Below are 87,845 nucleotides of genomic sequence, written 5' to 3'. Positions count from 1 at the left end.
CCGCCGTGTCTGGTCGCCGTTATAACAATAACGACAAGAAAGCATCACGAGTTGCTGTTTTCTTAGATGAAGCACATGCCGCACTTGAAAATAATGACAGCTTATTAAACCTCCTTGCTGTTGGTCGTGCATCATCAATCGAGCTTTACCTTGCTACACAAACAATCAGCGATATTGCAGCTAAAACAGATGAGCCTACAGCAAACAGGGTTTTAGGATTATGTAATAACTTCATTTCTTTTAGAACAACTGATCCAAAGACCCAAGAGTATGTTGCTGCGCAATTTTCAAAGACAGCAATTACAAAAGTTCAAAATCAAAGTTCATCTGGTGCATCAAGTAGCGAAAGTATATTTGCCTTCAACTCAATGCATGGTGAGCGTTCAGCTAAAGAGATGGATGATTCATTTCCAATGGGCTTAATGGGCGATTTACCAAAACTTCAATACATAGCACGGTTAGCAGATGGCCGTAAACTTAAAATGAGGTTACCTATTGTAATTAACAGCTGCCCAGAGGAGCGAGCCAAATGGTTATAGAAAAGTGGCGAATTGAAAACTTTAATGGTTTAACAGCTGAAAAAACATGGCTTTCACTGAATGACATTGAAAAGCAATCATCTAAGAATGAGATACGAGCACGACTAAGTGAAAAAAATCAGGATAAGTTTTTAAAGTTATGCAGTGATAACGAAGCATTATTGAAATTGGCAAGAAACCTTGCGCTGTATGTTGGTTTACAAAACAAGATATACAAAGAACACGTATTTAGCCTAATTATGAACGGCGTTATAGACAATCTTGAAAATACAAAAGTTGAAACTCTAATTCTGGCAGTATCAGAAAACTTATACCCAATCATTTACGCAAAAGTGTCGGGCAGGCCAAAAGGCCAGCGATTGTCAGCCTCATTAACGTGGGATTTTACGAATGAAAGTTTATATTCGTGGATTGAAAACAATAACTTTGAGTCAATTTCAACGACTGAACTTAACGTAAAGTTAGAGTACCTGCGTAAAGATGAAGTAGGGCTACTCATTTTAAATAAATTCTTTGACGCTGAATCAATTTTAAAATTCATGCATGCAGTTAAAAATAAATCTCTGACAGAGAAAGCGCAATTGGTTGATTCAATTGGTGAGTCAAATATTAAAATACAATTGTCGATGATAGATACCATCAACCCGGCAGTAGTAAAAATATGCAACAAAGTAAAAGAGTACATGGGCAACATTGATATATTCAATAGTGGCGCACCTACTTACATATCCATCATTACAACATCATTGAGCGCATATTACGCCAAGGCTGAGATACAAGGACAATCGGCTGCGTATTTGGTTTTTTGTGAATATATTTCAAATCAATTAACTCAATTATGTTGCATGAAAATTCAATGTGAAAATGAGGTGTGGGATTGGACCAAAGAAAGCTTGCGTGCTTGGTCAAATAAACACCCAAAGGACAATTTAATAACATTGCATACGCCAACGAAAGAGACGAATAAAAAACTATATTTAATTTTCAATCTATTGGTATTCAATCGCATTGATTTAAGTATTTGGGGAGTGCCGGCCACAGGCAAAAGGCTGGCAGTATTTTGGGGGGATGCAGTATGAAGACTGCAATTACAAGTAAGCATACGCGTTTAGAAATATTATTACTGCTGTCCTCACTTTCTGTAGCAGCCATGTTACTCATGCTGTTATTAACTGAACCAGACGAATACAAATCGAATGTACTGCAAGAGTCATATCAGATTAAAGGTGCGATTTCAGAGAATGATTGGAACGTATTGCATAACGAAACCCTCTTTTTACAAGATAAATGGGTAAATGGGAGTGGGCTATACAAATGGTTTTTATCAAAGTTAATGCCTGAAAAGGACACGGAATGGGATGGTGTCATAGGTAGTACGTTCCAAGAAAGATTAGCAATAAACGGGCAGATACTAGCGTATCAGATCGCTTTGCGAATAATGATGTTTAAGTATTGGTTGTTTGTGTCACTTCCACTTTGTTTAGCTTTAATTTACGGGTCTGTGAACAGACACAAAGCAAACGCATATAGATTTGGTGGGGCTAAACCTAATTTGGTGCGTTTATATATAAAAATCATTTGGGTTTCATTCTGCTTATTTACATTTTTTATGTTAGCTCCGAATTTTGTAGGCGGAGTGTTGCCCTATTTTCCATTTATTTATTTGATAGGCATTGCCTTATTGATTTCAGGAATAATCCGTAATTTCCATAAAGGTACAAGTTAAAATGATTACAAATTTACTAAGAAAACTTAAAAGAAAAAAAGTTAAGCAAGTTAAAGTTCAACCTGAAAATTTAACACAGGCCATATCAGAGTTAACTTCAACAGTTGAATCTAAGTTAGGACCAGTAGCTAAGGCTTATTCATTTTCACAGGTTTTTAAAACATTCATTATATTTGGAGGCTTCTTAACGGCCATATTAATAAACTGGAAGACAGAGACATTAGAAATAAATAAGCCTAAGTATGTATCGCAAATAATGCTTGAGGGTGAGATGACTGATGCTGGTGGCGGCTCTGGCTACAATTTAGCGAAAGAAATACAACGCGCGGATAAAGACGAAAGGGCGAGTGCAATAATGCTAATTGTTAATTCTGGTGGTGGTTCGCCCGTACAGGGAGAAACGGCTTATTCATTTATAAAAAGTTACACAGATAAACCGGTAACTGAACGAAAGCTGCTCTATGTAAGCATTCAAGCCATTTGTGCCTCAGCGTGTTACCAAGCTATATCGCCTGCAGATAAAATATATGCCCACAAAAGTTCGATGGTTGGCTCTATTGGTGTGCGAATTGATTCATGGGATTTAACGGGTTTAGCTGAGAAATTGGGAGTTAAAAAACAAATTTTAACTTCCGTGGGTAAAAAGGTAATCATTGATCCATTTAAAAAACTGAAAGTTGAAGATGAACAGCTATTGAAAGATTCGTTAATGATGCCAATGCACACCAATTTCGTTTCATCTGTGCTTGATGCGAGAAAAGACAAACTTGCAAACGATCCTGAACTGTTTAATGGAATGGTGTGGCTTGGTGAGGATGCTAAGTCAAAAGGCTTTATAGATGGGATAAGTAGCACAATAGAAGTTGAAAATGAATTAATGGAGATGACAGAGACTAAAGATGCTAAGTCAGTTAGTGCTCAAGGTTTCAGCATTAGTCGCCTAATAGGTGGAATTTTATAAATGTATACCTTAGAGGTGCGATTTTAACCCTCTGTAAAATTTAAAATAAGCCAAGTTAAAGGTAATAATGATTTTGCTGAGAAGGACTAGGAACACATTAATGTGCTCCTTTAAAATTAGCATAGCTTAGAGGGGCCATTTTAGTACGCTCTAAAATTTTAAAATGAATGAATTACAGTGAATAATCACTTTGAATTAAAACAACTCATTAATCGGAGATAACCATGAGTATAGCAATTGCAAACATCGACAACATGAATAACGTTGAGACATCTAAAAAAACTAAATACCTTCTATTAGCACTAGCTATAGTATGTGTAGTGTTTTCATCACTAGCACTTGCTGCAGGTAGTGGTACCGAATGGAACTCGATATATACAACGTTTGATGGTTGGATAAAAGGTATTCCGGGTAAGACTATTTCGCTATTAGCATTTGGTTACTCTGTTTATAACATCACTCAACAAAACTACACTATGGCTGCTGGTGCATTCCTTGGTGCAGTATTAATGGTAAATGCTGGTTCAGTATTAGATTTAATCTTTACCGCTGGTATCCCAGGCCTTTAATAACACACTTAGTTTCCCTCCTAGAAAAAAGGCTCATTTTGAGCCTTTTTTTTTGATCTAAATAATTAGAGGTATCAAATACACCCTCTCTAATTTTATGCATTCGTCTGTTAACGGTAAATAATAGCGAATAGATTTTAATGAAGGACAAACAAATGTCAGATAATCCTTTTCAATACAGAATGCCAAAACGCATTAATGAGCCACTTACTCTCATATTATGGCCAATGCATTATGTGCTTATGCCCATCATGTGTTTTGGATTTGGCATATTGATCAACAAACCAATGGAACTACTTACTTTTGGTTTAATTTGGTTTTTTACACTGAAATACACCGAAGAACGTTACTCAAGAGGTTTTATCCTTCACTTCCTATGGTGGCATGGCGCTTTGCCATTTTTGAAAAAAAGTAAATATATACCTGACCCATATAGTCGTGAATATTTTCAATAGGAACTCATTAGATGAAAAGAAGTGAAAGCAAAGTTTTAAAATCCGTTAGCGAGATTCAAACAAATCAAACTAAAGATACAATAATTAAATACGGTCTACTTGCCATTGCAGGGGTATTAGCTTGCGCATTGGCTTTTAAAGATACAGAAGTAATCGCCACCCCTCCTAATTTCACACAGCCTTTAGTCGTTGCGGGTAATGTGGCTAATAAAGAATATAAATTACGATGGGCAGTTGCGGCAGCGTCGATAGCAGGGAATTTATCGAAGGACAATGCTGATTTTGTATTGAATCAACTGGATAGCATGCTTTCACCTTACTTACGGCAGCAAATATTACCCTCTCTAAAAAAAGAGGTTCAGATTTTAATAGCAAGAGATGCAGAGCAAACCTTTGTTATCAAAGACGCTATTTATGACCCTGTAAAGGACTTGGTTTGGATCTGGGGTGACAGAACTATCAAACTAAAAGCCACTGCCAATAATATCAATTTACCTCAAAGATGGACGTATGAGTTCAGAATTAAACCTTTCTCTGAACGCGCTGCTATTACACACTTTAACTCATACAAAGGTCTGCCAAAGAACCGTGATGTTGAATATCTGGTTGAAGAAAACCCAATGTTAACTGCTGAGCTTAAAAAAGTCATAAGTGACGATTAAGGAATGAAAATGAAATTAATAAATAAAATAACAGCATCTATCTGTTTATCACTGAGCTTAATGCCGGCAGTCTATGCACAAGATGAAGGGTTAGACATACCAATACAAACAAACTTTGGTAGAAAACCAATGAATGCAACACCGGCGGGTCAACCAGCTTATAACGGGGCCGCTGAGTTGCGCGCTGCAACTAATAGCTTTGTACCTAACGAAACTAATAGATCAGCGTCAAACACTCCTGTAAGTAAGAGTAGTAATGAACCTGATTTCTTACAAAAAGTGAAACAAAGCTTTAAACCCGAACAATCTTACAACCTAAAGCCGGGAAGAAACATAGTAATTCCAGTCGGGCAGGGATTTAGTAATGCCATACGAACTAACTTTAGAAGTTTATCTGTAAAAACAAGTGCTAACTCAGAGCAAGCTTTACTTGAGGTTGAGGACGGCCACTTGTATGTGACGTTGAGAACAATGCAACCAATTAGTTTATTACTATCTGAAGACGGTGTTATTGAATCTGAAATCTCCATCGTATTAGTACCAATGGCTTCACCACCAGCCATGGTAGATATTGATATAGATATGCCAGCTGAGATGACGTTAAAAGCGCTGAATCATTTTAACGAAATGGAAAAACAGAAAAAAATTGATAAAGCGACTCTTGAAGCGCAAAACGCACCGGTACTGCGTTCATCAAGTTATCAAAAAAGTATTGTTTCTATCTTGAAACCGATAGCGCAAGGTAAGACCCCATCTGGATACTCAATAACGAACGATATACCAAATTATCTTAAGCATCCGTGTCGTATAGCTATATATCATGAAGCGGGTCAACGATTAAGTGGAAGCCAGGACTTTATTGATGTAGTTCTTGTGCACAATGATAGCGATCGTGTTTACCAAGTACGTGAAGAAATGTGTCTAAACGATGGGGTTACATCGGTTGCGCTATATCCAAAGTCTTACTTACAACCAGGGGAAGAAACAGAGATTTATATTATTCGTAAACTGAAAAAGGCAAGCGCGGAGTCATATGGTCAGACTAGACCACGCTTAACAATGGGGGCAGGTGAATGATTCAGGAAAAGCTAAAAACCTATATTGAAGACAACCCATGGTTACGCAAGGGCATTCTAGGAATCATATTTCTGGTTATTCTTTGGTTTGTTGGGGGTTCACTTTTTACAGATGACACTATGAGTGAACAGCAGGTTGAAAGTCAGTCTGTAACATCAATTTTGGGCCTATCTGACACATTGGGTACAATGGACCAACAAGAAGCAGAAGGTATTGTTGATGAAATGAAAGTTCGTTTAGCCGATAAAGAGCGCGAAATGGAGGCTAAATACAATAAAGACGCTGAAAACCTTGAACAATTGAAACTTTCAATGCAGCAAATGCAAAATGAGATGTTTGAGCTAAAAAGGAAGAGCGCTACGAACACAAAACCAATTGATATAAGCACTAAGTTGCCTAGCAAACAGTTTCAAGTACAAGGTGAGCCAGTCAGTTACCAAGCAGATCAGCAAAACCAAAATGTACTATATAGGCCACAAACTGAGATAATAACGCAATCACCCCAAATTAAAGGCAACGTTATTAGAACAATTACTCAACGCAGTATACGTGAAGTGCAGCGCTCTGGTGAAGTAACCATTAGTGATATTAAAGTTCAGCGTTTAACGAATGACAATCAAAATGTAGACGATAGTCGTGAAGGGCAAATTGCTAAAAATAATGACGAAAGAAACCCATCAGCAAAAGGTGATAAAGGGGAATTTACATTAGCAATGGGCTCAATATTATCGGGCACGTTAATAAATGGTGTTGCGGCGCCAACAAAAGTAGGTTCACAAGATACACCTATCCCTATTTTACTTCGTGTAAAACGAGAAGCGATTATGCCTAACTTTTTCTCACTGGATATACGTGAGTGCATGGTCCTTGGTGCAGGTATTGGTAACCTAGCAAGCGAACGCGTTGAAATCCGTGCAGAAGCAATTTCATGTATTACCAATGATGGCCAAGCCATTGAAAAATCATTAACGGCTTATGCTGTGTCTAGTTCAGATGGTTTAACAGGTATACGTGGTACGGTAATCGAGCGAAGTGGTAAAGCAATAGGCAACTCTATAAAAGCAGGCTTTTTATCAGGTTTTGCAAGTGCTGCTGCGCCGCAGCAAGTACCTTCGATTAATACTGAGCTTTCTGCATCAACCGTATGGCAAAGCCAAAACCTGAACCAGTACGCTGGAGCAGGAATAATGGAAGGTGCAAGTAGCGCCATGGAACGTGTAGCTTCATATTACTTAGCAATTGCTGAGGCTATGTGGCCTGTTATAGAGATTCCAGCAGGTATTGAAGTAGATTTCTTAGTTCAGAAGGGAATGACCTTACAATTGAACCAAGATGATATTAAGGACCAAAAATAATGGCCGGTTATTTAACAAAACTAATTTTAGCCACCAGCCTTGCTATTTTATTGTTGGTAAGCGTTAAAACTTACCAACAGACAAAGCAAATAGCACAGCTGCAGCAACAAGTAAGTAAAAAATCATCTCAAGTGATCGCATTAAATGGTAAGCGATTAATTGATAAGTTTATGCGTGATGGAAACACACAAGCGGAGTCAATGGAGGCATTCGCGCTATTAATTAAAATGATGGAGGATGAGGGAGTATTAATTATTGATAGTAATCAAACAATAACTGCGCCAACAGACAAGCAATTTAAAGACCTGCGCGTAAGCGATATAAACGCGATGGCTAAAGATAAAGGTATAAATATAGTTAAGTTTCGAGATGAAATAATCGAGCAGGCAAAGAAGGAAACGGACAGAATGATAAAGGAGTTAGAAGCGCTTCAAAGGTAGATTTAAAAAGGCCAAATACCCAACGGAGAGTAGTGTTGGATACTCGGCCTAACCCTTGAGAGACATAATACGTATTTCGAGTTTTTAGGCTACTGATTAGAAAAGGGTACAAATAAGCATAAAAAAGTGATCATCATTTGTGAATTATCTTGATCTAACTATTTAAGCGAAGTATCCTTTGATCGAAATTCGATAAATAATTGAATAATTAACATATAGATAAGGCTAAGCACAACGAAAAACTAACAATAAAGTAACATTGCTAAGCAATAGAAAAACAAAAACCGACATAAAGTCGGTTCTAGGAAGGTTTTATATTTATGTAATGTTGTAAGCAACCAGCGCCAACTGGTAAGTCCCACGTAACTTAGGACAAGCTTATAACTACATAAAAATAAGGTCAAGGGCTTTTTTGGCTAAAATTTAAGTTATAAGTGTTTTTTATGAAAACTACTCTATCTGATCGTAGCATCAGACCATGAGCGACACTGTAATAACAGGTCGCTCTGTGCATAGGCATTTGACTCCGCATTTCGATTTTAAAGCTAAAAATCCAATTGCTAAGCTGCTTATTGCTCGTATTGAAATGCATGATTTCAAACTTAATACGTTCTTAAACAAAGCGCGATACGCTGGTGGCATGCTAAATCTTGGTTTCAGTACCATCGCACTAGCGGCGCGAACTAACCGTATGCGAATAGAAAGAGAGCAAACCCTTCGCGAAACGATGAAGGCGTTAGTTTACTGTGCCTCATACAAACCCTATTCTAACTCCCTGTTTGAAATTAAAATGTCCATTAAAGCTTTGGCCAAAATGGTTAATCAACTTCACATATCAGAGCCAACAGCCAAATACCGCCATGGTCGTGAAAACTACAACCCTGTAATTAATGCATTAAAGGATTTAGCAGCTGCAGGGCTGGTCATGTTACAACAGAATTACAGCGTTAAACTAAAGCGCTATCAAAGTATGCGTATCTTCATCACCCCAGAGTTATTTGCATCACTTGGTATCAATAAAAAAACAGTTAAGAAGCTAATACACTCACAAAATAAGCACGATATTAAAAATGGATTTGATGTAAATAAATCAAATAGAATGGAGCATTTACGCGCGCAAAGTAATGCGGCCATACAAGAACACGACAGCCATAGCTTAAAAACATTTAAGGCTCGTCTTAAAAATGAATTCAATGTTCCTGACGATATACGCGAGATGAAAGAAAAGGTAACGTCGCTAATTAAAAAGAAACAAAAGGAAGTTGGGAGCGAACAAAAACCAGGGGCAAATCCACAACAGGTGTTTAACCGGTTAGTTGTACAATTTAATGTGCCTGCGTTTAAAATTTATGAATTAGAGGAAAACATAAAGCAAGAACATCCCTATATTGAGAAAGCCTCCCCCCCTTACTACGAGCTGTTAATAACACTACTTAAAGAAAGTCACCAATAATTCACTAGATGAAAGCACACGGCTACCCAGCCATCAATGATCTATCAAAAAACACCTAATTTCAGACGAAACCAACCCATAAATACGAGTTTAATTATTTCTTAATGATACTAAAGTTGAGTGCTATTATTTTTAGAACAATTAATTGGGGTATTTTTTAACACACATACTTAAATAAATTTATTAGAGCTGGCTTTTAAGCCCAGCATCTAATTTAACTATTAAAATTCTTCACTATCATTTATAGACATCACTACTAGATTATTTGGATCTGAATAATAATCTGGAGGTAAAGTGCCATCAAACTCTAACAAAAAATCGTCATCGTCATCGTCAGAATTAACACTCTTATTTTGATTGGGTAACAGCACACCAACCTCACGCATTTGCTCATCAGTAGCGGTATCAGAAAACATTGATGAGCTAGTAGTAATCAAGAAAAACACACCCATTAAAATTACGACGAAAATAATCATAGAGCTCTCCTAGTGAACTGTTGGTTTAGTAAAGCGTTCAGACTTTGCTTTAATTGATTTGATTAATTCTTGGCTAGATCCTTTAGTTAAACCAAGTTGCTTTTGTGCCTCAAGTAAACGTTTGTTGAAAAGTGATTCCATTGTCTTAAATGCCTGTCGTGAGTTGATGAAATAATAGTATCAATATTCGATATTTGAGCTACTGATTGGAAAACAGTTACTGAAAGGGTTTCTGATAAGTATTCGGTTACCTATAGCCGAAATACTATTTGGTTCACTGATCTATGTTGACAAGCTTATTGAGTTATAAATTAGAATAGAGCGTAATCTTGGTTTTGAAACTGCCGGAAAAGAATACCAGGCAAGAACATACACATTAATGTACTGATATTAGTCAATGAAAGCAGAGTATCGAGATAGGCAAAAAAAATGCGCTGAACAGCGCATTTGATTACATTTAATGGTAGATGTTAGCTATTAAACTCTAACTTACGCTTCAGCGCGTTTAGGCCTCTTAAAGCATTAAAGGTAATTGCTTTGCCTATCGGCAGTGAAAAAGACATTAATGGTAAACTTAATTCATTGTTTTTATTTAAGTAGTGCAGCTTAGCACCCAATAGGTAACTAAAAACGATGTATATATCTTGATGATAAGCATCTGTCCTAGAACAATATATTACCCGGTGAAAGATAGAGCTTTTATTATCAACTGGATGGTGTGCATCACGGACATTAAAAACATTAACTGGTTCGCCACAGCACTCACATGAAGTAGGTCTAGCTATTTGTACCTGAACACCATTAGAACATGCAAAACCTATATTAGCGCTTCTATTACTTTGGAACGATTCTTTGATTGGTTGAGCTATTAAGCTCTCAACTTTACTCTGTACTTTTTCCATTCTAATTCTCTTGTAATAATTGCTGGTAACTCGTTGTTGCAGAATAATTTTAATTTAATAATCAGGAAGTGAATGTGTGATTCGCTTCCTCAATTGTAAAACAACGATACTGGCTGAAAGTGTATAATAGCGTGCACTGAAATTTAGTCGTCATAATCAAGGGCTCGTGACATAACAAAACCAGCAGTGCCATCATGCACCACCTGCGCCCAACCCCAATCATCCAAACCAATTAAAGCAACCTCATCACCAGCATCTAAACTTCCGATAACATTGCTTTGTGGGTGTGCATTCTCTCTAAAGTTAACAGGTCGATTAATAACTGCAACGACCTTTTGAATATTTCGATCCATTGGCTGAGCTTTAACCTCTTCATCAATTTCAATGTTACTCTGTAACTCTAAAGCATCATTTTCACTGGTTTCAGTTTCACTCTGTGACTTTATATCAATCAAGTCAGTTTCAATTGCAACAGGGGCAGGAATGGCCATTGGTCGAATATCTTCATTGACTCGCGCAGCATTTAATAAAGATTGCTCTGCAAAGCCATAAACACTTAGTTCATCTTCAACAACAAAAACACTGCCGTTTTGAAGTTCATCTACAACATTGAAACGAGCACCGCTTTTAACTAGGACTGGAGGAAGGTCGTTTTCCTGCGCGATTGATGCTACATAAATATCTTTTTCGGTCGTTATTACTTTTTTTGAATCAAGTATCAAGTTTTTGTAAGGTAACGCTCCATCTACATCATTTGAAATAGCCTGTGTTAGTAGTGGCCACGCCTTGCTGTACGACTTGTAATAATTGATGTAATACTTTGCCAGGGTGAACGATGCGTTATTGTCGCCCTCTGAATGTAACTTATTCAGAATTGATTCTATGAAAGGGTGATCTGCACTGATGAATGTTCCTCTGTCATAGAGTGATACTAAATCAGTCATTGCGTCTGTATTACCATGTTTGGCAGCGACTTTAAGCCACAAAATAGCAGGAGAGGCATCATTCAACGGTTGTTCTGTATCAAGTTTTAATAACTCTGAGGCATAGATGTATTGCGCGGTATCATTTCCCGCTTGAGCGGCTGCGATAAGCGCTTTTTCAGCTTGTTTTGTTTTCCCTTCACGCTTTTCTAAAATGTATAGATTTAGGTAGCCAAGTGCATCCCCTTTTTCACCCGCTTGAGAATACAAATTTCGAGCTTCAATCAAGTCATTTTGCTGTTCTTTAATATAGGCCATGTTAACTAACGACTTTACATACCCATTATTAGCCGCATCTTGGTAAGCGATATAGGCTTTCTCTAAGTCTACCTGACCGAGAACACCTTTTTCATACAACACGCCCACCATGAATTGTGCTTTTGGATTACCTGATCTAGCTGCGCGTAGTATTAATTCCGACCCTTTTTCGGTTAAATCACCTGCGACATTCACTTGCTTTGTTAGCATTAACTGGCCAAGTAAAAGTTGGGCTGAAGTATCACCCACATTGGCTTTTTGCTGTAGGTCTATGATTTCGTTTTGCTCAATACTCAGTGCGCTAAATGAGATTGCAGCCAGTAGGCTCGTGTAAATTAACTTCTTTAACATTATTTATTCCGCTTATGAGATGTATAAGCGTATTAAAACGTTTTTAATCTAGGAAGTTAAAAAATAGAGATGCCTAAAAAGGGGTGTGTAAATTTAAATGTTTGATATTTGATTTAGAATAAATGGGGAAATGGCGCACCAGTGGAGAGTAACCAATTCAAAACTGGCGCGACACCAAAACTAAAAGTTTTTTCTGCTCAAACCCTTAGAGCAGATCTTCATTTTACACAACATTCCTTTTAATTCAATGTGTAAAATGAGTATTTCAACACAAGAACAAGGGAAATTATTCTCTTTATAAATAACCCTTGTTCGCCAATATATTATTGGGGGGTAAACTAGTAAGGGAAAGATTCAGGGCTAAATTCGGGTCGCCGGTAGGTATTAGATATAAGAATGAAAAAAGAGTGCTCAGTGGCACTCTTTGATGGTTTTACTCAAAATCTGAGTCAGGTGCAAAGCCTTCAGCATGCATTGCCTGATATTGATTGCTAGGTCTTGGGGCGCTCTTGTGTGGTTCTTGCTGCTGAACTCCCGCGCTTTTCTGTTGATATTCGTTATGAGTAGTGGGTGCAGGTTTATTATCTTGGTGTTGATCGTCAAGTTCGTTTGCATTGTTATCGGTATAAGCATGGTCTTTCTTTTTACCATCTAAAAACTTGATAGTGTGGCCTTTAATATTTTTATGATAAATTTTACCTTTCACTGAATTATTCTCAATAGAAGTGCTTTGCTCACCGAGTACAAACACCAAACTCCCTTTTTTAAGGTATGTATTTATATTTTCTGCCACTGTACCTGTGAAAAAAACATCATGGCTTTCAGTTTTTTTCTTATTCTCACCATCGCTTTTGTAATATGTATTTGTACCGATACGAATATTAACGATAGCTGTACCTTGCGTTGTATAACGAAGAATCGGGTCTTGGAATAAATTACCTAGAACTAGCGTTTGATTGAACATAATAAAAATCTCTATAAAGTTTGTTGGTGTATTTGGTTATTAAAGCATCATTTACATTTCTGGCTACTAAGCTAGATTTACCCTCTGGCCTTTTTATAATTCTGGAATGAGGCTGATTTCATTTCTGCATTCAATAGACAGCGTTCTGCTATGAAATAAAGGCTAATAAGCAATAATGCATATTTAACGCTCTCTTTAAATACAGCAAAAACATACTGAGTTTCGTTGATAGCGACATTAGCATCTGTTTCAATATGAACTGGGGGGAGGATAGATAACCAAATAAACATAATTGACGCTGTTAAGATGATCGTAAAGCAGGTTGCAGCAATAAAAAATCTTAAAAATCTATATATGTAATTTAAAATACTCATTCGTTTCTCTCTCGAAGTACAAAATAATTAAACTTAGTTTTACCTTTATTGAGGGAAAGTGAAAAAAATAGAGAGGGTCAAAACACCCTCTGTAAATTTATCCCACCAACTCAAAACGAGTTTGACTTAGCTCAGAGAAATCATAATAGGTTGAGTAGTTACCTTCTGGCTTTGTTGTGCCCTCGATAGAGGCTTTCGTAATAAGCGCATCATCATGCAAGTAAATACCCTGTAGGCCATTTACTTTAGCGGTCGTAATATTTGAAACATCATGAGCAAAGAGATCTGCAGGATGGCCATTAAGCATGTAATCACGCCCTCGAAGTAATACATGATTTATTAAACCTTCCGCAATGGGGCTATGTGTTATATAGCTAGTTGTATGCCTAAGCTTTAAATAAGAGCCTATAAAGTAATAGAGTGAAGGTACATTGTAGTTGTCTCTTGCCTCATACCCACTTGTGCTAATACTGATTGAAGAACTCACACTCAACCCAAAGTCAGCACCAAAGAACTGAGTCGCTTTTTCTAAAAATGTTTCATCTTTGCGTACTGAAAAAGAAGATAATTGCTTTGTTACTGGGTCTGGACACATTGAATCAGCGAGTGTATTGATAGCTGCCGATGCTTGAGTGATTATGCTGATAATGTAATCTTTATCACTTAACGATACCGCTTTTCTAAATTCACTGCGTTCACTTACGCTTTTGGCCACTACCTTTAATTCTGCCAGCGTATTTAATGACTCGCGTTCCACCAGCTCACTCACGAAAGGGAATTGCTCAAAGCGATGGTTATTGTTCAAGAGCAACTTTATAAAGTCTCTATGCAGTAAGATATTAGACAATTGCAGGAGTGATATTTTCATTTCTTTTGGTGTTTTAATGGCAAGCATGGGGTAACTCTCTATTGATAGCTGGTGGTTGAAATGTCGCTTACAAAAGCCATGAACGAATTACTTTTGTATTCACAACCCTCAAAAGTGACTGCACTAGGAAGTTTGCCTAAAACATGAAAATAGCTACGCGCTTTACGCCTAATGTGGCAAATTGCATTTTTAGGTATAGGGTCGCTTATATCGCCTTCACGTAAATTAGCTTTAATGCGTAGAAAATTAATTTGAAGTTTCTGTTCAACCGATTTAGCTTTTGTATAAAGCACGTTTAGTTCAGGGTACATTTTCAACAGGGCGGTACTGTGACGATGTTCTAGCGGTATGCGGCTCTTAGCATGTAATCGAACTTTCATGCTTGTACGCTTTGCGTCAGCGACTTCATTGTGTAAGTCTGGAATAGTTTTAATACGAGCAAGGCGCTCTTGGTAAGTATCTATTTTCATAATGACAAACCTAACTAGATTGAATATGAGTTAAGTTTGCCAGAATAAGAAAATCACGCTACTGATTGGGAATGGGCTAAATTAAGATGCAGAACTTTTACAGAAATGGGTTTAAAAATTACTGAGTGAAAATGATTCTAAATAAATCTCTTGTGTACCAAACTTTGAAACCGCCTCTTTTGCAGCCAGTTCCAGAGCATAACCAACACATTCCCCTTTAGTATTAATTGTTTTACGAATATCTTTGCCACTTTGTTTACAGAGGAAAATAAAACTATAACTTTTCATTGTGTGCTCCCTTCATCACCAAATTAAGTGCGCTTATCGGTGAGGCCAAACATTGTCCAGATTTCAGGGTCGATTGGCAAGGCATTAACAGTAAAAGATTTTAAATCAACTAAAGCGCCATGCGCTGTAATTTCACCTTCACGGACTAACTGCCAAAAGAGCTGCGTCATTTGTAATGCTATTGCATTATTTATACCGAGCGTTTGTGATCTCATTGCTTCAACATGCGAACAACTTTCGGTTGCAATATACTCCTGTGTTTTTAGCTGCTCCCCATACAAGTCAAAAACAGAAGGTAAGCGATGGTATGGTAGGTCTTTTCTCTGTTCATACGTACCAAGCACTACTTGCCCATCAGCTCTGCTATTCCCACCATCAATCCATAAAACTTCGCTGTGTAGCCGCTTTTCTAAATACTCACCCACGGTAACACGCGCAATTGGATTATCAACACATGTAAAAACTACACAGTTATTGGGAATATACTTGTTTATATTATCGGGCGTAATACGTTCAACTACGTACTTCCACGTTAAGTTACCAAACGTATTAAAGCGTTCAATCAGTGTCTTTGCTTTAGAAAAACCGAGATCAAAATGGTAGAACGACTGTCTCCCTAAATTAGTGGGACTAACTACATCATCGTCAATTAACGTTACGTCTAGGCCAGCACTACCTAACTCCATTAATGTGTAATTAATTTTGAAAATTTGACTTATTAACTCAGAGCCAGTACCACCAGCACCAATGATTACAACTTTAGTTTTTTTGTTTTGAAATTCATTATCCGTTAGCCATTGCGGTGATTTATACATCTTATGCTCCTTGAGTTAATTTTTTAAAAGATACGGTAGACAATACAAGTTCACTCGCTTTAGGTTCGCGGTTTTCCTTTTCAAATTTCTTCCAAAAAGCAACATGCCTTGTTGTCGTCACCTCTCTTTTACTCTTAAAGGTTTTAGTGTTATTTACGTGGCTAAAATTGGTATCAAATAGCGCTGATTCACACGCAGTACGTATTTGCTTGCTATCTGATTGAACGTTATCAGGCAATGTCGCAGAGCCTAAGCAGAGCGAGCCATTAATACCTACATTCATCAATGGGGCGTTGTAGAGCTTTGTTTCAGGGGTTGGGCGAGATTTTGATTTACAGCTAAACACTCTTAAATTTCGGGCATTGCGATTTAGGGAAAAAACAAAAGATGGTGTGTGAACTTTCACTGAGAATTTATTTTCACTAGCAACAAACCAAAGTGTTCTTTTATGAGCGGGTACATACCAGATTAATTGATTGTCACTTGAATACAAAATGTCTGTATCTATCCAGTTACTTTCGCTTTCTATAGGTTCGTCTTTTAAGCTGGCGAGTGCTTTTACTGCTTGAGCAATGTCGATGAATTTACCATCTTTGATTTTATTATTCGCATCAATGTCATGGTAAGTAAGATAGGTAGATGACTCATACTGATTAACAACTATGGCACAATGGCCTTTCATGCCACCAATTTCTTCGATATTGGTGATTTGCTTTATATAATCATCAGAACTCTTTTGTGCAAACATTCTATTCGCTCCTACATTTAATATAGGTTCATAATAAAATATTTGAAAATTCAGGCTACCGAACGGGAATACCCAAACTAAAAATTAAATTGCTTTGCTCGATCACTAAGGAAAGATAAAAAGTTCATGCAATACGAGTTAATCAACGTGTTTTTTACGGTCGTTATATTGCTGTCTGTCAGTGACATTTTATAGCTTAATGTTAGCTCGTCTACTTCATAAGCATGATTGTAAACATCGTCAATCACACCGTAGGCAGCTTCATTATCGCTAGTAACGTAATCAGTTAAAACGAAGGTTCTTAGTCCAACATGATCTTCATTAGCAATTTCTAAGTAACCGTTGTCAGTTGCTTTACTGGCAACATCATAAATTGCTGTCAGTATTTTGGCAGAACTAGCCCTTTTGTTGTTAAGCTTTGAAAACATATCAGGGTCTTGAAACCTTGATGCTAAATAGCTAAAGCTGGCGATTCTAGTAAGCATTTGATGGAAAAAAGTCACCAGAGACTCCAATTCACAGTCTATGTTTATACGGCTGTTAGCAAGTTCATCTACATAACCTTCATCACACGCCATCAATCGCTCTGCATCCAAGTCATTAAAGTTCATTAAAAGTAACTCAGATATTTCAAGATCATATTCGTTTTGAATACGTGCCAGTAAAGGTAACGCTAACTTAACCCACGCAGCTTGGTCTTGTAATTCGTCTAAATCCAACTTGCTCGATAGCAGTTTATTAACTTGTGCGATTATTTTGGTGTCCGTGATTGGTTCACAACTTTCCATGTGGTTGTAATAAGATGCATTATGACCTTGATCGAATAAGTTACCCTTGCATAATAATGATACTAAGGCACTGGCGGCTTTAGAGTTAGCGCGAAAACTATCAATGTTAACAATCAAACACCCTTCAATATTAGGTGTCTCAAATACAAGTTCAGAATTGTTGTAAGAAAAGTCAAAATCAGGGCTAAATTGAGCGTCAAATTCCTCAATTAGCTCACTTGGCACACCACCAGCAATCAAGTCTTTTTTAGCAGCGTGTATATGCGGCATAAGCTGTTCAATAAGCTTAACGGGGACGTTAGCAAGTAAGTTACGAACAAGACTAATTGACTCTTTTGCTTCATCAATCGTTGTCGGACGTAGATTAGGAAGTTGATTTGAGTGAATCAAATTAAAATTAATAGCACTAATAATAGTATCTGAATAATGTTCCATAAAGTCAGATACTTGGCTTAAATAGTAACTATCATTTAACGAATTAAAGTAATTAGAGTTTTCATAAACAAGTGTTTCACCAGTAAGGCTAACTAATGGGTTAGTTACATTAATGGCGGTGCAAACATTCTTAATACGTTTATTGGCGCGTGTATCTTTTTTAATTTTTGTTTCAAAACCACAACCTTCGATGAATCGCATGTTTTGTATTCCTTCTTAAATTTAATGCTTGCACTTGGCTTACTAGCTTTTGATTTTACTGAGTTATCACTGTGTTCGGTTTTGTTAAGCTCAATCAAATAATCTAAATTTGATTGAGCTTGCGGTGTTACCCGTTCGTTTTGCATGGCGGTAACTCCACTTCGTATAGAATTGAGCCATCAGATTGCGGTATCCCATCTACTTCGAGAATATGTGTGAAGCGAAACATAGGGAAGTTAACCATTAATTGCTCAACATTTTTTTGTAGAGAACCATTTGGTAAAGGTGCATCAATCTCACGCGCACCCACTTTGAAAATTCTTTTGTGTTTATTCATTTTTTATTCCTTACTTATTAAAATTAAATGCTGTCAATATCATCGAAACCATTAAATAAATCGTGTTCAACTGCTGGTGGTTCTTGAACTACAACAGGTGCTTGTGCTGATTCATTTTTAACTGCTGTAGTAGCTGGTGCTTTAGTAGTTGGAGTGGTTGCAGTATTAGGCTTTATCTTTTCTTTAGGGGCTACGGCAGGGGCTTTGTTGGCTTCAACGGCTTTCGTTGCGCTATTTAAGGCATCTATAAAGCTTGAGTTATTCATATTTGAATTTGCTTGCTCTAATGGAGTGCCAGCACTATGCAAAAAGTCATTTAATTGCGTTTCTATGCTTTCAGGTGTGCCTGTCATAACCCAAGGGGTCGATAGGGCTGCACGAAGGTTAAAATGGCTCTCAGCGTTAGCCCTACCATCTTCTAATATGTCAGATTTACCAGACTTGCTTAATGCTGCTAACTTAGGAGTAAAAACGATAGCAAGCTCAGTGTCGTTTTTTGAAGTAACGTTAATTGCTACTCCCGCTAATGTCGCGCTATCAATGATTTTTTTAAGAGTGTTTAACATGGTTATCTCGTTTAGTTAGTATCTATGTTTTAAGTGTCTACATAGTAAAACAAACGAAAAAAACCGCTACTGATCGGGAAGTAGCGGTTTGGGTTGGGAAGTTATGTAAAAAGGGATTAGCGTTTGAGTAGTGTCAATAACGCTGGTGGCGCGTATTTCTGCCAGTTAAATTTAGTGCCTAAAATTGATTTAATAAAATCGGTCTTTTTGCCAGTGTGCATTATTTTAAAGCTACCCTCCGCATGTTTATTAGCGGCTTGTGCAAAGCCACTACCAGAGCATAGTTGTTTAAGCCCCTCAATCGTGTAGCTTGAAATATTCTCTTTACTCGGTTGCCATTCTTGCACTGCTTTATCAGCAAGCCCATCAATACTTTGAAATGCGACTTCATAAAATTGGAATGCATTTGCATTATCAGCACCATCACTAGTTAATATGAAATTAGTAATAGATTTTGAAAGTTCATCCAAGATTTCTTTTTTCGTTTTGGTTGAAGCAAGCTCAGTAGCTATTTTTGCAACATTATTAAACCCTCGTTGCTTAGAGTGGGCGCTAGTTACACACGCAACAGCAAGGCTTAATCTAAATAGTTCGTTATCCTTTAATTCATTACGAGCAAAGTCCACCAACTCTTTTTTATGAGACTCAATGACCACGTTTGAAGGTTGGCAAACAACAGGCTCTACAGTTTCTTGTGTTTCGTCAGGCGCACTAGTTGTTTCAGTATCCGCTTCATCAATATTACTTTTATTGTCGTTCTCGGATTTCGGAATACTTTTTTGAATTTTTTTCGTTTTTGCTTTTTTTGCTTTAGCGAGTGCTGCAACACACTTATCATTGCAGTCAACATCAATACACTGATTTTCAATAACAGTGCCTTCATGTGCTGGGCGGTCATCGAGTATACTGATGCGCTTAGAACAAAGGGCGCAACCGCTAGTGAATTGTGTTTCACCTACGGTAGTTGTATCAACTTTTCGTCTATCGGCTGGATTAGACTCACTAAAAAATAAAACTTTACCGTATTTTTCTTCTAACTTATTTTTTTGGTCACTTAAATATGCTTGTGTCTTATTTCGGTAGCATGTACCAAACGAACACGTAGAGCTTTTTTCATCACCTAAATCGAACAAACCCACTTGGCGCTCACTGTTATGTTTACATGAGTTACAATCTGCTTTATCAAATTTGGCCGTACCTAATGGCAACTGAACTTTAGTTGCTCGTTGTTTTAACTCAGCGACAGTCAATTTTTCATCAATAACACGTTTTAATGTGCCGATTTGAATTTTCTCTGGCAGGATAGATAAAATTAATGCATGACCTGCTTTAATCTTGCCTTTGTCTAGCGCGTCCAATACTTGATCACAACAATGAACTAGCTCAAGTCGTTCGTTTAGTTTTTTAACACTCCACATAAGGCGCTTGGCTGCACTTTCTCTATCGCCATTGAAAAAGCTTAACCAGCGTTTTGACGCTTGGATTTGACTAACAAAGTCTAAGTCCTGACGCACTGTATTTTCGCAAAGGTGCTGCTCCATAGCTTCACGGTCAGTAAGCTCTTTATGCTCAACATCAATTAATTCTAAACCGTTACTGATAGCCGCTGATACGCGTCTGTGGCCAACAACGATTTCAAGCTCACCTTCACTGTTTGTGCGAACAACAGGCTTTTGTATAATGCCAATATTACGAATTGACTCACACAGTTCGTTAAAGGCCTGTTCATCGTTTTTTCTGCGCGTGTTACCCCCTGTTCAGCAGGGTTAACAGTGATGCTACGTGAAGTAATAGATGCATTTGCCGTAGTAGCTGCGGCTTCATTCTTTTCAGTTACAGTATTCATTAATAATCTTCCCAAGACTTAATAAGTTATAAGTATGCTAACCAATTGCGATATTCTGGCTACTGATCAGGTTCGTAGTGGTAGCACTATCATGCGGCTGGTTTCATTTTCACCTTGGATAACGAGATATTTATCTTTCGGGTGCTGTCCAATCCGCGCAATTTTGCTTGTTACGTTAGCCACTGCTTGCATTAGGAAGTTTAAATTTACAGATAGCGCATTTTCAGGTTTAAGAGTCACCTTTGATTTAAGATAGTCCTCACCAAGCGTTTTACCGCCTTGCACTGTGCGTAAATGGGTTTCTTGAGTTGTATCGTCAATCAATAACTCTATAGCGGGTAGACGCTTGTCAATNCAGCCATATCTTTTTGCTCTAAATCCATTAACCAATCTGGTTCATTTAAAAATAATTCGGATAAGTCAGGGAATTTATTATCAAGTAACTGAGAGCGAATAAGTGTACTTTTAAAGGTGATTTCGCATGAATTGGTATCACAACGTAGGCGTACTAACTCACTTGCATCACTTACTTTTAGTCCTTGAATCATATCAATTAACTTAGTGGGAATAACGATATTGAAATCATTCTTAGAATTTGTAACATCAAGCTTATTATCGTAAACACGGTATCCATCGGTAGCAGTTAAAGAAATTACTTTTGCTGAACAGTTTAGCTTTATATTTACACCATTTAGGGCAGGTCTTGTGCTGTTATTGACCGCCACAGAGCCACGCGCTTGCACAAGTACGTCTTGAAGTCGCTTTAGGGGAATAGTTAATACTGAATGTTCAGCACTTAACTTTGGTGGTGCTGGGTACGCGCTAGGGTCTGCGGTATCAATTTTCATCTTTGAACGTTTGGCAGTAATTAACCCACCATTTTCGCTAAAATCATCCCATGAGATTTTTACAGGCTCGTTTGCATCAAAAGACGTATAAGCACTAACAATGGATAAAAGCTTTTCACCTGAAAGTAAAACCTCTTTATCTTCACCCAGCATATCTATATCGCTTTCAAAATTTTCTATTCTACGCGCCATAGACTGACCACCATTTGAAGCACTCGCGTAAGCAGCAAGCTTGCCACCTTTATTCGTAATAAGAATGCGAGCGAACTCAAGCACACCGTTACTCTTTTTGTTAGAGCAAGCAAGGCGAGCGATAGGGTTTAAAATTGATATAAAGTCTGCACAGGGTAATTTAATAAAAGACATTAGGGCTACTCTCCGTAAAAGTTAAATCAATACTACGTTTATTTGAAATCCTGACTACCGAACGGGAATTAGGTTGAATCCCGCGTAAATAATGGGGTTAGCTAGTGTTGAAGAAAGTTTGAGCGTAAAAGAGTCAATAAGTACAAGCGTATTTGGTGATCGAGCTTTTAAATTCACAGATTAATTTTAAAAGGTTTAACAACCGTAAATAAATGGGGTTATAGCGGGATTGGGTGACGGGTTTTAAATCCACAGAATAATTTTAAAAATAACGATTCAAATGAGTATTTAAATAATTAGAGAGGCACTTTATACCCTCTGTATTTTTAGCCAAGCCATTTACAGGATGTAAAAATAGGCCTAATCACATTAGATAGGCCTTAATTATGAAGTTAAATATGAAGAATATGGTAACGCTTGCATTAAGCGTTACATTTTCGTTAGCAGCGAATGCCGAAGGCGTAAAAGTTGAAAAAAGCCAAGCAGAAATTGTACTGCAAGCCGCTATAGATAACTTTACAAAACTTGTACCAATTCCAATTGTCGCAATTGAAGAATCACCACTTCCAAATATGGTGCAAGTTGTTACCGAAAAAGGCGTGTTTTATGCCACTAAAGATGGAAAATATATTGTTGCTGGTAATGTTCATGAAGCTAAAGAAGGCCTCCCTAATTTAACTAAAGCGCGTTTAGCAAAAGAAAATGGAAAGAAAATTACTGAATTAAAAGATAGCTTTATTACATACAAGGCTGAAAACGAAACAAGTGAAATAGTAGTTTTCTACGATACCTCATGCCCGTACTGCACAAAATTTCATAATGAAGTAGAAGACTTCAACCAAGCGGGTGTAACTGTCCACTATGCAGCATGGCCAAGACAAGGCGTATACAACCAACAAAATAAAACACAGTACACTGGTGCTTATTACAAATTAGAAAATGTGTGGTGCGCTGAAAACCCTAAAGCGGCCTTAGATGCCGCAGCACATAGAGCGAACGTGCCAAGAAGTACGTGCGAAAACACAATCCCTGAGCAATTTGCACTGGGATTAAGTTTAGGTGTAACTGGAACGCCTGCCGTTTTCTCAATTGATGGGCAACTAGTTCAACGAGGATATGCACCAGTTGATGATCTAATTAAAAATCTGAGAGGCGTTAAGTAAATGAAATTACTAACCCTCCCCATTATTGCGGCACTTCTAAGCGGTTCTGTTTTTGCAGAAGAAAAAGTAAATAAAGATGAAGTTAAGTTACCTATACCGTCACGCACTGAATTTGCAGAGCAAACAAAACGTGACCTTGGAAAATACGGAGCTGTAAACGCCATTCAAGAGCTACCAATCTCACGCTTGTATTTTGTCGAAGCTCAAAGTGGAAGTTATATCATTAGTTCTGACGGTCGTTTTGCTATTGAAGGAACAATAAAGGACGTATGGCATAGAAAAACGCTCAAAACCGTTGACGATGTGCGCGATACACTACGTATGCCATTATCTGAAATGAAATTCGACTTCCAAAAAGACCTAGCTTCACTTGTTTTGGGTAACCCTGATATACCGCGCCAAGGAGTTATTTTTGGGGACCCAACAGCAAAACATACCCAAGAATTTGTAGCAAAGATTAACGCTAACAAAGAAAAATACCATTTCGTATTTGTCATGATGCCGCTGATTGGTGGAGAGGATGCAGTAAAACGCAGCATGAGCATACTTTGTGCACCAGATAGAGAGCTTGCAATAGAAGATTTAGCTAACAACACAAGCGAATCATTCTTGGACACCAATGAAGGCTGCCCTGACCAAAATTTAATGTTTACTGTTTATATGCAGGAAATTTTTAAAATCACCAATTTACCGCATGTTGTACGAGAAGATGGCCTTGTGTCGAAAGGCGCGCCCATTGAGTTAGATAAATGGTTGGAATCATTATGATTAAAACATTAACAGTAATAATTTTGGTAAGTGCATTAGGTGGCTGTATGTCACCAATTGGCAGTGAACCTGATCCGCGCCAATGCCCACGCTACCTCACTCAAACAAATAACATGTGTAATCATTCAGATTTAAGGACTTACAATGAAATTTAAGCTTTTAACTACTTTAACGCTGGTAATGAGTGCTTTAAGCCTTCAAGGGTGTGTTAATTCACTAGGTAAAGAAGAATTTACCTGCCCAAATTTAAAAAAAGGCGGTGTCTGTGGTGGACCTCGTGATGTTTATAAATTAACTAATAACCGCGTTAGTCTTGAGAACCTAACCCAAGAAGAGCTAAACGCATACCGCAATGGCCAAAACACAAATCACGTTTCGTTGTACGAAAGTGATGGTGAAACAAAGCAAGTTATTAGCAATAAAAACAAAACAACTAAACTTGAAAATAAATCTAGTAAGCGTAATACGGACAATGGCGTTACCTATGCTGCGCGTGGAGACGGCCAGCAAACACCCGATAATTACCAAACACCGGAAGCATTACCGCAAACCCGTTTTTCATACCAACAAAATCAATATGAACAGTGGCCAAGCAATAATGAACCACTCGCACCTGAGCCATTAGCAACGCTTGAGCCTGCTCAAGTTATGCGTGTATTAATTGCCTCGTATACTGATTCAGACGGTTTATTACATATGCCAGGATATACATTTGTTGAGGTTACACCAAGACGGTGGAGTTATGGCGAAGCTGCCAACGACAGACCTTCTCGGGTAGTACCGTTAGAAGTAAAACGCCGTAGTGAAGAGCAATTCAACCGTGCTCGTAATCGCTCAAACGGAGTCGATGCTATGGAAGTAGTAAACCCAATCAACCGTAGAAAGTAATTAAAGGGGTATTTTAAAAATGTCTGCATTTCGCCGCCGTAACGAAAAATTATTAAAGCACGAAGCTTTTGCTGATTTATTCCCGTACTTAGAATACTGGGAGGATGAAAAATTATTTTTACTAGAGGGGCCTTATCTTGGCTTTGCATTTAGATCAATGCCCACAAACGGCGGTAATCGTGAAATTTTAAATAGCTTAACCGGTATTTACAAAACAAAGTTTCCCAAAGGAACACTTATACAGGCATCTTTAATTTCAAGCCCTGATATTGAAAATCAGCTCTATGGTTTTCGTGCTGCACGAACTGGACGCTACTTAGGTAAAGACCAAGAGCAAGTTTCATCCATAGCAAAAGCTGTTCATGATTTCTACCGCAAAGGTACAAACGAAGGAATAAATGAATCGGATTTTATATTTAGAACTTTTGAGTTCATATTTACTATAAAAATACCTATTAAACAACTTGTACCAACTAGTAATGAACTAACGGTAGCCAAAGATGTTAAAAAGCGCGCTTTACGCTCACTGTCAATTTTAGGCGCAGTAGAGCTTGATGATGTAGGTTTTCGTCGCCGCTTACGCGTTATGTTCAACATGTTCAATAAAGACAAGTGGCGTACACGCCCGCATTTTAAAGAAAAGTCACAAGCTTCGGGCTTAATGCGTGATCAGATTTTAGATCCTGGCAAGCGAGTTGAGATAGAAGGTAGTGGCATAAAAATACTAGATGATAAAGATAACGAATGTGAATACATTAAATCGTTGTCTGTAACTGAAATGCCAGAAAACATGGTTTATGGTCAAATGATGGACTTGCTTGGTGATTGGCTCGAAGGTAAGGGAGCACCTTTGACAGAGCACTTCATGATCACACTTAATATGTATTATGAAGACGCAGTAAAAGCTATTAAAGATATTAAATCTAAACGTAGTTTTATAAACTCACAGGCAAAAGGCAAGTTAGTGCAATGGGTTGACCGATTACGCTTCCAAAATAAAGACTTTAACGATATAAATCGCGAAATTGAGCAAGAAAAATCAACTATTGTTAAGTATGCCTTACAAGTAAATGTATTTGCTAAAAATGAAGAGCGAGCTGACGTGTTTGCAGAAGAACTTATTGCATTCTACGAGCGTAAGGGCTGTACGCTGGTTGATAATAATTTTTTCACAGTACCGATGTTCATAAGCTCACTCCCAATGGGGCTTAGCGAAGAAGTTGTTAATCTCTCTGGCCGTTATAATGTATGTACTTCAAAAGCACTTCCTTTTTTAACACCTCACATGGGGAGCTGGGCGGGTAACACCTCGGAACCTAGACTATTATTAACGTCCCGATTAGGTCAGTTGGTAAATATCGACTTTTTTAAATCACAGACAAACTATAACTTTTATATTGCAGCTACTTCCGGGGCAGGTAAGTCTTTCTTTACGGGATACCTCATTGCAAACATGCTTTCTTCTGGCGTTAAGTTACAAGATGATCCCGATAACCCAGCACAAAACAAAGATTTTGATGATGGAACTCAAGTTTTCGTAATTGACGTGGGGCGTTCTTACGAAGGTCTAGCAAAGCAGCTGCATGAAGCGCAATTCTTAGTCTTCAATAAAGACTTGGCTTATACACTAAACCCGTTCTCATATATTCATGAGTTTGATGGTGAAGAAGGTCAAGGTATACAATGCCTAGCGCAACTAAAAACAATGGCAGCACCTTCAGGTAAAATTTCAGACTTTCAAAGCTCGCAAATGTTGACCCTGTTAACAGCGCTATGGAATGACAAAGGTAATAAGGCCTGTATTGATGATTACTATGAACTGTGTGTAAAAAGTGAACATGAAGCGGTGAGAGAAATTGGCCACCAGCTTAAACCATTTTGTAAAGGGTTTTACTATGGCGCATATTTTGATCCCGAAAAGCCGCCAGTCGATTTTTCTTCTCGCCTAGTAGTAGTTGAGCTAGAAGAGCTTAAAGGCGACCCGCACTTACAAACAATTGCTTTAATGTCTGTAATTATGTCAATACAGCAAACAATGTACCTTGGTGGGCAAGCACGTCGTCGGATGTTCCTGCTAGACGAAGCGTGGGAATATTTAAAGGGAGATGAAGCAACAAAAGCAAGGCTTGGTTTTTTTAGTCAATTCCTAGAAACAGCTTGGCGACGCTTCAGAAAATATAATGCTGCTGGTGGGCTAATCACTCAATCTGTAATGGATGGTTATAGCTCAGATGTAGGTCGAGCAATTCTTGATAACTCAAATTGGCTACTTTTACTTAAACAAAGAGAAGAGGCCGTTGAAAAACTGCAGAATGAAAAAGCATACTCTGGTAGTGAATTGGATTTTAAACTGATAAAATCAACACATACGGTCCAACCCGATCCATCAAGGACTGATATTGCTTACTCAGAGATTTTTATAAAGTATGAAGGACAATCACAAGTCTGTCGATTATATACTGATAGACGCATACAGCTTACATTAACCACTAATGCCGACGAAAAGCAGCGCAGGCAGGAGTTAATTGATAACGGTTACTCTTTCATGGATGCAATTGACCAAATGGTATTAGAAGACCACCGGCAGTAAATAGTGAAAATTGAATGTTAAATTTGAGTAATGAATCCCTTGTTGTTTTGGAGGTCCGGCGTCTTTTTGGCGCTGGACGCAGCTTGGTTAAAGCTAATAACAAAGTGATAAGTGAGCTAAAGAATGCATGCTTTAACCAGGATTACAACACTGCAAAGATAGTACAATTGGCCCATACAGACGGCGCAGTGCTATCAAAGATAATTGAAATAGCTAATAGATCTGTAAGATACAAAAGAAAAACGCCGATAATAGACCCCGCCCAATGCGTCGCTCGTATAGGTCAAAAATGTATGCAAGGCATCGCTCTTAATTTGGAAATAGAATCCCTTAGCATTAAGCTAAATGATTTCTGGAAAAAAGTTTTCATCAAAATTGAGTCCAATACGCGAAGAGCACTTTTAGAAGCAATGAATTTAAATAAGGGAAACGAAAGTAATAACTTATTTGAAATAACAAATAAAACATTACTTCTCAGTTTATCTTGTTACGCCAAGGCTATTGCATGTTCTAACATCGACATTAAGATGACGAAAGAGTTACTTCAATTTGTATTGACGCCAGAGCCCGTGATGGCTGAATTAATTCAAACGTCGATGGGGGTTCGTGTTGAAATACTAAGTTTTTCTGAAGAAGATATATCAAAGAGTTCATACATTGCTGCTGCAGCATGGGCTGAGGTATCCGGGGAAGCCAACCCAAAACAAGTCTGTAACCTTGAATTTAGTCCATAGGGAGTAATATGAGTGTAGATATATTTGAACATGTTGAGGCTATAAAGGCTGGGGTTTCATACTTTGAAAACCACGACAGTATAATTGATGCAGTTTCAAGCTTGGAAATGATGGCCTTCTTAGAGAATGCATTTAAAGGGCGAAAAGTTAAAATATGTGCTAATTATTCTAAGGCCAGTGGGTATCACTTTACCATCGACAGACCAAAGGCCGGTTTTATAGTTTTAAACTCAGTTTCGGGGCAATGGCATCATGATAATTATATAGAACAATTTCTTATGCGTATAAGACTATGTGAGTTGTCATCGCTGCCGTACCAATGGGTAAACGAACAAAACGAAGGCAACCACGATATAAAACTTTTAATAGTTCAAGATGGAGATAAGAACTATTTAGAGGCGCGTCGGCATTTTGATTTATATGGCGGCGTCCGATCTGACAATCTTTGTAAAACTATTGAGGATTTTACTGTTTCTGCGCAACTGTTATCACAAATAGTGCAACGTGATATAAGCGTAGTTAGAAAAAAATCAAAGGCTCCCTTTGATCATTCTCAGTCCGAACACACGCAACACTAGCATATTCAAAAAAATTGTAATTAGACCGACTGTAAAACACACTAGGTCTTTTACATATAACACCAGTAGTAACATTCAAACATTCGATAAACTCCCCATCTAAGTGCAAAGAGGCACGCTCAGGCATTAAATCATCAATAATAAGAGTATCAATTTGACTATTAACGTCATTCATCAATGACAATGGAACTGAATTTTCTTTTTTAAGGAATAAAACTGAACTATGCACAACTGAGTATGCGCTGCATCCTAAATTAGTACGACTGGAGGTTTTTAAGTCACCAGCTTTAAATAAACTGGAATTAACCTTACTTACAAAGCTATTCATTAATTTAAAACGTTCGCTGTAACGAACATCTATTAGCTTTTTACCATTCACTATCGCAGCATCAACGGCCGTAAAACCAAATCTAGCTGAATAGAAGCCTTCTACAATAGTGTATCCCAAGCCAAGTCGCTTAAAAGCAGCCTTGATCATGTTCGTATATGTCGTTGGTAAAGGTAGTACAGCCCCTTCAATACCAATTTTGTTAGCTGGATAGAATCTAACATTGTAAAATTCATCAAATACAATGACTGACTGAATGCCTGAATAGACTTCTAAGCACGGATGATTTGTTAGGCCATCGATTTGCTTGTCATCTAACTTTGAGTACGACAGAGGCATGATAGGCTTCGATTTTAGTTGTTCTAGCTCTAATGTTTGGACTGGATTGTCATTACGTTTTGCAACTTCAAAATCAATTTGCTCTAAACATGTAATTTCTTCTTCAAGGCGCTCATAAGCCAAATGTTCACGTTTAAAGCCACCAGCAGTAAATTCTTCATACTCAAAGTTCAAACCCATACCACACAGATCTAAACGTATGAAAAATTCAGAGTCGTTTTCATACACCATTATGCGTACTGATTTGCGCTCATTTTCATTACATTTTAATATGACACGAGTTTTAATATTCATTTATTTCACTTTTAATTATTTAACAAAGAAAGTCGCTAACAATAAGTTCTTCAGATGATTCAATATGTTCATGCTCTGCCGGTGATATAGTTTTTACCGGCTCAATCTCACTGCGTTTGTTATTAACCAATATTTCATGGTTGAAATTACCAAAATCAAATGGGTCTAAAGTAACCACATTATTATCAAGAGTGCTGGTGGCACTTTGGCCACGCGATGCAGCAATTTTAAATCCACCATAACGCGGTAAGTTTTTCTGTTTAATTAATTCAGCAGGGGAGAAAAGGTTGGTTTTTCTACCAATTACCCGTCCAAAGTCATTCTTAATCAAAGAGTCTGCTTTTTCTTGTTTGCGAAAAAATACGTTATGCATTTCTACCGCTATTTTATACTTAGCAGTCACAGGTTTACCGAGAATGTTTTCGGGGCATTGTAATGCATCATCTTCTAATGCGCGGCGATAAGTGGACGCTTTGTATATATCAAGCCATTCATCATCATCAAATGCATTGAAGCCGCCGTACTTAATATCAATGTAGAGTCTCTTAATTGCTTCCAGCTCTTTAAGAGAGAGCCCACACGAACCCTTACCTTTGTTTATGTTGAAGTTGATACATGCAGCGATAACTTCGCTGTCAGGCTTTTTAGGAAACTCACGATAATTAATATGGTTATCGTTACCGCAAAGCTGGTACATATCAGTGGTGTATAGGATAAAGTCCTCATGAACCTTTGTCTTTGCGCTTGAGTTAATCAGGTGACGAAAGTAGCCCGATTTTAGCTCTACAACAGCCGTCAGTTGCTTAGTATTGCGGTCAATTGCAGGCACAATACTCACAAAATCAAGTAATTCGTTTAAATCCAATTCTAATTTTAACAATGTTTCATTAAGAGCAAGCAAAACGTCCGATTCATTGACATCGTGCAATGAAATAGGCGTGTTCTCGTGAATTACAACACGGTTATATTCACCTTGAATAAACTGGGTGATTTTTGCTGTTTTATTACTTTTGTAGTGCTCAGCTATAGCTATAATAATTCTACGCACGATAGTTACCCTTTAATTAATCATGTTGATATGGCCACTATAGGCCATATCAATAATCTGACTACTGTTCTAATTGATTAGCCAAGAGAGCGGCAAAATCCTCATCACTCACTGACTCCTCAGTAAAACTCTTAGTTTGTGGCACGTTCGGCGTTTGTTGTTCAAATTTAACAACAACACCAGAGTCATTAATACTTCTGTTATTCGGTAGTAAGCCTAATAAGTTCGCGAGACTATTAAATGTCCTGCGTAAAATGACGTTGCGCACACAGCGACTCGTAAAGTTAACCCAAGCACTTATTCCAGCATCATCTGCCATATGTGTTTTATCAGAAATAATAGATTGAATTTCACTTGTACCAATGTACGAGCAATAGAATGTACCATCCGTAAAGGTGATAACAGAGAAAGCGGCTACAATGGCGTTTCCATCGGTTGTATATGAGTGTATGAATCGCGGTGGCGTGTTTTCACCGTACCATTCAAATTGATCGCCTTCATGCACAACACTGAAGTTGGTAGATTTGATTTTGGAACAGGCGCCGTAAAATTGATTCATGGCCTGGATACCAATTTGAACAGTTGGAAATACTTGTTCACAGTGAGATTCCCAATGTATAAACAAATAGGCTTCTTTGTCATATGGATTAATAGATAAGCCCATATTGGCTATTTCAAGAATGCAGCGAGCTAACTCTTTAGGTTTTATGCTGTCAAAGCTAGGTTTACGGTTGCTATATAATTTTTGTTTGTTAACTTGAGAGGTTATCCAAGCAAATAGTTCACGTAATTGGCTATTGATTTCATTTACATCAAATGAACGGTCAATTTTATTAGTTTCATACGTGGCTATAAGTTGAGTTCTAAATTCTTTATTTAAAAATAAATCGATGTAGTTGTTATGTGACATTGTTTGACTCCAGTTTTTTCAGTAGTTAAACATATTTGAAAATTCTGGCTACAAACTGGGATTTATTGCTTTTAAAAAGTTATACACATATCCACAAACCCTATAATTTATATTAAATGTATAAATACTAGAAAGAGATATAAAACTATAGGGTTTGTATCTCTTTGATTTAAAACATAAAAAAAGTCAATCTAGATCTTAATTATGGTAATGCTGATCACAAAGTTGGTGGTTAGGATCACAATACTGGTGTTACTGATCACTTAAATGGTGTTGCTGATCACTTAACCGGTTTATAGTTAACACATTTATGGTGTCTAAATTTTAGTAATCTAGATCTTTAGTTAACTCTAATAGTGACTCAAGCTCACTCTTTTCATCTTCAGTTACAGTCTTTTCTACATTTTCTTTTTCTGTATAAGATTGTAATGCTTTTTCTACTTTATCCGCTTCTTCATCTATTTCTAAATAACGATATGCCATCATAAGTTTAGTTAACTCGGGAACACTAAGTTTTTCTTTAAGAGTAACTTTTTTTGCAATCATTTCTTTCACTGTTTGTAGAGCGTCTTGAGTGTTCAGCTCATGGTACGTGCCTTTCTCATGCCATTTGATAAGAAATTTAATTTCAGATATGCGATTTCCTTGTGTTTTAACTTCATACCCAATATCACCTGTTTTACTTTCCAGAAATAGCAGCTCTTTCCTAACTATAGGGTGATTGCTTAATCTATCAATGCTATCTCTTATACATCGCTGCATAAAAACACCATTGTTTTTAAATGAGCTTTTATTCTTTTTTAGTTTTCCTCTTTCGTCGAGTAATCCAAATAAGCCTTTGAGTATATCAACCTTAATAAAATGCATCTCAAATCCATCTTTTTTAAAGCGGCTTAGCAACTCGTAAAGCCTCTTAGAATACTCTTGTTTTAGATCTAAGAATGTTTTTGTAGTTATCAGTGCGAACCCATGGTGATATTCAATATATTCACTCTCAAGCATGTCATTAGGAACCATCGTTAATAGTCCCTTTTTATATTTGATATTTTTGAATAGAGGTTTGTAATCGAATTCATCATCTTCCGTTTCAGATTCAATTTTGATGCCCACTTTATAACCTGCAAGCCTTTCTGCAGCAGGAGCTAGCACCGAACCAATATGTTTTGAATCAATGTTTAACCATTCAGATAATTGGTTGGCAGTGTAAGTGTATTGTGGTGTTGATTTAACCCAGTCAGAGCTTTTCATTTGAGCCATCATTAGAGCAAATAAATCGGCCTCGCGTGGTGATAAGTCTTTCCGACTAAATACCAATTTATGACCTTGTTTAATATGTTTAGGTAAGTTAGTTCTTGAAATAGGTATATCACTTAGCTTTTTACTCATAGTCGGACGCCAGTATTGTTGGGTTCTAAATAATTTTAATCTAATAATGTAATATTTCACACCAAGATTGTGTATTCAATGCTTTGTACATTACATATTCTTGGTGTGTGACACCATGATTGTGTAATCGATGCTAGTTACATTACATCTTCTTGGTGTGGTACACCATAAATATGTGTTCAATACTGTATACAATACATCTTCTTGGTGTACCACACCGTGATTGTGAAATTAAGATTTACCGTTACATGTTCTTGGTGTACGACACCAGAATTATGTAATCAATGCCGTATATGTTACATAATCTTGGCTTACGACACCATAATTATGTAATCAATGCCGTACACGTTACATATTCTTGGTGTACGACACCATAATTATGTAATCAATGCCGTATACATTACATCTTCTTGGTATATGACACCATAATTGTGTGTTCTACACCGTGGGCATTACATATTCTTGGTGTGTGACACCACAATTGTGTGTTCAATACTGTGAACATTACATATTTATGGTGTGTGTCACCTTCATTGTGTGTTCAATGCCGTACACATTACATATTATTGGTGTGTGACACCATAATTGTGTGTTCAATGCCGTACACGTTACATATTCTTGGTGTGTGACACCATAATTGTGTGTTCAATACCGTTCACGTTACATATTACTGGTGAGCAACACCACAATTGTGTGTTTAACGCCGTATGCGTTACATAATCTTGGTGTGTAATACCAGAATTGTGTAATCAAAATTATATGCTCTATGAAATTAGTACTGATTAAGTTTAGCTTATAGCAAGATTAACTGCCTGATTAATATGCAATTCTAGGTTAGTAGCCTGAATTTCTATCTATGGCATTATGGTCGGCATAAATAGTTAAAGGGTTAAACCAATGTCAGCAGCAAAACAATTAAGTTATGGTCTTGATGAGATTCAAGAAGCTATCTCTAATGAAGAACTTGCACCTAAGTTAAGTAATTGGGTAGAAAAAGCCATAGAAGCTTTCGATGCTAATGGCGAGCCTAACTATGTTGATTCTAAAGGGGAGTTAATTGAAGGCATTTACATTAATATGCCTAACGATTTGTACCATAGCCTCCCTGCTTTAAGCTCATCTCAACTTAAAGAATTCAAGGAGTCACCACCTCATTACTACCGTAAATATTTATCAGGTATTGAAGTTAAGCGCACGCTTCAAACTCAACGCACATTAGATGCAGGCACACTTGGCCATGAACTAATTCTTGAGCCAGAAGACTTTTACAACAAATACTTTAGAGAATTACTACCTATTGATGAGCCGGATGCTTTGCATACTGAAGCGCAAATTAAAGCTGAGCTGGAAAAGCATAATCTAAAAACAACAGGAACTAAGGCTGTTAAAGCTGAGCGATTGGTTAAACATGATCCAAATGCTAGAGTTTTTGAACATTTACTACGACTTAATCGCGAAAAAGAGGGCGCACAAAGCACCGCAGTAATAGAAGGCGAAGAAAAAACATTGTATGGCGGTAAGCTGGGTGTTGATGGCCAAGTGTGGGATAGCGCTATACGAATTGTTAAATCTTTAAAAAATGAACCTCAAGCTGATGCATACATTAATTATGGCTTACCAGAGGTTGCCATTATTTCACGCTGCCCACGTTCAGGTTTACTTTTGAAGGTTAAATTCGATTGGCTTAGGTTTGACGATGAAGCGGCTGATGTAAAAACTACTCGCTCCGCTAATCCAGATGATTTTTCAAGACAAATGCGCTCGTTGAAATACGATTTACAGCAAGCATTTTATACATATGTTGCAAGTTTAGTGGGCATTCATATACGTCGCTTTTTGTTCGTTACTGTCGAATATGCGTCAGCAGATTATTGCCAACTATTCAAAATTAAAGATACTCGCCTTGCTAAAGCGTTTGCAGAAATGCATCTAGCCAAAGATGAATTCGTCGAATGTAAGCGATCGGGTAAATGGTTAAGCCGCTATAGCGGATCAGTTATAGAATTAGACTAAAAAATTTACAATGTACTTTTTGGGTAGCTGTAATTTTATAACTTGCAGCAGCTCAATGTTAATATTTAACTTTAAAACAAGGTATACATCCATGAAATTGAAAATAACTTCGCTAGCGATGGGTCTAGCTATCTTATCTGGTTGTTCATCAAATGATGATATGGCAGATAGGCTTGAAGCGCTAGAAAATCAACGTGCTGCAAACGAAGCTGCGCAACTAGAAAAATCAACACTACAGCAAGAAAAAGAAATTGAAGCTTCACCTGAGTGGGTACTAGCACCACCAGCGTCAGATTCAACCGGATTTTATGGTGTTGGTATTGCACAATCAAAACAGCTAAATCACTCTCGTCGTGCCGCACGATTACAGGCTGAGTTTGAATTAGCTAAACAAACTGGACAAGAGCTGTCTGGCTCAGAACGTTCGTTTGAGCAAGGTGGTGCAAGCGGTGATGTTAATACGCAAACTACATTTTTGATTGACCAAATAGTTGATTCAATTCCGGTAGTGGGTTACCAAATAGTCGATCAAAAGCTCTCGACTATTAACGGCCAATTCCACGCGTATACTTTGCTGAAGTTGCCATATGAAGAATTTAATAAAGCATTACAGCAATTGAAAGCGAAGACTAATAATAACGCTGTTCAAAAGCAATTTGATGATTTGGAAAGACGCTTAGGTAAACGTCGTGCTGAGAAGGAAAAGGCCACTCAAGCAGAGCACAACCGTGAATTAGAATTAATTGAAGCTCGAACCAAAGCGTTAAATCCAAGCACTGACACTAAAAACAACTCTAACAAGGGGTAAAGACAATGATGTTTAAAAGCCACCTTGCAATAGCAGCTGGTGGCTATCTCGTAGCTTTAGACTTTTTAAGTGATAAATTTGAACAAATTAACTCACAATTAATACTGGGTGGTGCATTAACCTTAATCGGCGCTTCGCTGCCAGATCTAGATCATCCAGGTTCGTTCATCGGTCAGCGTTTTAGATTTATATCTAAGCCAATAAGTTTTGTTTTCGGCCATCGAGGACTAACACATAGCATAATCCCCTTGGCCGTTATTCTGTTTGTATATGGGCAATCTGCTCCGTACTGGCTGCTATGGCTTTGCTTCGGCTATGCAATGCATTTGGTCGGTGATTACCTTACTGACAGCGGGATACCTCTCTGTTATCCGATAACGAAAAAGCGTTTTAAATTTTTATTAGTAACTAAAACTAACACTATTGGTGAGCCAATATTAGTCACTGTTTTCTTAGTTGCATGTTTTCTATGGGTGTTTTTATGAATAAAAAATCTTTTGAAAAAAATAATAATCCATTCGGTACAGATCTTAATGAAGACCTGTGCCAAATAATGTCTTCTGGGCACTACCAGCCCGGCGAAATAATTGAGAACGTTACAATGTTTGATGTTACTCAATTAATCGAAGAGGTTGTTCTTGAGGATGCTATTTATGAAAAAAATAGAATTTTGTATAAATTAGACTATTTCGATTTAATCGTTAGACCCCTTGAGTCTGTCTCCAGTTGGAGAGGCGAAGAAACCGTTAGCAGCCTTTATTTTGAAAGCAGAGTAAAGAATTTTTCATTCTTTGATTATCAGCTACTTTCTGAATTCAACCTACGTTTCAAACTTCTAAAAGTATTCATTAACAATGAAAATCAGCTTTGCTTTTGTTTCCCTTTGATTTTAGAAGGTGTCACTACAGAGCATTTGCTTGGTGCAATACACTCTTACATGACTGATTTGCAGAGTGCTCGGAAAATGATTAAAGAGCTTGTATGCACAAAAGATATGGACACTACATCAAAGCATTAAATGTTTATAAAAGAAATAAGGCGAAGCATAAGGCCGCGCCTTATTTTTACCACCCCAGCTTAGTAGCCTGAATATACATTTAGTATAAATTAGTGCTCTGTTGTTTCCTAAAAGGTAATTATTGTGAAAAAACCTACAAATTCTAAATATTCAGATGATCAGGTCGAGTTTTTAAGTTTGAATGTGAATAAATATTCTTTGGCAGAGCTTACTAAGCTTTTCAATTCAACATTTAAAACTTACAAATCAGATTTAGCTATAAAGAACACGCTATTTCGCAACAATATAAAACGTCCGAAGCCAGCGGGGATAAGTGAAGATACCCTTAAAACCTTTTTTCTGGGCAATACAAATTGCACTGCCGATGAGTTAACGAGACGATACAATAAGGAGTTTGCAAGTAACCTATGTACAGCATCAATTAGAATTAAGCGCAGAAAGTATGTTGAAAAAGTTGTAGAAGAAGAGGAGAGAACGCTTGCGTTTACTAAGTATGATGAAAGTTTAAACCCACATATTAAAGAATTAATATCGTCAGACTGGGGGTTATTGCTTAGCAAGCAGCCGGCAAAAAAAAGCGCAGCATAAATACCTGTTAAAAATTGAGCTTAGAAGGAATTTTAAATGTTTACAGATGAGCAAAAACTATCATGTGCTGTTGGTGAGTTAGTCCATAGCTTAGGGAATTTAATTGTAGATGAAGATTTGCGCTTTGGAGGCTTAACCGTGGCAGATGGTGAAATATTGCAAGCTCTAGGGCAAACGTTACGAACGAAAGAACTGAGCGATGAAAAACAAGTGCTTCAAAATGCAGGAATAAAACCAAGTTTACATTCACGAGCAGAAATTGTTGAGATGGCAGAGGCTATATTGCTAAAAGACTCTGAAAGCACAGGCACTTAAATAATGCTCGTTACGACAGCGTTAGAGTCAACTTTTAAATCCTAATGAAGTACAACGGTGATAGATACATGATTATGTTTGAAATAGATAAAGCTGGCCCCTGTTGCCGGCTTTTTTATTGTCAATTCAATGAAGAACCATTAAACCTGTTAAAAAAGGTGAGTTTGGGTGAAGTAGCTCATATCAGATCTTACAGTTTTGACTAATAGGTTTAGATTCATCTGACAGATATGAGCGATAACCTGACACTGAAAAAGTTAAATTTATTCCTGTGTTTTGAGTAGAAATCTAATTTTGTCCAATAACATTATTAAACGCCGTTTTGGGGCAAAATAACATGCTTAATTTCTAGCTGTTTTAATTACTTGTTTACAAAGGTAATTATTGGTGAAATTATCATGGTATGTAATATACGCCGTTTTGTTGTTTTATAAGCTGTTAGCTTACAAGGAATATTATGAGTACTTTAGATCATTTAACTAATTGGGACATTGAGTTGGTTAAGAAAGTAGTTGATCACTTAAATGAATTCGGAATTGTATCGGATGAAGATGGTTATGGTTTTCCATCTACATGGATTGAAAGGTGGTCAGATGCGTGTACAGACTATTTAAAAATACATGGTTATAAAGGTGGACCCTTATCTGATATTGGTGAATTCTTTAGTGGGTATGGTGCAGTATATGGTTTATATAATACAACTGGAATTAGTTATAAGTCTGCAGGTGAATACATCACCAAATTAGCAACTAGCAAGTCAATCGGACGACTAACACTGTTGCCTTATTTGCTAAAAAACAGCGCAAGTACGCTGCAGTTCCTTGCGGCGTTATCACTGTCCGCTCATGGCACTGAGCCCAACTTCGGCTAAGAGCGATAACCGGACATTGTAAAAGTTAAATTTACTCCTGTTTTGATGAATTGGATCCTAATTTTGTCCGATAACATTATTAACCGCCGTTTTTGTGTGTTATAAACACCAAAAAGGTGTTCAATAGGCTGTTAGGTGAATCGTGAGTACAGTTAACATAATTTACGCCGGAGAATCAACTGTATGTAATATTAATGAGGTAACTCTCACTATTGAAAATGGTGAGAATGAAATCCCTATCGATTTTTGGATTGGATTTAAATCCAGTAGCAGCGGAAAGCGAAAAATAGATCGAGGTGCTATTTATCCTAAAGATGTTTCCGCTGAATCTGTTGCAATATCAGACTTTAAAGAGCTATGTTTTTCTGAGTTCGATTTACTTGGTGTCCCTGCGGTTAAAGTATCTTTAGAGAGTGGCTCATTTTCCAAAGGAGTTAAACACTCTATTGCGTTAGAGTGGATGAAGTCCAAATCAGAAATTCGCGAAGTAAGCCGAGAAGATCGCGAGAAAGAAAGCTTATCAATTTCTCGCAAAGCCTTATTAACTTCTGAGGATGCTAATTCAATCGCACGTGATGCTTTATCTAATTCACGCGAAGCTAATAAGTTAGCTCGGAGAGCTATTATATGGAGCGCAATTGCTACACTTATAGCTGTTATTTCAATATACTTTAAATAATCCAATGATTTACTCTTATGTTTAATTTACCTAACAAGGGTTTTTAAAACGGCTTTATAGCGCATGGAGAAATATGTTTAACGATAAGTTTGTTTATACAGTTTGCATTTTCGGTTTGGTACTTTCAGGAGTGTACTTAGCGCTAATTTTCCAAAGGTTATCATTGAATGTTGTTTTATCATCTTTAGCTAATTTAGCTACAATTGGAGGTTTTCTCCTTGCGCTTTATGCTATTGGTATATGGAAGAACAAAAGTAAGTTGGCTTTCGTGTATACAGATTTACTACTTTTACAAAGACAAGTTAGTGATGTAAATGGCCATTTTAATATGTCTAAAATTTATGGAATCAATGCTCAAAAACTATTATTTGAACAATCTCTCAATAAAGTGTTTGAGCTTGAAAATTCGTTAAGGCATTTTGAGTCTAGTTATGAAATAGCTTTGGGAATTGATTCAGCGAGGGATATGTTAAACAATGCGTGTGAAATTGAAAATTTCAAATCACATATAACATTACTCAGATCGTTAACTGTAACCGAAAGACATGTGAATAACTCAGATATGTCAGATATAGAGATTATTTACCTAGCGTTAAATAACCCGGATCAGGTATCTTCATATCTATCAGGAATGAAATCTATTTTCACAAACAAAGATATATATTTCAATCAAATAAACCACGAATTAGATTTGTTAAGCAAAGCGCTATAACAAGACCTTGAAACGGACAAATTATAGCTGGCGGTGTTCGCTTTGCTCTCGATTTTAGCCAGCTATAATTTTGCGCTTAAGGTGGCGTTATAGGCCAGAGGGGGCAAATCTTGACTTCATCTTGGCATTATTCTCCTGACCGTCCGCAATTGGCACATATGCGACTGTCAGATTTGATTAAGTTCCGTTAATTAAATCTGACAGATTAAGTTAAGACTTATTTAGTTAAGCACCTTCAATCTCAATTACGTTAGTTTAATTTTAAAAACTGAGTACCCACGTTTATTTTTAGATTACTGTGAAAAGCCTGCTTTGCACAATCAATATCAACACCATCTATTTCTTCGGCCGCTTGTTCTGGGGTATTTATCCATCCTCGTAACCTACCAAATTCGACATTAAGGCGCGCTATAAAGCCCTGATTAATTTTGCGGTGTATATTACCGTTTTGATATGCCCGAGCAGTGAATAATACAACTTTCTTTTGAGCAGTGTGATCGAAGTAATGGAATGTTCTAAGCTTACCTGGTTCCCACTCTTCAACGGTACTTGCTCGCTCTTGTCCTAGCGTATCAAAGCCCAAGTTGTGTGCAATAGTAATTAGATCATCTATTTTGTTTGCAGAACTTTTTGAAAGCCCATTTATTCTATCAAATGAATAGCCGCCAAAATTGCCATAATTACTTGTAATTATTCGATAGTCCAATGCAAATCTATCTAACCCGGATGGTTTTCTATTATAAAGCCATTCAGAGCGCCCAAATGTTCGTTGATTTGATTTATACAAAGTAATGTTAGACTCGCCAATTAAACTCTCATAAACAGATATTAATTGTGAGTCTATGTATTTATTCACGTTTTTTACTGCCCATTCAGCTATGGCATAAGCATTTTCTTTCGTGAAGTCAACGTTAACATTCTTCATCAACAAGGTTTGCATCTCTTCTCGAGTGCTTGTACATAACTTATCAGTTATTGGAGTAAAGCGATTAAATAGCTCTTTCCAGTATTTGTTTTTTAAAGATTTAATACGAAGTTTAATAGCAGCATAAATAGAATCGATCGAAACGTTAAGCTCATCTAAAATGCTTCCATCTACATGTTCTAAGCCTTTATAAGTGTTAATAAGCTTTTCTAAACTGGCATCATAGTGGCTTACCAATGTGCTTATTAGGTCGCCACCAGCTATTATTTCAAATTTATCAGGTTGCACTTTCTGATGGAGCGAGTCTGCTTTTCTTGCAGCACTACCTTGTGCATCTATATCGAAGTTATCAGAAAACCACGCTGCAAAAGGGTCTACATCAACGGTGGCTCTATCCCATCTTCTCGAAGCAGATTTAGATAAGCTTATATGGATAACGTCTACGGTGCATCGTGCTGGCCGATCTGCAGAACGATAGTCAGAGTTGCCTATTACAGTGAAAGTTGCTTTACGGCGAGCTAATGCGTCTTTTATAGCTTGGTTATTACTCCAGCGCGTAGGCAAAATTAAATATACGTCCGGTGCTAGAGATTCCGCAATAATTTTTGAGGCAAACTCAGAATACTGGGTAAATGGTGGGTTGCAAAATATAACAGATGTTTCAATATCTATAAGCGTCTGAGCCATGAAATCAGTGCCAACAATCATAATATCAGCGGGTAAAGCTCGAATTAGAGGCAATGATTTTTCAATTGCATACTTTTCACCGTATTCATGTGCGATTGCATTAAGCACACGACCATCACCAACACCAATATCTAGCACAGAATAGGGCTTGTCGTAGCCTAACAAGTCGATGTGTTTTTTTATTAATGCAATATCTGAATCTAATGTTGGATAAAATTCAAAATCACCAAATTCTCTTACTTCTTCAATAAGTTTAGCTATACCCATTTTTTGTGCCTTTGATTTGTTTCAATAAGAACACAATACAAAGAACGAAAATTCACGCTACCGAATGGGTTTATACACTTTTATGAATTTGTTGCGTTTGGGAATATGCAATAGCGGCATTTATATGTTCACATTTTAAATTCGCGCATGAACACGAAAGGGGATTTAAATTGATAGCATATAATTTAGAGTGTTGTATAACGCTAAATCCAACTCCCTTGTAGTAATGAACCGCAGTTATTTCATTTAATCGCTGTTCATTTATATCTACGACGTTGGACGGGTTATTATTGCCTTTGTTGCTATCAATAACACTATCAAGCTGCTCTCTTTTAGTATTAACTTGATTATCTGCAAGGCCAGTTCCCTCTAATGCATCCTGACTAAGCTTGTCGGCATGACTATTGTTAATTCTCTTGATCCAACATAATTCAATAAACTCTAACTCATAACATAGCTTCATAGCCCGCTTATTTAGGACGCGTAGGGCAGTGTCATTACAATTCCATACTCCATTTAGCTGATTAATCACTAACTTTGAATCGCCATAGACTGTGGCTTTACGAATGCCAAGCTCAATTGCTTTCTCTAAAGCATATATAAGCGCACTGTATTCCGCTTGGTTGTTAGTACCGTGCCCATTAAATATTGAAACCTCGGCGACCACATTGTTTTGCCCATCAAATATAACTGCACCACATCCGGTTGGACCAGGATTAGGATTACATGCCCCATCGAAAAATATTTTATGCATAAATTCCCCCTTAATTTATATGAACAATATCAATATTCGATTTTTAGGCTACCACTTGGAATAAAATTATTTAGAAAGGGGATTTTGGGTATCTCTATCTTTTGAGATTAGCTAACTGAACACGGATAATTGATTTCATAGACATAAACTATAACGAGGAGAAATGATGTTTAAAGTGATCATAACGGCAGGGGNCCCAGCCAATGCGACAGATTTCAAAGAAGGGCTGCACTACGATACATATGCATCATCAAAATTAACAGGTAAGCCTACATTTATTGAATATCTGAGTTTCTTTTGCCCGGCTTGTGAAAATTTGAACACGTTTCAAGATGAGATTTACCGTTCTGTGCCAAAGGGTGTGATTAAGAGAAGGGTGAGTGTCGATATTATATCAAAAACCAGTCCTGATGGTTTTTTAGCTTTATCTAAAGTCATGGCAGTTAGTGATGAGCTTTATCCAGAGATTGGTAATTCTTTAGTCGATTTGATATTTGTGGCCATACACAAAGAGAAAGTGACAATTACACCATCGTTAGTGGAGAAGTTAATCAAGGTTGTGGATGAAAAGTATGAAGCAGATATTTGGGCGCTATATAACAACCCGAAAACAAACGAAGTGGCTAAATTCACTCTTGGAAATCAAAGGTTGATGTCATCGAGAGGTATGCTGAGTACAGTTCCACGCATCATTATAAACGGTCGTCATGTTGTTAAATTTGATGGTTTGGATAAGAGTGATTTTTTTAAAGAGCTTCATGAATTAACTAAATATTTGGTAAATAAGGACTATGGTAATGATGAACATAACAACTAATTTAGAAGATGTAGAATTTATTGAGAATCAAATTATAAGTGATCCTGCAGCAAGCTATTGGCTTAAAGAGCAAATTAAAGAAAGTTCAAATCGCGACATATTAGATGTTTTAAACGACGTTGATATTTTGCGTTCTATATTAACCTTACGTCACGAGGCCATAAAGACTGCAAGGGGTTAAAAACTCTTGAAAATCAAGGGCTTATGTCCGATACTGCCTAGTATTGGACATAAGGCGTTGTTTTTAATCAACTTTATTGTTTTACTATTATATTGCCAGCCTCAAGTTCATCCAATTACAGATATTCTATTACCAATAAACTTACCCATATCGCACAAAGTGTCCGTCTAAATGAGCTTATTTGGTAATATCCATTACTGAAACCAAAAAAGTTGAGTTATAATAAAATAATATATATGCCATATATGGTATAAAAATTAAATTATAATATAGAAATTCAAAAATAATTCATGCAATTAATTGTTTTATTTATCAACAAATTCAATGGCTTGTTGAGCTTAATTTGTTCGGAAACAGATTTAAATTTCGACCTATACGTAAAATTATGCATTACAATTATAAGTGCTTGTAAAAGGATTTTTGAGCCTAAAAACCAAAATAAAATATGGAAATTATCTGAGCATGCTTACAAAAAAGTTTACCTATTTATTAAAAGAACTAAAACAACCTCATAGTTCAAGTCTCTACATCGCGTATACTGACACTTTAAAGCAATTCGATTTTGATAAGCAAGATGCTCCCCACCAGCAGTGGATAGAAGCATGGCTTGAGAGCACACCTATTAAATCAATAGAGCTTACAAACCAAGGCATTTATGTTGGAATTACTATTAGAGAAAAGATTTTAGAAAAGTTTTCATTTATTTTAATAGATGCCTTAAAAATCGAAAATACCGCTACTTTACCTGCCGCACAAAATGATATAGAAAAAATAACTGAATTAGAAATAGAAGCATGGTTGGAATACGATTCAGATTGGATGATAACCTTGCTGACAGCAATATTTAGCAAAAACATGGGGATAGACAGTAAATATATAGATCCATACTTAAATGGGCGCCTCTCTATTTATGCAGACTCTTTCAATGAAAGGCTTTCGCTTGCCACAATAGCGATTGAATTTATAGAAAGTGGAGAAATGCCTATTAGTGATTATGAAAAAATCTTGGATTTCTTTGGGGCATTTTTTATATTGGCATTCTGTGAAGATGACGTACTTAAACAAAGAGTTTTGAACACTATAGGTGATATTTGAGCCCTATCACCTTATTTGTAACTCTTGTTTTGGTTAATTTTATTCTAAGATTAAAAATTAGGTCTACTTCATCTTCATGGTTACTCAAGCTTATATTTACACTTGGCGTACCTTTGCACGAAGCTGCACATTACATTTTTGCAAAAATCCTACTTTTAAAAGTCACAAAGACGCAATTTTTACCAAACTTCAAAGATAAAAATAAAATGGGGTTTGTTCAATTCATACCACACAGAGGACTTTTGGGCGCTCTTACCAATATGTTGGTAGGCATCGCCCCCCTGCTTCTTGGTTTCGCTATACTTTTCATTCTATATAACCAGGAGAAAAGCACTGATACAAATGCACTAAGTTATCTAGGTATTGGCTTAACAACTGTGGTTGTTATGCAAAGCATGATCCCCTCATGGCAGGATATAAAGATAGCGCTAAAGGGCCTTTGTATCACGCTCGGTTTGCTCGTTGTAACTTCCCTTGCGTTCCCAGTAAGGTGGGAAAATATCATCTCTTATGAATTGTCTGCCCTACTAGAAGTAGTGTCACCGCACCTTATGGTATTAACCCTATATCAAGTAACAGCAGTTTTAGTCCTAACTGTTCTCAAAACTAGAAATTAAATAAGCACTGAATTATGCTGACTGTTTACTGGCAGCTAGCTTAGTAGTTTTATCTAAATCTTTTATAAAAGACTTCCAAATACCAGTATATTCTAAGACTGAAGATTGCTTACTCAATGAGTTAACCATTTTTACTGTCAAAGTAATTAAATCATCTTCGGCAAATTGTAACCATAAGCACTGTTCCTGTTGCATTATTTTGTTCGGATGATCAGAAAATGCCAACCATAATAAAATGCTGATACCATAATCTGCGTCAGTGAGTTCTATATTTTCAAAAGGCCGCATGGCTGAAGAATAATAGCTATTAAGTAGCATCTTCTTAATTGCAATTACTTCTTTTGTTGAGCCTGTTGGATTTTTGATAATCTGAAGGCATAAATTCCTATATAAAGGAGTGTTTATAGTGTTCAAAGCGCTATCTATATAAGCTTTCATATGTTGCTCAACTCTTTTTGTGTTGGCTCAATAATCTCTGAGCTTTTAAAATCTACGTCGCTAAATCGTTCAAGCAAGTATGGCTTACCGTTACCCTCAATAGCCCAAACATCTTCCCCACTTACAACAAAAGCAAGTTTATAGCTTTTGCTTTCAAATTGCAGATGCCTTGCTTCACTTGCCAAGATTACTGGGTTACCGGAACACGTTTTCATATTTGAAAATAAGTCTTCAACATCAGCGCTTATTTGTCTCGATATTAAAGTACCTGTGAGCGGCATTTGAGCACCACCTACAGACAGCCCGCTTTTAGAAAATTTATATTCTAATAACCCATGAATTTTAATTTTTCCCTCACATTTAGCCGGGTTATATACCCAGTGGCCACTGAGTTTTTCAAAGTCGTTATCGTGAACATTTACAAAGGTTAGACCAGGTGCTTCTTTCTCATCAGAAAATAGAGAGTCGCAGCCAGCTATACATATCGATAACACGGCTGCAAGTAAGATTCGTTTATTCATATTGAGACCTCTTCATTAAAAACACTATGTTATCCATACTTTATGAAGCCCGCAAAAGTTAGAGAGTGCAAATAGGTGTCCTCTAAATTTTTGAAGCTATAAATATGCAGGGTAAAATAACCTAATTAACAATCAACAAACAAACGAATGGAAAAGACAAAAGATTTACTCAACCAATTAGTTGTAGGGAATATCCAATTTCAAGATTTTCTTAACTTGGAGAGTGAGCTTGCTGAATTAATGCAAAAAAGTAGTTACTCGAAACCAGTTCTTCACGAAGATACACCGCTGTCAATTTTATGCATGAACCTATATCAAGCAATAAAGGCTGCAAATAGAAAACAGAGTGCGAGCGTGAAGATTTCGAGCTTTTACAGTAACCCGCTTTGTAAATACTGGCTTAGTAAAGCCCAGTTAGCTTTGCAGAACGGTAGCTAGGTTATTGGATTGTGGTTTAATAATGGGAAGGAGAATTTACATGACAAAATTTGAAATTTATTCCAAGTGCCCTGCTTTGTATTTGCCATCAAAGGTAGAAGATTACACCTATGTAATTGATAATTTTTCTAATCTCAAAACGTGTATAGGCCATGAAATAATAGTTTATGGCTTAGTGAGTAAGAAAGGCGAGCACACATCACAAAGAGGTGTGCCATACACTAGTTACCTCCTAACAGATTCTGACGATTCTGCTTCTTTCGTATTGTTTGGTGATGAAAACTCCCGCGTTAAAGAAGAAAATAAACCAATGCATATCAAGGGTGAAATCGAGCTTGTAAATGGTAAGTATCAAATCAATAAAGCCTCAATTATTGATGATGAAAAGGCTGGTAAAATTGTACCTGTATACGATGGAATTAAAGGTAAGCTAATAAAGGCAGACGCAAATAGATCACTACAGAGCAATATAGGTGAAAGCGAAATTAAAAAAGGGAAAGACCAAATATACTTAGAGTTAGAGCGTTTGTTTGGCAAATCTGTTGAAAGCGTATTAGTTGAATTAGGGTTTGCAGGTACGATGTCAGTCAATAACCTATTATATAAAGCTCACAATCCTAAATTAGTACATGAATTTTATAAATCAATCGAGATGTTAAAGCGACTAAGTACCGCATTAATGGCCGGGGCTATATTAAAAGAACGAAAATGCGTGCCGACTACCACGCTTCAGGTAACCACCAAAATTGATGAAAAATTACTTACCAAATATATACCGTTCACACTAACCGGTGAACAGTTCTATGTTGCTAGCCAAATCATAGATCGTTTGTGTAATGGGCCTACTGCGCTTGATGGCCTACTAATAGGAGATGTTGGGACAGGTAAAACGGTTATAATGGCAATGTTGGCTAGACAGGTTGTACTTTCACAGACTAACAGCAAAGTAATATTCCTCGCCCCTAATGTCTCATTGTGTGAACAACTAAGAAAAGAAGTTTGCGCGATGATACCTGAAGTTCAAAGCGCGTTAATATGCGCAGGTAATAACTCATACGCTAATGAAGCGCGTTTGATATTTGGTACCACAGCCCTACTCTTCAAGGAATTTAATGATGTTGAACTCCTCATAATAGATGAGCAACAGCAATTATCAGTAGAGCAGCGACGCCAAATAAAGTCCACACACTATCTTGAAGCGTCAGCTACACCGATACCAAGAACACTGGCGCTTACAAAATACAGCAGTGACAATGTTTTTTATCTCAAGCAGCAGCATTTACCGAAAGAAATATACACACGAATAGTACATAAAGAGCAAGGCTCTGACCTTATGCGCTCAATCCATGAAACTTTATCTTATGGGTGTAAAGTCTTAATTGTTTGCCCAAAGCGAGATAGCGAAGGGAGTAGCAATAAAATGATTGATGCTGAGTCGTTAGCGAGCAGTCTCAATTCACACTTTCCCGGCTTAGTGCGTGTATATCACTCGGCGCTTGATGATGAGGAATGCGAAATTGTACTTAATGAGTTTAAGACACATATACCAATAATGGTTTCAACGTCAAAAATACAAGTAGGGTTAACCATACCTGATTTGCGCCACTGTATAGTTTATGGTGCAGAACGCTTTGGCCTTACTACTCTACATCAAATACGGGGTCGATTAGCGCGCACACAACCGCAAAGCGGAAGTAATTGGGGGAAGTTTGACTTATTTTTACCTAATAAGCCCTCTGAATCCACTGAATTTAGATTGAATGTATTAACGCAGAGCAGTGATGGTTTTTATATCTCTGAAAAAGATCTCGAAATACGTGGAGCTGGAGAGTTATTGAGTGGCGGTAAAAAACAACATGGCTCTACAGACTCATTAATTAAAAATATAAGTATAGACTTAGGAAGATTAGCTTCTGCAATTGAATATTTTGAAGCTAAGGGAGAAAAAATACTCCAATCCACCAGCCCTGTTAAAATTCATGAATTAGCTTGAAAGCTTGAGTTGGCATTAATTGTAAAGTTAATGCCAGTAGTTGAGAGTCGTTAGAGGAATACGAAATAGCGTTTATGCAGCAACGTTCACAAGAATAGGATTTTTAGATAGTTTTGATTTTAACCTATGCAACCTTACTCGGTCGCGCATTCCAATTTTTCGTAGAGCGAAATCATGGATTGTAAAATCAATTACTTTAATACTGGTTAAGCTTGGTAGTGCAGGGATAATTGAACGAGAAGCACCCTGCCTGTAAATTGAATTAGGATTTAAACTAATCGGCAGTGGTTTTGTTCCTAGGTCTATGAAATCACCTTCCCATTCTATTACTAACTCTGCCCCCGCCCGATTATCCTTTGGTTTGGGCATACAGGATAGCCTTCAATGAAACCATAAATGCCAACCCCACCATATATAGAATCTTGATGAAGATTGAACTGTCCGTTTTTTAAAATTGATATAAGTGATTTTGGAGAACATACATGATTGAATTGAATCAAACTAAAATCTGCCTTTTACAGGAGAATTAAGCCGCAATAGTTATTCATTTTGCGGCACTAAAATTATTGTTGTCTTTGTTGTGCTTTAACAGGAAATTTACTACAAGCAATCATATCCTGACACATACGATTTATATTTCTCAAAATTATATCCGACCCTAAGCCAGCGAAATTTGAAGTATATTGAGCCAGCATAAAATGCCCAATATTTAAGGTTGTAGGCCAATCCATTTTGACAGCCATTGAGCCTCCTTTATGGAATACGCTAGCAAATAAACCATCTTCTTGGCGCTCGAAATTAAACCCTTTGTCTTTATTTTGACCGTGGTTCATAAACTGGCAACTAGTCGTGATACCAAGGAAAACAGCGATAACAACAGGTAGTTCTGTAAGCATGATTTGGACACTAAGCTTTTTACTCCAGTCGTAACGCTTGTCACTATGGTCATTTGGGTTAATGCGAACAGCCCCTTCAATCATAATCGTGTCAAAGCTAAAATTTCTACCTTGGCTTTTTCTAGTTTCACTTAACTTAAATTGCAATGCCGCACGTTTAGAGTAAACGGGGAACATTGTGTAATCTCTTTCGTTTTCACTGTTATTTTGAGGATCTTGTTCTTGATATTGCTGATTATTCGTTAGCCCATTACCTGTCCCTTGCTGAGCTTGTATGTCGTTGTGAGCATAACCATTTACTTGCGAATGTGGCCTTGCTCTATGTAGTGGATTGTTAGGTTGCTCAGTTGCATGGCCAGAGGCAGGCGCTTTCCCGTTATTATAAGAACTTTGCTGTCTATTAGAGCCATTGTTAAATGAGTTCTGCCTTGGTGAATTTTGAAAAGGGTCTGCTTGCATTGGTCACTCCTAAATACATTAGTTATCTTGTATGTATTTATATCAAATTTGTAAAAGCACGCTACTGACTAAATTCGCCTAGATCTACTTTTTACTCTGTTACTGAATAAAACTCAAAACTTAGAGGTGCCCTTTTGGGGTGCTCTAATATTTCGGTAGTTGGTTTAATTTTAATATCATGATGTAAATTTGGGGATTTTAGGAAAAATCATGAAATCAGAAAGTAAGTTAATATGTAGGTTTCTATTTGGCATCTGTGCATTAATATCCGCAACATCGGCTAATGCAGATATTGTTCAATATTCATTTAAGCATTCGCAGACCGGTTCAGACACAATAATGGGTTCACCAGGCTCCACTGAGTATCTTAGTGTTAAGAATACACTTGCGGTATATTCTTCAGCAGGCTTAGATCGAAAAATAAAAATTAAGATTGTTAACAGTGCTGGGTCTACTGTTTCATGGAAAGAAACTGGAATTATAAGTGCATCAGATAGATTTAATGTTGGTGAAAAAAGTTACTACGGTGATACCGTTATACTTGCAGCTCCTTCGGATGGTCGTTATAGCGTTGTTCAAGAGATTCTAACTAAAGATAACCAAATAGTAGAAACTTTTAGTAAAGAAATTATCATAGACACGCTAGCTCCAACCAGTAGTCCTAAATTGAGATCTAATTCACATGGCTATTCAAATGACACCACATCGGATGTTTGGAAGATGGGTATTGCTGGTAGCTCAGACCATTATGTGTTTTTAGATGACATTGAAGATGATATTGGTGTTCAAAAAATAACTATTCGAACCCTTAGACAAGATGGAAGTGAATATAAGTCAGCAACACTCGGATATAATATAACCACTAAAACTATTCAATATAATTACCATGATCTTTTTCCTGTATCTAATTTGGATGAGCTGTTTAATGTCAAAGTCGATATATATGATTTAGCGGGAAATATTAATACAGTTTCTCAGCCAGTTTATTATGATAACTATGCCGGCGCTCCATCAGAACCGTATGCAGTTTACGATCCTGATTCTAAGACAAGCATCGTACCGGGTACTACAGGTTATGTACCTTATGTTGCAGGTATGGGTGTTAAGACGAATCCAATCAAGATAATTTACCGACTTGATAGGAATAATTGGTATTCTTTTAATGAAGCTGGTCTAAAAATTTCAAGCCGTTTTGGTGGCGCCGGTCTTATATATTCCGACGAAAAATATGCATATATTACTTTCACATCTCCTATAAATTCCTTTAATCAAAATGACGTTAAATGGGTAAATTTCGGGTCATGGGCTGGAGGGAGCATACAGTATGATTTGGTATTGGAACCAGGCGTTCCTGAAACTCCAGAATTCGGCGCTGATGCACAATTCTATTATTCTGATATTGGCTGGGATACTTGGAGGAAATATTATATTTATAACGATCGCCTTCCTATTTCGATTCCTAAATTGAAGGTAAATGTATCCCCCAGAACGTTTGAACAAACTGTTGAGTTTAAAGGGTTCAAATGTATAGTTCCTACAGGTGGATCATCTTGTATTATTACATTTTCAGCTCCATTAGAATTAAAAAAAGGGACTACTGGATATATTCATAATGAGATTAATATATATAACGCTGAAAAAACACTTTACGCGCAAAGAAGGTGGGCAGAAGTAGAATGGAATGATGCGTACTACCCAGAAATTAGTACAACTTACGATGAAAGTTCGACAAAACTAACTGCTGAAATTTACCAACAAGGGCAAGGCAGCTATTTTGGTAGGCTTACGTTAAGTAATGTATGGATTGAAGACAAGGCGGGTTCTGTATTTGACGTACCTATAAAAAGAATAAGTTCGAATGGGGGCTATTATGTTTACCAGTGGGAATTGAAAAACCTACCTGAAGGCTCGCACGATATAGTTGTTGCCGCAAAAGAAAATCATGGACCTATATCAAAAGAATTAGCTGTAACTTTTAGTTCAGATAAATCAGCACCAATAGTTGAAATCAACTTTAGTAATAATAGTTCCACTATTCCAAGCCTTGATAATGTTGTAATCACTGCATACGATAATCAATCAGATATAAAATTTAGTGATATACAACTTGTAGGTGGGCCTGCAAATGAAAACGTATATCTTGCAAGCTCTTCATTGGGCTCAGATAAGTATGGTCTTCTATATCCAGTTCTGTTTCCCTCAGAAAATACAGCAGGTAATTATAAACTTAGAGTAAGTGTTACTGATGTCCAAGAAAATATAACCACTGTAGAAGAAAGCTTTTATTATGACCCTCCACGTGTATCGCTCATTGAAGGTAGTTCGTCAATTGTTTTACCAAGTATTAGTCAAAACCTGTTACGCCCTTCAGGTGGTAAACCTATTCAATCAAAAGAGTTAACGGTTAAAGATGGTAATGTACTTAGTGGTTCTTATCCTATTTTTGCTACATTAAGGAGTGATGCTTTAGGCAGTGTAGTTATACAAGGTGTTACTTTAAATCCGGGTGACACTAAAAATATTACTAACAGCTACAACTTTTCGAACGCTGGTGGAAAATATAATCTTGATTTTTATCCTGCTGATGTTTCAAATAATGCAAAGGGTAGCCTACTTATAGGCACAACAGCACCTAATGCCCCCGTTTTAGTATTTGCCTACGAATTTAAAAACCTAGAGACTAAACGAGAGGTAATGACTGAACCATTTGCGGTAATCGAAGAGATGACCTCGGATGTTTCTTTGTCTGAAGTAAGTCAGTTTTGTAAATCATTAACACATGATGTTGAAGCAGCGAAAAAAAGCGATCCTTACAATTCAGCTGTGTGTTTAGTGACACATGTTATAAGTGCCGTAAATAAAAAAGAAGTAACGAAAAGCGGTAAAGTTTCGTTTAGTGGATATATGGACTCCCTATCGTATGAAAACCTAAAAGTACGAATTAGCACTTATTCAGGCTCAAATAATTACACTTTGGGCGAATACACTTATGAAATACACCCGAAAACCCCAGATGGAACGATTAAGTCATCACTAAATATTGATACGTCAAGAGTCTTACATAAAATCGAACTTACTGAGTTTACGGCCACATTCGATAACTTTACAGGCTGTTCGATTACTGGAGATAAAGGTATAGCCATGGATTATGCCTTTGATAAAACGGCGAGCAATGGTGAAACTAAGTGTTACCTTGAATGGATAAAACTACCGATTGGCATAGCAAAAGTCGGAAGTAGTGTTACAGCAAAAGGGTATGCTGACGTTGTAGGCGCTAATACAACCTCATGGAGACTATCAATTTTCCATGATGGTGATCAAAGCTTAGTATTGTCTTCGGGGTCGGTAGTAAGCAACGTGGTCATTCCAGAGAGCCCTAAATTACTCGAAACCACTTTAAGCTATAGCAACGGTAGGCAGACTAAAGGTATTGCGCATTTACTTAGAGATAGCAACGCAAAAGTTAAGAGCATCCAATTCGAAGTAGAACCTAGAGACTTTGTTCAAGTAATAAAACTAAATGGACTTACTTGTAATGTACCAATTGGTATTAATGAATGTCGTATCGCACTCGATATTGGACCTTTAGGTGAACAAGAAACTATCATTACTGGAATGATCCCATTAAATACGCTAATTGATTCAATAATTCCATATTTTACGTCATTAAATGAAGGTAGTTTCGTCCATAAGCTAGATTGGGATTACACGCCACCTAAACTAGTGAAGGTGGCGATAAACAACAAAAGGGACGGCACAGTGCTAGTTGAAGATGTTGATGGGACTGAAATAAAACTAAATGAAGATGAAGTTGCACTAATATTATTCAGTCCATTCACCGATTTAAAAGATGAAGAAACATGGAAATTAGCTAATTCAAGCTTATACATTGCTTCTAATGAAGATATAACGTTTGAACAGTCAGTGTTTATTGATAGAAATCATTTTTTCTTTATTCACGATAAAATTAACTTAAATGATGAAAATAAAATTTTAGCAGACGATATTCAAGTCTATGGTAATTATATTGTTTACCGCTATAGTTTTAAATCTCTACCAGATGGTGCGTTTACCTTTGATGCTGATTTGCGTGACGAATTTACAAATGGCCAAGATTATAAGCACGACACCTTTGTAATGCAAAGAACAGCACCAGAAATTCAGTTAAGTCATCTACGTGATAAAGCGAGAATGATAGACGGTGTTTACTTTGCTACAGACTTTGGGGCTGTTACAAATCCGGGCTGGGATAGTAAAAATACGATAATTGAAGCAACGTTTGGCGGCGAAAACCTAACCTTAGTCGATGACCCTGCTGATCCACGAACTTATGTTAAATTTTTTACTGGTGACTTAGACACATTAACTCCCGGTAAATTATATCCCCTTATCATTAAAGCTAAGGATACAGCAGGAAATATAGGTGTATTTAACCAAGAGTTGACCTATGCACCATCTTTTTTCAACATCAAATCTAGTACAGCTACAACAGAGTTATACCAATATGTTCAGCGTGGTACTGCGTATGTATCTCAAAGCAGATACCTTTGTAACTATGTCGCTTCACAGGAGCTGGCAAGAGAGATCTCACGAGAAGCCCGTAAAGGATGCTACGTTAAAATTGATTCACTTCCTGATGGGATGAGCACAATTTGGCAAGGTTGGGCTCTTAAAGTAACTGGCTCTATTAATAAACTATCTGATAACGAAATAGAATACAGCGCCTATGTCGTTAATCCAGATGGTCAAGAAGTTAGAGTAAGTCATGAAACCTTTTCTTACGATATAAAACCTGCAGAGACAATGACCTTTGAAATGTCACCAATAATCAAGCTAGACGATAGCGTTTACGGGGTCATACCTGAAAATCCAGTTCTAGCTAGATATACGTTGGAAAATGTATCCGGCGAAATAAATATAAACGTTACGCGAGGTGAATATTCTAATAGTGAATTTATGGCTCAACGTAGTCATAAGCCCATTTATGAATTATTAGGTGTAATACGTGATGATGATGCTAACAAGCGTAACGTATTTGATAGATACCCATTTAAAGTTGAGGCTGCATACAACTTATCCCCTCAACACAACGCGGGAACATACGGTGAAGTGATTGTTTTACCTTCACGCAGAGTGGCTTTAAATTTAACGATGGAAAGTAACGACGTAATTTTAAGTACCGATGATGTAAAAGTAACGGCTCATATTGGTGCATGGAACTGGCAAGAAAAGCAAAGTGACTATGAAGTTTTATCGATGGGTGAATGGGATGTTTACCTCGCATATAAAGACAATAAAGGGAAAGAACAACGTATATCAGATGTAAAAACCAATTCAGCAAATGGACAGGTTATTTTCAATTTAAGTATTGAGGATATATTTAGAAAAAGTAGCGGTTTTTATGCAGTAGCGGAAGTTAAATCGCCTCACCCGGAATACACAAAAAAATTAACATCTACACCGATATTTATGCGTATTGTGCTAGGCACAGGTGTAAGTGGTGAGCTGGCGAGTAATCAAGTGCGTGGGAAAGTGCCGTTTACTACATTAGTTCGCTATGACTATGATTCAATAGAAGATATGGTTGCTGGTAATGATGCGGTGTGGCTTAAATCTAAAGACAATAAAAACTGGGAGACTATGGATGAATATAGTGGCAGAAGCGCAATACCGTTTTTTATGGGTGAAGCGGGTGATTACTATGTTAAAGCAAAAATCACGAACAAAAATACAAATGAGTCAACGACTACGCAAGCACTTAAAATAAGCGGTTATGATAAAGCTAGCCTTGTAATCAGTGGACCTTCACAGGTTTATGATGGACAAGATATGAAATTAAAAATGCTTGATTATGTAAAAGAGTTAACTGATTACGACGGCATAGCTCAATGGTCTCGTGATAATGGTGCTACGTGGATTGATGGCTCTCCACAGCAAATATTAGTAGCAACCGGCGAGCAAGAAATAATTTTAGGGCGTTTTAAATACCATACGTCTACTGCTGGTGCGGGTGATGATGCATGGGCGCTTTCACGTTTTTACGTAAGGCCTGTCGGACCAAGAACCGTTATGGCTCAAATCAAAGCAACACATCTCGTTGAGTTAGGCGTTCCTATTAAAGTAGAAGCGCAAGTTTTAAATCTAAATGGGGGGGTTGATTTACCCATAGTTTATCAATGGTCTAAACCAAATGGGGAAACGAGCGATGAAGTCATATTTGACTACACACCTGTAGAGAGCGACTTAGATGCTCAAGGCCGGTTAAACTTCAAATTAAGTGCGTGGGTAAAAGGATATAAGTCTGAAACATTTAGAGAAACACAGCGTAATTTAGAAACGTGGAAATATGTTTTTCCTGAAATGAATATAGCTGTAAGAAGTAATATATTGGTCGCACCAGCTACCATTACGGGCATGATAGAGGTTCAACGTAAATTTATGCCTGGTATTACATATGATTATGAATGGATACAAGAAGATGGCATAGAAGCAAGAACACCAGCTAGAATTTATAGTGAGATAACCCTTAAAGATGCAGGCGTTCATGAGCTAAAAGCAAAAGTGACTGACAGCCGTGGGATGAGTCGTATATTGAGTAAATATGTTGATGTAATTGAGCCAGATGAAACGAAAGGTACTTTTATCCATTTTCCGTCGAACCGATATAGTCGCGCTCCATTAGGCCTTGTAACTAGAGCCCAAATGACAGGAGGCCATCCAAAGGACTATATAATAGATTACAAATGGTTCGTGAATGGGGTTGAACAAGAAACGCTACAATCGCGTAGTCCAATGTTCCGCTTTGAAATTGAAAATCCGGGCAGTTATAAGATAAAAGCAGTTACAACGAGTCAATATGGCCAAGTAACTGAGGTTATCGAAAATTATACAGTTAACGCTAATTCATTACCTGAGTGTGTCAGTGATCAACTTGTTCGTTCTGGAACAATCCGTATTACTGCTAACTGTAAAGACAATGATGGTTACGTGATAGGTTACGACTGGTGGTTTAATGGCGAGTATGTGGGCCGTGGCGCCGCATCTACTCAGTTACGATTCAGTGAATATCCAAGCATGACAGTCAACTATGAAGCAATTGATGATGCTGGTGGACGTACAAAAGGTTCATTTAGCTGGTAGTTAAGAAAAAAACCATAGCCCCATCTAATGCAATATTAGATGGGGCTTTTTTCGTTTTTAACCCCTCTTAATTTCATTAAGAAAATTACAGCACCTATATTGGTACTCTCTATTTTTTAACCTTTCAATTTTCATGCTTGATAATAGAGAAAATTATCAAGGGCGACCCAAATGAAAAAGCATGTTTCAGCAATTTTTGTTGCAGTTTCATTCATATTTTATTTTATATATTTTTCTTCTCGGTACACGCTGGCTTACCCGCCGGGGCAGAGTGCGTGCCTTAACGCGTCTTTTTTCTTAATAGATAAGTGGGATATAGACATTGAACAAGGCGATTTAGCTTATTTTGAAATGAATGTTGAAAATCAATTCTACCCAACGGGTTTACGTTGGATCAAAAAAGTTGCAGCTATGCCTAATAGCGTCGTGTCAGTCGAGGAAAATAAAGTTGTGGTAGACAATTTAACAGAGTTTTCTTTGTCACTAAGACACATCATAACCGCATTAAATTTAGCTGATAACAGTATTGGCGAAATTGAAGATTATACAAAAGTAATTCAACTTGAAAATGATGAAGTATTCATGATTGGCGAGACTATTAACAGTTTTGACGGGCGCTTTTGGGGGCCTCTTAAGAAAGAACAAATTAAAGGAACAGCTTATGCGATTTTCTAAATTAATGACTTTAATCGTTGTCTTATCATGTGGCGCTCACGCACAAACTGCAGAAGAACATGCAGCAAAGGTAAAGCAAGATGCTGCCAATGCAGTCAAATCTATTGATCTGAATAATTCCCCGTTTGAAATTCCTGAAAGTATGAAGGAGAAATTTAGACAAGCTGCTCAGAATAAAGGTGATTTCGCTCTGCCAGATAGCAGCAATAGTTCAATGCACGAGATGACCCCAGCGCAACGTGAACAAATGAAAGTAGCGATTGATAATGTTAAAGCTAAAACAGAAGAAATGAAGGCAAAAGGCTGGTTAGACGCTTTTGATAAAGAAACGGTTAACAAGCAAGTTGAACAATATCGAGCCTCTGCGCAAATGCTTAGTGAGCAATCCACCAGCTCTCTTGAGCGTGCGTTACATGAGCATGCAGGACTAACAAAGGAACAAGCTAGCCACTTTAATGCAAGTGCTGATACTCCAAAATCACGCCAAAATGAAGCCAATGAAAAAGCTATATTTATTAGTTTTTCAATGGACAGAGAAACAATAAAAAATATTATCTACTTAGCCAAAAAGGAAGGGGCTGAGGTCTATGTAAATGGGTTACACCCACAACATAAAATGGTTAATGAAACGATGATGTTACTGCGCGAAATTGTGCAAGGCATTGAAGAACCTCCTATTGTGCGCTTTAACCCAACAGCCTTTAAAAAGTACGATGTAAATTCAGTTCCTACGATTCTTTATCGTGAACTTGATAGATATATCATTGCCTCGGGTGTGACCAGCTTTGATTGGTTAGAAACGGAATATAAAAATCAAAATGAAAGCGTAAATTACGGTGTAACAGGTCCTGTTAGCCAAGTTATAGAAAAAAGCATTATTGATGAAATGAAAGAGCGCATGGCTAATTATGATTGGAAAGCTCAGCGTAAGCGCACAATTGATAGTTTTTGGTCACGACAAGATTATACCCCACTCCCTAGAGCCACCAGCACCGAAGAATGGTTAATTGATCCAACAATATCTGCATCAAAAGATATAAGCACACCGCGTGGCGAACTGATTGCTAAGCAAGGCTCAGTAATGAACCCACTTAAAGGACATGGTGTTGGCTTTACGACAGTTATATTTAATGCAACTGATATTAAGCAAGTTGAATGGGTGTCGAAAAAGTTAAATGAAATGAATACGGTTGGCCAACTGATGTTAATCACTTCACAAGTGAGTAAGCAAAAAGGTTGGGCACATATTGAAGCGCTACAAAATCAGTTTAAACAAAAAATATTTTTAATGCCAAAAGAGCTGGCATCTCGATTCCAACTATCCGCCCTACCAGCAGTCGTTAAAACTGATTTACAAAAATCAATGCTTCACGTTACACAATTCGATATTAATGAGGAAGATAAATGAAAATTATACCCGCTTTATTTTTCGTGGCCGTCGGTATTTGGATAACTTACACATACCCTGATGTTGCCAAGCAAGCATACTCCTACATAGTTGTTGGTGTTAACTGGGCGCTCGCAATGCTCAATGATTTGAGGGGGGCTTAATGTCATTCTTTAATATTAAAAACAGTAACAAAAACAAAAGTGGAATGACCAAAAATATAATGTATACAGCATTATTCTTTTTAGCACTTATAGCTTGTACGGCAAAGGCTGAAGATGTAATTCCTAGTGGGACTGCTGCAAGTACCGACGGTGTAGGCGCTTCATCTGTGATTTGTGAAGATGCAAACTTATTTACGAGTGTATTTACAGGCATTTGCTGGGATTGTTTTTTAGATAACGTTTCATTACTTGGTATTGGCAATCCTCCAGACGGTGCGGCACCCCGCTCTCCTGTTTGTGCGTGTGAAGATAGAGCCGGTGTTCCTCAAATTGGTTGGCCTCTTGCTTTTTGGCAGCCACAGCGAGTAATTGAAGTTACTACTATCCCTTGGTGTAGCGGTGGTTTGGGAGGTATTAGGCTACAAAATAGTTATGAGGGTCTTGGTCACTCAAACGAAGCGCCTAAAGATGGCACTCGCTCAACGAGTGGCTTTTATCAATATCATTACTATTCATACCCAATAATGGTGATGCTACAAATGTTTGTTATGCCCTCATGTAGCTCTGAATACGTTGACTTTGATTTAATGTACCTGAGCGAAGTTGATCCATTGTGGCACAATGATTTACTTGCTCTTCTGTTAAATCCAGAAGCAATTATATTTTCTAATCCAATTGCACAAGCTTATTGCTCTTTAGATTGTGTTCGCGCAACAGCTGATGCACCAATTGAGTCCTCATTTCCTTGTGCCGGTTGTGATGGAAATTTATACCCGTTAACAGGCTTTGTATATCCTCAACCTGACCAAGTTGCAGCAACTTCATTAATATCGCAAAGAGCAATCGCATCTCTACATCGTAAAGGTTTAGCTCGAAAGACTATGGGGCCTGAAGCGCAATGTGAGCCTACATGGGCACCAATGACACCTAGATCTCAGTATAAATTCTCTATGTTGTATCCAATACCTGAGTCAAGCACTACACCAGTACCTAATTTTGAAGTAGATGATGAACTTACTGGTCCCGATTCTATTCAAGTGCAAGCGGGTGAAGGTGAGAGCATAGAGGCGTATGAAAACTGCTGTCATCCTATGGGAATGTCAACAGCGCGTTGGTGTGTTCCCGTTGGTGGAAGAAAACGACCAGGTAAAGATAAAACGTTTTTATACCTAATTTGGAACTATCGTGATTGTTGTGTAAGAGATTTACCGGGTGGTGGTGGTTCTGGCAGCACAGAGGGTGGTGAGTAATGTTAAAAAATATAGGTGTATATGGTTCACTGATCATTTCCACGATGCTAGTAAATTCTAGTGCGTTAACGGTAGGTATGCTTTTAGGTACATACTCAACATCAAGTTACGCTCAAGATGAAGACAAAATACTAAAGGACTTAGATAATAAGTACGATATTAGTAATCCATATCGCCATAATTTAGAAAGCAAAACCTATGATGTAGTACCTCGAGCTTCAAGGGATATGACAAGTCAGCTTGAGACTATGATCCTCAAGTCTAACTCAAGGACCAACACGGTTGATATAAAAGGTACAACAGGCTCAAATGCGGATATGACGACGGCAGTGAAGAATGCAAATGCCGTTAGCTCAACCCAAATAATGCCCAGTGTTGACCCCACTACAAATGACGTAAATGTTAAGTTAAACAAAAGCCGAGCTTTTGAAACGTACCGCGATTCAAGTGGTGCAATCAAAGTAAGGCTTAAGCCAGGGGCAGACTCTTCACTTTCACCTGTTAGCGTATCAGCAGACGAAATATATTCTTCTGAATTAAATCACGGACAAACAAAATGGGAAGGTGAAGGAACGTATGAAGATGAAGATGCCTTTTATCAAGCTGGCCGTGATTCTAATGCGAGACTTAGCTCAACGGCTAACAATACAGGCGAAGCTGTTGCTTATCGAACAGTTTTAAGTAATGCCCAATCGGGCGCACAACAAACTGTTCCAGATGCAATAATGGCACAAAGCTATGCAACATTAGATGAATTAGAAACTGGCGGTGCTGGTTTCTTTGATTCATGTGGCTCAACAACTGTCGCTAAAAGTGGAAATTTATATGCCCCAAATATTGAAGAGAGGTTTTGCCAAAGGCTACAAAAAGATAATCCATTTCATTGCCAAGTAAAGCGAGCAGTGCCTGTAATTTCAGATGCAGTGCTTACTGTTGCAGGTAAAGGGCGAAATATATTAACGGTAGAGTTTAATCTTCAAACAGGAATAGTTAAAGCTATAGAACCAACGGATTCGATTGCTTTTGATTTTAACGTAGCTGCAAATGATGCCTTTAAGAACATGTGTGCAACTGATCCAGATGCAGTTTTTAGCCGGGTTACACTAGATACTTGGGAAGGGACAAGCTTGCCGGGAAAAATTGATAAATCTACGATAATGACTGAGCTTCAAGCGCCAAGCTGTGCAAATGGCTTGGTGGGTATTATTAGCATTGAAGATAAAACAGATGAGTATGGTGACACTGAATGGATTCTAAACGCTCAAGCAAAATATAGATTTGTAGGTAAGCTTGGTGAAGATACTCAAATTCCAGAGGGATGCTATGACGCGCTTTCAAGTGAAGATAAAAAAACAAAGGGACTAACTTCTTTCCCACCTGATCCAATCACGGGAGAATTTGAAGTAAATGGACAATGTACGTTTACTGGTTACCAGACAATACAAGGTGGCTTACAGGGGTATGATGAAGAAATGCTAGCCTCTACCCTGCCATGGTATGACGGCGATATAGAAAATATATCGTGGGAAGTTAACTTAGATGGATATACATGCGATCCCTTTAAAGGTGAAAAAGTATGTACTAACGTAGAGCAACCCGATGGCTCGGTAGATGAGGTGTGTAGATCGTGGGACGAAATTCAATCTACAGGAGGAACGTGTGGAACTTATGAAGAAAAAGATGAATGCGTCGAAATTAAAACAGAGTGTACAGAAGGTTTTACGATTGACGGTTGGAATTACTGCGTAAATGAAACAGTAACCTATGAGTGTGACACAGGCTATGACGTTGACTTTGAATATGAGACAACTGAATCATCATGTGAAGGCATGTTGCCATGTTCAGGTGGTGAATGTAGCTGGGGTGAAAAAGAAGAAAACGAAAACTTCCTTAAAGCTGCGGCCATAGCAAACGTTATGGAACAAATACCAGGTGAAGCTTCGTGTGATGTGCCGGGCGATTTATCAACCTGTCGTATTTTTGAAGGTGAAAGGCAATATTGCTCATGGGCTACCGCTTCAGACTGGGGTAATGATTGCTGCGAAGCACCAGAAGGTATCGACTTTCTTGATTACCTAAACATGACACAAATGATGCTCAAGTTTGAAAATCAGCAAATGGGAGGGGTATTTTCTGAACCCGCTGTAGAAGCCATTAATGGTGCATGGACTACGGTATCTGACTCGGTGACTTCTACAAACGCTTGGGAAAGTCTTAGTTCATTTTATACCAGTGCCGTGGAAACCGTTACGGGCAATGTTGCAACCGCTGTACCGGGTGCGGCTAGCGGTTCTGCAGGAGCAGCAGCTTCAACTGTAGCTGAAGCTGGCTTAGGTCCTATGACACAATATATATATCAACTTATTTATGACGCGTTGCCAGAAGAGTTGGGTAAACTTATGTTCTCAACAGCTGTGTCAACTGAGGCGGGAAGTGATGCGGTTGTAACTGGTTTAAGTGATGGGATGGCAAGTGCCGCTAACTTTTTGGGTGCGGTAATGTTTTGGTATTCTATGTATCAACTAGCACAACTGGTTGGTTCATTATTAACTGCATGTGATGAAGTTGACAGTGATACGGCACTTAAACTTGAAATGCGTCAATGCTATGCGGTGGAGGATAAATATTGCGCTAAAGAAGGCTTAGGTGTTTGCTATATGAAAAGGCAGGATTATTGTTGTTATGGCTCTATTTTAAGTCGAATAGTTATGGAGCAAGCTCATGTATTACTAGGTAAAGATATGACTGAGTGCTCAGGGCTAACGCATGAGGAATTACAAGCACTAGACTTCAATCAAATTGATCTAAGTGAATGGATTGGCGTAATGATTGAGTCAAATTTAATACCCGAGTCGAATCAAGATGATTTAAGCGCTGGTGGTAGGTATGAAAACACTGAATACAGAGAGACACCCACTGAAAGGACTCTACAAAGAACAAGCAATGCAGCTGAGGGAGCAAAGGCTATTAAGGAAAAAATGAACGAACCATTGGATTGTTCAAAGTACCCGCGTCCACAAATTTGTGAGTTCGGGTTTACACTTGGTAGTGAGGAAGGCGGCTGATATTCTTTAGGATGTTAAAATGCCAGCCTAATAGGCTGGCAACTAGAGAAAAATGAATATCTAATTCAGAATAATTATTTGTTTAATTTAAAAGAAGAATTTTCTTTAGTGAATAAATGCATTGTATTGTTATGGATTACGTAAGGGGCTGGAACAGTGTATTTAACCCCACTACCCCAACGACCGAATGTTTGTGGTACTACCGCAAAGCCTGAAGTAGCAATAGCCATATCAGTAAAACCTGCATACCCGCCATGGAAGGTTACTGTAATAACACTTTGTTGCTCACCCTCATAGTTTACCTTTCCAGTTACTTCTACGTTTACTGGCGTAGCGCATGAGCCTTCGTATTCACGTTTTACGTTAATGAATTGTCCTGAGTTATTAGCAAGATCATACTTTAATTTTGGCTGCCCTGTCTTATCACACAGCGCTCCATCAAACATAAACATAAAGTTGTTATCTCTGCCGTCAGCACTAAGCCTCATAATGCCAATGTAATTAGAGTTTTCGATGTTTTCAAAAGTTTTTGTTAATTCAGATTCTACAACTTTTACTGCGTCAGCATCGACGTTTGGGCTATCTAAATCACCTAAAAAAACAAGCATAGGTTTCCAATTAAAGGCTCTGTCTGCCTCTGATTGAGCACCCATGCTCCCAGCTAAATCAATTAAGCCACCAGTTAGGAAAGACATAGCGTATTCCGCCCCAACTAATGCTCCATTTGCTTTGAATTGCGCTTCTTCTGGTAACGCTACATCAGATAAACCTGCGGTTTTACGTGTCATTTGAGCCACATTTAATGCAAAGCTAGCATCATCGTCAAATTGATAAACTTCATTTGATTCCATTGTTATAACAGGTGGCTGAGTAGACATACAAGCTGCCAATGAAAGCGTAGATAGTGCTAAGATTGATTTTTTTATGAAGTTCATTTTTTTAATCCAAATGTTTAATTGCATGTATTAAAACATATTTGTATAAATAGGCTACTGATTGAACTCAATATTATTGATTATATTAGGTGCAATCGCCACAATTCTTCTATTTCGTATACTTTTTCAGTATAGGTATCTTTAATTACGCCACCAGCGGTTACTGTCAAATACAAAACTCTACTAAGCCCACTTTTCTGGCGATACTTAACTGAAGCATGGCAACCAGCTACTTTGTTTATTGCTTGTGAAAGTTGGTCAAGGCTATAACAAAGAAAATCCTCTTTGCCCACTGTTTGAATTTTAATCATGGCTGTAATCCATCCAATACCAGTCCTGTTTTAAATTGAGAAACATGACTTCGCAATATATAAGACAATTTAATAAGTTGACGCTCTTGCGGTTTTGCCTTGCCACTTTCCCAATTTAGGTAATCGCTTACTTGTACATCTAATTTTGTGGCAACAGTTTCTGGCGAAAGTAACTGCTTCTCTCTTTGTGATTTGATACGTCTACCAAGAATGCGACTGTATTTGTTCATATACATATTTACCCTACTTCGAATTTACAGAGGTCATTTTTACCTATTGTAAAATTTAGGCTACTGGACAGGAAATAATAGAATGCATGTTTTAGGCACTTGTAAGATTACATATGGCATTAACAAACGATCAAAACGCTGTAGTTGTACACAGAGACGAAAACAAACTTGTACTCGCTTTACCCGGAAGTGGGAAAACCCATTTATCAATAGAACTGGCCAGTGAGATTATAAAGGCTAATGAAATTAATAAACTAATAATGGTTACTTTTACTCGTTCATCTACAAAGGAAACAGAGCATCGAATTTCAAAATTGATCAGTGAAAATGACTTAAAGCGAATAGATATAAGAACGTTTGCTAAATTAATACTTGACCATGCACGACCGCTATTAGATGGGCGTAGTTTAATAATGGGACCAACACACGATTCATTTAAACGTCGTGCTGTAGGTACAGATGAAAAAAATCTACAATTTTTAGATACACAATTCCCTGTAGAGTATCTATCATCAAATGGGGATATTGGCGAGCTTTCAGAAATTTCAATGAAATATCTTCAAGCACTCTGGCAGTACAAAAAAGTTGATTTAACGACATTGAGTATAGAGCTTATTTTTGCATTAAGTGCTAAGAAAATTGAGCCGTTGGATTTTACTCACATGCTGGTGGATGAATTTCAAGATACGTCAGCAATAGAATATGCTTGGATAAAAGAGAATAAAAAAGAGAATAGATCCTTTACGGTCGTGGGAGACGATGACCAGGCCATTTATTCTTGGCGTGGCGGTTTTGGTTACAAAAACATGGTTAAATTCCAAGAAGAATTTGAAGCCAAAGCTTTCCTTTTAAGTATTTGTTTTAGATGTGCACCTGAGATATTGGCGTATGCAGCAGAGCTCATTGACTATAATGTAGAGCGAATGCCAAAAAGCATGAACTCTGCAAAAGATCCGGGTGGCAGAGTCGTTTTCAAAGATTATGCACGTTTAGATATTGAAAAAGCCCTTAAAATTGATCCTGAACGTATCCACCAATACAAAAAAGAAACTATTATAAATAGAATCGTACCAAGTGGATTATCTTGGCATTACCGCAGAGCAATTGAAAACTACCTTAACCTCATTAATCAAAAAGTGTACGCCAATAAACCTGATAAAGTCATTATGAGCAAAACTTCAGTACCGTTTGAATGCCAAGGCGTAGTAGCCCTAGAAATAGCTCAAAACCCTAAAGGCTGGGCAGTGTTAGCTCGAACCAATAAGTTATTGGATTTGATGCAGGAAGAATTAGTTTACTTAGATATTCCTGTTGAGAGGATTGGTGGTAAATCTATATGGGAGTCACCATTGATTGTTGGCTTAGTCAGCTTATACAGAAGCTTATCGAACCCGAAAAGCATGGTATTTATTGATGATGCACTTAGCTTTATAGGTGTACCAAATAATGTTATTAGCGAAACACATAAGCATGTTGTTGAGGTTGGCGATATAAATAAGGTTAGCTCATTATCATTGCCGGAAAACAAAAACCTAAATATTTATTTGGACTTGGCCAAAAACATACCTAGTAATGACGATGAAGAAGGAATTGATGAGTTTATAAGTAAAGTTTTTAATATTGCATCAGTAATATCAAAGGATCACGAACGCGCTGTTAATAAACTACGGTTAGTTTCTGACCGACTACAAGGTTATAGCGGGTCACTAAGAATGAGGGTGTCAGCTTTGATTCGCCTTATGCAGATGAAAGACGAAATTGACCATAGCGATAAAGATAAGGTGATACTGGCCACTATGAATGGCTCAAAAGGACTTCAGTGGGAAAAAGTATGGATAATAGATGTTGAAAAAAATAGAGTGCCTACAAAATTTAGAGGCGATAGTGACAATGAGGACAGTAAGTTAGCATTTTTAGAGGAAGAAAGGCGTTTGTTATACGTGGCCATCACTAGGGCTGAATCACGATTACATATAAGTTATCGCCATGGGAAGCACTCGCAATTTATTGAAGAAATGCAGCCAGATTAGGCGTTCCTTTAAACGGAAGTAGTCTTTTATCAGCGAGGTCAGAAAACTATTTGACCTTGCTTCAATTTTTTAAATAAAAAACAGTACAAGCATTGTAAAAAAAGTAAATGCGTTATATATTCAAATTATCGCTACGGCGATAAACCCATTTTCGCTACGGTGAAAATAAATCGCTACGGCGATAAACCCATTTTCGCTACGGTGAAAATAAATCGCTACGGCGATAAACCCATTTTCGCTACGGTGAAAATAAATCGCTACGGCGATAAACCCCCTTTCGCTACGGCGAAAATAAATCCCTACGGCGATAACACTTTTCGCACCTGCGATCGGTTTGGCTAAGCCAACAAAACGAATTTAAATATGAATACCAACCCCCCTCCCCCAGTGAGCATTAGCTTATCTGGTATTTTTCATGCTTAAAATTTATTGAAAACATAACTACCTAGTTATGTCCTTAATAATTTTTACCGTTTTTTTTAACTGAAGTTTTTAACTTCGACTCCTTGCATGGAGTATAACCCTTAGCGGCTTTACATCCCTGTATCGCGACGGTTCAACCTTTTTAGGTCAATGAATCATATGCTACGGCATCAACCCCAAACCCAACCAAATAGTCCTGCTATTTGTAAATTAAAAAAACGGAGAGTAACCACTCATGCGAAACTTTAAAAAAAGCGCACTAACCCCTAAGGCAAATAAAAACATCTTTAGTAATTTTTTCAACCTCGTTGGATTAGTTAATAAATGTATTTATCTGCCGACCTATTTAGTTTCAAAACTTTTTCATAGCGAAAATTTCTTTGGGCGACTCGTTGTTTTGTTTATATGGCTTATGAATGTTATATCCTTAATGTTTATTTCATCTACCATGACAAGCACAACAGGCTTATTAACCAATCTTAGCAACTTTATTGTTTCGTTTGGTCTTTTAAGTGCAGTTCCCGTTTTAATTATCCAATTTAGAAAAGACTCTTTTTAAGTTTAACCCCTTAAATCGTAACTAAATAAACCCAAGGCAAATAAAACACCATTAGCAATCCATTCAACCACGTTGAATTTGCTAATTAATGTTCCTAATGCCTAACTAGTAACCGTACTTTAAATCGTAATTATTTATTTGAACCACTCGTTGTAATGCTTATATTGTTTTGACTGTAATAATTTTTTATTCCTTTCATATTTTTCAATTAACACTACATGCTTGCTAACTATCCTTAACAATTCTTTGTTTCTTTTAGTTATTAATTCTGGTTTTAATTTATTTCTACAATTTCAAAGTCACTTTTTAAGTTTATTTCCTTAAATCGTTACTAAATAAACCCAAGGCAAATAAAATGACATTAGCCACCAATTCAACTTCGTTGAATTTGCTTCGCTAAAACCATTATTTTCCACACATTTTAGTTAACTCACTTTCATAGCAAACATTTCATAAACCACACGCCGTACTGAAAATCTTAATTTTGAATGTAATATTTATTTCCTTCATTACTATGATTATCGCGACTCACTTATTGACTAACCCTAACAATATTTATTCTTTGTTTTGTTTAGTGCTTTAAGTTTGGTTTTGTTTATTTGTATTTTGAAAGTTCCTTTTTAAGTCCAACCACTTAAATCGTAACTAAATTAAACCCAAGGCGTCAGCCTAAACCCTACGGGAGTATTTATTCACTCCTTTGGGGTGCATGTACTCCCGTTTTTTATATCCCGGAGAGTAACCATGCAAACCCATGCAAAGAAAAATAAAGTTAACCACCTAGACAAAATTGAATGCGTTTATCGTATACAACACCACGGCTCTACTGTTAGAGCTTGTGCTAAACGTTTTGGTGTTACTGATAAAAAAGTAATTAGTTGGCTTTCGATGCACGAAAAAGGTGAACTTATTAAGCAACATGCTCAGTGGTCACCAAGTTGGAATAGAGAAAATGTAATTCAACACCCGTTGGATTTAGATATATTGCAAGCAATTAAGCGGGGAAATCCCACTTATGAAGACTCAATTATCTCTTTGTTCGACCCTGAACTTGATGCAGTTAACTGTATATCTCATGTTGAATGGCAAGATGAAGAAATTGAAAAACTATGCTTATGGATGGTTGATCGTTCTTTAGAAATTCTGCGTGATGTTGCTATTGATAGTGAAGACTTAATTGTCGAGCTTGAGTTCGTTAGTTCTAACTATTTTGCATTAATTTGTAAAGCGTTTGGCTTTGATCATGTTGAACTCCGTAAAGGAATTTACCATGAACTTAGACTTCGCGGTGTAAATGTATTTGCATTAGAAATGTTAGAAATATCATCTGTATATACTCGTTCTGGAGTTACTTATGTTCCTAACAGTGAATACTAAGCAGTCTCTAAACAATGTACTTACATGTGTATTTGAAATAGATGGAGAGATTAAATGAGAGATTTAGTATTTAGGCAAGCATTTGCTTATAACTTAGTTGAAATTATCACTGCGATAGTTACATCTAAATATCTTAAATTTAATTCATTTATTAACAATACTGATATTTTGGTTTGGATTGCATTAGAGCAAGGTGATGTAGTTCCCCAATTATATATTAGTGAGATAGACAAAGCTTTAACTGAGCTATCAACTGATTTTAATGGGAAGTATATAGAAGCATATGCTTTAGCAGTTCAAACATATAACGAGAATTATGAAATTGATAAAATGGCTGAATCAAGCATTTACGTTTCATAATTTAACAACTGTATAAAAAGTTCTAAACCCTAAATTTAATTCTAAAGATTAAATTTAAAACCCTAATCGGGGATAGTTTTCCCTGATAGGGAAGATCTATCTCCAAAAAACTTAATTCCTTTTGGAGAGTAACCATGTCAAACACAAACACGGCAGAAAACGTAACAGAAATTCAATCAGCAAAAGTAAACTACAACGAATTAGAGAAGGTCGATGCACATAGCATTTTTCCTGATTTTTTCACTCCCGGTGAAAGAACTCTTACTCGTCGTAAAAATCGTCACCCTGATTGTCAAGGCTCTAACAAGTATTACATTCCGACAGAAAAGACGCTTAAACGCTTATTATCTTGGTGGATGGCTCCTGTTCAACTTCAAACTTTTGGTTTGCATGGTGAAACAGGTACAGGTAAAACTGAAATGTTACTTTTTGTAGCAGATCACTTAAATGAACCTGTATACATGGTTAAGTGTCACGGTAGCTTAATGCCAGAAGATTTAGAGGGTTCACGAGTTCTTATGAATGGTGAAACACCTTTTAATCCTGGTCCAGCTGCTAAAGCTTACGCTAGCGGTGGGTTAGTAATTTTTGATGAACTTGATAAGGTAAATCGCAACACTGGTGCTGCGATTCATGGATTACTGGAAGGTAAGCCTTGGCCTATAGAGCAAATTGGAAAAACACTAACTAAACACTCATTGTGTCGTATCGTTGCCACAGGTAACACGACTGGTGAGGGCGGCTCAGAGTTCTACACTTCTTCACAGAAGTTAGACGATGCCTTACGTTCACGTATCGGTTGGTACAGAACGTATTACCCACAACCAGCACAAGAGTTAAAAATAATACAAAAGCAATTCCCTGCAATCCCATATGCTGTCGCACATAAGATGGTCTTAGTCGGTAACGAATTAAGAAAATTACGTGTGGGTGATGATGGTAAAGGCATTGATGATCCAATCGGTTGTATTTTTAGTACACGAACATTGGTTAATTGGGCTTTTCATACGATGGTATTTGGTAAAGATGCGGAATGGCGCGAAGCCTTAGATTTCTCTATGCAAGGCGGTGTTGATAGTGATAGCCAGGAAATAGTTGATGCAGTATTGCAGCGATTATTAGGTTTAGATCTTGATAAACCAAGTGGAGAAGTTTTTGCCTCACACGCAAAAAAGTAACAGGCTCTTCCATAAAACCGGTAGCTAGTTTTTACGATATGACAGACAGTTTAGATTGTTCCGTTTTTGAAGCTCACGAGTTTCCAGACGGTTCATTTAAAGCAATGTCTATCGGTACTAATGCTAATGGAAAGAGATTATCGGTTACATTTAGTTGCGTTGGAGTATTTACTGGTCTTAATAGTATATACAGAAAAGTTAGTGATATAGAGTGGGTGGATAACAATACGCATCTTGATGATGTTGTTACACACTTTACGATTAAACACAGCACTGAATACAAAGGACAAGAAGCGGTTGAATTAGGCTTTCTACCATGTAGGCCGTCTTCGTACCCAACAGAGTCTTTCGATGTTATTACTTTAAGTAAAAGCAATGATGAACTTTGGGCCATTGGTCACTTTAACAATGTTCTTTATGTTTTTTACAAAAAGAACAAACGTTATGGTGATTATTGGATACCGCAAGTAGTAGATAGTAAAGTTTCTTCAAGAGATCGTATTCAAGAAAAGCTGGATGATGGGTATTTAACTACCATTAATAGCTTTGTGTTCGATCACAAAACTAGAAACTTAGAATATTGTAAATAGAGGCTAACACCTCTAAACCTAAACCCTACAGGGGCATAATACCCCTGAACAGGGTTGTTATGCTCCGAATTTATCAAACCCCCGGAGAGTAACCATGACAACCCAAACATATACAGTCGATTCAGCAAAAGAAGCTTCTAAACTAGCCGCAAACAATGCCAATTTAGACATTAAAAGTGGCGCTTGTTTAATTTCAGTAGAAGTTCAAGGAGCATGTGGCGAAAGTATTATCTCTGATAGTAAATCGTTAATAGATGGACAAGTGCTCGACTCTGAGTTGCTTTCAGGTACTAAGCTACGCTGGTTCCCGAAAGAAAAGCTTAGATTTGTTAGTAAGTGTTCAGCTCAAGCTCGTCGCGCTCTTAATCAACGAGGTATTAGCTTTGCAAAAGGCGCTACCCTTGTACCAATCAGTCAATTAGATGATTTGATTACAGAGTTAAATGAAATTGATACTGAATTTAAAGCTGAAGTGCATAACCTTAGAAGTGAGTATGAAAACACTATTGAAGACCATATTTTAAATAATAAGCCTGTAGAGGCCTATATTAGAAAATGTTCAGATGAAGCTAGTAAATTTGCTGGTCGATTCACATTCAAGGTGCACCCACCAATGGCAATTCAACCTCTTTTTGATGGTGATGAAGATGTTATGGCTGTTGAAGCGAGTCAAACTTTGTTTGATGAAATTTCTAACGAAGCAGCGGAAATCTATCAAAAGTCGTTCCTTATGGCAGAAAAAGCAACAAGCAAGAAGTTAAAACCAGTTTTCGCTCTACGCGATAAATTGGTCAATTTATCTTTCTTGGATTCTACTGTTGCTCGTGTAGCTGAGCGCTTTTCTGAAGTGCTAAATGAATTACCTTTAACATACCCTTTAATGGGTGGTGACTATCACAAAGTATGTCATTTTTTGACACTTGTGAGTGACAGAGCAAAAGTTATTGCTTATGGAAAAGGTGGTGATGAGCTAAGCGAAGTTGAAGAAATAGAGGAAGTTGAAGAAGTACCAGTAGTGGATAATGCGTTAATTGCAGAGTCTAGTATAAACACTGAAGATAACCCTTTCAGTGATAACCCATTTGGAGAAGCAGTAGAACAATCAAGTAGTGACCCATTTAACTCTGAATTCATAGTTCAGCAGGAGAATGTGGCTATTGATAGTTTTGCTTTTGATGGTTGGTAATTAATTTTATCAATTGTTAGCACCAGTAAAAGCCTAGCGCTTTTGCTGGTGGCTTACTCCCTAAAAACACTTTTTTTGGAAAGTTTTTTTAAAGATTAAGAATATAAACCCACGCGGGTACACCTACCCGCTTGGGCATGGTTGTACCCCAAATTTAGATATTTTGGAGAGTAACCATGAAAACCGATTTAAAGAAAATGCTTGAAGGTAAAACTATTAAAACTGTAGTCCGTGGAGATTACGTTTTTAAAACAGTTGAACATGAAGGTAAAGATATTGTTGTAGGTGTTAGATCAGTCACTACTAATAGTTCTCGAAGAATTGAGAGTAGTGAACTAGTAACTGCATAACCACCATCCAAGCTCGCTTTTGCCCGCTTGGGTGGCGAGCTTTCTTTTTACCGGGTCACGGTGATCACCAATACACCTGAGACTCGGATGTATTGGGATCACCGTGATTTCGATATATGAGGAAGTAATATTATGAACTACAACAATTTCGACAAAATTAACCATGTTAAAGCATTAGTAGACCAAAGTGGCGGTTGGGAAAGTGTTCTTTCAAACTACCATGGGTTAGCGCAATCATTTGAAAAAGGTATTAGGCAGCAGCCTTGTCCTTTAACCGGTGGTGGCCGTACTAAGTTTAGATGGTTTCGAGACTACAGAGATACAGGTGGGGCATATCATAACGATGTTGGGCCTTTACCAGATGGTATATCAGTTGTGTCTTGGTATGTTGGGTGTTCTGTCTCACAGGCTTTAGATGAAATTATACGTATTTGCGGCGGTGACTTATCACGAGTTACTGAATCAGATGCAGCTAAAGCACAACGTAAGCATACCCAACAAAGCGCATACAAAACGTCAGAAGAGGCCTTAGCAAAAGCTAAAAAAGTTCTTAGGAACAATAAAGCTCAAGCTAAGCCAATTTTGAACACTCATGCGCAAGATTACCTTCGCAATCGTGGTATTAATTCGGACCTTACTAATATGTCTGATTTGGGCTTTCATCCAAAACTTGCATATAAGGAAAGCGATGAAACAAATTGGCAGCATTTCCCCGGAATGCTTGCCATGGTACGTGATGTGAACGGTAAACCTGTCACTATGCACCGCACTTTTCTCGACACAAAACTACCGGTTAAGGCAGATATTATGCGCAGCAAAATGATTTTTGCGCCTATATCTGATGTTCGAGGCTGTTCTATTCAATTAGACCAACCAAGAGACGTAGGTTTTGGAGAAAAAGTTATAGGTATAGCTGAAGGCATTGAAAATGCACTTAGTGTTCGTGAAGCTACAGGAACTCCTATGTGGGTCGGTATTTCGGATCGTTTAATGGAAGCTGTAAAGTTTCCAGATGACGTTACGTTTGTCCTAATTTGGGCTGATATTGAACCTAGTGGGGCTGGTCTTGCTGCAGCGAAGCGCTTGAAGGAACGTTTGGAAAAAGAGGGCAGAAATGCAGAAATCTTTGTACCAAATTGTCCTGAAGGTGTTGATAAAATTGATTGGAATGATGTTTATCAGTCAAAGGGCTTTGATGGTTTTCCACCAGCTCTTAGGCCTGAATTTCAACTTGATACTGGAGTTGTTATTCATGATTAAAATCATCACTTCGTCGCGTCAACATCACAGCGTAGAAAGCAAAGGCACAATACTTCAGAGTCTTGAACAAGGCTCCGTTGTACACAAGTCACAGTGTAGAACTGGAATTTGTGGCTATTGTAAGTGCAAATTAAAGTCGGGTTCAGTGACTTACGTCACTGAGCCTTTAGGCTTTATGTCAAACGATGAAATCTTGCCATGTATATCAATTGCTAATGGAAATATAGAAATAGAGAACTGAAAAGGGAAGTCCTTTTTGGTCCTCTATTTTTCATTTTATTGTTTCTCTAAGCAGTAAAACGAAAAGCAGATGATATAGAACCTAATAGCTCCGGCTATAAACCCTTAAATAAAACCCTATACGGCTTAGCCGTTAAACCCCCTATGGAGAGTAACCACCCATGAAATCAAAAAACAGAGTTATAAAAGTAGCTAGAGTATTATCAAAGTTAATGAGTGACAGAGAAGGTATTAAGGTCACTGTTAGTGGTAGTACGGCTTATAGTTGTGGTGGAAGAATTAATATTCCATTTGGCGATTTTACTGATCCTGATTATGTGTCTATGACGCATGGTTATATTGATCATGAAATTGGCCATGAAAAACACACCAGTTTTTCAATCAACTTTAAGAGTAAGTTACATTCAAATTTATGCAATATCTTTGAAGATGCACGAATGGAGAAGTTAGTTGGTTCAGAGTATCCAGGCGCTAAGTTAAACCTTGAAAAACTTGTTTTAATAGCAATTAAGAAAGGCTTGTTTAGTGAACCTGTGAGTTCTGATAATCCGTTATCACTAGTATTAACATACTGCTTATATAAAGGCCGTGTACTTGGTGCAGGCAACCTTTGTCTAGATCAATATGCTGAACAAGCTTTAGCGTATTTAAAAGCAACCTATGACAATAACTTTATAGATAGTTTAACTGAAATAGTACATGGAATTACAAACACTCGTAGTACGCGTGATTGTGCAGATATGGCTTGGAAAGTTATTGAGCTTATGAAAAGTACAGATGAAGAGGAGCAAGAAGAACCTGAAAATGGTGATGATAGCGACGATTCAGAAAGTGATGAGCAATCAGACGATGAGCAATCAGATGATGAGCAATCAGATGGTGAGCAATCAGATGGTGAGCAATCAGACGGTGAGCAATCAGATGGTGAGCAATCAAATGGTGAGCAATCAAATGGTGAGCAATCAAATGGTGAGCAATCAGATGATGAACAATCAAATGGTGAGCAATCAAATGGTGAGCAATCAGATGGTGGACAATCAGATGATTCAAGCACGGATACTAATGGAAATGAAGCCTCTGTTGAGGACCAAGAAAACGGTGATCAAACTTCACGAATAATTAAGTCAGTTATAGATGCTATCGAAGACGATAATATTGAAGTACCTGACTTTCATGAAATGATAGCCGAAGAATTGAGACGAGAAGCAGAAAACTTTAGCCCTTCTGAAGATGATTCCGAACTTCGCGATATATTTAGTAATACGTTACCTGTAACGACTAAATGGAGAGAGATGGGATTACCTTTCAATAACCCTGAATTAATACCCAGTGCTGGCAAGGCGGTTTACCGAACCCTACACAGAGCGTTAATTGATGACACAGAGGAGTTGAATGGTTTTAGAAATCGTGGCCGAAAATTATCTAGCAAAAAACTTGTTGGATCAGTTTTAGGTGATGATCGCATTTTCAAAACACCTGTTATAGAAAACGAACTGAGCGCCGCTATTAGTATTTTAATTGATGCGTCCGGTTCTATGGCTGGTGGCTATCAAGAGATTGCTAACGCGGTAGCATTAGCAATGTCTAAGGGTTTGCAAAGCTTACAAGTTAAAAATGAAATTGGTTTTTACTCGTCTGAGATGTGCCTATATATAGCAAAACCTTTTAACCAACAATATATCGATGCAAAACGCTTTCAAGTTTGTTCTGATTTATACACTCCAAGCGGTGAGGCAATGAAGTCTGCATTAATGAGACTGAATCGCCAATCTGAAGATAAGAAGTGCTTATTCCTCGTAACTGATGGTGAGCCTAGTTGTCCGGGGTCATTTATTGAAGCATTGGAGCTGGCAAAGATATTGGGTATAAGTATTGCTGTATTAGGTGTGGGGATGACTAGAGATAACATAGAAGGTTTAGATAACAAATACTTTACGAATGTAGAGTGCGTTTCAAACCTTAAAAGTGCGTTATCTAAAATTGTAAAATCAAACATATTTTAACTCTGTCAAAATATCGTATATAGGAGCGTGTTATGTGCGAAACAAAGCTTGTTTCGGGTTATGCAACAACGTTTGTTCATGTTGTTGCAGCTAACGTATGTGGTGAAATTATTAAACCAAGTGATTTAAAGTCATTAGATAGTGGTGCGGGTGACTTATACTGCGCTGCTTCATGTGGTGAAATAATAACGCGTACTAAGTTGAAGCATTTAGATGCATTGTTGATAGAAAACAACCCAGCATTATCGGGTTTGATTTTTAATGTTTACAATGAGGCTAATGATTTCTTAGAACCAATCTATGATCTTACTGAACTAGTGAGTGACGCAGATTATTTAGCAGAACAATACGAAATATATTCTCTATCTGAATTTGAGAATTAACACCGGCAATTAAATAATTGCCTTAAACATTAACCCAAAAGGGGGTCGCTCTCCCTTTTGGGATTGCTCCCCCTCAAATATGAGGATAAGCAATGAGTAATAAAAAGAAAAACTTCGACCAGATACTTGTTGAACTTGTTCTGATGGCTATATTAGTTGGTTTTATACCCAGCTTAATTGTAGGAGCTTTAGAAGATTCCTTTGGAGTTTGCATAAGCCAAGTTGCAGATGTGTGCCACCAGTTACAAATTCAAGGTTTAGTTAAAGCTATAGGAGCATTAATTTGCTCTGTAGCTGCGGTTGTCGTTTCATTTACTATTTCAAAGCAATATAACAAAGAGGACAAATAATATGGACACAAGTATTTATCAAATAGCTACGGTAATTGTGGTTTTGGTGACATTCAGCACACTTGCTGGAGGTCTTTACTTTGTAGCCAATAGGTCTTCTAGTTGATTTTGAAATAAATCTGTTCAATTAAAGCGTCCTTTTGGGCGCTTTTTTTTTGGCTTAAATTTTACTGCCGGAAAACCAATCTGATAAACACTAATCTAAACCAGGAGCAGTGTAGAAATGTTCCTTCCAGTTTTTATCTGTTTTCTTCCAAGTTCCATCAATTCTGGGAAATCTATTTAAACGCTCGACCCAATCAGCTAATGACGGTAAGTATTCAGTATCGGGCATAGCGATAGGGCGCTTATTACTGAGAACGCATTCACTTAGATAGCGAATAACATGTTTTTCCATTTCAGTTAAATCCCTATTGAGCTCTTCATCCTCAACGTGGGGCTTAGAAACTAAGTCAAGTTCAGGGTCAAAGCTTACATTGCACTCAGCAAGAAAATCGATTTCGGCTTGGTTTTTCTTTCTTGGCACTGAATGCGATGTAAATATACTGAGCCTACCTAATCCATTGGCTTTGTCTTGAACAGACGGGAATAATTGCGGGTATGTAAGGTAGACAAGTGCAAATGCCTCATCTTCTTCATAATATTCACTATTAAGGGTTAGATGTGAGGGAATAGCATCAGCACGCTCTTTCGTTAGTTTTAAACCACCATGCCCGGCAGTCTTAACAACCATTATTCCATCTGCGAGTTGTCTTTGCTCTACTATAAGCCCCCATGGTGATGTCAGTTCAAGTATCGCTCTTCGGTCTGACGGTGAATATCCAACGCCTGCATTTTCCAGCATGTTTAGCACCATGCCATGAGAGTAATTATACTTAATGTAGCGCGACAATCGTTCGCCTAGAGCTTCATGGGCGTTGTTTTCTGCTGTTATGTAAATTGGTTCATGTGGGCATGATACATGCTTTATAAGCTCATCCCACGATGCATAACCTAATGTAACAGAAAGGGCTTCATGCACTTCTTTGAGCGTTGGCGGCACTGAGTCGAAGCAGGTTACATCAAACGGTATTCCAGATTCGTTCCATTCGTAAAAAAGAGCATCAGCCCATGCACTCGCTTCTATAGAGTGAGCAGGTGTTATTTTTACGTTTTTCATAGTTACTTTCTTTTTATTTTTTTATGATAAGGTTTATATTAGTTTATAGGTTGTCAAAATCAAAATACCGTAAACTGAGGTATTACCTGGTTGTTAAGAGAGTAGGGTGAACAGAGTAAGTAAAGGAATAACGTGTATTATATCGCTGGAATAATTTGCGATATTTTGTTGTAAGTTATTGTTTTCAAGAAAAATAAAGAATAAATAATTCTTGTATAAAAAACACAAAAAAACCTGCTAATCAGCAGGTTTTTATCAAGGTTATTGGTTATGTTTTTCCAAGAGCGCTACTATAGCTTCTTCGATTTCTCGTTTAGCCTCTTCAGTAATTTTGTCAAATGTATAACTTACCTTTCTACCCTTTTCAGTTTTTTTAGCTGTTCTTTGATTACCCTTACAGTCAAACAGTTTAGTTGTAACCGCTTTATCCTTCGGTTTGGCAGTAAGTTTTTTGTTTGCATTTTTAATAAGAGTTAAAACAGCACTTTTATATTCATCGGCCGCAAGGTTATCATCTATGCTAATAATTTCAGTTTCGATTTCATCTATAAATCCATCAAGAAAGTTGTTACTTTCAAGTTCGTCTTGCACTTGCTTGAGAAGTTTATAGTCAGCAATAGCGAGCGTGTTCACATCAGGGAAAAGCGTTAGCATTTCCTTTTTTACCGAAGCAGCAGTGAGCGCTTTACTTATTAAGCTTTGGCTAACACCGAGCTGTTCTGCTAATGCAGTTTGATTTAAGGTTTCGCCAGTCTCATTAAAGTGATTATCTTTAATCAACTGACAACGCAAACCAATATCTCTTAAGCTATGCTCCTTTGCCGATTGAAGCTCTTTTGCTAACGCTTTCGCATCACTGACGCTTATATCTTCGCTAGAAACGAGAAGGTGAAACTCCTTAATCGCTCCTTCTTCATATAAAAACCGGGCACGCCTACGTGAGCCGTCTAATATATCCATCTTCCCATCAAGTAACCTTGCAATGGCCGGTGTATATTGTTGCGTAAGAATTGAGTTTAGATCTTGTAATGACTCAAGGGTTAAATCGTCTTGGAATCGTCCGTTAACCTCAAACGTGACGGTGGTATTATCGCGTACTTCTTCATAAGACAATGTAACAGGTGTGAATTCTACTTTTTTACCTGACTTCAAAGTCCATACTTTACTTTCCCCAACTGAACTTAAACCAAAGAACTCTTTAAGCACTGCATTTGTATTTTGATTTGAGCTTTCAATTGCCGATTTTAGATCCTTTGATAGATGCTGTATTTTACTTATTGCTGCGTCTACTATCGCATCTTCTCCACCTGGTACACCACCTGTCGGATTGTTAAAGCCACGTTTTTTTGCCATTATTTTTCCTCCTTACTGCTTTCACGCCATACTTTTGCAATATCTCTATATACCTGACTTGTTACTTCATACCCATTTACTTGAGCTTTTAGAAATGAAGATTTACTTTTGTCGTATTCACTTTTGGACATATCGAAGACAGTAGCCATTGATGCTTGGCAATTAGAAACAGCCTCAGATGCTTTAAACTCTTTTGAGTATAAATAGTCCGAGAAATCATCACACAAACCAGTCATCAATCCTGTCGTTGTTGTTGAGCCTTCTTTAAAATTAGTAAGTAACATTTTCATAAAATCGAAGCCGGGATGACCTGCTTTTTTTAAAATAGCCCACACTTGCTGAATAAATTCAAAGTAAGAACTTGTGGCATCAATATCGCTTTCAGTTACACCTAATGGGTAGATAATACCCGTCGCCGCGTAGTAAGCATTATACGTTGGGAAGCCTAGGCTCGGTGGGGTATCTATGATAATTATATCAAATTCACTTTCAACTTCATTGATAATGTTTTTTAAAATTGAATACGGGTTTTCAATTTTATTATTTATAACTTGTTCGTGAAACCAGTTGTCTAAAGCCCTATCTGATTGTGCAGCCGGTAGGATACGTAAATTTGGTATTGTTGTTGGTAAGAATGCATTTGAGATCACTTGCTGCTTTGTTTCACCTTCGTCTAGCTCATAGTTCCCAGTAATCAAATCACCAGATGATAGCTCACCCAACGCCTCTGACTTCGTAGCGTAAAAGGTGGTCAATGTTGCTTGTGCATCCATATCAATTAGGCCAATGCGAAATTCTTGATGGAACTCTGTTGCTAGGCAAGAAGCTAGTGTAGCTGCAGTAGCTGTTTTAGCTACGCCACCTTTTTGATTTTGTATCGCGATTACTTGGAGTTTTTGATTTGATCCACGGTTGAATTTTTCCGCTTTTCTCAAATCTTGAGGCATTAGATCACGTACCTTGTATATTTCTTCTAAGTCCAGTGACCACTGAGAATCATCATGTCTGCGAGGGTCGATGTTAGCTAATTTTGTGTATTTATCTATAGTAGCCGCATGCACACCTAAATAGTCTTTGCTTTCATTACGAGTAAAGTTGCGAAGTTGTTTTTGGTTATTACTCAACAATCTTCTATTACGTGCTTCTTTATGATTCGTTGCGCCTACACTTAAATTATAAAAATCTCTATCAGTTTTAGCTACTTTTTCTGAACTCATGAAAAACCTCATACTTAACAATTATTCTAGTAAAGTGATAGTACATAATATGTATAACTGTGTATACCGATTTTTGTAATGCGAGTCATTTTTTGATACATGAATCGTGCATTGGTGTGTGGGCAATTATTCCCATATATATCGCGATTCCAAAATGCTGAAAACGCAATAAAATGATTATGACTAATGAAATAAAGTACTTAGTCAATTCTGTAAAGTGGCTTTATCCGTGCGTAATGACGTCAGGCAACTCAGTGGCCATAAAAAATAGAGCCGATTGGTTATTGCATTTGTCATCGTGTCTTATCAAAAGTCGTTTAAATGCAGAGCATGTGTTCTGTATTGATTACAGTTTTTTTGCAGAAAAGTAGAAAAGTGTCTTCATTTTTTACACTTTTATTAAACTATCATTTCTTTCTTAAACTTTTTACACATTAAATATGTATACTTCTAAAACACTCATAAATTTAATGTTGTAACAACCTGATTTAAAACACATTAAATGCTTGTTTGATCGTTTGAAAAAATGTGGCTGGCTTATTGCAGAAATTGAGTATGTGACAAACAAAAACTGGAGAAAATGTATGTCTATTCTAACAAAGCGTTATGCTTATGCTTTTGTATCAATTTTTTGCCAATTATTTTTTTACGCTGCAATTATAAAGTTTGGAAATAGTGAAGATATAGCTAGACTTGTATACATTTTAATCAACACAATTAGTATGTATTTGTATATAAAAGCTCTTATTACAGATATAAATTATCATCGAATTTATTAATAAAATTTCGTAAAAACTGCGAAAGTTAGTGCGAAAGCTTTCGCGTTTTTTTTCTGTATTTAACATGGATATTTTAGAGTTATTAATATTTTTATTTCTGTAAATTTAAATTCAAATAACTAACTTAGTTAGTGGTTAAGTATAAAGTTCTATATAAACAATGATTTATATGGCTTTTTTGATTTTGGCGTCTGGTTTTAAGCTCGTTCATATTGTAATTAATTGCGAAACTATTCCCTCGCTAATGGCGAAATTGTTTCGCGATAAGAGCGATACTATTTGCCGTAATTGCCTATATGAACAAGCGTGTGTATAATTCAATCATGTTTAAAAGTAGGTAATACCAATGTCTGCAAAAACCACTTCATTAAATCACAAAAAAATGATTCATGAGTTGTGTAATAACTTAGTAAAAAAAGGTATTGAGCCCAACATTCCTATGCTTTTGTCGTTGATCCCTGAAATTAAAAGCACGAGCACAGCTCATAAACACTTACTATCTTGGAAGACTATTAGGGCCCAAGAGCAAAAGGAATGGTTTGATAACAAATTTGCATTGTCATCTAACTTTGCACAAACGTTTATGGATGAATTGGCGCTAAAGGAAAAAGAGGCAGAACTACGCTATAAAAACCAATTTAATGAAGCTAATAGACAGCGTTTAATAGCCGAGCAAGAACTATCACAATTCAAAGCTGAATATGAGGCACTGAGTCTTAAGCAAGTGGCAAGCGAAACAAGGATAGAGCTACTTGAGAGGCAGTTAATGCAGAGTCGAGAGCTTGCTAATGAAAATCAAGAAAATGATGCACAATATCAAAAAGCTCTGGAGGAACTGACTCGCACGCATTCTCTGGCCGTAAAGGAGCTAGATACACAAATTGAACAGTTGAGAACAAAAAATCTGTCTAGTAGTAGGTTGAACCAAGAACTAGTAGAAGAGCTAACTTCACAGAAAGCATTAGCTAGTGAAAGCAAGGCTCTCGCACAAACGCTAGATGAAAGAAACGCTAAATTACTCTTAAGTAATGAAGCCCTTATAAAGCAGAATGAAAAAGTTAATGCAGAGCTTGAAGATGCTACCCAGGCGCTAGAAGACAATAAAAATAAAGTTAATGAACTCACCGAAGTAAAAACTGCATTACAAAACGAACTAAAAACGCTGAAAGCTTCTAATTTAGCTTTACAGGAAGAAACTGACAATTTTGAAATTTATAATAATGATATAAGCCCTAATCACATTAATTTAAATGAGATAGCGGAATCAGAAGATAAAGATTTAACTGCGTTAAATGATGCTAATTTAGCATTAAGTAAAGAACTCGAATCTGTAAAAGCTGCACTCAAAGAGACTGATGCTAAGTTACAGGATGCTTACACGCATAAGATGAACTTGTTAGTTGAAGTAAAAAAACAGAAGACAGCTATAGATTTACTACGCAAAAGAAAGTAGAAATTAGTAAATATGATTAGTTCAATATCGGCAAATGATGACCCTGTCTGGGTTGTTTTTGGTATCGTCGCTTGTGCCGCGCTTGGCATGCTTATTCTGTGGTTTGGGAATGTTAATAAAGGAAAATTGGAAGAATGATTAAAAAGATTACTGAATGGCGAGTAGGGAACACCCTCTTCATAAGATGGTCAAATGGAAAGGTTAGTGCAGTCGGCAAGTCAAATAAGTAGGTATATAATTTACCAATATTTTTGAAGCAACTTCAAATTCATTAATTGAGCTTAACTTACCTGTAGCTATATTGACGTTTGTCGTATCAATTTTATCAGGTCTTTATTTATTTGCAGTTAAGGCCACAAGCTAATAATTTGAAGCTAGTAAAGATTACTAATCTCAGTGCGCTTTTTATATTTAATAGCTTTGTGTATAATTATTATTAAACTACTTCGAGGTATTTATGAATACAATTCAAATTGCGACTATTATAGTTTTAACTATTACAATATTTTCACTTGCTGGTGGTTTGTATGCCTTGAAGCATAAAAATAAAGATTAGTTATTATTTTATAATTTTTGTGGTTCAATCTATTTAGTTAATGACATCAATTAACGCAGCTCGCACCTCTAGAATAATACCAAAAGCATGCTTCCTTACATTTTCAATCTGTTTTATTCGCAAATGAAGAGGATAGAAGTTGCCTTTATGTATTCACCTACCCAAACAAACCAACATCATCTGTGCTATTAAGTGCGGTTGTATCAGCCCCGTTATTTAATTATGCGCTCGTTATTAGTAAAAATAACAAATTAGAGTCACTATATTCACCCCTTCTAGCTTTGTAGCCTAAACATTCAAGTGTGTCATAATTCGTGCAATACAGATTATCAAAATACCAATAGGGTTTTATTTTCTGTTTTTTTTGGACCTAAATACATTCAGTGTTGTGAATTGGCTTTACACAGCCAATGACTACATGTGTTGAACGTCCATGTGAATTTTTAAATGCAAGAAACCACAAAGAGGGAATAACATGATTCATCAGCTCACAGGTAAACTCACTGACATCACAGAAAGTTTTACGGAAAAAACACATAAAACTACCGTGAATATTTATGACTACTTAGAGTTCGACGGTATTAAATATGGAAATATGCAAGTACCTGACGTTATAAATAGACATCTAGTTAAAGGTGTTGGCGAACAATTCACCATTGATTACATGGAAGTTATGGAGCGTTCAACACCCAAGCGCACGATAATCGGTGTAAAAACTCAAGATGGTAAATTTGATCACATTTCAGATATAGAAATGAAGCCAGCGTTAACGGCCATGAAAGCCCTCTTTGCACTCAATATGTTCACTTATTCAATATTTTGGACCATATTTGGTGGGATAATAGCTCTGGTAACGTACTTTATGACTAAAAGTTCAAATACAGCATATATGGTTTTATTCCTTGGCTATATTGTTGTTATAGCTTTAACGACTGTCGCTAACATGAACAGAATGGGGCCTATAAAAGAAGCGCTAGCTTACATAGATGAAAAGAAAGATATAGTTTAAGCATTTTCGCCTGCATAAAACACCCCATAAAAGGGTGTTTTATGCTTTTAACTGAGAGCCTGACCAGGACTACGCTCTTAAAGATAAATTACAGATAATAAGCAATATCTCCATGAGCAAAACACCTTTATCCCCAGCAGCTTCGGACAACTACATGACTTGTGTTGACGTTGAAGTTATTAACGCCAAGCGAAAATTAACGGATGTTAGAAATACTCGCTCTAGGATGAGAAATAAAATTATAAGGTTGAGCACTAAAAGTGATGCACTTGAAAATTTTATAGCTCAGTACCACCCAAGCTTGGCAATTGAGTTTGATAAAAAAGACGAAGCACCTAATGTAGATCTTGAACCCAAAGAGAAACCAATCAAATATATTGAGCAAATATTGAAGGACATCAGCCATAATGCTTATGCAGTAGGGCGATACCAACGCAAGCTTTATAAGCTAATGAACGACCCTGACTATTTAATTTGGTTTATAGAAAATCATTACGGTAATGTTAAGCACAGTAAAAAATCAACTTCTCCGCACTAATTACAGTTTTGAGTATGTGATTTTATTGTTATCAATCAGTTGGTTAGTGTGTTTATATCGTGCTTTATAAAAAACACTATTTTATTAGAGCTTATATATTGACCCTCTCTAGCTTAGTAGCTTAGATATGAAAGTGTGACATAATTTTTAAATAAACCGTTCAGAAGGATTGGGGTGTGTTAGTTTTTTTATTTGTCATTATTTATTTGATTAGTCATTTTGCTACTTTTTATGTTTTTAAAAAGTGTAACTTTATGGGTGGTCCGAACGCGGCGATATATTTACTGTCGTGTTATGCAAGCCAAGTGATTATACCCGTGTTCATATTGCTGCTTTCATTAATTGTGTCGGGTGTGGCACACAATTTATCAGTTACACTAATAGCCGAGTTATTTACAGCTGCTTTGGGCTTAATATTATTAATTGCCTTTAGTTTTATGATTTACACTCCAAAACATGTAAAAAAGCTCAAAAAATGAAATTTAAAAACTTAGGTGAGTTAGCCTGAGTTTTTTATTTAAAGTCCAATTTAACATAAAAATAGCTATCGTAAATAGTGATTTACAAGAGCTATTTTTGAAGTTAATGTGACCAGTATGGAAATTATAATTTTCGTACTTATAGCGTACATAAATATATTGGGCGATTTGAACTAAGGTGTTGTTAAAGTGAACAAATGTGATGTACGGGTTTAATTTCAGAGATTAACATTAAACTATTTATTTTAATTCTACTACAACAAAATACAAAGAAAGGTTCATCGTGACACGATTTGCAAAAGAGCTATTTGAAGTGCGTAAAGATTTGGCCGTTTCCAATGGCAGGCACAATAAAACAATTATCTACAAAGATGCGCAATGTCCGATATATAATTATATATTATCGCTAACCTCTGAAGCCTCTAAAGAAACTGCAGCAAGGGTTTTGAAAGCGATAGCTAAGCATATGGGCAGGGATTCAATCTATGATATTAACTGGCAAAACTTTAGCGGGGTTGCATTAAATAGTTTAATTAATAGTTTTAAGTCTAAAGGAAATTATGCACCAAAGACGATAACCTTGTACATTTCTATAGTAAAACAAGTTGTTGAGCACGCTTATTTACTTGGGTATATGAGTACGTTACAACGTGATGCCATTAAGTTCATAAAGCCAAAAGCAGGCTCGCGTAGCAAAGAATATGAGCTATTAGACCATAAAGGAGTGTGCGATTTACTCAATAAAATACAATCAGGAATAGGGGAGAATGGTGCTAAAATTGGCAATCATGTCGCTAATGTTCGGGATTATGCGTTATTTTCGATACTAACACGTTGCGGGTTGCGGAGGTTAGAAGCGGCTAGTTTAAAGGTGGGTGACGTTCGGGAAAAATCACTTCGAGTTATAGGTAAAGGCAATAAAGAGCGTAAAGTAGCTTTACACCCAGTAGTTACTGAAGCTATTAAACAATGGTTTAAAATTTATAAGTATTCTAATGAAAATGATCCTCTTTTTGTAAGTATTCTAAAAGGGGGGCACTTACAAAATAAAGCAATGAGTTCTGATGCGATATTTAAATTGTGTGTGAAATACAACGCCCCACCTCCGCATTCATTGCGCCGCAGCTATGCAACAAACCTTTACAATAATGGGGCTAATATCAAAAATATTTCGTTGTTGCTAGGTCATAGTCAAATCTCTACTACAGAATTATATCTGCATGTTGGTGAAGATGATCTATACAATGACGTCATGGATAATTTGCTCTAAATAATTATAAAAAACAGTCATTATGAAAAGTCTTTCGTTATTTCATTAATAATAGGCAAGTTAAGTTGTGGCCGTAGGTCTGCTATATAACTTGCTAGCTTGTTACGTAATGCTCGCTATAAATGTAATTGTAAGCAATGGCTTTTTTTTATAACCTAGATTCAAATTGTAAGTGCATAACTTGTTTTGGCTAGATTAAGTGGTCAGTTGCTCATAAGCTAACTGCTTTTTCTCCGGCAAGAGATTTTACAATGAGACATTACAAACAACTGACCTATGCGCAAAGATGCCAGATCGCCGTTCTAAAGAAAAGTGGTTTTACGCAACAAAGTATTGCTGAGCTAACT

At 37.2% G+C, this 87,845-nt stretch carries 85 protein-coding genes and 1 pseudogene; 53 read left to right on the top strand and 33 right to left on the bottom strand.

From position 1 onward, the window contains the following. The 11 genes from L654_RS0113105 to L654_RS0113055 all read left to right on the top strand — a co-directional run. Positions 1–539: TraM recognition domain-containing protein (locus tag L654_RS0113105; RefSeq protein WP_029753609.1), on the top strand; the 539-nt coding region annotated here is incomplete at its 5' end. After that, positions 530–1,618, top strand: a complete 1,089-nt coding sequence (locus L654_RS0113100; protein ID WP_024591231.1) for a hypothetical protein — start codon at positions 530–532, stop codon at positions 1,616–1,618. The genes L654_RS0113105 and L654_RS0113100, both read left to right, overlap by 10 nt. Continuing rightward, positions 1,615–2,265: a DUF4400 domain-containing protein gene (locus L654_RS0113095; RefSeq protein WP_024591232.1), complete on the top strand. Its 651-nt coding sequence runs from the start codon at positions 1,615–1,617 to the stop codon at positions 2,263–2,265. The genes L654_RS0113100 and L654_RS0113095 overlap by 4 nt, the downstream gene beginning before the upstream one ends. A gap of 1 nt (position 2,266) precedes the next feature. Then, positions 2,267–3,226 (top strand): S49 family peptidase, encoded by a 960-nt coding sequence (locus L654_RS1000000126935; RefSeq protein ID WP_024591233.1) that lies wholly within the window; start codon positions 2,267–2,269, stop codon positions 3,224–3,226. Between the two features lie 224 nt (positions 3,227–3,450). After that, positions 3,451–3,795: a hypothetical protein gene (locus L654_RS0113085; protein WP_024591234.1), complete on the top strand. Its 345-nt coding sequence runs from the start codon at positions 3,451–3,453 to the stop codon at positions 3,793–3,795. A 155-nt stretch (positions 3,796–3,950) separates the two neighbouring features. Beyond that, on the top strand, positions 3,951–4,250 hold the full coding sequence (gene traL, locus L654_RS0113080; protein WP_024595919.1) for a type IV conjugative transfer system protein TraL: 300 nt from the start codon (positions 3,951–3,953) through the stop codon (positions 4,248–4,250). A gap of 11 nt (positions 4,251–4,261) precedes the next feature. Further along, entirely contained in the window at positions 4,262–4,912 is a 651-nt protein-coding gene (locus L654_RS0113075; protein ID WP_024591236.1) for a TraE/TraK family type IV conjugative transfer system protein, read from the top strand. Between the two features lie 9 nt (positions 4,913–4,921). Further along, positions 4,922–5,989, top strand: coding sequence for a type-F conjugative transfer system secretin TraK (locus L654_RS0113070; RefSeq protein ID WP_024591237.1), 1,068 nt, complete (start codon positions 4,922–4,924; stop codon positions 5,987–5,989). Next, complete coding sequence (locus tag L654_RS1000000126930) at positions 5,986–7,344, top strand: TrbI/VirB10 family protein (RefSeq protein WP_024591238.1); 1,359 nt, start codon at positions 5,986–5,988, stop codon at positions 7,342–7,344. Before L654_RS0113070 ends, L654_RS1000000126930 begins: the two co-directional genes overlap by 4 nt. Beyond that, a complete protein-coding gene (locus L654_RS0113060; RefSeq protein ID WP_024591239.1) occupies positions 7,344–7,784 on the top strand; it encodes a hypothetical protein in 441 nt (146 codons plus the stop codon). The genes L654_RS1000000126930 and L654_RS0113060 overlap by 1 nt, the downstream gene beginning before the upstream one ends. A 478-nt stretch (positions 7,785–8,262) precedes the next feature. Next, the gene (locus L654_RS0113055; protein WP_024591240.1) at positions 8,263–9,237 is read left to right on the top strand and encodes a hypothetical protein; all 975 of its coding nucleotides are present in this window, start codon (positions 8,263–8,265) and stop codon (positions 9,235–9,237) included. A 221-nt stretch (positions 9,238–9,458) separates the two neighbouring features. Here L654_RS0113055 and L654_RS0113050 read toward each other — a convergent pair whose 3' ends face one another. The 17 genes and pseudogenes from L654_RS0113050 to L654_RS0112965 form a co-directional block, all read right to left on the bottom strand. Next, complete coding sequence (locus L654_RS0113050) at positions 9,459–9,713, bottom strand: hypothetical protein (RefSeq protein WP_024591241.1); 255 nt, start codon at positions 9,711–9,713, stop codon at positions 9,459–9,461. Positions 9,714–9,722: 9 nt separating this feature from the next. Continuing rightward, entirely contained in the window at positions 9,723–9,854 is a 132-nt protein-coding gene (locus L654_RS1000000128570) for a hypothetical protein (protein ID WP_259398326.1), read from the bottom strand. 329 nt (positions 9,855–10,183) lie between these two features. Continuing rightward, positions 10,184–10,615: a hypothetical protein gene (locus tag L654_RS0113040; RefSeq protein ID WP_024591242.1), complete on the bottom strand. Its 432-nt coding sequence runs from the start codon at positions 10,613–10,615 to the stop codon at positions 10,184–10,186. A gap of 143 nt (positions 10,616–10,758) precedes the next feature. Beyond that, positions 10,759–12,207, bottom strand: coding sequence for a hypothetical protein (locus L654_RS0113035; RefSeq protein ID WP_024591243.1), 1,449 nt, complete (start codon positions 12,205–12,207; stop codon positions 10,759–10,761). A gap of 433 nt (positions 12,208–12,640) precedes the next feature. Further along, the gene (ssb, locus tag L654_RS1000000126925) at positions 12,641–13,171 is read right to left on the bottom strand and encodes a single-stranded DNA-binding protein (protein WP_024591244.1); all 531 of its coding nucleotides are present in this window, start codon (positions 13,169–13,171) and stop codon (positions 12,641–12,643) included. A gap of 77 nt (positions 13,172–13,248) precedes the next feature. Further along, on the bottom strand, positions 13,249–13,545 hold the full coding sequence (locus L654_RS0113025; protein ID WP_139016103.1) for a hypothetical protein: 297 nt from the start codon (positions 13,543–13,545) through the stop codon (positions 13,249–13,251). Positions 13,546–13,642: 97 nt separating this feature from the next. Then, complete coding sequence (locus tag L654_RS0113020) at positions 13,643–14,440, bottom strand: hypothetical protein (protein WP_024608182.1); 798 nt, start codon at positions 14,438–14,440, stop codon at positions 13,643–13,645. Positions 14,441–14,451: 11 nt separating this feature from the next. Next, on the bottom strand, positions 14,452–14,883 hold the full coding sequence (locus L654_RS0113015) for a hypothetical protein (protein ID WP_024591247.1): 432 nt from the start codon (positions 14,881–14,883) through the stop codon (positions 14,452–14,454). 111 nt (positions 14,884–14,994) lie between these two features. Continuing rightward, positions 14,995–15,171 carry a hypothetical protein gene (locus L654_RS1000000127975; protein ID WP_155945835.1) on the bottom strand — a complete coding sequence of 59 codons (177 nt, stop codon included), beginning with the start codon at positions 15,169–15,171 and terminating at the stop codon, positions 14,995–14,997. A gap of 23 nt (positions 15,172–15,194) precedes the next feature. Further along, the gene (locus L654_RS0113005) at positions 15,195–15,986 is read right to left on the bottom strand and encodes a PRTRC system ThiF family protein (protein WP_024591248.1); all 792 of its coding nucleotides are present in this window, start codon (positions 15,984–15,986) and stop codon (positions 15,195–15,197) included. 1 nt (position 15,987) lies between these two features. Then, complete coding sequence (locus L654_RS0113000; RefSeq protein WP_024591249.1) at positions 15,988–16,734, bottom strand: PRTRC system protein B; 747 nt, start codon at positions 16,732–16,734, stop codon at positions 15,988–15,990. A 77-nt stretch (positions 16,735–16,811) separates the two neighbouring features. Then, positions 16,812–18,158 (bottom strand): hypothetical protein, encoded by a 1,347-nt coding sequence (locus L654_RS0112995; protein WP_024591250.1) that lies wholly within the window; start codon positions 18,156–18,158, stop codon positions 16,812–16,814. A 127-nt stretch (positions 18,159–18,285) separates the two neighbouring features. Then, positions 18,286–18,495 carry a hypothetical protein gene (locus L654_RS0112990; RefSeq protein ID WP_024591251.1) on the bottom strand — a complete coding sequence of 70 codons (210 nt, stop codon included), beginning with the start codon at positions 18,493–18,495 and terminating at the stop codon, positions 18,286–18,288. A gap of 23 nt (positions 18,496–18,518) precedes the next feature. Then, positions 18,519–19,061 (bottom strand): hypothetical protein, encoded by a 543-nt coding sequence (locus tag L654_RS0112985; protein WP_024591252.1) that lies wholly within the window; start codon positions 19,059–19,061, stop codon positions 18,519–18,521. Between the two features lie 116 nt (positions 19,062–19,177). After that, positions 19,178–20,803, bottom strand: a pseudogene (locus L654_RS0112980) (PRTRC system ParB family protein); the annotation flags it as partial. A gap of 170 nt (positions 20,804–20,973) precedes the next feature. Next, on the bottom strand, positions 20,974–21,231 hold the full coding sequence (locus L654_RS0112970; RefSeq protein WP_024608181.1) for a hypothetical protein: 258 nt from the start codon (positions 21,229–21,231) through the stop codon (positions 20,974–20,976). 5 nt (positions 21,232–21,236) lie between these two features. Beyond that, positions 21,237–22,121 (bottom strand): hypothetical protein, encoded by an 885-nt coding sequence (locus L654_RS0112965; RefSeq protein ID WP_024608180.1) that lies wholly within the window; start codon positions 22,119–22,121, stop codon positions 21,237–21,239. A gap of 386 nt (positions 22,122–22,507) precedes the next feature. On the opposite strand from L654_RS0112965, the gene L654_RS0112955 reads away from it, so the two are divergent. The 7 genes from L654_RS0112955 to L654_RS1000000127805 are packed head-to-tail and all read left to right on the top strand — an operon-like array spanning position 22,508 to position 28,842. After that, entirely contained in the window at positions 22,508–23,284 is a 777-nt protein-coding gene (locus L654_RS0112955) for a thioredoxin fold domain-containing protein (protein ID WP_024591256.1), read from the top strand. After that, the gene (locus tag L654_RS0112950; protein WP_024591257.1) at positions 23,285–24,052 is read left to right on the top strand and encodes a hypothetical protein; all 768 of its coding nucleotides are present in this window, start codon (positions 23,285–23,287) and stop codon (positions 24,050–24,052) included. Continuing rightward, positions 24,049–24,207, top strand: a complete 159-nt coding sequence (locus L654_RS1000000127970; protein ID WP_155945836.1) for a hypothetical protein — start codon at positions 24,049–24,051, stop codon at positions 24,205–24,207. Before L654_RS0112950 ends, L654_RS1000000127970 begins: the two co-directional genes overlap by 4 nt. Beyond that, on the top strand, positions 24,197–24,940 hold the full coding sequence (locus L654_RS1000000126920) for a TraV family lipoprotein (protein ID WP_024591258.1): 744 nt from the start codon (positions 24,197–24,199) through the stop codon (positions 24,938–24,940). Before L654_RS1000000127970 ends, L654_RS1000000126920 begins: the two co-directional genes overlap by 11 nt. Before the next feature lie 19 nt (positions 24,941–24,959). Next, on the top strand, positions 24,960–27,530 hold the full coding sequence (locus L654_RS01000000126055) for a TraC family protein (protein ID WP_024591259.1): 2,571 nt from the start codon (positions 24,960–24,962) through the stop codon (positions 27,528–27,530). Positions 27,531–27,544: 14 nt separating this feature from the next. Next, complete coding sequence (locus tag L654_RS0112930; protein WP_024591260.1) at positions 27,545–28,264, top strand: HDOD domain-containing protein; 720 nt, start codon at positions 27,545–27,547, stop codon at positions 28,262–28,264. Between the two features lie 8 nt (positions 28,265–28,272). Further along, a complete protein-coding gene (locus L654_RS1000000127805) occupies positions 28,273–28,842 on the top strand; it encodes a hypothetical protein (RefSeq protein ID WP_139016102.1) in 570 nt (189 codons plus the stop codon). Here L654_RS1000000127805 and L654_RS0112925 read toward each other — a convergent pair. The 4 genes from L654_RS0112925 to L654_RS0112910 form a co-directional block, all read right to left on the bottom strand. Beyond that, entirely contained in the window at positions 28,784–29,803 is a 1,020-nt protein-coding gene (locus L654_RS0112925) for a hypothetical protein (RefSeq protein WP_024591261.1), read from the bottom strand. The two genes, L654_RS1000000127805 and L654_RS0112925, sit on opposite strands and share 59 nt — an antisense overlap. 19 nt (positions 29,804–29,822) lie before the next feature. After that, on the bottom strand, positions 29,823–30,851 hold the full coding sequence (locus tag L654_RS0112920) for a hypothetical protein (RefSeq protein ID WP_024591262.1): 1,029 nt from the start codon (positions 30,849–30,851) through the stop codon (positions 29,823–29,825). Positions 30,852–30,912: 61 nt separating this feature from the next. Continuing rightward, positions 30,913–31,761 (bottom strand): recombinase RecT, encoded by an 849-nt coding sequence (locus tag L654_RS0112915; RefSeq protein ID WP_024591263.1) that lies wholly within the window; start codon positions 31,759–31,761, stop codon positions 30,913–30,915. 324 nt (positions 31,762–32,085) lie between these two features. After that, positions 32,086–33,147 carry a replication initiation protein gene (locus tag L654_RS0112910; RefSeq protein ID WP_024591264.1) on the bottom strand — a complete coding sequence of 354 codons (1,062 nt, stop codon included), beginning with the start codon at positions 33,145–33,147 and terminating at the stop codon, positions 32,086–32,088. Positions 33,148–34,044: 897 nt separating this feature from the next. On the opposite strand from L654_RS0112910, the gene L654_RS0112905 reads away from it, so the two are divergent. From L654_RS0112905 to L654_RS0112860, 9 genes are all read left to right on the top strand, one after another. After that, a complete protein-coding gene (locus tag L654_RS0112905) occupies positions 34,045–35,160 on the top strand; it encodes a PD-(D/E)XK nuclease-like domain-containing protein (RefSeq protein WP_024591265.1) in 1,116 nt (371 codons plus the stop codon). A gap of 91 nt (positions 35,161–35,251) precedes the next feature. Further along, on the top strand, positions 35,252–35,968 hold the full coding sequence (locus L654_RS0112895; RefSeq protein WP_024591266.1) for an LPP20 family lipoprotein: 717 nt from the start codon (positions 35,252–35,254) through the stop codon (positions 35,966–35,968). A gap of 5 nt (positions 35,969–35,973) precedes the next feature. After that, a complete protein-coding gene (locus L654_RS0112890) occupies positions 35,974–36,453 on the top strand; it encodes a metal-dependent hydrolase (protein ID WP_024591267.1) in 480 nt (159 codons plus the stop codon). After that, a complete protein-coding gene (locus L654_RS0112885) occupies positions 36,450–36,986 on the top strand; it encodes a hypothetical protein (RefSeq protein WP_024591268.1) in 537 nt (178 codons plus the stop codon). Before L654_RS0112890 ends, L654_RS0112885 begins: the two co-directional genes overlap by 4 nt. Positions 36,987–37,109: 123 nt before the next feature. After that, positions 37,110–37,574: a hypothetical protein gene (locus L654_RS0112880; protein ID WP_024591269.1), complete on the top strand. Its 465-nt coding sequence runs from the start codon at positions 37,110–37,112 to the stop codon at positions 37,572–37,574. 36 nt (positions 37,575–37,610) lie between these two features. Beyond that, positions 37,611–37,889, top strand: a complete 279-nt coding sequence (locus L654_RS0112875) for a hypothetical protein (protein ID WP_024591270.1) — start codon at positions 37,611–37,613, stop codon at positions 37,887–37,889. Positions 37,890–38,346: 457 nt separating this feature from the next. After that, positions 38,347–38,760 carry a hypothetical protein gene (locus L654_RS0112870; RefSeq protein ID WP_024591271.1) on the top strand — a complete coding sequence of 138 codons (414 nt, stop codon included), beginning with the start codon at positions 38,347–38,349 and terminating at the stop codon, positions 38,758–38,760. A 142-nt stretch (positions 38,761–38,902) separates the two neighbouring features. Then, positions 38,903–39,439 (top strand): hypothetical protein, encoded by a 537-nt coding sequence (locus tag L654_RS0112865; protein WP_024590282.1) that lies wholly within the window; start codon positions 38,903–38,905, stop codon positions 39,437–39,439. A gap of 73 nt (positions 39,440–39,512) precedes the next feature. Then, positions 39,513–40,151: a hypothetical protein gene (locus L654_RS0112860; protein ID WP_024590283.1), complete on the top strand. Its 639-nt coding sequence runs from the start codon at positions 39,513–39,515 to the stop codon at positions 40,149–40,151. Between the two features lie 250 nt (positions 40,152–40,401). Here L654_RS0112860 and L654_RS0112855 read toward each other — a convergent pair whose 3' ends face one another. Both L654_RS0112855 and L654_RS1000000126915 read right to left on the bottom strand, forming a co-directional pair. Further along, positions 40,402–42,030: a DUF4942 domain-containing protein gene (locus L654_RS0112855; protein ID WP_024590284.1), complete on the bottom strand. Its 1,629-nt coding sequence runs from the start codon at positions 42,028–42,030 to the stop codon at positions 40,402–40,404. 70 nt (positions 42,031–42,100) lie between these two features. Continuing rightward, positions 42,101–42,784: a ribonuclease HI family protein gene (locus tag L654_RS1000000126915; protein WP_024590285.1), complete on the bottom strand. Its 684-nt coding sequence runs from the start codon at positions 42,782–42,784 to the stop codon at positions 42,101–42,103. Positions 42,785–43,581: 797 nt separating this feature from the next. On the opposite strand from L654_RS1000000126915, the gene L654_RS0112840 reads away from it, so the two are divergent. From L654_RS0112840 to L654_RS0112830, 3 genes are all read left to right on the top strand, one after another. After that, the gene (locus tag L654_RS0112840) at positions 43,582–43,782 is read left to right on the top strand and encodes a hypothetical protein (protein WP_024590287.1); all 201 of its coding nucleotides are present in this window, start codon (positions 43,582–43,584) and stop codon (positions 43,780–43,782) included. 420 nt (positions 43,783–44,202) lie between these two features. Then, entirely contained in the window at positions 44,203–44,877 is a 675-nt protein-coding gene (locus L654_RS0112835; RefSeq protein ID WP_032827000.1) for a hypothetical protein, read from the top strand. After that, the gene (locus L654_RS0112830) at positions 44,874–45,494 is read left to right on the top strand and encodes a hypothetical protein (RefSeq protein ID WP_024590289.1); all 621 of its coding nucleotides are present in this window, start codon (positions 44,874–44,876) and stop codon (positions 45,492–45,494) included. Before L654_RS0112835 ends, L654_RS0112830 begins: the two co-directional genes overlap by 4 nt. 12 nt (positions 45,495–45,506) lie before the next feature. Here the strand turns inward: L654_RS0112830 and L654_RS0112825 are convergent, their stop codons facing one another. Both L654_RS0112825 and L654_RS0112820 read right to left on the bottom strand, forming a co-directional pair. Then, on the bottom strand, positions 45,507–45,932 hold the full coding sequence (locus L654_RS0112825) for a hypothetical protein (RefSeq protein WP_024590290.1): 426 nt from the start codon (positions 45,930–45,932) through the stop codon (positions 45,507–45,509). Then, positions 45,929–46,453, bottom strand: coding sequence for a hypothetical protein (locus L654_RS0112820; protein WP_024590291.1), 525 nt, complete (start codon positions 46,451–46,453; stop codon positions 45,929–45,931). The genes L654_RS0112825 and L654_RS0112820 overlap by 4 nt, the downstream gene beginning before the upstream one ends. Positions 46,454–46,600: 147 nt before the next feature. Here L654_RS0112820 and L654_RS1000000127965 point away from each other — a divergent pair, with 147 nt between their 5' ends. Together L654_RS1000000127965 and L654_RS0112810 are read left to right on the top strand one after the other, a co-directional pair. Beyond that, positions 46,601–46,891: a hypothetical protein gene (locus L654_RS1000000127965; RefSeq protein ID WP_024590292.1), complete on the top strand. Its 291-nt coding sequence runs from the start codon at positions 46,601–46,603 to the stop codon at positions 46,889–46,891. Positions 46,892–46,931: 40 nt separating this feature from the next. Beyond that, positions 46,932–48,884, top strand: a complete 1,953-nt coding sequence (locus L654_RS0112810) for a helicase-related protein (protein ID WP_024590293.1) — start codon at positions 46,932–46,934, stop codon at positions 48,882–48,884. A gap of 72 nt (positions 48,885–48,956) precedes the next feature. Here L654_RS0112810 and L654_RS0112805 read toward each other — a convergent pair whose 3' ends face one another. Together L654_RS0112805 and L654_RS1000000126910 are read right to left on the bottom strand one after the other, a co-directional pair. Continuing rightward, a complete protein-coding gene (locus tag L654_RS0112805) occupies positions 48,957–49,253 on the bottom strand; it encodes a hypothetical protein (protein ID WP_024590294.1) in 297 nt (98 codons plus the stop codon). 194 nt (positions 49,254–49,447) lie between these two features. Then, the gene (locus L654_RS1000000126910; RefSeq protein ID WP_024590295.1) at positions 49,448–50,239 is read right to left on the bottom strand and encodes a hypothetical protein; all 792 of its coding nucleotides are present in this window, start codon (positions 50,237–50,239) and stop codon (positions 49,448–49,450) included. A gap of 210 nt (positions 50,240–50,449) precedes the next feature. On the opposite strand from L654_RS1000000126910, the gene L654_RS0112795 reads away from it, so the two are divergent. The 5 genes from L654_RS0112795 (at position 50,450) to traN (ending at position 63,920) form a co-directional block, all read left to right on the top strand. Beyond that, on the top strand, positions 50,450–57,379 hold the full coding sequence (locus L654_RS0112795; RefSeq protein WP_024590296.1) for an Ig-like domain-containing protein: 6,930 nt from the start codon (positions 50,450–50,452) through the stop codon (positions 57,377–57,379). Positions 57,380–57,550: 171 nt separating this feature from the next. Then, positions 57,551–58,054, top strand: coding sequence for a S26 family signal peptidase (locus tag L654_RS0112790; RefSeq protein WP_024590297.1), 504 nt, complete (start codon positions 57,551–57,553; stop codon positions 58,052–58,054). After that, entirely contained in the window at positions 58,041–59,462 is a 1,422-nt protein-coding gene (locus L654_RS0112785) for a TrbC family F-type conjugative pilus assembly protein (protein WP_024590298.1), read from the top strand. The genes L654_RS0112790 and L654_RS0112785 overlap by 14 nt, the downstream gene beginning before the upstream one ends. A gap of 142 nt (positions 59,463–59,604) precedes the next feature. Continuing rightward, the gene (locus tag L654_RS0112775) at positions 59,605–60,855 is read left to right on the top strand and encodes a TraU family protein (RefSeq protein ID WP_024590299.1); all 1,251 of its coding nucleotides are present in this window, start codon (positions 59,605–59,607) and stop codon (positions 60,853–60,855) included. Next, positions 60,855–63,920 carry a conjugal transfer protein TraN gene (traN, locus tag L654_RS0112770; protein ID WP_024590300.1) on the top strand — a complete coding sequence of 1,022 codons (3,066 nt, stop codon included), beginning with the start codon at positions 60,855–60,857 and terminating at the stop codon, positions 63,918–63,920. The genes L654_RS0112775 and traN overlap by 1 nt, the downstream gene beginning before the upstream one ends. Before the next feature lie 74 nt (positions 63,921–63,994). Here traN and L654_RS0112765 read toward each other — a convergent pair whose 3' ends face one another. From L654_RS0112765 to L654_RS0112755, 3 genes are all read right to left on the bottom strand, one after another. Then, positions 63,995–64,855 (bottom strand): hypothetical protein, encoded by an 861-nt coding sequence (locus L654_RS0112765; protein WP_029753599.1) that lies wholly within the window; start codon positions 64,853–64,855, stop codon positions 63,995–63,997. A gap of 80 nt (positions 64,856–64,935) precedes the next feature. After that, complete coding sequence (locus tag L654_RS0112760) at positions 64,936–65,166, bottom strand: hypothetical protein (protein ID WP_024590302.1); 231 nt, start codon at positions 65,164–65,166, stop codon at positions 64,936–64,938. Further along, complete coding sequence (locus L654_RS0112755) at positions 65,163–65,396, bottom strand: helix-turn-helix transcriptional regulator (RefSeq protein ID WP_158001141.1); 234 nt, start codon at positions 65,394–65,396, stop codon at positions 65,163–65,165. Before L654_RS0112755 ends, L654_RS0112760 begins: the two co-directional genes overlap by 4 nt. A gap of 113 nt (positions 65,397–65,509) precedes the next feature. On the opposite strand from L654_RS0112755, the gene L654_RS0112750 reads away from it, so the two are divergent. The 12 genes from L654_RS0112750 to L654_RS0112695 all read left to right on the top strand — a co-directional run bounded on the left by L654_RS0112750 (position 65,510) and on the right by L654_RS0112695 (position 77,685). After that, positions 65,510–67,426, top strand: a complete 1,917-nt coding sequence (locus tag L654_RS0112750) for an ATP-dependent helicase (protein ID WP_024590304.1) — start codon at positions 65,510–65,512, stop codon at positions 67,424–67,426. 658 nt (positions 67,427–68,084) lie between these two features. Continuing rightward, complete coding sequence (locus L654_RS1000000127800; protein WP_024608178.1) at positions 68,085–68,408, top strand: hypothetical protein; 324 nt, start codon at positions 68,085–68,087, stop codon at positions 68,406–68,408. 744 nt (positions 68,409–69,152) lie between these two features. Further along, positions 69,153–69,785, top strand: coding sequence for a hypothetical protein (locus tag L654_RS0112740; protein ID WP_024590305.1), 633 nt, complete (start codon positions 69,153–69,155; stop codon positions 69,783–69,785). A gap of 54 nt (positions 69,786–69,839) precedes the next feature. Beyond that, entirely contained in the window at positions 69,840–70,145 is a 306-nt protein-coding gene (locus L654_RS0112735) for a hypothetical protein (RefSeq protein ID WP_024590306.1), read from the top strand. A gap of 134 nt (positions 70,146–70,279) precedes the next feature. Continuing rightward, positions 70,280–71,323 carry an AAA family ATPase gene (locus tag L654_RS0112730; RefSeq protein WP_024590307.1) on the top strand — a complete coding sequence of 348 codons (1,044 nt, stop codon included), beginning with the start codon at positions 70,280–70,282 and terminating at the stop codon, positions 71,321–71,323. Between the two features lie 215 nt (positions 71,324–71,538). Continuing rightward, entirely contained in the window at positions 71,539–71,913 is a 375-nt protein-coding gene (locus L654_RS0112725; protein WP_139016101.1) for a hypothetical protein, read from the top strand. Positions 71,914–72,007: 94 nt separating this feature from the next. Continuing rightward, positions 72,008–73,099, top strand: coding sequence for a DUF3150 domain-containing protein (locus L654_RS0112720; protein ID WP_024590309.1), 1,092 nt, complete (start codon positions 72,008–72,010; stop codon positions 73,097–73,099). 176 nt (positions 73,100–73,275) lie between these two features. Next, entirely contained in the window at positions 73,276–73,449 is a 174-nt protein-coding gene (locus tag L654_RS1000000127960; protein WP_155945838.1) for a hypothetical protein, read from the top strand. Between the two features lie 132 nt (positions 73,450–73,581). Beyond that, positions 73,582–74,709 carry a toprim domain-containing protein gene (locus L654_RS0112710; protein WP_024590310.1) on the top strand — a complete coding sequence of 376 codons (1,128 nt, stop codon included), beginning with the start codon at positions 73,582–73,584 and terminating at the stop codon, positions 74,707–74,709. A gap of 401 nt (positions 74,710–75,110) precedes the next feature. Further along, positions 75,111–76,952: a hypothetical protein gene (locus tag L654_RS0112705; protein WP_024590311.1), complete on the top strand. Its 1,842-nt coding sequence runs from the start codon at positions 75,111–75,113 to the stop codon at positions 76,950–76,952. 32 nt (positions 76,953–76,984) lie between these two features. After that, positions 76,985–77,335, top strand: coding sequence for a hypothetical protein (locus tag L654_RS0112700; RefSeq protein WP_024590312.1), 351 nt, complete (start codon positions 76,985–76,987; stop codon positions 77,333–77,335). 92 nt (positions 77,336–77,427) lie between these two features. Next, positions 77,428–77,685 (top strand): hypothetical protein, encoded by a 258-nt coding sequence (locus L654_RS0112695; protein WP_024590313.1) that lies wholly within the window; start codon positions 77,428–77,430, stop codon positions 77,683–77,685. Between the two features lie 196 nt (positions 77,686–77,881). On the opposite strand, the gene L654_RS0112690 is transcribed toward L654_RS0112695, so the two are convergent. The 3 genes from L654_RS0112690 to L654_RS0112680 all read right to left on the bottom strand — a co-directional run bounded on the left by L654_RS0112690 (position 77,882) and on the right by L654_RS0112680 (position 81,414). Continuing rightward, the gene (locus tag L654_RS0112690) at positions 77,882–78,844 is read right to left on the bottom strand and encodes a hypothetical protein (protein ID WP_024590314.1); all 963 of its coding nucleotides are present in this window, start codon (positions 78,842–78,844) and stop codon (positions 77,882–77,884) included. Between the two features lie 261 nt (positions 78,845–79,105). Continuing rightward, positions 79,106–80,197 (bottom strand): ParB family protein, encoded by a 1,092-nt coding sequence (locus L654_RS0112685; RefSeq protein WP_024590315.1) that lies wholly within the window; start codon positions 80,195–80,197, stop codon positions 79,106–79,108. Then, a complete protein-coding gene (locus tag L654_RS0112680) occupies positions 80,197–81,414 on the bottom strand; it encodes an AAA family ATPase (RefSeq protein ID WP_024590316.1) in 1,218 nt (405 codons plus the stop codon). The genes L654_RS0112685 and L654_RS0112680 overlap by 1 nt, the downstream gene beginning before the upstream one ends. A gap of 1,125 nt (positions 81,415–82,539) precedes the next feature. Between L654_RS0112680 and L654_RS0112670 the strand changes: the two genes are divergently transcribed. The 4 genes from L654_RS0112670 (at position 82,540) to L654_RS0112635 (ending at position 87,498) form a co-directional block, all read left to right on the top strand. Then, positions 82,540–83,646 carry a hypothetical protein gene (locus L654_RS0112670; protein WP_024590317.1) on the top strand — a complete coding sequence of 369 codons (1,107 nt, stop codon included), beginning with the start codon at positions 82,540–82,542 and terminating at the stop codon, positions 83,644–83,646. A gap of 1,031 nt (positions 83,647–84,677) precedes the next feature. Beyond that, on the top strand, positions 84,678–85,211 hold the full coding sequence (locus L654_RS0112650; RefSeq protein ID WP_024590318.1) for a hypothetical protein: 534 nt from the start codon (positions 84,678–84,680) through the stop codon (positions 85,209–85,211). A gap of 112 nt (positions 85,212–85,323) precedes the next feature. After that, positions 85,324–85,749 carry a hypothetical protein gene (locus L654_RS0112645; protein ID WP_024590319.1) on the top strand — a complete coding sequence of 142 codons (426 nt, stop codon included), beginning with the start codon at positions 85,324–85,326 and terminating at the stop codon, positions 85,747–85,749. A gap of 762 nt (positions 85,750–86,511) precedes the next feature. Continuing rightward, positions 86,512–87,498, top strand: a complete 987-nt coding sequence (locus L654_RS0112635) for a site-specific integrase (protein WP_024590321.1) — start codon at positions 86,512–86,514, stop codon at positions 87,496–87,498. Positions 87,499–87,845 lie beyond the last annotated feature (347 nt).

Origin of the sequence: Pseudoalteromonas sp. TAB23 (assembly GCF_000498075.1) — a bacterium.
Classification (GTDB): Bacteria; Pseudomonadota; Gammaproteobacteria; order Enterobacterales; family Alteromonadaceae; genus Pseudoalteromonas; species Pseudoalteromonas arctica.
Note: the sequence above shows the minus strand (reverse complement) of the source record. Positions and strands in the feature narration are given on the sequence as shown.

Excerpts from the sequence above, each read along its gene's own strand:
- L654_RS0113100 (WP_024591231.1), top strand. The coding sequence starts at position 530 with ATGGTTATAGAAAAGTGGCGAATTGAAAACTTTAATGGTTTAACAGCT.
- L654_RS0113095 (WP_024591232.1), top strand. The coding sequence starts at position 1,615 with ATGAAGACTGCAATTACAAGTAAGCATACGCGTTTAGAAATATTATTA.
- L654_RS1000000126935 (WP_024591233.1), top strand. The coding sequence starts at position 2,267 with ATGATTACAAATTTACTAAGAAAACTTAAAAGAAAAAAAGTTAAGCAA.
- L654_RS0113085 (WP_024591234.1), top strand. The coding sequence starts at position 3,451 with ATGAGTATAGCAATTGCAAACATCGACAACATGAATAACGTTGAGACA.
- traL (WP_024595919.1), top strand. The coding sequence starts at position 3,951 with ATGTCAGATAATCCTTTTCAATACAGAATGCCAAAACGCATTAATGAG.
- L654_RS0113075 (WP_024591236.1), top strand. The coding sequence starts at position 4,262 with ATGAAAAGAAGTGAAAGCAAAGTTTTAAAATCCGTTAGCGAGATTCAA.
- L654_RS0113070 (WP_024591237.1), top strand. The coding sequence starts at position 4,922 with ATGAAATTAATAAATAAAATAACAGCATCTATCTGTTTATCACTGAGC.
- L654_RS1000000126930 (WP_024591238.1), top strand. The coding sequence starts at position 5,986 with ATGATTCAGGAAAAGCTAAAAACCTATATTGAAGACAACCCATGGTTA.
- L654_RS0113060 (WP_024591239.1), top strand. The coding sequence starts at position 7,344 with ATGGCCGGTTATTTAACAAAACTAATTTTAGCCACCAGCCTTGCTATT.
- L654_RS0113055 (WP_024591240.1), top strand. The coding sequence starts at position 8,263 with ATGAGCGACACTGTAATAACAGGTCGCTCTGTGCATAGGCATTTGACT.
- L654_RS0113050 (WP_024591241.1), bottom strand. The coding sequence starts at position 9,713 with ATGATTATTTTCGTCGTAATTTTAATGGGTGTGTTTTTCTTGATTACT.
- L654_RS1000000128570 (WP_259398326.1), bottom strand. The coding sequence starts at position 9,854 with ATGGAATCACTTTTCAACAAACGTTTACTTGAGGCACAAAAGCAACTT.
- L654_RS0113040 (WP_024591242.1), bottom strand. The coding sequence starts at position 10,615 with ATGGAAAAAGTACAGAGTAAAGTTGAGAGCTTAATAGCTCAACCAATC.
- L654_RS0113035 (WP_024591243.1), bottom strand. The coding sequence starts at position 12,207 with ATGTTAAAGAAGTTAATTTACACGAGCCTACTGGCTGCAATCTCATTT.
- ssb (WP_024591244.1), bottom strand. The coding sequence starts at position 13,171 with ATGTTCAATCAAACGCTAGTTCTAGGTAATTTATTCCAAGACCCGATT.
- L654_RS0113025 (WP_139016103.1), bottom strand. The coding sequence starts at position 13,545 with ATGAGTATTTTAAATTACATATATAGATTTTTAAGATTTTTTATTGCT.
- L654_RS0113020 (WP_024608182.1), bottom strand. The coding sequence starts at position 14,440 with ATGCTTGCCATTAAAACACCAAAAGAAATGAAAATATCACTCCTGCAA.
- L654_RS0113015 (WP_024591247.1), bottom strand. The coding sequence starts at position 14,883 with ATGAAAATAGATACTTACCAAGAGCGCCTTGCTCGTATTAAAACTATT.
- L654_RS1000000127975 (WP_155945835.1), bottom strand. The coding sequence starts at position 15,171 with ATGAAAAGTTATAGTTTTATTTTCCTCTGTAAACAAAGTGGCAAAGAT.
- L654_RS0113005 (WP_024591248.1), bottom strand. The coding sequence starts at position 15,986 with ATGTATAAATCACCGCAATGGCTAACGGATAATGAATTTCAAAACAAA.
- L654_RS0113000 (WP_024591249.1), bottom strand. The coding sequence starts at position 16,734 with ATGTTTGCACAAAAGAGTTCTGATGATTATATAAAGCAAATCACCAAT.
- L654_RS0112995 (WP_024591250.1), bottom strand. The coding sequence starts at position 18,158 with ATGCGATTCATCGAAGGTTGTGGTTTTGAAACAAAAATTAAAAAAGAT.
- L654_RS0112990 (WP_024591251.1), bottom strand. The coding sequence starts at position 18,495 with ATGAATAAACACAAAAGAATTTTCAAAGTGGGTGCGCGTGAGATTGAT.
- L654_RS0112985 (WP_024591252.1), bottom strand. The coding sequence starts at position 19,061 with ATGTTAAACACTCTTAAAAAAATCATTGATAGCGCGACATTAGCGGGA.
- L654_RS0112955 (WP_024591256.1), top strand. The coding sequence starts at position 22,508 with ATGAAGTTAAATATGAAGAATATGGTAACGCTTGCATTAAGCGTTACA.
- L654_RS0112950 (WP_024591257.1), top strand. The coding sequence starts at position 23,285 with ATGAAATTACTAACCCTCCCCATTATTGCGGCACTTCTAAGCGGTTCT.
- L654_RS1000000127970 (WP_155945836.1), top strand. The coding sequence starts at position 24,049 with ATGATTAAAACATTAACAGTAATAATTTTGGTAAGTGCATTAGGTGGC.
- L654_RS1000000126920 (WP_024591258.1), top strand. The coding sequence starts at position 24,197 with ATGAAATTTAAGCTTTTAACTACTTTAACGCTGGTAATGAGTGCTTTA.
- L654_RS01000000126055 (WP_024591259.1), top strand. The coding sequence starts at position 24,960 with ATGTCTGCATTTCGCCGCCGTAACGAAAAATTATTAAAGCACGAAGCT.
- L654_RS0112930 (WP_024591260.1), top strand. The coding sequence starts at position 27,545 with ATGTTAAATTTGAGTAATGAATCCCTTGTTGTTTTGGAGGTCCGGCGT.
- L654_RS1000000127805 (WP_139016102.1), top strand. The coding sequence starts at position 28,273 with ATGAGTGTAGATATATTTGAACATGTTGAGGCTATAAAGGCTGGGGTT.
- L654_RS0112925 (WP_024591261.1), bottom strand. The coding sequence starts at position 29,803 with ATGAATATTAAAACTCGTGTCATATTAAAATGTAATGAAAATGAGCGC.
- L654_RS0112915 (WP_024591263.1), bottom strand. The coding sequence starts at position 31,761 with ATGTCACATAACAACTACATCGATTTATTTTTAAATAAAGAATTTAGA.
- L654_RS0112910 (WP_024591264.1), bottom strand. The coding sequence starts at position 33,147 with ATGAGTAAAAAGCTAAGTGATATACCTATTTCAAGAACTAACTTACCT.
- L654_RS0112905 (WP_024591265.1), top strand. The coding sequence starts at position 34,045 with ATGTCAGCAGCAAAACAATTAAGTTATGGTCTTGATGAGATTCAAGAA.
- L654_RS0112895 (WP_024591266.1), top strand. The coding sequence starts at position 35,252 with ATGAAATTGAAAATAACTTCGCTAGCGATGGGTCTAGCTATCTTATCT.
- L654_RS0112890 (WP_024591267.1), top strand. The coding sequence starts at position 35,974 with ATGATGTTTAAAAGCCACCTTGCAATAGCAGCTGGTGGCTATCTCGTA.
- L654_RS0112885 (WP_024591268.1), top strand. The coding sequence starts at position 36,450 with ATGAATAAAAAATCTTTTGAAAAAAATAATAATCCATTCGGTACAGAT.
- L654_RS0112875 (WP_024591270.1), top strand. The coding sequence starts at position 37,611 with ATGTTTACAGATGAGCAAAAACTATCATGTGCTGTTGGTGAGTTAGTC.
- L654_RS0112870 (WP_024591271.1), top strand. The coding sequence starts at position 38,347 with ATGAGTACTTTAGATCATTTAACTAATTGGGACATTGAGTTGGTTAAG.
- L654_RS0112860 (WP_024590283.1), top strand. The coding sequence starts at position 39,513 with ATGTTTAACGATAAGTTTGTTTATACAGTTTGCATTTTCGGTTTGGTA.
- L654_RS0112855 (WP_024590284.1), bottom strand. The coding sequence starts at position 42,030 with ATGGGTATAGCTAAACTTATTGAAGAAGTAAGAGAATTTGGTGATTTT.
- L654_RS1000000126915 (WP_024590285.1), bottom strand. The coding sequence starts at position 42,784 with ATGCATAAAATATTTTTCGATGGGGCATGTAATCCTAATCCTGGTCCA.
- L654_RS0112840 (WP_024590287.1), top strand. The coding sequence starts at position 43,582 with ATGATGAACATAACAACTAATTTAGAAGATGTAGAATTTATTGAGAAT.
- L654_RS0112825 (WP_024590290.1), bottom strand. The coding sequence starts at position 45,932 with ATGAAAGCTTATATAGATAGCGCTTTGAACACTATAAACACTCCTTTA.
- L654_RS0112820 (WP_024590291.1), bottom strand. The coding sequence starts at position 46,453 with ATGAATAAACGAATCTTACTTGCAGCCGTGTTATCGATATGTATAGCT.
- L654_RS1000000127965 (WP_024590292.1), top strand. The coding sequence starts at position 46,601 with ATGGAAAAGACAAAAGATTTACTCAACCAATTAGTTGTAGGGAATATC.
- L654_RS0112810 (WP_024590293.1), top strand. The coding sequence starts at position 46,932 with ATGACAAAATTTGAAATTTATTCCAAGTGCCCTGCTTTGTATTTGCCA.
- L654_RS0112805 (WP_024590294.1), bottom strand. The coding sequence starts at position 49,253 with ATGCCCAAACCAAAGGATAATCGGGCGGGGGCAGAGTTAGTAATAGAA.
- L654_RS1000000126910 (WP_024590295.1), bottom strand. The coding sequence starts at position 50,239 with ATGCAAGCAGACCCTTTTCAAAATTCACCAAGGCAGAACTCATTTAAC.
- L654_RS0112795 (WP_024590296.1), top strand. The coding sequence starts at position 50,450 with ATGAAATCAGAAAGTAAGTTAATATGTAGGTTTCTATTTGGCATCTGT.
- L654_RS0112790 (WP_024590297.1), top strand. The coding sequence starts at position 57,551 with ATGAAAAAGCATGTTTCAGCAATTTTTGTTGCAGTTTCATTCATATTT.
- L654_RS0112785 (WP_024590298.1), top strand. The coding sequence starts at position 58,041 with ATGCGATTTTCTAAATTAATGACTTTAATCGTTGTCTTATCATGTGGC.
- L654_RS0112775 (WP_024590299.1), top strand. The coding sequence starts at position 59,605 with ATGTCATTCTTTAATATTAAAAACAGTAACAAAAACAAAAGTGGAATG.
- traN (WP_024590300.1), top strand. The coding sequence starts at position 60,855 with ATGTTAAAAAATATAGGTGTATATGGTTCACTGATCATTTCCACGATG.
- L654_RS0112765 (WP_029753599.1), bottom strand. The coding sequence starts at position 64,855 with ATGAACTTCATAAAAAAATCAATCTTAGCACTATCTACGCTTTCATTG.
- L654_RS0112760 (WP_024590302.1), bottom strand. The coding sequence starts at position 65,166 with ATGATTAAAATTCAAACAGTGGGCAAAGAGGATTTTCTTTGTTATAGC.
- L654_RS0112755 (WP_158001141.1), bottom strand. The coding sequence starts at position 65,396 with ATGAACAAATACAGTCGCATTCTTGGTAGACGTATCAAATCACAAAGA.
- L654_RS0112750 (WP_024590304.1), top strand. The coding sequence starts at position 65,510 with ATGGCATTAACAAACGATCAAAACGCTGTAGTTGTACACAGAGACGAA.
- L654_RS1000000127800 (WP_024608178.1), top strand. The coding sequence starts at position 68,085 with ATGCGAAACTTTAAAAAAAGCGCACTAACCCCTAAGGCAAATAAAAAC.
- L654_RS0112740 (WP_024590305.1), top strand. The coding sequence starts at position 69,153 with ATGCAAACCCATGCAAAGAAAAATAAAGTTAACCACCTAGACAAAATT.
- L654_RS0112735 (WP_024590306.1), top strand. The coding sequence starts at position 69,840 with ATGAGAGATTTAGTATTTAGGCAAGCATTTGCTTATAACTTAGTTGAA.
- L654_RS0112730 (WP_024590307.1), top strand. The coding sequence starts at position 70,280 with ATGTCAAACACAAACACGGCAGAAAACGTAACAGAAATTCAATCAGCA.
- L654_RS0112720 (WP_024590309.1), top strand. The coding sequence starts at position 72,008 with ATGACAACCCAAACATATACAGTCGATTCAGCAAAAGAAGCTTCTAAA.
- L654_RS1000000127960 (WP_155945838.1), top strand. The coding sequence starts at position 73,276 with ATGAAAACCGATTTAAAGAAAATGCTTGAAGGTAAAACTATTAAAACT.
- L654_RS0112710 (WP_024590310.1), top strand. The coding sequence starts at position 73,582 with ATGAACTACAACAATTTCGACAAAATTAACCATGTTAAAGCATTAGTA.
- L654_RS0112705 (WP_024590311.1), top strand. The coding sequence starts at position 75,111 with ATGAAATCAAAAAACAGAGTTATAAAAGTAGCTAGAGTATTATCAAAG.
- L654_RS0112700 (WP_024590312.1), top strand. The coding sequence starts at position 76,985 with ATGTGCGAAACAAAGCTTGTTTCGGGTTATGCAACAACGTTTGTTCAT.
- L654_RS0112695 (WP_024590313.1), top strand. The coding sequence starts at position 77,428 with ATGAGTAATAAAAAGAAAAACTTCGACCAGATACTTGTTGAACTTGTT.
- L654_RS0112690 (WP_024590314.1), bottom strand. The coding sequence starts at position 78,844 with ATGAAAAACGTAAAAATAACACCTGCTCACTCTATAGAAGCGAGTGCA.
- L654_RS0112685 (WP_024590315.1), bottom strand. The coding sequence starts at position 80,197 with ATGGCAAAAAAACGTGGCTTTAACAATCCGACAGGTGGTGTACCAGGT.
- L654_RS0112680 (WP_024590316.1), bottom strand. The coding sequence starts at position 81,414 with ATGAGTTCAGAAAAAGTAGCTAAAACTGATAGAGATTTTTATAATTTA.
- L654_RS0112670 (WP_024590317.1), top strand. The coding sequence starts at position 82,540 with ATGTCTGCAAAAACCACTTCATTAAATCACAAAAAAATGATTCATGAG.
- L654_RS0112650 (WP_024590318.1), top strand. The coding sequence starts at position 84,678 with ATGATTCATCAGCTCACAGGTAAACTCACTGACATCACAGAAAGTTTT.
- L654_RS0112645 (WP_024590319.1), top strand. The coding sequence starts at position 85,324 with ATGAGCAAAACACCTTTATCCCCAGCAGCTTCGGACAACTACATGACT.